This is a genomic window from Povalibacter sp. (assembly GCF_036520495.1).
GTDB lineage: Bacteria > Pseudomonadota > Gammaproteobacteria > Steroidobacterales > Steroidobacteraceae > Steroidobacter.
In genome coordinates this window covers 1-115,343 of record NZ_DATDJO010000061.1, presented here as the reverse complement: position 1 = coordinate 115,343, position 115,343 = coordinate 1, and the positions used below count along the sequence as shown (strand labels likewise).

Here is a 115,343-nt window from a genome sequence, read left to right as displayed (position 1 = left end):
CCGCCGTCGATGCGGGCGTCGGCGCCTACGTCGTCGACGGCCTGAAGAAGGAGCGCGTCAAGGCCGTGCTGGACATGGCCGTGTGTCGCTTCAATGCATTCCGCAAACTGCGCGAGGAACTGGAACGCGCGCGCGCAGCACTCGACGAGCGCAAGGTGGTCGAGCGCGCCAAGGGCATTCTGATGAACCGCAATGGCATGAGCGAGGAAGCCGCGTACGCGTTGCTGCGCAAGGCCGCCATGAATGAAAACCGACGCATCAGCGAAGTGGCGCAAAACGTCGTGACTGCAGCAAGGCTATTGAAATGACTTCATCGGGCGTCGTCGTTGGCTTTATCCCGCTGCTCGATTGCGCGCCGCTGGTGGCCGCCGTCGAGAAGGGATTCGCCGACGAGGAAGGTATCGACCTGACGCTGGTGCGTGAAACATCGTGGGCAAACATCCGCGATCGGGTGGTGGTCGGGCATTTCGACGCCGCACACATGCTCGGCCCGATGACGGTTGCCTCCACGCTCGGCATTGGTCACCTGCGCGTGCCCATGGTGGCGCCGCTGTCGCTCGGCCTGGGCGGCAATGCCATCACGGTTTCCCAGCCGCTGTGGCAGCAGATGCAAAAGGCCGGCGCTGCGGCCGGCGCCAATCCGCTTCTTCAGGGACAGGCGCTGCACGATGTGGTCATGGAACGTCAGCGCGGCAACGAAGCACAGCTCACTTTCGCGATGGTGTATCCCTTCTCGTGTCACAACTACGAACTGCGCTACTGGTTGAGCGCGGTCGGCATCGATCCCGATCACGACGTGCGCCTGGTGGTGCTGCCGCCGCCTCTGCTCGTTGACGCACTGCGTGAAGGACACATCGATGGCTTCTGTGCAGGCGAACCGTGGAACAGTCTCGCGGTATCGGTCGGTGTCGGCAGCATCATCGCGACGACCACCGCGATCTGGCGCCTGAGTCCGGAGAAGGCGTTGGGATGCCGGCGCGAATGGGCCGAGCGCTTTCCCGAACGCATTGCTGCGCTGATACGTGCGCTGTACCGATCTTCCGAGTGGTGCGAACAGCCGGACAATCGAGAAGAACTCGCGCGCCTGCTGTCGGAATCCAAGTACGTGGGTGCGCCCGCGCACATTCTGCAGGGAGGTCTCTCGGGCAACCTGACGCTGGTGCCGGGCAGCGAGCCGCAGAGCATCGAGAATTTCTATCTGCCGTCGCGCCACTTCGCGACCTTCCCCTGGATCAGCCACGCGCTCTGGTTCTACTCACAGATGGTGCGCTGGAAACAGATCGAGTTCTCGAGCGCGGATCTGGAAGCCGTTCACGCGACCTACCGTCCCGATCTCTATCGCGCGGCACTCGCACCGTTGAACGTGCCCATGCCCGACCACGACAGCAAGGCCGAAGGACTGCACCCCTCTGACGGATTCTTCGACGGTCGTGTGTTCGATGCGGCGCGTCTTCGCGAATATCTGGCAGAAGAATGAGCACCACCCTTTGACCGAACAGACTGCCACCGGACGAGCGGGGACCAGAAATAGAGCGGGACTACACAAAAGCACAAATGAAGCAGAGGCCTCATTGAATGCCTGAGCCTTTGTGCTCCTTTGTGTACTACGCCTGTCTGTGGTTATCCTCGATCCCGCCATGCCAGTCTCCACCGACTATCTCGCCTACGTCGTCGACCAGTTCGCGAACTTCATGCAGGTGACATCGCGACGGATGTTCGGCGGCGTCGGGTTGTACGCGAGCGGTTTGTTTTTTGCGCTCATCGCTGACGACACGCTGTACCTGAAAGTCGATGACAGCAATCGCGCAGATTTCGTGGCGCGACGATGCGAACCGTTTCGACCGTTCGCGAACGATCCCACGTACTCGATGAGCTATTACCAGTTGCCCGAAGACGTACTCGAGGATGCGGAGGAACTCAGGGTCTGGACACGCAAGTCGCTCGCTGTCGCAGCATCTGCATCTGCAGCAAAGCAACGGCGCCCCCAGCCGACCGGAAAACGCAAATCTGCAGCCAGCCCAACGGGCCGGGCCAAACGTCGACGCGGAACTGAGCGATAGCTCAGGCGTGGGTTTGTCCGACAGTCCAGTCGTTTGACGTTTCCTCGTCAACTGCGGTGCGGAATCTTTGCGCTGCAGTATTCAGTACTGAAATCGCGCCTATAATGCCGCCCCCGCCGCGCATGCCGATCGTTTGAGTTTCGCCACGCAGGCACTCAATGTCGGCTTTGCAGCGGGCTTGTTCTCACTTCGACTTACATGGGAGACGCACTGATGGGGGCTATCAACGCCGTGGCCAATCTCGCCGTCGAAGGCGACATCGCCATCCTCTCGCTCAATTCCCCGCCGGTGAACGCGCTGTCGCAAGTCGTGCGCGTCGGCGTCATCGAGGGAATCAAACAGGCCATTGCCGATGCGTCCGTCAAGGCGGTCGTGCTGATCTGCGAAGGCAAGACATTCATCGCGGGTGCGGACATCACCGAGTTCGGGAAGCCGCCAGTGCCGCCGAGCATTCAGGATGTCGAGGCCGTCATCGAAAATTCACCGAAGCCAGTGATCGCCGCCATTCACGGCACCGCGCTCGGCGGTGGTCTCGAAGTCGCACTGTGCTGCCACTATCGGGTCGCTGTTCCATCCGCGAAGTGCGGGTTGCCTGAAGTGAACCTTGGCCTGCTGCCCGGCGCGGGTGGCACGCAGCGCCTGCCGCGCATCGTCGGCCCGGAAGCTGCGCTCGACATGATGACATCCGGCAAACATGTACCCGCCACATGGGCGCAGAGCGTTGGCCTCATCGACGAGATCGTGCCGGAAGGCGATCTTCGCAATGGCGCCGTCGCGTTTGCGAAGAAAGTGATCGCAGAAAATCGTCCATTGAAGAAAGTGCGCGACCTGAACGACAAGGTGCTCGCTGCACGCGGCAAGCCGGAAATCTTCGCGGACTTCCGCAAGGCCAACGCGCGCAAGTTCCGCGGCTTCCTCGCCCCCGAGTACAACATCCGCTGCGTCGAAGCCGCGGTGAACCAACCGTTCGATCAGGGCATCGAGATCGAACGTACGTTGTTCCTGGAACTCATGAACGGCGTGCAGTCCGCCGCACAGCGCTATGTGTTCTTCGCCGAACGTCAGGCCTGGAAGATTCCGGATGTGCCCGAAGACACACCGGTCCTGCCGATCAGGAAAGTCGGCGTGATCGGCGCCGGCACGATGGGCGGCGGCATTTCCATGAATTTTGCCAATGCCGGCATTCCCGTGACGATCGTCGAAACCAGGCAGGAAGCGCTCGATCGCGGCCTTGGCGTGATCCGCAAGAACTACGAAACGACAGCGAAGCGCGGCAAGCTGAAGCCGGAAGACGTCGGCACACGCATGAATCTGCTGACGGGTACGCTCGATCTGAACGTGCTCGCCGACTGCGACCTGGTCATCGAAGCCGTGTTCGAGAACATGGAGATCAAGAAGGACGTCTTCGGCAAACTCGACAAGATCGTCAAGCAGGGTGCGATCCTGGCGTCGAATACCTCGTATCTGGACGTCGATGAGATCGCGAGTGCCACGCAGCGCCCCGAGTGGGTGATCGGCCTGCACTTCTTCTCGCCTGCGAACGTGATGCGACTTCTCGAAGTCGTGCGGGGCAAGAAAACGTCGAAGCAGGTCGTTGCCACTTCGATGCAGCTCGCAAAGAAAATTGGCAAGATCGGCGTGCTGGTCGGCGTGTGCCACGGCTTCGTCGGTAATCGCATGCTCGCGGCGCGTCAGGTGCAGGCGCAGGCAATGATCCTCGAAGGCGCGATGCCCTGGGATGTGGACAAGGTGCTGTTCGATTTCGGCATGCCGATGGGCCCGTTCGCGATGTCGGACCTCGCCGGTCTGGACATCGGCTGGAGCAAGGAGACGTCGAAAGGCGCGACCATTCGCGACGTGCTGTGCGAAATGGATCGCCGCGGCCAGAAGACCAACGCCGGATTCTACGACTACGACGCCGAGCGCAAGGCCAACCCCTCGCCGGTCACGGAAAAGATCATCAAGGAGTTCGCGGCGAAATCCGGCAATCCGCAACGCAAGATCTCCGAGGAGGAGATCCTTGAACGCTGCACCTACGCCCAGATCAATGAGGGAGCGAAGATCCTGGAAGAAGGCATCGCCATCCGTCCTTCCGACATCGACATCGTCTGGATCAACGGCTACGGCTGGCCGGTCTATCGCGGCGGCCCGATGTTCTACGCCGATACAGTCGGCCTGAAGAACGTGGTCGCGAAGCTCAAGGAGTACGGCCCGACGCTGGGCAAGGATTTCACGATCTCACCGCTGCTGGAAAAACTGGCAGCCGAAGGCAAACGTTTCCAGGACCTGAAGTAATCGGACGAATTTCTGAAGAAGGAGCCGGATTTTCCACGGGGATCACGGGGGAACACTGGGTTCGAGAAGGCTTTCTGGTTGTCTTGACCCCGTGGTAGCCCGTGTTCCCCGTGGAGATCCGATCTCTGTAAGAACTGAATCGAATCTGAGGATTGAACATGCGTGAAGCAGTCATCGTCTCTACGGCCCGCACACCGATCGGCAAAGCGTATCGCGGTGCGTTCAACAACACCCAGGGCCAGGAACTGGCCGGCCATGCCATCGCACAGGCGGTGAAGCGCGCCGGCATCGATCCGGCGCAAGTCGAGGACGTAATCATCGGCTGTGCTCTGCAGCAGGGCTCGACGGGCGGCAACGTCGCACGTCAGGCGCTGCTGCGCGCGGGTCTGCCGGTCACGGTGCCGGGGCAGTCGATCGACCGTCAGTGCTCGTCCGGCCTGATGGCGATCGCGACTGCAGCGAAGCAGATCATCACCGACGGCATGCAGGTCGCGGTCGGCGGCGGCGTCGAATCGATCTCGCTGGTACAGAACGACAAGATGAATCATTTCCGCGCGGCCGATCCGTGGCTCGTGAAAAACATTCCGCAGATCTATATGAGCATGCTCGAGACGGCTGAGATCGTCGCCGAGCGTTATGGCGTGAGCCGCGAAGCGCAGGATGAGTATTCGCTCCAGTCGCAGCAGCGCACGGCGCAGGCACAGGCGGAAGGTCGTTACAACGATGAGATCGCCCCGCTGACCTCGATCATGCAGGTCGCCGACAAGGAGACCGGCACGGTTTCTCAGAAGGAAGTGACGATCAAGCTCGACGAAGGCAATCGTCCGCAGACCACGCTCGCCGACCTGCAGAAACTGCAGCCGGTGTTCAAGAACGGTCAGCGCATCAAGGAAGGCAAGTTCATCACCGCCGGTAATGCATCGCAGCTCTCCGATGGCGCTGCGGCGCTAGTGCTGATGGAGGCCAAGGAAGCCGAGAAGCGCGGGTTGAAACCGCTCGGTGCGTATCGCGGCATGATGGTCGCGGGTTGCGACCCGGATGAAATGGGCATCGGCCCGGTCTTCGCCGTACCGAAGCTGCTGAAGCTGCACGGCCTGACGATGGACGACATCGGCATCTGGGAACTCAACGAGGCATTTGCGAGCCAGGTGCTCTACATCCGCGACAAGCTTGGCATCCCGAACGACAAGCTCAACGTCTCGGGCGGCGCGATCTCCATCGGTCATCCCTACGGCATGTCCGGCGCACGCATGACCGGTCACCTGCTGATCGAAGGCAAGCGGCGCGGCGCGAAGTACGGCGTCGTGACGATGTGCATCGGCGGCGGCATGGGCGGCGCGGGATTATTCGAAATCTTCTGATCCTCGACGGATCGATCGAAACAAAGGGGCGGGACCAGGTCTCGCCCCTTTTTTATTTCGGGGTGCGGTACTCGTGGAACATCGCGTCGATCCCCGACAGCCCACTCTCACCATTCCCCGACATTCGGCATCGATGCCCACGGCTCCTGGCGCGGCAGCGCCGCCCCTTTCTGCAGCAGTTCGATCGAGATCCTGTCGGGCGAGCGGATGAAGGCCATGTAGCCATCGCGCGGCGGACGATTGATCGTGACGCCGTGATCCATCAATCGCTGACAGGCGGCGTAGATGTCGTCGACTTCGTACGCGAGGTGACCGAACGCGCGCGCGATCTTGTACTCCTCGGGATCCCAGTTGTACGTGAGTTCCACCTGCGCGGCGTCATCGCCCGGCGCGGCGAGATACACCAGCGTGAACCGGCCCTTCTCGTTCTCGGTTCGCCGCACTTCGCGCAACCCCAGCGCGTCGCAGTAGAACTTCAACGACTCATCGAGATTGGTCACGCGGACCATGGTGTGGAGGTATTTCATGATGGCTGACTGGCAAACGGGCTAACTGGCTATCTGGCCAGCATGGGAAAAATCAGAGAGACGCTGGCCAGTGGGCCGGTTAGCCAGTTGACCAGTCAGCCTCTTCTCAAAACATCTCCGACGCATCCGGCGTCCGGATCTGTGTCTTGTGCCGCGACACGATGTGATCGCCGGTGATCATTTCATCGTAGGCCTGGCCGGGACCGACCATCGGGTAGACGCCGGCATCCGGGTCGATCATGACCTCGAGGAATGCCGGGCCCTTGAACTCGATGAATTCGCGCACGACGCGCGGCACGTCTTCATTGCGATCGAGGCGCACGGCAAACTGGAATCCGTCGGCCTGCGCGGCTTTGATGAAGTCCTTCTTGTGCAGCGACTTGTCGCTTGCCGACAGCCGGCCCTTGAAGAACAGCTTCTGCCACTGCTTCACCATGCCGTCGCCGCAGTTGTTGAGCACCACGACCTTGACTGGCAGATCGTACGTGGTCACGGTCTCGAGTTCGCCGACATTCATGCGCACGCTGGCATCGCCGTCGATATCGATGACCAGCCGTTGGGGCTGCGCGAACTGCGCACCGATGGCGGCGGGCAGGCCGAAGCCCATCGTGCCCATGCTGCCGGACGTGAGCCACAGGCGCGGCTGGGCGAAATCGAAATACTGCGCGGCCCACATCTGGTGCTGACCGACGCCCGTACTGATGATCGCCTGACCCTTGGTGAGCTTGTTGATCTCTTCGATCACGTAGTACGGCTGTACCAATGCGCTGGCGCGGTCGTAGTTCATCGCATGGCGCGTACGCAGATCGGCGCAATGCCGGTGCCATTCCGACCAGTCGCGACGGAAGCTGACGCGCCGACCGTAGCTGCGCAGCGCCCGCAGCGCTTCCGGCAACAGACCGACGTGGTGCCACTGCACCGGCTTCACCTTGTTGATCTCCGACGCGTCGATATCGATCTGTGCAATGCACTTCGCTTTCGGCGCGAACTTCGACGGATTCCCCGCCACCCGATCGTCGAAGCGGGCGCCGAGCGCAAACAGGAAATCGCAATCATCGACGGCGTAGTTGGCGAACGCTGCTCCGTGCATGCCCAGCATGCGCATCGACAGCGGGTGCATGGTGTCGACCGCGCCGAGCCCCATCAGCGTGGTCACGACCGGAATCTGGAATTCGATAGCCAGCTCGCGCAGCGCCTCGGCGCCTTCGGAATTGATCACGCCGCCGCCGGCGTAGATCAGCGGACGTTTCGCCGCACCCAGCATCCGGAAAAACTCTTCGCACTGATCGTCCGACAGAACGTTGCGCACGAGACGATTCATGCGATGGCGATAGCCGGCCACGGGCAGACGGCCCGCGCCCTGGAACGTGCCGCGCCAGTTCTGTACGTCCTTGGGAACGTCGATGACGACCGGGCCGGGTCGGCCGGTGCGTGCAATCTCGAACGCGGTGCGGATCGTCGCTTCGAGCTTGGCGGGATCCGTCACGAGGAAAATGTGCTTTGCGACCGAGCCCATGATGCTGGCGACCGGCGCTTCCTGAAACGCATCGCTGCCGATTGCGGCGGTGGGCACCTGGCCGCAGATCACGACGATCGGAATCGAATCCGCCATGCAATCGCGCACCGGCGTGACGGTATTGGTCGCGCCCGGGCCGGAGGTGACGATGCATACGCCCACCTTGCCGCTCGCGCGGGCATAGCCTGCCGCCATGAAGCCTGCGCCCTGCTCGTTCGCCGGTACGATCAGCGGCATCTGGCGCTGATTGCTGTCGGACCGCTGCTGGTTGTAGACAAAGATGGCGTCGTAGGTCGGCAGGATCGCGCCGCCGCTGTAACCGAACACCACATCCACGCCTTCGTCGGCCAGAACCTGGACGATGATGTCGGCGCCAGACATCTGCTGTCCGGCAAGCGAATGAGCGCTGGTGTTGAGCGCGGCTTGACCGTATTTCACGACTGTTGCTTTCCGTCGGTGGGTCCGCAGGGCGGGCCCGCTGGAGTCAGGAGAATGGATGGCCCGTTTTCGGGCCCGGACATCGCTAATGCACTGCAAAGAAGCCTAGCAGCACCCGCCCCTCAGCGTCCATGTCGCGGACCGATGGTCAGGCCCCGGGATCGGCCTCTTCACGGGCCTCTGCCCATGGAAATTTCCAGTTCTTCCCGTATGCTCCCGTTCCCGCGGAAATGGCACCCACACCGCAGAGGTACCTGACCTGAATCTGTCGGTCAGACACCGACCGGCCCGTTCGAGGAATCCTTAGGATGACGACCAAGCGCCACATCATTTCCATTCTGTTGCAGAACGAAGTCGGTGCCCTGACCCGTGTCACCAGCCTGCTCGCGACGCGCGGTTACAACATCGAGTCACTGAACGTTGCTCCGACGGACGACCCGACGGTATCGCGCCTCACACTGGTCACGAGCGGTTCGGAAGCCGTCGTGCAGCAGATCGTCAAGCAGTCGCTGAAGCTCATCGACGTCGTCAATGTCGATGACATGACCAGCGATCAGCATGTAGAGCGCGAGCTGCTGCTGCTCAAATTGCGCGTGCCGCCCAGCCTGCTCGGTCGATTGCACGAGTCGGTGGAAAAAGCCGGCGCGCAGGTCTTGTCGGACGAAGCGGAAAGTTTTACCGTCCAACTCACTGATAGTGAATCGCAAATCAACCGGTTCGTCGTCGAGGTGGGGAGCTTCGGCGAGGTTCTTGAAGTCGCGCGTAGCGGTGCGCTCGCGATCCTTCGCGGCGCCACCACTCTCAGCGCATGAACTGAATCGGTTCACGCGGCAACGGCGCCGCCACCCCCGGCAGAGCCGGGATCTCCGATTAGTTCGACTCGGTGCGACATCGGGCAGGGTGTCAGCCTCTTGGCGAGTGTTGTGCTGTGCACCGGAAAGTCACGACCATGTGACTTGACCAAGGGAGTAATGATGTATCGCCTGTATGACTATCTGCCCTCCGGGAACGGCTACAAAGCCCGCCTGGTCCTCAAACAACTGCGCATCGACTATCAGCTGGTCGAAGTCGACATCATCAACGGCGGTTCACGCACGCCGGAATTCCTGGCCAAGAATCCCAACGGACGCATCCCGGTGCTGGAAGTGCCAGGCAAGGGCTTTCTGCCGGAAAGCCATGCCATCGTGTCCTACCTCGCGGACGGATCGGAACTCATCCCTGCAGACGCCTTCGAGCGCGCGTGCATGTGGCAGTGGATGTGCTTCGAGCAATATCACGTCGAGCCGAACATCGGCACCGTGCGCTTCTGGGTTCACTTCCTGCGCAAGACTCGCGCCGAACTGGGCGAAAAGCTCATCGAGAAAAAGAAAAGTGGCTACGCCGCACTCGACGTACTGGAAGAGACGCTGCGTGATCGCGAGTATCTGGCAGGCAATCGCTACTCGCTGGCCGACATCTCGCTGTTCGCCTACACACATGTCGCGCATGAAGGCGGCTTCGATCTGCAACCGTATCCGGGTGTGCGCGCCTGGTGCGATCGGGTAGCGAGTCAGCCGGACTGGGTGCCGATCACGGCACGATGAAGAGTAGTTGATAGTTGACAGTGGACAGTTGAAAGCGGTCCTCCGCCTCCGATGCCCTTCGCTATCAACTATCAACTGTCCGCTATCAACTCTCTTGCCTACGGCAGCAGTACTGTCGATCCAACGGTCTGTCGCGATTCCAGATCGCGATGCGCCCGGGAAGCTTCCTGCAATGGATAGGTCTGCCCCACGTGCACGCTGATCACCGATCGGCTGATCAGATCGAAGAGCTCGTTGGCCGCCCGCTGCAATGCGCTACGGGTGCCGATGAAGTGAAAGAGGGTAGGACGCGTCAGATAGAGCGAGCCGCGCTTGCCCAACTCGAGCGGCGCTATCGGGGGCACCGGACCCGATGCGTTGCCATACGACACCATCATGCCGCGCGGGCGCAGGCTGTCGAGAGAACCGATGAACGTGTCCTTGCCGACGGAGTCGTAGACGACGCTGGCGCCACGCCCGCGCGTGATCGACTTGACGCCCGCAACCCAATCGTCCTGCAGCAGCAGTGTGTGATCGGCTCCCAGCGAGCGGGCAAGATCCGCCTTGGCCGCTGATCCGACGACGGCGACGACGGTCGCGCCAAGATGCCTGGCCCACTGGACGGCGATGGTACCGACGCCGCCGGCCGCCGCATGAATCACCACGGTGTCGCTTTTACGAACGCGATACACCTGTCGCAGCAACGCCTGCACTGTCAGGCCTTTCAGCATCACGGCAGCGGCCTTGGTGTCATCGATATCCGCGGGCAGTTTGACGAGCCGCTCTGCCGGCATGATGCGAGCCTGGCAATACGCCCCGGCACTGCCGGACGCATAGGCGACGCGATCGCCCGGCGCAAGATCCTTGACGCGCGAACCGACCGCCTCGATCACGCCGGCCGCTTCGTGCCCCGGGATCGCCGGCAGCTGCGATGCGTACAGGCCGGTGCGCTCATACACGTCGATGAAATTCAGGCCCACCGCGGTGTGCCGGATGCGGGCCTCGGTCGGACCGGGCTCGCCAACTTCCACAGAATCCCAACGCAGGACGTCGGGGTCGCCATAGGAGTGGAAGCGGATTGCATGTGTCATGGAGATACTCATTCGGATGGTGTCCGGACGAGTCTAGGGACAATGCAATTTGATCGTCCAGCCGTGGATTTCAGCAGCGGTGTCGCTGGACCCGAGGCAAGGAGCGCAGAGCGGCGGCTAGCGGCCCCCGCTCTGCGCGATCAGACGGAATTGGATCAGAGAGCCTGATCGTCCGCCTCACCGGTCCGGATACGCAGAACGCGCTCCAGATCGGTGATGAAGATCTTGCCGTCGCCGACCTTGCCGGTCTTGGCGGCATTGATGATGGCTTCGGTGACCTGATCGACCAGCGCATCCTTGACGGCTACTTCGATACGGGTCTTCGGGACGAAATCAACGACGTACTCGGCGCCGCGGTACAGCTCGGTGTGTCCGCGCTGACGCCCGAAGCCTTTCACTTCGGTGACGGTCATGCCCGAAACACCGATCTCCGAGAGTGCGGCACGCACATCGTCGAGTTTGAAGGGTTTGATGATGGCGCTGATAAGTTTCATTTTCCCCGTGGCTCCTGTCTCGAGTGCGGGACGCAAGTGGGTTTTTCGTCGGCCGCTGCTGGCAATTAAGGCGTCGTGGCCAGAATACCCTGACTTGCCGCAGCGTGGCTTTGCAATGCACATTTTATGCCGCGCGCAGTGGCGAAGTTTCGGCCAGCAGCGTCAGAGGGCCGCAGTCGGAATCCCACACACACCGCACCAATTTTGAGCGCGACCACAGCAACGCGCCCGATAGTAGTGCGAGCGCAAGCGCTATCACCTGTTCAAGCAAGGCCTCTTGGCTGTGTGCCGCCGCTGGCAAGTCCTCGCGTGTAGGCGGACGACTTGCGTCTCCGTTGAGCAACAGTCTGATTTTCCTGACGTATTTCCGATGCCCTTTGCGACGGATCTCCTTGTTGATCCGGCTCCGGTATGGGACAACGTCACCTGATTCAATTCAGAAGGGCGCGGGATGCAGGTTCGCTGGGGAAGCCTTACCGGCTGGTTGCCGGAAATTGTCGTATGCGCCGCGCTTGCACTGCCAATGACGGTTGCCGCCGCGACGTCCGACGTCGGCGCGCTGCGAATCCTCGCGCATGAACCCTTCCGTCCTCTCTCAGCGTCCCACCCACCCGGCGCAGCGAAGTCATCCACGGGCAGCCTGCGCACTCTCAAGTTCGACGCCTATGGCCGTCGCTTCAGCCTGCTGCTGGAGTCGAACCAGCGATTGATGGCATCGAGTTCGAACCAGGGCGACGGTCCTGCGCTGACGCTGTACCAGGGCGTGATCGAGAACGTGCCCGGTTCCTGGGTACGAATGAGCGCCAAGGCACAGGACATTCGCGGCGCGCTCTGGGATGGTCGTGAGCTCTACCTGGTGGATTCCTCAGCCGCACTGGGCGATGCCGGGGACGAGACGGGCGACACGATCATCTTTCGTCTTGCGGATACCGAGGTGCCGGCCGGCGGCACATTCTGCAGTGATGCGCCGTCGCCCAGCGCGCAATCGGGTAAGGCTGCGTACTCGCAGATGCTGCAGGAACTGAAGACCTCGCCCGTCATCATGCAAGCCACGGGCGCGGCGCTCCGCCTCGAACTCTCTGCGCTCGCGGACGACCTGTTCCGTGCCCGCTATGCCAGCGATCGGCAGGCGCGCGACGAGATCCTGAGCCGCATCAACATCGTCGATGGCATCTATACCTCGCAACTGCAGCTCGAGATCCAGATCCCGACCTTCAATATCAACGACTCTGTCGCGAGCCAACTGTCGTCGACGACGACTCCCGGTACGCTGGTGGATGAACTCGGCCTGCTGCGCCAACGCACACCGGTGTTGCGCGCCCGCGGCCTGACACATCTGTTCACGGGTCGCGATCTGGACGGCCAGACCGTAGGCATCGCCTATAACGCCTCGCTCTGCGGGAGCCGCTATGGCGTCGGGCTCACCCAGACAAGTCGCGCGGTCACGATCGATGCGCTGGTGACGGCGCACGAAATCGGCCACAACTTCGGCGCGCCACACGATGGCGAGAAGGAATGCGCTGCCACTCCGCAAGGCCAGCATCTGATGTCGCCGTCGGTCAGCACCAACGCGACGACGTTCTCCGATTGCAGTCTCGAGCAGATCCGTCCGCGCATCCAGGCCGCGAGCTGCCTGCTTCCGCTCACGGCGCCGGATCTGCAGATTCCCCTCGATCTCGGCACCAGCAGTCACGCCGTTGGCGCGCCTTTCAACTGGGAACTGACGGTCAACAACATCGGCGGCTCGGTCGCGTACGACAGCGACGTCACGCTCTGGCTGCCGCCCGTCGTCGTAATCGAGGAAGTATTCGTTGCCGGCGGCACCTGCACCAGCCGAGCGGGGCGCATTCAATGCGGCATGGGCAACATCCCGGCGAGCGGCAGCCGCACGGTCCAGATGACATTGCGCAGCGACGTGCTCGGCAGCAATTCCATCTCGGCCCGGGTTTACGCCGCCGCCGATCGGCAAACTGACAATAACGTCGGCGACGGCACCTTGAGCATCGAGCAGGAAGCCGATGTGTCGGTCAGCGCTCAGGCTCCCGTCTCGGTCGTCGCGGGCACGACGGTAACGGCCAGCTTCACGATCACCAATGAGTCGGCTATCGATGTCGAGTCGGTCGTCGTTGCTGCGAACGTATCGGGGGGCGTTACCATCACCGCTGGCGAAATCGCCGGTGGGGTCTGCTCGGTTGCCGGCGCTTCGGCTCAGTGCACCTTGCCATCACTCGCTGCCGGCCAGTCAGCCACTGGGACCCTGACGCTCCACGCACTTACGACCGGCGCCGCCAACCTGAAGACCGCGGTGTCCGGAAGCTACGTCGATCCAGGCGCGGGGAACGACGCAGCCGAGCAGAGCATCAGCGTCGTGCCATCGCCCGACGCACGCCCTGCGCGCAAAGGCGGCGGCGGCGGCTCGGGTAGCTGGCTGCTGATCGCCGCCCTCGGCACATTGGCCGGTTTGCGTCATCGCCGGACGCCACTCAGTCCCGGCTGAGTACTCACCGTGCCAGCGCGGGCTTGAAATCCCCGCTCCACGCCATCAATTCTGGCGCTACATTCCCCTCGGCGGCTGCGAGGTATCTGGCGCTTTCACGGGCGAAGCTATGGATTACAAGGACTACTACAAGATCATGGGTGTCGAACGCGACGCCACGCAGGACGAACTCAAGCGCGTCTATCGCCGGCTTGCGCGCAAATATCACCCGGACGTCAGCAAGGAACCCAACGCGGAGGCCAAGTTCAAGGAAGTGCAGGAAGCCTACGAAGTTCTCAAGGATCAGGAAAAACGCGCGGCATACGACCAGCTCGGCTCCAACTGGCGCCAGGGCCAGGACTTCACGCCGCCACCCGACTGGGGTCGCGACTTCGAATTCACGACCGGCTTCGGCGGTGACCGCGAGGATTCCGGTTTCAGCGACTTCTTCTCCTCGCTCTTCGGCCAGCGCAGCACCTTTCGCAGCCAGCACGGCGGCGGTGGCTTCGGCGGCGGCTTCGCGTCGACCGGTGAAGACCACGCAGCGAAAATCCAGATCGATATCGAGGATGCGTTTCGCGGCGGCGTGCGCAACATCGAACTCAAGGCGCCGCAGCTCGACGAACAAGGCCATGTCGTCGTCAAGCCGCGCACGTTGAAGGTCACGATTCCTGCGGGTGTGCTCGAAGGCCAGAAGATACGCCTGGGTGGCCAGGGCAGCGCCGGCGCGGGCGGCGGACGCGCGGGCGACCTGTATCTGGAGATCGGTTTCAAACCCCATCGCCTGTATCAGGCGGAGGGACGCGACCTCACGCTCACGCTCCCCATTGCGCCATGGGAAGCGGCACTCGGCGCCACGGTGCCGACACCGACGCTCGCCGGCACCGTCGATCTGCGCATTCCGCCGAACGCGAAGACTGGCCAGAAGCTGCGCCTGCGCGGACGCGGTCTGCCGGGACCGACGCCCGGCGATCAATATGTCGTGCTGAAGATCGTGCTGCCCCCGGCAGACACGGCGGAAGCGAAGGAACTGTACGAACGCATGCAGAAGGAACTGCCGTTCGATCCGCGCGCTGAGCTGATCAAGTAACGAAAGTCGCGAGGGTCACGCAAGTGACGCTGGCATCTGAGGCCGCCTTCGTGACCTTCGTCGCTCGCGTCGCTTTGTCCTCTCAGTGCATCAGGCCCTGATGATGATCCAGCAGGTACGCCACCCGTCTCAGGATGGCGATATCGACATGCGGCTTCTCGATGAAATCCACAGCGCCTTCGCGCATGGCTGTTACCGCCGCACGCACATCGGACTCCTCCCCGAGCAGAATGATCGGCGGGGGCGTGCCGTTGGCGCGCAAGAGCCGCAGCAGATCGAGACCTGACATTCCTGGCAACGCGACTTCGGTGATGAGGCAGCCCAGCGCACCGTCGCGTCCCGCCAGATAGCTCTCGGCGCTATCGAAATCCTGGATCTCGGCATTGAGAGAGCTGAGCAGCGAGCAAAGCGTTCGGCGGTCCCTCGCGTCTGCTTCGATCACGGCAACGATGGGGCGGGTGGCCACGGAGGTTCTGTATGAAAAAAAGCGGCCACGGCCACTGTGCAAGAGACATCCGAGCCGCAGGGAGGATTGGGGGCGGTGGAATCGCTTGTGGGCCGTGGTCGCATGGGCGCTATGGTTGGTCGCGCGGCGCCTTTCGAGAAGTTCGCACTTGTACTTAAAAACAATCTGCAAAACGCGGCGTCGAACGCAGTGGGCGCAAGTGCAACGCCGCAATAATAAGTGAAGTGATGATGAGCGAACTCAATCGCCGCATTACTCGCAACGCATCAATCGGAAATCACGCGGAATCACGCATCACGAGATGCATCCAAGAGGCCGCAAAAGACCGCATAAAAGCAGCAGGTATCTCTGCAGTCTCTTGCGGCAATCCTTTTCTGCTCATGCCTGTCCGACTTCGAGCACCATGCGCACGAGATGCGCGAGTGACGATGCCTGCATTTTCTCCATGACACGCGCACGATGGATTTCGACCGTTCGCTGGCTGAGTTTCAGATCGCCGGCGATGACTTTATTCGCCTTGCCATGCACGACGAGATCCAGCACTTCGCGTTCGCGCGGCGTGAGCGTTTCGAGGCGATGACGAATGTCGTTGCGCTCGCCCAGCGCAGCGCGATTGTTGTTGTCCTTCTCCAGTGCCTGATTGATTCGATCGATGAGGTCCTGATCGCGGAACGGCTTCTGGATGAAGTCGACGGCGCCCGCCTGCATCGCTTCCACGGCCATCGGCACATCGCCGTGACCGGTGATGAAGATGATCGGCAGAATGGAATGACGCTCATTGAGCTTCTGTTGCAGCTCGAGCCCTGACATGCCCGGCATGCGGATGTCGAGCACCAGGCATCCAGGCCGATCCTCGCTGTACGCTTCGACGAACTCCTGTCCCGACGCGTACGTCTCCACCGCCTGACCGACCGAACGCAGCAACAGCTTCAAGGCATCGCGCACTGCTGAATCGTCGTCGACCACGAAAATGGTCGGACGCGTGTTATTGGAATTTGGCCTCATCGCTCAACTCCCTGCTGGCGCCGGCGCTGCCGGCAACGTGAAGAAAAAACGCGCTCCGCCGCCCGGATTGGCGCTGCACCACAGCTTGCCGCCGTGAGCGCGCACAATGGAGCGGCTGATGGAAAGACCGAGTCCGGTACCGCCGGGCTTCGTCGTGAAGAATGGATTGAACAGATCGGTGGCCACGCTCGAGGCCACTCCTGCGCCGCGATCCGCCACCATGAACTCGACGTCGCCTTCGGCATCGATCTGGGTGCGCAACAGAATTTCCCGCTGCGGCTCGGCGATCTCCTGCATGGCGTCGATGCTGTTGCGCACCAGGTTCAGGATCACCTGTTGGATCTGGACGGCGTCGGCCTGGACGTACGGCGGGTTGTCGCACGGCTCGAGGATCAGACGTACACCGTGATGATGGGCGTCCGTCTGCGCCAGCATCAGTACGTCATCGAGCAGCCGGTTGGCCTCCATGGGCTCACGGCGCACCTCGCGATTCTTCACGAAGCTGCGCAGGCGGCGGATCACTTCGCCAGCGCGCAGTGCCTGCGTGCTGATCTGATCGAGCGCATAGGTGATCTCGCTCATCTCGACATCGCCGGTGGCGATCAACCGTTGGCAGGCCTGCGCGAACGTGGCGATCGCCGTGAGCGGCTGGTTCACTTCGTGTGCAATGCCGGCGGCCATTTCACCCATGGTCGAAATGCGGCCGAAGTGGGCGATGCGGTCCTGCATCTGGCGCGCTTCGTCTTCGGCACGTCGCCGATCGGTAATATCGTGCAGCGTACCGACCTGCCGCAATGCGCGACCGTCCGGGCCATAGGTTGTCTGCGCAATGTGGTGGACATAGCGCAGCGAGCCGTCGGGATGAATGATGCGGTATTCGATGTCGGCCGAGCGCGCCCCGGCGGCAAGATCGCCGCGCATCTGTTGCCAGCGAGTGCGATCGGCCGCATGGACCATCGGTTCCAGGTATTCGTAAACGCCGATGTAGCGCTCGCCGTAACGCCGGCCCAGCACCCGATAAAGATGCGGCGACCAGTAGTCCTCGAACCGGCCGTCGAAGTGGATCACGTAGTTGCCGAGATTGGCGATCTCCTGCGCAATGGTCAGCTGTGCTTCGCTGCGCCGCAGGGCCTCTTCGGCATTGCGCCTCACCGTGATGTCGCGGATGAAGCCGGCGAAGCGCGGCGGATCCGTTCCCTGGACGCGGCCAATGGCCAGCTCGGCCGAGAACTCGCTGCCGTCGCGCCGCTTGGCCAGCAACTCGCGGCCGATACCGACGATGCGCGGCTCGCCCGCTTCGATGTACTGCCTCAGGTAGTCGTCGTGCTGTGAGCGATAGGGCTCCGGCAGCAGGATGTTGACCTTGAGACCGACGACGTCCTCCTCCTTGTAGCCGAACATGCGCTCGCCGGCGTGATTCAGCAGTTCGATGCGCCCCTCGTGGTCGAACAACACCACCGCGTCGACTGCCGCATCGAGCACGGCCTGGAACTCGCGTTCCAGACGCTGGGCCCGCTCCTCCTGCGGCTCGGCGACTCGAAGTAACGTCATGCACGGATTCTAACCAATGACTGTGGCCTTGATGCTAGGAGCGCGGCAACCGCTACTGTCGCCTGTGGTCGCCCGGCGTTGTAATCTTCGCCGCACATGGACGCCACGACGGTTCTCCTGGTCGATGCTCACCCGGAAGACGAGCAACTCATTCGAGGGGAGCTCGCCGAGCTGCGCTCCGGACCTTACCACCTCGAAGTCGCAAAGACCTTTGCCGCCGGGCTCGCCCGCATCCGGCAGGGGCGGATCGATGTCATCGTCATCGACCTCAACCTGCCCGACAGCCTCGGCATCACCACGTTTCTCCGCCTGCAACCGAAGGCGGGGCCGTATCCCGTCATTGTCCTCGTCGGCCAGGCCGATGAGGACCTGGGGATCGAAGCTGTCGAGCGCGGCGCGCTCGACTACCTGATCAAGCAACAGGTCGTCAGCAATCTGCTTGGCAAAGCACTGCGCTATGCCACGGAGCGTACGCATACCCTGTTGGCACTGAAGGCATCGGAAACACGCTATCGCGAGCTGTATGAGAATGTGGTAGCCGGCGTGTTTCAGACCACGCCGACCGGCCACTTCATGGCGGCGAATCCTGCGCTGGTGCGGCTGCTGGGTTATTCCTCCGAAGACGAATTGCTCGAGCTCAACATCGCTCGCGACCTCTACATGTACGCCGGCGATCGCGATAACTGGATGCGGGCGATGGCGGCGTCGGGGGAGATCCGGAATGCGGAACTGACGCTGCGCCGCAAGGATGGGCGACGTATCGTCGTGCTGGAGAACTCGCGTGCAGTACGCGACGAACAGGGACACGCGATCTACTACGAAGGCACACTGACAGACATCACCGAGGCGCACGAACTCTCGCGCCAGCTCTCCTACGAAGCCAGTCACGATGCCTTGACCGGGTTGATCAATCGACGCGAGTTCGAATCACGCCTGCAGAGCGCGCTCGACACCGCACAGGCCAACAACGCCACGCACGCTCTCTGTTACCTCGATCTCGATCAGTTCAAGATCATCAACGACAGCTGTGGTCACGTGGCCGGCGATGAACTGCTGCGGCAGCTCGGACAGACACTGCAGGCACGCGTGCGCAGCAACGACACACTGGCACGCCTCGGCGGCGACGAGTTCGGCCTGTTGCTGCACAACTGCCCACTCGACGACGCGACGGCTGTCGCCACCGGACTGCTGCGCGCCATCGAACAGCACCAGTTCGTCTGGGGCAACAGCACGTTCTCGGTCGGCTCCAGTATCGGCGTCGTGCCGGTGACGGCTGCGTTCCGTCGCATCACACAGTTGCTCCAGGCAGCGGATGCCGCGTGCTATGCGGCGAAAGACCAGGGGCGCAGTCGCATTCACGTCTACCGCGAGGACGACACCCTCGTGGCGCAGCGTCACGGCGAGGTGCAGTGGGTCGCGCGGGTGAAACGCGCACTCGAAGAGAACCAGTTCTTTCTCGAAGCGCAGGCCATCGTGCCCGTGATCAATACTGGCGGGTTACGCAACTACGAACTGCTGCTGCGCATGCGCGATGAGTCGGGCCGCATCGTGCCACCCGGCGCCTTCCTGCCGTCGGTCGAACGTTACAACCTGTCGCAACGGCTCGATCGCTGGGTGATCACCGCGGCGCTGGGATGGCTGGCGTCGAATCGGCAACGCTCCGAGCGCATCGCGCGACTGTTCGTGAACCTCTCCGGCGATTCCGTCGGCGATCCGCTGTCGCTGGAATTCATCCGCGAGTTGCTGCGCAAGACACATGTCTCGGCGCACAAGATCGGCTTCGACATTGCGGAAACGGCGGCGATCGGCAACCTGACGCGCGCGAATCAATTGATCGCCGGGCTGCGCGCGCTCGGCTGCGCCTTCAGCCTCGACGACTTCGGCAGTGGCGTCTCGTCGTTCGCTTATCTCAAGGCCCTGAGCGTGGATTTCGTCAAGATCGACGGTCTGTTCGTCGGCAACATCACGACCGATCCCGTCGACCTGGAGACGGTCCGCTCCATCACCGACATCGGTCACGTCATGGGCAAGAAAGTCGTGGCCGAGTCCGTCGAGAGCACCGCCGTGCTGGACAAGCTGCGCGACCTGGGCGTGGACTACGCCCAGGGCTTCGCCGTCGGCATGCCGGGTCCGATCGATGAGATCGGGACGTAGGAGATTCAAGAGTAACCGCATAGAACGCAAACGAAGGAAACAGCAGCCCGAAGTGCTGCTTGTTTCCTTGGCGCTCCTGCTTAAGGAACCTCTGATTAATTCGTCACTACCGTGACCAACTGGAATGACGGATCTGGAGTTAATCAGACTTCCCCTAAGAGATTTCTCAGTCTTTGCGTTCTGTGCGTTCTATGCGGTTACTTCCCGATCTTGGCTCCCTCAAGCCAGCACCACCAGCAGGTCCTTCGCATCGATCGCCTCGCCCGCGTGGGTGACGATCTCGGCGATGGTTGCGTCGCGATCGGCGCGCACCGATGTTTCCATCTTCATCGCTTCGATCGTCAGCAGCAGATCGCCACGGGCGACGTGGGCACCCTGCGCCACGGCCACTGCCGCAACCGTGCCGGGCATCGGCGCAGCGACGTGATTGGCGTTGGCAAGATCGGCCTTGCGTCGCGGCGGCTTGAGCGCGACCTGGCTGCGGTCCGGCACTTTGACCGAGCGCGGCTGGCCGTTGAGTTCGAAGAACACGGTGCGCGTGCCATCGTCGTGGCTTTCGCTGGTGGCGAGGAAGCGCATGATGAGGCTCTTGCCGCGTTCGATCTCCACCGTGACTTCATCGCCCGGCTCCATGCCGTAGAAGAAGAGCGGCGTGGGCATGACACTGACCCGGCCATATTCGAGTCGCGCCTGCATGTAGTCGAGGAAGACCTTCGGATACATGAGGTAGGACGCGAACTCATCATCGGTGATTTCGCGCCAGGTTTTCCCGGTCGCCTCGGCACGCGCCTTGGCGAGATCGGTCGGCGGCAGCACTTCCCCCGGACGCACGGTCAGCGGCTTGGCGCCATTCAGTATCTTCTGCTGCAATGCCGGCGGAAAACCGCCGTACGGCTGGCCCAGGTCGCCGCGGAACAGCGAGATCACCGATTCAGGAAAGGCGATGTCGGCCTGCGGATCGAGCACCTGCTGCGCCGACAGGCCGCTGGTCACCATCATCAGCGCCATGTCGCCCACGACCTTCGATGTCGGCGTCACTTTGACGATATCGCCGAACATCTCGTTGACCTGTGCATAGGCGCGCGCCACTTCGGGCCAGCGGACGTCGTCGATCCCGAGTGAACGCGCCTGCTCGCGCAGGTTGGTGAACTGCCCGCCGGGCATGCCGTGAACATAGACCTCGGAGGCACCGGATCGCAGGTCGCTTTCGAATGCGGAGTAACAGCGACGGACCTGTTCCCAGTACGACGACAGTGTTCGCAGATTCTCGAGATCGACCCCGGTATCGCGCGGACCGTGACGCAGCGCTTCGGCGATGGAACCGAGATTCGGTTGCGAGGTGAGCCCGCTCATCGAATCCATTGCGCCATCGACCGCATCGGCACCCGCATCGATCGCCGCCAGCACGCTCGCAGCTGCAATGCCGCTCGTGTCATGCGTATGGAAATGGATCGGCAGGCCGGTCTCCTCCTTCAACGCCTTGACCAGCGTGAAGGCCGCACGCGGCTGGCACAGCCCCGCCATGTCCTTGATACCCAGAATGTGCGCACCCGCGGCCTTCAGATCGCGCGCGAGTGCGAGGTAGTACTTCAGGTCGTACTTGGTCTGTTTTGGATCGGAGAGATTGCCGGTGTAGCAGATCGCGGCTTCGCACAACTTGCCGGCGTCGCGCACGGCGTCCATCGCGACGCGCATGTTCGGCACCCAGTTGAGGGAATCGAACACACGGAACACGTCGATGCCCGAGGTCGCCGCCTGCCTCACGAAGTACTGCACGACATTGTCGGGATAGTTGGTGTAGCCCACCGCATTGGAGCCGCGCAGCAGCATCTGCAGGAGCAGGTTTGGCATGGCTTCGCGCAGCGCGTGCAGCCGCTCCCACGGACATTCGTTGAGGAAGCGCATCGAGACGTCGAAGGTCGCGCCGCCCCAGCATTCCATGGAGAACAGGTTCGGCAGCAGGCTCGCGTAGTGCGGCGCGATGGCAGCCATGTCGCGCGTGCGAAAGCGCGTGGCCAGCAGCGACTGATGCGCATCACGCATCGTCGTGTCGGTCAGCAATACGGCTTTCTGCTCCAGCATCCAGTCCGCGAACTTCTCCGGGCCCAGCGCTTCCAGCCGTTGCTTCGTGCCTGCCGCGGGCGGCGGCAGTGCAACTTGCGGCAGTTTGGGATTGACCAGTCGCGCCGGTCGTACCCGCCCCTTGACCTCCGGGTTGCCATTCACGACCACTTCGCCGATGAAGTTCAGCAGTCGCGTCGCGCGATCGCGCTTGCGCGGGAAGCGGAACAGGTCCGGCGTCTGATCGATGAACTTGGTCGTGTACTCCGCCGACGCGAAATCCGGATGCATGATCAGCTGGTCGAGGAAGCGCAGATTGGTCACCACGCCACGCACCCGGAATTCCCACAGTGCGCGATGCATGCGCGCGATCGTCTCCTGCGGCGTGGGCGACCAGGCCGTCACTTTCACCAGCAGCGAGTCGTAGGAACGCGTGATGATCGCGCCCGCATACGCCGTGCCCGCATCCAGACGGATGCCGAAACCGGCCGGGCTGCGATACGCCGTGATGCGACCATAGTCCGGCGTGAAGTTGTTCTCCGGATCCTCGGTCGTGACACGGCACTGCATGGCGAAGCCATTCAGCCGGATGTCCTTCTGCTCAGGCACGCCGCTGTCGGGGCTGCCGATGATCGCGCCCGCGGCAATACGCAGCTGCGCCCGCACGATGTCGATGCCCGTCACGGCTTCGGTGACCGTATGTTCGACCTGGACGCGCGGATTGACCTCGATGAAATAGAACCTGCCCGTATCGGCGTCCTGCAGGAATTCGACGGTGCCGGCGTTCAGATAGCGCACCGCCCTGCCGATCTTCAGCGCTTCCTCGCACAATGACTGACGCTGTTCATCGGTGAAGAACGTCGCTGGCGCACGCTCGACCACTTTTTGATTGCGACGCTGCACCGTGCAGTCGCGCTCGAACAGGTGCACGAGATTGCCCTGCGAGTCGCCGAGCAGCTGGACTTCGATGTGACGCGCGCGGCGCACCAGCTTCTCCAGATACACCTCGTCGTTGCCGAATGCCGCCTTCGCTTCGCGCCGTGCGGTCGCGACCATCTCCTTGAGATCGCTTTCCTGTTCGACGATGCGCATGCCGCGCCCGCCGCCGCCCCAGCTGGCCTTCAGCATCACCGGGAATCCCACCTGGCGCGCAAGCCGGATGATTTCCTCATCGTCTCGCGGCAGCGGCGGCGTCGCCGGCATGACGGGCACGCCGGCAGACACGGCCAGATTCCGCGCCATGACCTTGTTGCCGAGGCGACGCATGATCTCGGGCGTCGGACCGACGAAGATGATTCCCGCAGCGGCACAGGCTTCGGCGAATTCGGGGTTCTCGGACAGGAATCCGTACCCCGGATGGACCGCATCGACCTTGGCGGCCCTGGCCACACGGACGATGTCGGCGATATCGAGATACGCCTCGACCGGACCCTTGCCTGCGCCCACCTGGTAGCTCTCGTCCGCCTTCATGCGATGCAGGGAAAAGCGATCCTCCTGCGAGTAGATCGCCACCGTGCGAATCCCCAGTTCGGCCGCGGCGCGCATGACACGAATGGCGATCTCGCCGCGATTGGCGACGAGCAGGGCCTTGATGGGACGAGGCGAAAGCGGCGATGAATCTGACATGGCTGACTCGAGACAATAGTCCAAAGGCGATCGGCGGCACCCACCCTCGGCCGGAGCGGAAGGCAGGACTGCCGGAATCTGGATTGATTGGGACTGCGCTACGCGCAGTGGGGAGCTGCCGATGATAGTCCGGCACCTGCTCCTGCAAGAGCAAGGCCAGCTTATCGAGATATCGCCGCAAGCTGTTGCATTTGCGCCTGAACGGCGCGCTCGACGACCTAGACGCGGCTGCGGCCCGCGGATTTGCGAAAAGAGCCGGTGGATAGATCAGCGTATTCCCTATCCATGACCACGACGCAATTGCGGCCGCGTTCCTTGGCGGCGTACAGCGCCTCGTCAGCCAGCTGGATGAAGCCGAAATGGCTGCGGCCGTTCTGTGGCTGCACACAGGCCGCACCGATACTCACTGTCAGGCGACCGCTTTGCGGGGAAGCCGCGTGCTCGATCCCGAGCGATTCGATCCCCGCCTGGATACGGCGGGCCAGTTCTTCGACATGATCGCGCCGTGTATCGAACAGCACGATGGCAAATTCTTCGCCGCCATAACGCGCTGTCACGTCCAGCGGACGGCGAGCGGTTCGGGTCAGGGAGTGCGCCACGCGTCGCAGGCATTCGTCGCCGGCCTGATGGCCGTAACGGTCGTTGTAGGCCTTGAAATGGTCGATATCGATCAGCAGCAACGCAAGCGGCGCCTGCTCGCGGATGGCCTGCAGCCAGATGCAATCCATGTGGTCATCGAAATAGCGCCGGTTGTGGATAGCGGTCAGCCCATCGCGGCTCGCGGTCTCGATCAGCAGTTGCTCTTCGAGATAATTGGTGCGATTGGTGCGTTCCATCGTGTAACGCACCATCGCACCGATCACATTGGCCGAGGCCAGGACGACGAGGTCGACGATGATCGTGGCCGCAGGCACTCCAGCGATCGTGGCGGCCAACAGATAGGAAGCGGCGACGAGCAGCGCGCTGACCAGCGCCGCAGTGAAGAGCATGCCGAGCATGAAGTAGATGAAGATCGTCATGATGACGACCGTGGAAATCAGGTTCACGCCATGCAGCGCCGCAATGACCGCCAGGACCGCGACACCGCCGCCGAAAATTGGCGCCAGAACCTGGCAGGCCAGCGCGTAATAGCGGTGATACAGCTCCAGGCGCACCAGCAGCAGCCCGATGCCCAGGATCGGCGCAAACATGATGATCCGGATCTGGTTCATCAGCCGGTTGACCTCGGCGTCGAGCACCAGGTGGGTCATCCAGGAGAAGCCCACCACGATGACCAGGGCAATCCAGAGGTTGCGCCGAATCTGCGGCTGCGATTCGGCGCGGAACACGGAGCGGAATTCGTGCTCCAGCGGCGCGTCGAAGCGCAGGCCTTTGAAGCCCCGTTCCAATTGCAATGCATGCGGCGACTCGACAGGGGCACCCGCCGGGACGCGCGTCCGTGAGGATTGCGGGATCTTCGAACGAGTGTGGTCGCGCATGGAGTTTTTTTGGAACGCGCGGACTTGGGGACTCTCACGGTCCGCCGCGCGCCCGGTGACATAACGTTACCGGTAAATCGCAACCACCCACAAGCGGGTCAGGGTTTCTGACCGCTATCTATAGGCTCTCGAGCAGCGTAATTGTTCTTCGACCGGTGCGGCGCGGGGCTACTTCACCGATGCTGCAATGCGCACCGCTTCGCGGCGATCGCGGGCTTCCTTGATGAAGCGTCGCCACACCTCATAGGCGTCCCAGCCACTTGCCGTTTCCGTCACCTTCGTCGTGCCCAGGTGCTCGCCCAGATCATCGGCATTCGCCGCCGAGGCGACGCCGTGCATCTGACTGCTGATGGTCTCTTGTGTGCTGCTCATGGAAGTCCAAATTCATCCCTGAATATGCCTGTTTGCTAGTAGGGGAACAGTCTAGGGGCTCCTTACGCTTTTCCCGGAGTGCGCAGTTCTCACTTTGCGAAGCACTGAGGAGGTTATGACCAATTCCCACGTTTACGTGACTAAAGTTTCGCCGCGACCTGTCGTCTCGCTGGATGGAGTTGTCTGCACTTTGCTGCGACTGCGGCATCGGAATGGATGCACGCCAGTGAGGGGCGCCGGCGGATTCAACGCCGAAAATAGCTCGCAAGATATTGGTCGAACGTCATCGTGTCGGCGCGTTCGATGGCTTCCTGCTTGCGCAACGATTCCTCGGCCTGATCCGCGAACTGGGCGAGACGCTGTTCGTTGGGCGGATAGAGATCGAGAAAATAGTTCTTGTGCACGTTCGACATGCGCAAGGCCATCTGCGCGAATGATTCGCCGGTCGTGCGCAACTCCTGCAACGTGCGCGCCGAGGGTGTCAGCGCCGCATCGCTGATCTTGGCTTCCTGCAGTTCCAGCGCGGCAGCATAGGGTCGCTGCGGGTTGCCCTCGTCGAGCAGTTCGCAGATGCCTCGCATTGAATCGATCAGCTCCAGCGCCCATGTGCGGAACTCTACCGGCCGCCCATTGCGGTTCAATTGCAGGCCGGGCTCCCGGCCGCGATGCGCGATGACGGAATGGTTGATGTCCAGCGTGCTGTCTTCCTGGGAGTCGATCGGCGAGCTGTCCTTCAGCAGGCACAGCGCAGCAAAGGCTTCCAGAAAACGCAGCTTGTGCTGATTCACGCCGACCGGGTCGAAAGCGCTCACATCCAGCGCGCGGAATTCCACGTATTCAACCCCGCCGCGGCGCAGCGCCTGGCTTGGATGCTCGCCGGAACGGGTCACGCGCTTCGGACGGATGTAGCTGTAGTACTCGTTCTCGATCTGCAGCTGATTGGCGTTGAGCTGGCGATACTCGCCGTCCACCTTTATGCCGATTTTTTCGTAATCGGGATTCGGCGTGCTCACTGCGGCATTCAGGTCGCGCACATAGTCATCCAGGCCGTTCACCGAGATGTGCACACCCGCCTGATTCTTGTTGCGATAGCCCAGGTCGGACATGCGTAGCGACGTCGCATAAGGTTCGTACAGGGTGCCGGGACTGAATTCCTGCAACGAGTGCTCACGCCCCTTGACGAACGAACTGCAGAGCGCCGGCGAATTGCCGAACAGGTACAGGATCAGCCAGCCATGCCGCCGGTAATTGCGCAGCAACCCGAAATACTGCGCCGAAATGAAATCCTGGCCGGCACTGCGTTCCTGCATGGCATCGGCGAGGACCGGCCAGAGCGCCGATGGGAACGAATAGTTGAAATGCACGCCGGAGATGGCCTGCATCATGCGGCCGTAGCGATGCCCGAGGCCGAGCCGGTACACCTCTTTCATGCGCCCGATATTGGAACTGCCGAAGTGCGCGACAGGAATGCTGGCATCGCCATTGAGGTTGCAGGGCATGCTGGTTGCCCAGAGCAGTTCGTCGCCGAGATGCCGGTAAACGAATTGATGCAGGTCGCACAGAAACTGCAGCAGCTCCCACGATTGGGAAAACGCGGGCGTGACCAGTTCGATCAACGACTCCGAGTAATCCATGGTGATGGATTCGTGCGTCAGCGCCGATCCCAGTGATCGCGGATGCGGCGTCGATGCCAGCGTGCCATCCGGACGGACACGCAGCGATTCCTTCTCCACGCCCTTCAGTCCGCCCTGCAGCAGACCGCCTTCGCGCATATTGATGAGCGACGCGAGGCGGCGCTCGAACGCGCGATCGATGGCAGGACGACTCATAGATGGAGATTCTTCAGAAGCGAATGCGTCCGACGAGCATGTCGCGGAACAGGACGAAGTCCCCCAACAGGCTGTAGAACGGGTGTGAAAAGGTCGCAGGCCGGTTCCTGTCGAAGAAAAAATGCCCGACCCACGCGAATCCATAGCCGACGACGGGAATGGCGAACAGCAGCCACAGGTTCTGCAGCGCAATCGCCAGCACGAGCACCGTCAGTACGAGCGTCGTACCGATGAAATGAAGGCGACGACACATCGGCGTGCGGTGCTCTGACAGGTAGTACGGATAGAAGTCCGCGAAACTCGCGAAGCGATCGTGCGAAGTCTGGACAGACTGGGTCATGGGGCGCGGCAGCATGCGAGTGGGCGGCGGCAAGTTTCCTCAGGCAGATCAGAGGCGTCAAGCCAACTTTGAGAAATAGCCTTGAAAACTGCTTCACGAGCGTGCAGTACGCATGCGTTCGGCCGCGCAGCCCGTACGGAATATGCGCCGTGCCCCGCCGCCTGGGGTGTGGTTTCATACGCGCGTCGGTCCGTTGCGCCCACGCGATCGATGCAGCTGCAGACGTCCGGCGCAAAAATCTTCGGATGTGAAGCTTGCTCGAAGGCGCCATCCCGCAGACGACGACCCGCGGTATCCACGAACGAGGTTGCGCACGCAATGGAATCGGCAGTGAACTCGCTGGTCGACTCCTCAGTTGCCGTTTCCGGCTGGATCGCCATTGCTGCGCTGGCGCTCGTCGTTGCCGTCGGCATCCTGCACCTGTGGCGCACCCACGCCCGCATCGCCCAGCGCACCCAGGCCCTTGAAGTCGAGCTCGACGAGCGGCGGCGCATCGAAGCACAGCTCGAAGCCATACACGCGCAGCTGGAGGAGCGCGTCAGCGAGCGGACCCGCTCGCTCGAGGCGCGCAATCGTGAGCTAACGCAGCTGCGACTGACGCTCGAAACCGCGAACCAGCGCCTGCGCCGTCTCGTTACGGTCGATGCGCTGACGGGGGTGGCGAACCGCAGGCACTTCGATCGCGAACTGGAGCGTGAACTGCGTCGTGCACGCCGCGACGGCGTGCCGCTGTCGCTGGTCTTTCTCGATCTCGACGAGTTCAAGAAATTCAACGATACCTACGGTCATGCTCGCGGCGATGACGTGCTGCGCAGCGTCGCCCGGACGCTCAACGAGACGTTCCGACGCGCCGGCGATTTCGTTGCACGCTACGGCGGCGAGGAATTCGCCATCGTGCTGCCGGGGCTCGATGCCCGCCGCGCCGCCCTTTATGCCGAACGCCTGCGCCGACGCATCTGGCGCGAAGCGATTCCATTCGACGTCACGACCCACGGCCGCGTCACCATCAGCGCTGGTGTCTCCACGGTTGTGCCGCCCATGATGGCAACCGCGGATGATCTGCTGCGTGGGGCTGACCGGGCGCTGTACCGCTCCAAATGCCTCGGCCGCAATCGGATTGCCTCCGCCCCCGTCGAGCCGGCCATACTCGAAGCCAGCAAGGCGGCATCGTGACCGACCTCCTCCGGCCCGCACACGGGTCGGCCAGTTAGCCAGTCGCCCCCCCGATCATATGCGCCTGGCTGTCGGCGGCTTCCAGCACGAAACCAACACGTTCGCAGCGCAACCGGCGACTCTCGCCGACTTCACGGCGCCTGATGCGTGGCCCGGACTCACTCGCGGCGCCGATCTGATTGACGCCGTGCGCGGCATCAACCTGCCCGCTGCCGGATTCATCGCCGAAGCGTTTGCCACAGGCGACACCATCGCACCGCTTACCTGGTGTTCGGCGACACCATCGGGTCGCGTCACGCGTGCGGCGTACGAGCACATTGCGGATCTGCTGCTCGACGATCTGCGCCGCGAACGTCATCTCGATGCGGTCTATCTGGATCTGCATGGAGCGATGGTGGCTGAGCACGTGGACGACGGCGACGGCGAACTGCTTCGTCGCGTGCGCGCACTCGTCGGACCGGACGTGCCCGTGGTCGCGAGTCTCGACTTCCACGCCAACGTGTCCGAGCAGATGCTGCGCCAGGCGAGTGCGCTCGTTGCCTATCGCACATATCCCCATGTGGACATGACGACGACAGGTGCCCGCGCGCTGCGCTGCCTACACCTGATTCGCAGCCGCCCGCCAAGGCGCGCCATGCGCCAGCCGCCGTTCCTGATTCCTTTGACGTCGCAATGCACGCTGATCCAGCCGCTCGCATCGATTTTCGATGACGTGGTGCGACGCGAACGCGGCTCCGTCATTTCTCTCAACTTCACGCCAGGATTTCCCGCCGCCGATGTCGATGACTGCGGACCCGCCATCTTCGCGTACGGCAGCGATGCAACGGCGGTCGCCCGACAGGTCGAAGAACTGACGAACGACATCGCCGCACGGGAAACCGAGTTCGCGCTGGAGATCCATCCCATCGAGTCAGCGCTGGCGGAACTGACTCGCACACCGGCAACGCGTGGGCGGCCCATCGTCCTTGCGGATACGCAGGACAATCCCGGTGGCGGCGGCACGGCCAGCACCACCTCCCTGTTGAAGGAACTCGTTGCGCGTCGCATGCGCGGCGTTCTTGCCGGAATCATCTGCGATCCGCGCGCGGCCGACCGTGCCCACGAAGCGGGCATCGGCGCTGCAATCGAGATGGAAGTCGGTGCATTTTTTGGCAACACCGCTGGCGTCGCCGGCGAAACGCCCATCCGGGGACGCTGTCATGTCGTCGCGCTGGGCGACGGCAAGTTCACTGCCACTGGGCCGTTCTATCTCGGCTCCCGCATGGAGCTGGGACGCATGGCGCTGCTGCGCATCGATGACATCCACATTGCAGTCGCGAGTCGCAAGCAGCAGGCCGCGGACCAGGCGATGTTCCGCCACCTGGGCGTGGAACCGCAGGATTTCGCGGTGCTTGTGCTGAAGAGCTCCGTGCATTTTCGCGCCGACTTCGGACCCATCGCCCGTCGCGTATTGGTCGTCGCGGCGCCGGGACCGAACATCGCCGATCCCGCGAGCCTGCCGTTCACGAAAGGCCGGGGAGCAGTTCGCCGCTAGGCCGTTCCCCCGAATCGCACGTCGCGGCATACCTCTTGCTTCATCCCCCCTGCCTCCTGCGCGGCAGGATGAGTCCACGCCATCGATGGGCGTATATTCGGCGCTGCTCGGGCGACCCGTACTGTCGAGTTGTCAACGAATAGATACAGTCGCCGATCAGAATTCCGCCGGGGCCATCGGCCGCGTCAGTGCAGAACACGTTCCGTTCGTCTGGCAGCACAACAACGTCGGGGAGAATCGCATGACTGACAAGAAAACCGTCGGCAGTGTGACGTATCAGAATGCCGGCAAGGACTACTTCGAGAAACGTGGACTGAAGCGCCACGCCCGCGTCTGGTCACTGTGGGCCCTCGGCGTCGGCGCAGTGATCTCAGGCCATTTTTCCGGCTGGAACTTCGGCATCGGCGCAGGCGGCTGGGGCGGTCTGTTCGTCGCCGCGATCATCATCGCCATCATGTATGTCGGTCTGATCTTCAGCCTGGCCGAAATGTCGCCGGCGTTGCCGCACACCGGCGGCGCTTACTCGTTCGCCCGCAGTGCCATGGGACCCTGGGGAGGCTTCATCACCGGCCTTGCGGAGAGCATCGAGTACATCATGACCCCCGCGGTCATCGTGTTCTTCATCAGCACGTACCTCACGGGCATCTTTGAAACCGGCGCCATGTACCAGCCGTTGTGGTGGATCGGCTGTTACATCATCTTCGTGGCGCTGAACTACTGGGGCGTGTCGGTCTCGTTCAAGATTTCCGTCGTCGTCACCCTGATGGCGCTCGCAGTGCTGGTGATCTTCTGGATCAGCGCCATCCCCCACGCGGACTTCACGCGCTGGGCGCTCAATATCGGCGTCGGACCGGACGGCGCATTGATCGAACTGCCAGAGGGCGGCGGCGAGTTCCTGCCCAAGGGCTGGTATGGCGTGCTGGCGGCGCTGCCATTCGCGGTGTGGCTGTTCCTCGCCATCGAAGAGCTGCCGCTCGCCGCCGAAGAATCGGTCGATCCGAAAAGGGACATGCCGAAGGGATTGACCTTTGGCCTGCTGACGCTGATTTTCTCGGCGGTGATGATCATGTTCCTGAACTCGTCGATCGGCGGGCTCGGCGACGGCCAGATGCACGGCGCATTCTCGATGGCGACATCGGCCGAGCCGCTGCTCGACGGATTCCGCGTCATCTACGGCGCTGACATCGCCAAGCTGCTCGCGCTGTTCGCCGTGATCGGACTGATCGCGAGTTTCCATACGATCATTTTTGCTTTCGGCCGCCAGATCTACTCGCTGTCGCGGGCCGGGTACTACCCCGCAGTGATGTCCATCACGCATGGCGTGCGCAAGACGCCGCATATCGCGCTCTTCACGGGCGCCGCCATCGGCCTGGCCGTGATCATGGCGGTCTGGTTCTCGCTGGGTGCGGAGAAAGGCGGCGCAGTGATCGGCGCGACCCTGCTCAACATGGCCGTGTTCGGCGCCATGATCTCGTACGCATTCCAGGGCGTGTCGTTCATCCTGCTGCGCAGGAACATGCCGAATATCGAACGGCCGTATCGCAGTCCGCTCGGCATTCCTGGCGCCGCGGCGACCGTGATCATCGCGCTCGTCACTCTGTACTTCCAGCTGCAGGATCCTGTGTATCTCAAGGGCGTGTATGCGGCGCTGGCCTGGTATGTGCTGGGCATCCTGTACTTCGCCGCCGTCGGGCGGCACAAGCTGGTGCTGTCGCCCGAGGAAGAGTTCGCACTCACCGCCGGGCAGCACGGGCATCCGGAAAAAGAAGGCTACGGCACGACGAAGCTGTGAGGATCGCGCGAGCTCGATCCGCAACTATCAATTGTCAATTATCCATTGTCCATTGACGCCCCATGCTTGAACCAAGACAAATCAAAACCGCTGCCGACGTCCGGGCCATCATCGAGCAGCGCAATCCATCTCACGTCAAAGTGGGCGTATTCGACATCGACGGCATCCTGCGCGGCAAATACATGTCGCGCGCGAAGTTCCTCTCGGCGCTCGACAGCGGCTACGGCTTCTGCGATGTCGTGCTGGGCTGGGACTGCCAGGACCAGCTCTACGACAACGTGAAGTTCACCGGGTGGCACACCGGCTATCCGGATGCGCCGGTGCGCATTCTTCCCGAAACCTGCCGGCCGCTGCCGTTCGAGAACAATGACCTGTTCTTCCTGAGCGAATTCATCGCACCGGCGGACCAGATCTGTCCGCGCGGCCTGTTGCGCAGAGTCGTCGATCGCGCGCAGACGATGGGATTCTCCGCCTGCGCCGGTTTCGAATACGAAGTGTTCTTCTTCAATGAGACACCGGAGTCGGCGCGCGAAAAGAATTACCGCAATCTGCAGCCGATGGCGCCCGGCTGGTTCGGCTATTCCGTCATCCGCAACACCGTCGAATCCGATTTCTATCGCGAGATGCTCGCCACCTGCGAAGCGATGGACTTCGGTATCGAAGGGCTGCACGAGGAAACCGGTCCCGGCGTCATCGAAGCCGCGATCACTTTCGACGCAGCGCTGGCGTCCGCCGACAAAGCAGCCCTGTTCAAGACTTTCATCAAAGTACTGGCGCAGCGCAACCGGATGATGGCGACCTTCATGGCGAAGTGGTCGCGCGACTGGCCCGGCCAGAGCGGCCATATCCATCTGTCGCTGAAGGGGCCGGATGGCAAGCCCGTGTTCCATGACGAGTCGCAGCCGCATACCATGAGTCAGACCATGCGGCACTTCGTCGGCGGATTGCAGCAGCTGATGCCGGAACTGCTGGCGATGGTGTCACCGACCATCAACTCCTATACGCGCCTCATCCCGGGATTCTGGGCGCCGACCGACTCGACCGTTGGCGTCGAGAATCGAACCTGTGCGCTGCGCATCATTCCGGGCAGTGCGAAATCGCAGCGCGTCGAGTATCGCGTCGCCGCGGCCGATGCGAACCCCTACATCATCCTGTCGACCGCGCTGGCTTCGGGTCTCTGGGGCATCGAGAACAAGGTCGAGCCGGAACCACTGGTGCAGGGCAACGCCTACGACAAGAAATTTCCCGAGCACCTGGCACTGCCACGCACATTGTGGGATGCAGCCCAGCGCCTGAAGAAATCAGAGATGGCGCGCGACTGGTTCGGCGATGCGTTCGTCGAACATTTTGCCGCCACGCGCGAATGGGAGGAGCGCGAGTTCCGCAAACACATCACCGATTGGGAACTTGCGAGGTACTTCGAAATTATCTGACGAGCAGTGACGCGCACCCGGTGACGGGCCAGAATCCGCGCTCTCGTCCTGATTATTTCCCACCGGTCACCGACACCCGTCCATGCTCCAAACCATCTCTCCCATCGACAACAGCGTCTACGCCGAACGTCCATCTGCGACGGCCGCGCACATCGATGCCACCCTGGATCGCGCACGCACCGCGCAACGTGTGTGGCGATCGACATCGATTGCCGAGCGAGCCGCCGTCCTCAACCGCTTCTGTGACATCTTCGAAGCGCAACGCGAGCAGATCGCTCTCGAACTGACGTGGCAGATGGGGCGGCCTCTCAAGTATTCGCCGAACGAAGTGCGCGGCACGCTGGAGCGTGCCCGGCACATGATTGCGATCGCGCCGACCGCACTCGCGGACATCGACGCAGACCAGAAAGAAAACTTCCGGCGTTTTCTGCGACGCGAGCCGCTGGGTGTCATCCTGACGATTGCCGCCTGGAACTACCCCTACCTGATTGCAGTGAACAGCGTGATTCCGGCGCTCATGGCCGGCAACGTGGTGATCCTGAAGCATTCCGCCCAGACCTTGTTATGCGCCGAGCGCTTCGAGCAGTGTCTGAATGCAGCAGGACTTCCAGACGGCGTATTCCAGGTGTTGCACATGAGCCATGAGGACACGGAGCGTGTCATTCGTGATTCGCGCATCGGCTTCGTCGCCTTTACCGGATCGGTGGCAGGCGGTCACGCGGTGCAACGCGCTGCGGCCGAGCGATTCGTCGGCACCGGGCTCGAGCTCGGTGGTTGCGATCCCGTCTACGTGCGTCACGACGCCGACGTCGCGCATGCGATCGAGAACGTCGTGGACGGCGCGTACTTCAACAGCGGTCAATCGTGCTGCGGATTGCAGCGCATCTACGTGCACGAAAAGGTCTACGGCGCCTTCGTCGAAGGCTATGTGGAGCTGACACGCAAGTACGTGCTCGGAAATCCGCTCGATCCGCAGACGACCCTGGGACCGGTCGTACGCGCGACTGCCGCCGAGACGATCCGCAGGCAGATCGCCGCCTCCATCAGCGCCGGTGCAACGCCCATCATCGAAGAATCCGAGTTTGCCGAGAGCCGTCCCGGCACGCCGTACCTCGCGCCGCAGGTGCTGCTCGATGTCGACCATTCCATGCCGGTGATGAAGGAAGAGATCTTCGGCCCCGTCGCCGGCATCATGCGCGTGGACTCCGATGAAGAAGCCCTCGCTCTCATGAACGACACCGTCTTCGGCCTCACCGCCGCCATCTGGACGGCGGATGAAGAAGCCGCGCTATCGATCGGCAATCGCATCGAGACCGGTACATGGTTCATGAATCGCTGCGACTACCTCGACCCTGCTCTCGCGTGGGTCGGCGTCAAGGACTCCGGCCGCGGCTGCACGCTGTCGGTCGTCGGTTACGAACACCTCACACGCCCGAAGTCGTTTCATATGCGTGTGCGCACATAGTGCGCATCGCAGGCCGTAGGCGGTAGGCTCTAGCCGGAGCAAGACTGGATCTTCTGCGTCTTCCGACCTACAGCCCACAGCCTACGGTCTATAGCCTATGCCCTCACTCCGCGGTAACTGGAACTATCCCACGCTGATCCGCTTCGGCGCCGGCCGCATCACCGAACTACCGGACGCCTGCACGTCGCTGGGCATCCGCAAGCCGTTGCTGGTGACTGACCCCGGATTGGCCGCGCTGCCTATGATCGCGGATGCCGTGGAGGCATGTCGTCAGGCCGGTCTGCCGTGCGATGTATTTTCATCCGTGCAGGCGAATCCGGTGGAGGCGAATGTCACCGCGGGGGTCGAGTTGTATCGACAGCGCGGCTACGACGGCGTCATCGCGTTCGGCGGTGGTAGTGCGCTCGACGCGGGCAAGGCGATTGCGCTGATGGCCGGGCAGTCGCGGCCGATCTGGGATTTCGAGGATCGCGACGACTGGTATACGCGGGTCAATGTCGCCGGGATCGCACCGACGGTTGCGGTGCCGACCACGTCCGGCACGGGGTCGGAAGTCGGGCGCGCCTCGGTGATCACCGACGTTCGCAATCACACCAAGAAAATCATCTTCCATCCGAAGATGCAGCCGGCGCTGGTGATCGCCGATCCGGAACTCACGCTGGCATTGCCGCCCCATGTCACGGCGGCCGTTGGCATGGATGCGTTGTCACACAATCTCGAAGCTTACTGCTCGCCCTTCTATCACCCGATGGCTGAGGGCATCGCGCTGGAGGGCATGCGGCTGATCAAGGAATGGCTCGCCCTCGCAGTGAAGGACGGCGCCCACCTCGACGCGCGCGCCCACATGATGGTGGCGTCCACCATGGGTGCGACAGCGTTTCAGAAGGGCCTGGGGGCGATGCACAGCCTGAGTCATCCGTGCTCCGCCAATCTCAACACTCATCACGGACTCACGAACGCGGTGGTGATGCCATATGTGCTGGCATGGAATCGTCGGGTGCTCGAAGACAAGATGGTGCGCCTCGCGGCATTCCTCGGCCTGCCAGAACACTCGTTCGCGGCGGTCCTGACGTGGATCCTGGAATTGCGTCAGACGATCGGCATTCCGCAAACACTCGCCGACATCGGTGTCCGGGATGAACACGTGGTCACCTTCGCACCCCAAGCGTTCGATGATCCGTCCACCGGCGGCAATCCCCTGCCGATGACGACCGACCTGTTCGCGCGTCTGTATCGCAATTGCATCGAGGGCCGTCTGGGCGACGCCACGAACTAATGGTTCATTGCCAATTCAGCCGGCAGGCTTGAGCATCCGTCCATGCGCGGTTTTCTAGCGGTCATCGCCCTCCTGATCACGACATCTGCTATGGCCGACGCGATGCGCTGTGGCAGTCGCCTCATCCGCGAGGGCGACACGCAGACTGCGGTTCGCGACCTTTGCGGCGATCCCAGCGATGTCCTGTCACGCTCCATCCTGCGACGGCCGACCTACTTTGTCGGCGGTCGCGAATATTATTTCGGGGATGCGATGGTGGAAGTTCCAGTTGAAATCTGGACCTACAATCTCGGACCCTACAAACTGATGCGCCGCATTCGATTCGTCGATGGACTGGTCGAGGAGATCGAAACGCTGGGATACGGTTACCGGCCACCCGCGACCGACTGAAGCGCCAGGCGTGTGGTCCGGCGATAGCGCAGCACCAGCAGCACGGCGCAGACCGTCAGACCTGCGATCAAGCCGATCCAGACAAAGATCGGGCCCATCGCCTTCCTCACACCCAACACGTAGGCCAACGAAAAGCCGACGGCCCAGTACGAGAACCAGCACAACGCCATCGGCACACCCGTGTCCTTGAACCCGCGCAGCGCACCCGCCGCGCCCACCTGCACGCCGTCCGATACCTGGAACACCGCCGCAGCAAGCAACAACGTCGCTGCCAGCGAGTGCACCGCCGGATCGTTGGTGTAGAGGGAGGCGATCGGGTCGTTCCATAACACGATGCCGACGGCGGAAATCGTCATCACCAGGGCACACATGCCGATGCCGATGAATCCGGCCTTGCGGGCATGAGCGATCTCTCCGCGACCCAGGGTATGACCGACGTGAATCGTCGTCGCCGAACTGATCGACAGCGGCACCATGAACATGAAGGCCGCGAAATTGAGCGCGATCTGATGCGCGCCTGTCGTGATCGCTCCCATCGATCCCATCAACAACGCCGCAGCCACGAACAGGCCGCCCTCGGCGAGAATGCTGCCCGCGATCGGAACGCCCAGGCGCAGCAATTGGCCGATCACTTGCGAGTCAGGGCGATCGATGCGCTGAAAGATGTTGAACGGACGATACGTCCGATGCCGGCGCATGTACGCGAGCATTGCGATGAGCATGAGCCACATGGCGATCGCCGAGGCGACACCACAACCGACAGCACCCAGTTCCGGCATGCCCAGCTTGCCGTACATGAAGACCCAGTTGCCGAACACGTTGAAGATCAGCGCGCCGACGGCGATATACATGATCGGTCGCGTGTGCCCGAGTCCCTCGCTGGTGAAGCGCAGCGACAGGAACCCCATCATGGCCGGCAGCCCCCAGCTGATGGCTTCGGCGTAGCCGATCGCGACCGGCAGTATTTCAGATGCGATATTCACCGCAGGCAGCGCCCAACTCGCCTGCCACATACCGAGCATCAGTAACATCGACAGCGCGAGCGCCAGCCACCAGGACTGTCGAGCGAAGCGCGTGACAGGTTGGGTCTCAGCAGCGCCGTAGGCATGCGCGACGGACGGCGAAATCGCCATCAGCACACCCAGTCCGATGAACAAAAACAGGTTGTACCAGGCGGCGCCGATCGCAAGTCCGGCAAGATCGCGTGCGCCAAGCTGACCAGCCATCACCGTATCGGTGAACGACATGCCGGTGAGCGCAAGATTGTTGATGAGCAGTGGACCGCCGAGACGGGCGATGGCGCCAGTGTCTGCAGCGACCTGCGCGCGCGATGAAATCGACAACATGGGAGATCAGCTTTGACCGCGCCGCACCGTCGCGGCATTCTTCCTGACGCTCAAATTCTCTCATAGCGAGGCAGCCATGATTGTCGGAACTTCGCCACGACGTGTCGCGATCATCGGCGGTGTACGCATTCCCTTCGCACGCTCCATGGGAGCGTACGCACAAGCCAGCAACCAGGACATGCTGACCGCAACGCTGCGTCATCTGGTCGAGCGCTTTCGACTACAAGGCCAGATGATTGGCGATGTCGGCGCTGGCGCCGTACTCAAACACTCTCGCGACTTCAATCTGACGCGCGAAGCGGTCCTCGGCAGCGGTCTCGCTCCGGAAACGCCGGCGTTCGATCTGCAACGCGCCTGCGGCACGAGCCTCGAAACCGCGATCGTGCTGGGACTGAAAATTGCGGCGGGCCAGATCGATTCCGGCATCGCAGCCGGAGTCGATACGGCGAGCGACGTGCCGATCGTGTATCCCGATTCGTATCGCAAACTGCTGCTGGCAAGTGCGCGCGGCAAGAGCTTCGGACAGAAGATCGCCCCCTGGCTCGGCTTGCGCCCGAAACATTTCAAGCCGCAGTTACCCGGCGTCGTCGAACCGCGCACCGGGTTGTCGATGGGTCAGAGCTGCGAACTCATGGCGAAGACCTGGCAGATTCCGCGCGAATCCCAGGATGAGCTGGCGCTGCAGAGCCATCAGAAGGCCGCAGCAGCGTATGGCGCGGGGTTCTATGACGACCTGGTAGTCGAGTACAACGGGCTCAGACGCGACAACAATATTCGCGGCGACACGTCGCTGGAAAAACTGGCGAAGCTCAAGCCATCGTTCGATCGCAACGGCACGTTGACCGCGGGCAACTCAACGCCGATGACCGATGGCGCGGCCTGCGTTCTGTTGGCGAGCGAAGACTGGGCGCGCAGTCGCGGCCTGCCGGTTCAGGCCTATCTCACCTATGGGAAGGTTGCCGCGGTCGACTTCGTCGACAAGGAAGGACTGCTGATGGCACCCGCCTACGCGGTACCGAGAATGCTTGCAGATGCAGGCATCCGGCTGCAGGACTTCGATCTCTATGAAATTCACGAGGCCTTCGAAGCGCAGGTGCTATGCACGCTGAAGGCCTGGGAGTCACCGGAGTTCTGTCGCGAGCGACTCGGGCTCGCGGAGCCGCTCGGCAGCATCGATCGCAGCAAAATGAACCTGAAGGGCGGCAGTGTCGCGATCGGACATCCGTTCGCGGCCACCGGCGCACGCATCATTGCGACGCTCGCCAAACAACTGGAGCAGCGCGGCAGCGGACGCGGCCTGATCTCCATCTGCACAGCCGGCGGAATGGGAGTGACGGCAATTCTTGAACGCCAGACCTAAAGTGGAGGCGGTCGGCACGCTTCGGCGCGGGGCGCTTGGGCGGAAGCGCCATCCGAACACGACCGACCGCCATCCCAGGCTGCTACCGGACCCCACAGCATCGAGGCCAGGCAACATGCCTGCCGTCTGAACATCGCGATTCCGGGGAGGGGCAGTACGAATCGCGAATGTTCCGCCAGCTGGCATCGACACGAAGATGAAGGGCATCCCAGCCCGTTTGCATACCCTGACCCGTTCGGGTCCCTGTGAGACTTCCGTACTCACTTGCATGCGTGTCCTTGTTTCTACTAGCGACAAACAGCGGGAAATCCCCTCACGGCGCGGTCGTCGGGGTTCTTGACAGACCTCCCTTCAGGCCTAGCCAGATTTTATTTAATCGCTTGATTTTATTATTAATAAATCCAGAGGCACAGCTATTGCATAATTCCGGAGCCATAACGCGCGTCCACTTGCGACGCCCGGGAGATCGAAAATGCTAACGAAGATTGTTTCCCTGGTGGCCCTGCTCGGCTTGTCTGCAACGGCCAGCGCGGCCTACATCCCGGCCACCTGGAGCCATGACGTGAGCGGCCCCGTGGCGATCGGGTCCGGCCAGTCGCACGAGTACACCCATGACATCACCAAGAAAGGATTCAATGCAGCGACGGACCTGGTGACGGGCTTCCTGCTGAGCATCGATCTTTACGACGATGGTTCCGATCCGTGGTACCAGCCGCTGGAAATCGCGTTCGTCGATCTGCCAAGCGCCGGCCTCGTCGACGACTTGCTGGGCGACGGCCTGGTCTTCTCCTTCGGTGACAATGCCTTCCAGGGCTGGTCGATTGGCGGTCTTGCCCAGCTGAACGACTTCGGCACCCTGACGATCACCATCAAGTCGGTGCTCGGCGACTTCATCTTCGGCGGCTCCCACCTGACGGCCAATGGTCTGGCACAGGCATCAGCCAGCGTTCCTGAGCCGGCGACGCTCGGTCTGCTGGGCCTCGGACTTCTCGGCGTTGGCCTGAGTGCACGTCGGCGCAAGAACGCAGCCCGACAGAACTGACCCGCGCTTCGATCGTTCGCAACAAACCCCGCCTTGAGCGGGGTTTGTTTTTTGGGGGTCCTCCCGCCATGACTTGCGACGGCGCTTCGGCGAGACTACCCGCCCTCGACGAGCACCTTCGCCCCTCATGCCTGACTACCTCGGCCAGCCCCACTACGAACACGGATCGCCGTCCCGCCTGGGAGTGCTGCTGGTCAACCTGGGAACCCCGGACGCCCCCTCCCCAGGCGCAGTGCGGCGCTTCCTGGCGGAATTCCTCTGGGATCCGCGCGTCGTCGAAGCGCCGCGATGGCTGTGGTGGCTGGCGCTGCACGGAGTCATTCTGCGCATCCGGCCGCGTCGCAGTGCGCATGCCTACCAACAGATCTGGACGACGCAGGGCTCGCCCTTGCTGGTTCATGGCAATGAACTCGCGCAGCGGCTGCAAAGCGACCTTTCGGCCCGATTGAACGCCAACGTCGTGGTGGCCCTGGGGATGACCTACGGTTCACCGTCGATTCGCACCGCTCTCGAGAAGCTGCATCATGAAGGTGTGCGGCGACTGATCGTGCTGCCGCTGTATCCGCAGTACTCAGGCACTACGACAGCCTCGGTGTTCGATCGCGTCGCACGGACGCTGAGCCGCTTTCGCTGGCTGCCGAGCCTGCGGTTCATCACCGAATACCATGACGATCCCCGCCACATCCGCGCGCTCGCCGACAGCGTCACCCAGCATTGGCAGACATACGGGCAAAATCATCTGCTGTTCTCCTTTCACGGCATCCCGCGCAGCTACCTGCTGGCGGGCGATCCCTATCACTGCCAGTCGCTCAAGACAGCGCGGCTCGTCAGTGAATCGCTGGGGCTCAAACCCGATGAATGGAGCGTAGCCTTTCAGTCGCAGGTCGGACGCGCCGAGTGGTTGCGACCCTACACCGATGAACTGCTGACGCAGTACGCACGCGGCAGCCATAAACGCGTCAGCGTGATCTGTCCCGGGTTCGCCACGGACTGTCTGGAAACGCTGGAGGAGATCGCGATTCGCAACCGCGCGCTGTTCCTGGAAAACGGCGGCGAATCGTACGACTACATCCCCGCACTGAATGCGACGGACGATCAGGTCGCCGCATTGAGCGAACTTGTCGTGCGCAATGCCGCTGGCTGGCAGGCGGAGGGTGTTGCCGAGCCGATGTCGCGCGAACGTGCGTTGCAAGCGGGCGCGTCGCGCTGATCCGCATGCTGGGACGATTCCTCGAGATCAGCCTGCACACTCCAGCGATCCAGGCATCGCTGGAGTTCTACGAGTCACTGGGATTCGTGCAGGCCAGCGTCAGTGAAACCTGGCCGTATCCTTATGCGGTCGTGACCGACGGGCGCCTGTTCATCGGCTTGCACGGTGGCTTCATCCGCTCACCGGCCCTGACTTTTGTCCTGCCGCGACTCGCGCGCAGCATCGAACCGCTACGCGCAGCGGGCGTGTCGTTCGCACAGGAGCGACTGGGCAACGATGTATTCAATCAGGTGGCGTTCGACGACCCGTCCGGACTCTGTATCCACCTGATCGAAGCGCGCACCTTCTCGCCACCGGACTCCGCGCACATCACGACGAGCGCCTGCGGCTACTTCACCGAGTTCGGAATACCCGTGCGTGACACCGCCGCCGCGCGCGCCTTCTGGGAACCACTCGGCTTCGTCGCCATGGAAGAGGAATCCGTACCGTTTCCCCGCACGCCGGTCACCAGCGATTTACTCAATCTGGGCCTGTACCGGACGCGGGCCTTGCGCCAGCCGGTACTGAGCTTCGAAGATCCGGACATGCGCGAACGGCTGTCACGGTTGCGTGAACGCGGTTTTGCCCTGTCCGATGAAATGCCCGACAGCCTCGACGACACGACCAACGCCATTCTGGAAGCGCCAGAAGGAACTCGATTGCTCTTGATGCAATCGGAGATCTGATTTCTTCTATACGAATCCGTCGGCCGCCTTTTCACTTGCGGAGCTCTGCATGCAACGGCTCACCTCGCTGTCTCTTCTCGTCGCCCTGACGCTGGCCTCCGTGGCACACGCCGATGAAGGCATGTGGACCACCTTCAACTTTCCGAAGGCAGCGGTGAAACAGAAATACGGCGTCGACATCGACGATGCGTGGCTGAAGAAAGCGCAACGGGCGACTACCCGCCATGAAAGCGGCTGCACCGGCTCCTTTATTTCCGGCGATGGCCTGGTGATGACGAATCACCACTGCGTAGTCGAGTGCCTCGCGGAGTTGTCGACGCCCCAGAGCGACCTCATCGGCGAGGGCTTCCACGCACGGCAGCGCAGCGCGGAGCGCAAGTGCCCCACCGAGATCCTCTCCGTTCTGATCGACACTGAAAACGTCACGGCCAAGGTCACCGCCGCCACTACCGGTCTCGCGGACTCGAAGGCCAACGAGGTACGCAAGCAGACGCTCAGCAAGCTGGAAGCCGAGTGCACCGCGGCTTCGAAGAAAAACCGCACGACGGGTCCGCTCGAATGCGAATCCGTGTCGCTGTATCAGGGCGGCGAGTACCACCTCTACAAGTACAAGCGCTATGACGATGTGCGCATGGTCTTCGCACCGCATGATTCGATCGCAGCGTTCGGCGGCGACCCGGACAACTTCAATTTTCCGCGCTGGTGCCTCGATTTCAGCCTGCTGCGCGTCTACGAGAACGACAAGCCCGCGCGCACGCCGGAACATCTGACCTGGCGCACCGAAGGTCCCTCGGCCGGCGAGCCGGTGTTCGTGATCGGCCATCCCGGCAACACCAACCGCCTGTACACGGTGTCGCAGCTGAAGTTCCAGCGGGACACGTCGGTACCCTCGTACATCATCCGCAACACCGAGTATCGCGGCCGGGTGACGCAATGGGCGAAGTCAGGCGCGGAGCCGGCGCGCATCAGCCAGGATCCGCTGATGCACGTCCAGAATTCGCTGAAGGTGTATCGCGGCTTCCAGGAGGCGCTGCTAGACGATGCACTGTTCGATGCCAAGAACCAGCAGGAGCAGCAGCTCAAGTCGCAGGCGGGCGCCGCGTTTGCGTCAGCCTGGACTGACATCGACAAGGCGCAGACGCGCTACCGCGAGATCTACACGCGCTATCTGTATCTGGAAGGCGGCGCAGGCTTCAACAGCAAGCTCTTTAGCTATGCGCGTCAGCTCGTGCGTGGCGCCGCAGAGCGCAGCAAGGCAAATGAGCTGCGGCTGCGCGAGTACGCCGCATCGAACCTGCCGAAAGTCGCAGCGAGCCTGCTGGCGGCAACGCCGGTCCACGCCGATTTCGAGCAGGTCACACTGTCGTTCTCGCTGGACAAGCTGCGCGAGAACCTCGGGCCCGACGATCCCGTGGTCCGCCAGCTGTTGAGCAGCGAATCCCCCGACTCACTCGCGGAAAAGCTGATCACGCAGACGAAGCTGTCCGACCCCGCCGTGCGCAAGGCGTTGTGGGACGGCGGCATCGCAGCGGTCAACGCATCGACCGATCCGATGATCGTGCTCGCACGCGACATCGATCCGGGCGCACGCGCCCTGCGAAAAATCTACGAGGACGAAGTGCAGGCACCGGTCGCCTCGGGGCAGGAACGCATCGCCAAAGCACGCTTCGCTGCACTCGGCACGAACATCTATCCGGACGCCAACTTCACACTGCGCGTCAGCTATGGCGCCGTACAGGGCTGGAAGGAATTGGGTGAAGACGTCGCGCCGTTCTCGACGCTGGCGCGACTCTACGAGAGAACGACGGGCAAGGCTCCATTCAGCCTCCCCCAGGTCTGGCTCGATGCGCGCAGCAAGCTCGACCCCAACACGCCCTTCGACTACGTCACGACCAACGATATCGTCGGCGGCAACTCCGGCAGCCCGGTCGTCGATGCCAAGGGCCGCGTCGTCGGTCTCGCCTTCGACGGCAACATCCACTCGATCGCTGGCACGTACTGGTACGACGAGCGCGACAATCGTGCGGTAGCAGTGCATCCGCGCATCATCATCACCGCGCTACGCGATGTGTACGATGCTGGCGCGATCGTGGATGAGATCCTGCGGACGAAGTAACTGCCTGTTTCTTCTCCGCGACGACGCTGAACTTCACGTGCAGACCGTCCTTCACGGTCAGCGCACCGAGGGCAGCGCTGAATGGTTCGATGCCAAAATCGGATTGCAGCAGTTCGAGTTCGCCCGCGATCGTCATGCGTTTGCCGTCTATACTGAGTGTCGGCCGCAGCTGCACGTCACGACTGACATCGCGAATCGTGATCCGCGCAGTCACAGCGGGCTGCTGCATCGAGCCGGTGACGGCCACTGACTTCAGTTCGATTTGCGGATAGCGCTCCGCATCCAGCACCTCCGCACGCAGCATGTTCCTGCGAGTGCCGTCGCGATCTGCCTGGGGGATATCGGGCGGAAAGTCACTGCCTGCAGCGCGACGTGCGTCGGGATCGTCGACGACGATCTGCGCTACGGGAAATGCCACATCGAACCCGGACTTCGCGAATGTCGCATGCATCCAGACGCGCCCCTGTAGTCCACGCACCGACATCACGTGATTGTGCCCCAGCCGCGCCAGTGCACCGCCGCGGTAGACCAGTATGTGCAGCGTCGATGCCTGCGGGTTCACCTCGTACGTCGCGGTCCCAGGCAGTTCCCTGGCAGGCGCTGACGGCGGTATCGATTCCGGGACCGGTGCCGGTGGCCGAGCCGGCTTCGGACACGCAGCGAGCAATCCCGCCGCGCTTATCAGCAGCAGGATGCGTGCTACTGCTCTTGCTGTCATGGAGCGACTCCCAACTGGTCGTGCCTGCTCAATGCCGTACACTCCGGCACTGACGTGTCCGTCACAGGTTGCATCATGCAGTTCAAGAACAGCACAGAGCGTTACGGCGCCGTAGCGCAGTTGCTGCACTGGTCGATCGTGGTCCTGATAATCACGCAGTTCGTCCTCGCAAGCAAAGCCGAACCACTCTCGATCGGTCCGGCCAAGATCGCCGTACTGGCCCAGCACAAATCCGTAGGCATGACGATTTTTGCGCTGGCCGTTCTGCGCTTGCTGTGGCGTCTGATCAATCCAGTCCCGACGCTACCCGCACAGACACCGCGCTGGCAGAATCTGGCCGCGCATTTTTCGCACTGGGCGCTCTATGCGCTCATTCTGGTCACACCGCTGCTCGGATGGACGATGTCTTCTGCGCGAAATTTTCCGGTCAGCTGGTTCGGGCTGTTCACGCTGCCGGACCTGATCCAGCCGGATCGCGCGAAATACGATCTGCTGCATGCGACCCATGAAACTTGCGCGCTCACGCTGGGGATCCTTGCCGTGCTCCATGCGGTCGCCGCGTTGAAACACCACTTCTTCGATCGCGATAATGTTCTGCGTCGCATGCTGCCGGTCCGTCTGAAGACGGATCGATCCTGAATTCAATTCACGGGAACTCTTCATGACCCGCCATCGTTCGTTGTTGTCGGTCTCGCTTTTGACACTCGCGCTGGGCCTCGCCTATGCAGCCACTCAATGGACGCTGCAACCGAAAGACAGCACGCTCACCTTCGTCGGCACGCAGGCCGGCGCACCGTTCCAGGGAGCGTTCGAACGCTTCAAAGCCGACATCCGCTTCGATCCGCAGGATCTCGCCAGCAGCCGCTTCGAGGTGACGATCGAGACCGGCTCGGTGAACACGAAAGACAGCGAACGCGACGACACCGTGAAAGGCCCGGATCTGTTCGCGACAGCGAAGTGGCCCACCGCGCGCTATGTGGCAGAGAAATTTACCGACAAGGGCGCGGGAAAATACTCTGCGACCGGACAGCTCACGCTGCGTGATGTCACCAGGTCCGTGCCCATCGAGTTCACCTTCGACAACAAGAACGGCAGCGCCTGGCTGAAGGGCCAGGCAATACTCAAGCGGCTCGACTTCGGCGTAGGTCAGGGTGAATGGAAGGACACCGCCACCGTGGGCAACGAGGTACAGATCCGTTTTGCATTGTTGCTGCAGCAGTAATGCTCTGTTAAACAGATCGCAGGTACTCTTCATCGCGGAAGAATGAAAACAAGTCCGACGCCCGGAACATCGGTCTCATGAGTTCGGCCGCTCCTGCGAAGTTCACGAGCCCGGACGATTGCGTCGCAGCTACGCTGCATCGCGTGGGGAAAAACATCGTCCTGGGGTTGCCGGTGGCCATCGGCAAACCCAATCCCATCGTCAATGCCTTCGTGCGCCGTGCAGTCGCTGATCCGACGATCAGCCTCACCATCGTCACCGCGCTGTCGCTGCGGGTGCCGCGCTGGCACAGCGATCTCGAACGCCGCCTGCTGCAACCGCTGACGCAGCGCATTTTCGGCAACTATCCCGAACTCGAGTACGTACGGCTGATCGAGCAGCAGCGTCTGCCAGCGAACATCGAGGTCATCGAGTTCTTTCTCGAACCGGGTGCCTGGCTCGGCAACGAGCATCTGCAGCGGCACTACCTGAGTTCCAACTACACGCATGTCGTCCGCGATGCTCTGCGACACGGCATGAATGTCGTCGCGCAACTGGTCGCGCCGCCGCCCCCTGACGAAATGCCTGCCGGCGTTCTAAGCCTCGGTTCCAACCCGGATCTCACGGCCGATCTGCTGCCGCAGATCGCATCGATGCGCGCCAGCGGTCAGCCGTTCGCACTCATCGGCCAGATTCATCGCGAAATGCCCTTCACCTATGGCGATGCCCTGGTCGCCTCGGATACGTTCGACTTTCTGGTCGACGATCCCGCGACGGAATTTCCCTTGTTCTGCCCGCCCAATACACCCATCGGGCTCACCGAACATGCGATCGCACTGAGCGTCAGCACGTTGCTGCGCGATGGCGGCACCCTGCAACTGGACATCGGTGAATTGGGCGACGCCATCGTATATGCGGCGCAGCTGCGCCATGAGCAGCCGGCCGTGTACCGCGAAGTTCTCGAAAGCACCAGGCTGCTGGAGAAGCATCGGCGACTGATCGAAACGGAAGGCGGCACGGCGCCGTTCGATCGCGGATTGTATGGGTGCTCAGAAATGCTGGTCGACGGTTTTCTCGACCTGTATCGCAGCGGCATCCTGAAGCGCCACGCGTATCCGAGTGCGCGTATTCAACGCCTGCTCGATGAGGGACACATCGATGAGACCGTCGGTCCGCGCACGCTGGATGCGTTGAGCGCCGCCGGCATGAACCGCATGTCGTACGTCGATTTCAACGAGCTGCGCGACGTGGGCGTGTTCCGCGACGACGTGCAGTACGAGCGCGGCATGCTGATCGCTCCCGATGGTGCGCTGCTGCCTGCGAGCTTCGACGATCCCGCACATCGCGCCGGCATCGCCCGGCAATGCCTCGGCGAACGCCTGCGCAACGGCATCCTGGTCGATGCTGGATTTTTCTTCGGGCCCAAGGCGTTCTACGCCCGATTGCGCGAACTCACGGCCGAGGAACGGCGTCGGTTCGCCATGCGCGGCATCAGCTTCGTCAATGAACTGTACGGCCACGAGTGGGACCTGAAGACGGCACAACGTCGCCATGCGCGCTTCATCAATACCACCATGATGGTGACCGGTCTCGGCGCCGCGGTGTCCGACGGCCTCGCGGACGGTCGCGTCGTCAGCGGTGTGGGCGGCCAGTACAACTTCGTCGCAATGGCCCATGCGCTGGCGGAAGCCCGCTCGATCCTCTGCCTGCGCGCCACTCGCGTCGCCAAGGGCACCGTGGCTTCCAACATTCCCTGGAGCTACGGTCACACGACGATTCCACGGCATCTGCGCGACATTGTCGTCACCGAGTACGGGATCGCCGAGCTGCGCGGCAAGACGGACGAGGATGTGGTGAAGGAATTGATCGGCATCATGGACGCACGTTTTCAGGATGCCTTTGTCGCCGAGGCACAGCGCGCGAAGAAACTTCCTGCTGACTATCGGGTGCCGCCCGAGGCTCGCGACAACCGGCCGGAGATCCTCGCTGCCCGCTTCGCGCGCTGGCGCGAGATGGGATTGTTCGCGCCCCTGCCCTTCGGCACCGATCTCACGGACGATGAACTCACGCTGGCGAAGTCCCTCAAGGATCTGTCCTCGCAGGCCCAGAGCTGGTCTGGCCGCCTGCGCATCGCGATGGCGATGCTGGCATCGCCCAAGGCGCCGCAGTTCCGGCCGCTTCTCGAACGGATGGCGCTGACCAACCCCGCATCGTTTCGCGAGCGCATCGAGAGGCGGCTGGTGACCGCAGCACTGCGGCTGGGGTCGAAGTAGCGGCATCGTCCGGCTTCAGCCTGATGGCACTCACTCAAGCATTCGCAGTGGCATCAGCGGAGAAAGAATCGAAGATTTCCACGGGAAAACACGGGGTGCAGTGTTTTCCTTCCCCGTGTCACCCCGTTGTTCCCCGTGGAGATTCCTTATCTGTGATTCGGAATCCCATCACACACGCTAAGTCAGTGCCAATGGGCTGTGACCGAAGGAACCCAGAGGAAACCCGGACCCACAGGAGACGAACAGCGACGTCATTCGACGGCTCGCAACCTTTCCCCGATCCGGCGCGTCCAACGAGCTATTCCGTTCTCTCGCAGAAGGACACGCCGCATGCACAAGCTCATTTCCGCCCTCGCCATCGGCCTGGGATTCATGGCCTCGGCTCAGGCCGATGATTGCCGGCATTCCGCCGATCGTTCCGCGACCGCAGATGCGGCGGGCATCGTCCGGGTCGTCATCGGGGCGGGCGCCGGCGATTTGAACGTTTACGGCCAATCAGACGCAAGTCGGGTCCAGGCCAGCGGCAAGGCCTGTGCTTCCAGCGCTGAGCTGCTGACGCAGATCCAGATCGACAGTCGTCGCGAAGGTGACACGCTGTATCTCAAGACGCTCATGCCAAACTCCATGGACGGCGGTCTTTTCCTGAACGTCTACGCGACGCTCGATCTGTCGATACGAGTGCCGGACTCCGTGGCCATCGAGCTGGAGGATTCGAGCGGCGATATCGAACTGCGCCGCGTGAAGTCGGCCATCGTTGCCGACAGCTCCGGCGATATCGAGATCGAAGACATCACGGGCGACCTCGACGTCAGCGACAGCTCCGGTGATATCGAAATCGAACGCGTCGCGGGCAATCTCAAAGTGAAGGACAGCTCTGGCGACATGGAACTGCGCGAGATCCGCGGCCACGTCGAGATCCCCGTCGACAGCTCCGGCGACATCGACATCGTGCAAGCCGGCAGCGTACATATTCACCAGGACACCTCTGGCGGCATCGTGATCCGGCGCGTGAACCGCGACGTGAGAATCGACACCGACAGCTCCGGCGATATCGATGTGGCCGAAGTTGGTGGCAACTTCAGCGTCGGCGCGGATGGCAGCGGCAGCATCCGTCAGGCCAAGGTACTCGGTACTGTGGAACTGCCGCCGGAATAGGAGCGGGAAAGGAAGAACGTACACAAAGGCGCACACAAGAAGGTCGGAAGCCCGGATTTCTTTTGTGATCTTTTGCGATCCTTTGTGCTCTTCTGTGTACCTGTCTTTCTTCTGGTTCCTGCAACTACCGCACCGGTGACTCGGCCTGTTCACCGACGACCGTGGTCCAGCGACGCACGTGCCAGCGGGTGACGAGGCCGTTCTTCACGTAGGGATCGGCGAGTGCGAATTGCTCGACCTTGTCCGCTGACTCGCAATTGAACAGCAGTACGCCACCATCCGGCGGCTCGGCCAGTGCGCCCCCGAGCAGCAATTCGCCACGCGAAGTGGCTTCCCACGCGGCACGGAGATGCTCCGCACGGAACTGGCCGCGACGTTCGAGATAGTCGGGGGTGAAATCGTAAAACAGCAGGTAGTGCATGCGGAGTCCTCAGAGCAGGTCGCGCGCCTGCTGCTGCAGTGTGCGGATGGTTCCCCGGATTTCTTCGATCGATGTGCCGTTGGCGAGGATCGCACGCGACACATTCGGCAGCACTCGTCCCTTCGCTTGCGGCATGCGCTTGAGAATGTCTTGCATCGTTGCGCCCTGCGCGCCGACACCGGGGGCGAGAATGAATGCTGAAGGCAACGCCGCAACGGTTTCCGCAGCATCGTCACAGGTGGCACCGACGACGGCGCCGATCGGGCCGAGCCCTGCACCACAGACGCGATTGCGTTCGGTGATGAGTCGCGACAGATTGCCCGCCACCGTTTCGCCGTTGGCGAGCTTCGCGAGCTGCAGGTCGCGGCCTTCCGGATTCGAGGAACGCACGACGACGAATACGCCGCCCTCGTTGCGAATCGCAATCGTCAGAAATTTCTCCAGCGCCGCAAAGCCCAGATACGCATGCGTCGTCACCGCATCCACACGCAATGGCGTCGAGGCGGAAAAATAACTTTCTGCGTACGCCTCGGCTGTCGTATCGATGTCACCGCGCTTGCCGTCGAGCAGCACCATCACACCCTTGGCACGCGCCAGTGTCGCCAGCTCCTCCATCGCACGAAAACCGGCGCTGCCGAAGCGCTCGAAGAACGCGGACTGCGGCTTGATGATCGACAGCTGGTACTGCGCGGCATCGAGCACACGCTTGCCGAACTCGAGCGCGCCGTCGGCCGAATCGGGCAGACCGCAGCTCTTCAGCAACGCGGCAGAAGGATCGATGCCGACACACAGCGGGCTGTGGGCGGCGATGGCGGCTTGGAGGCGGGATACGAAGGACATGATCTGTCAGCAGGTCGATAGTGGAAAATTGATAGTTGAAAGGGGAAAGCGAAGACGGCCTCCGTCTTTCTCAGCTATCAACTGTCCACTATCAACTCTCAACTATCAACCGGGCTTTGAAATCCCTCCGCCCTGTACGTCAGCACCAGCGTATCGCGCAGGCCGCCGTCGCCCTCGGGCTGGATCGGGGTGGTCTCGTGAATGACCCGTGCATCGTCCAGCAGCAAGGTGGTCCAGGGCTCGAGCATGGTGAACCGCACGCCGGCCGTGCCCTGCGCATCGAAAACCCGCGTTTCGCCGCCACGGACGTTGATCCGCTTCACCAGCGTGACTGCCACGAAGTCGACCCCATCGCGGTGAGCGCCTTCCGGGGTCGGTCGGCCGATGCCTTCGGCCGTGTCGATGCGAAACTGATGCGCCTCGATGTACCAGCGCTCGGCCGCACGGGCACGTGCGAACGTTTCTCCGATCGACAAGACGAATCTCTGCCACGCAGAGTTGGCGGCGACGGCCGGCTCGATCGGTTCGAACCAGCGTTCCATGCCGCCGTGCAACGCGTTGTAGTCGGTGGGCTGCCAATGCGCCCGGTGCGGCACCTGGATCAACTGAGCGGTCGTAAGTTCCTGGACGAAGCAGCTGTGACGCCGATGGCGGTAGCGCCCGCCGTCGCGCAGGTACGCATCGCGCGGCAATCGATCCCACGAGGGACTCAGTCGATCGAGCTCATCGAGCGGGGCGCGCAGATCGGCTCGCACCTGCTGCGGCAACAGCAACGCACATCCCGATTCTTCGAGCGCCTGGCTCGCATCACCCACCTGCAACTGCACCGAACGATTCCTCCTGCCGTAATGGCGCGTGATTCTGACACGCCGCGCGTCGATCGTCCCTGCACAGTTGTCAATGGATTGACGCTGCGCAGCTGGTGCGGCCAGCCTCGTATACACGACGCATGAGCACCATTGCCTTTCCGTAAGCAGACAGATCCTGGCAGGGCAATACGGTAGGCTTGCCGCTTCGCAATTATCGCTGGAGCGCTCCGGATGATGGCCACCCGATACTCCCTCGCTGCGATCGCACTTGCGGTGCTGTCACTGACTGCCCAGGGCGCAGCGCCGGCACGCATCGATCTGACCACGGTCGCGGAAAAATCCGGGTTCAAGCGCACCGGTCGCCTCGATGAAGTAGCGCGACTCTGCGAGAGCTTTCAGGAGCGCTGGCCATCGCAGGTTCGAGGCTTCGAGTTCGGTCGCAGCCCCGAAGGTCGACCGTTGCTCGCGCTTGCAGCGTCCGCCGATGGCACGCTCGATGCGGCCAGCGCTCGCGGCAAGCAGCGCCCCGTCGCGCTGATGCAGGGCGGTATCCATTCCGGCGAAATCGATGGCAAGGATGCAGGCTTCCTCGCGCTGCGCGAGCTGCTGGAAGGTCGCGCAGCGCCAGGCGCACTGGAGCGCGTTACGCTCGTCTTCGTGCCCGTATTCAGCGTCGATGGTCACGAGCGCTTCGGTCGCTGGAATCGCCCCAACCAGGTCGGTCCCGAAGAAATGGGCTGGCGGGTCACCGCGCAGAACCTGAATCTCAATCGTGACTACACGAAGGCCGACGCTCCCGAAATGCAGGCGATGCTGCGGCTGCTGAACGAGTGGGATCCGCTGCTGTACGTCGACCTGCACGTCACCGACGGCGCCGAGTTCGAGCACGACGTTTCATACAACATCGCCCCCACGCTGGCCGGTGATCCGGATCTGACCCGCAGCGCCATCGTGCTGCGCGACGAATTGATCAGGAAGATGACGGCGCTCGGCTCATTGCCGTTGAACTTCTATCCATCGTTCGTGCGCGAGGACGATCCGCAATCGGGCTTCGAGGATGGTGTCGGCCCCGCGTGGTTCTCGCAGCAATACTGGGCGCTGAGCAACCGGATCGGCGTGCTTGTGGAAACGCATTCATGGAAGGACTATCCGACACGCGTGCGCATCACCCGCAATTCCATAGTGACGATGCTCGAGCTGCTCGCAACCCATGGGGCCGAATGGCAGCGCGCCGCACAGGCCGCAGACCAGCGCGCGAGCCAGCTCGGCGGCACCAGGGTGCCGATTGCGTACGCCAATACGGATCACGTCAGGACGATCGAGTTTCGCGGCTATGAGTACACGCGCGAACCGTCCGCCATTTCCGGCGCATTGGTCACCCGCTACGACAACAAGCGCCCGCAGATCTGGCGTGTACCGCTGAAGGATCAGGTCGCACCCTCCATCAGCGTGACCGCACCCCGCGGCGGCTACATCGTGCCCGCGGCGCATGCGAAGTGGCTCGGCGAGAAACTCGCGCTGCATGGCGTGGCGTTTGCCACCCTGACCAACGCAACCACCGGCGCCGACGTGGAAACGTTCCGCGCCGTAACCACGAAGCTTGCGGCCACGACCTTCGAAGGCCGGACCACGATGAAAGCCGACGGCGACTGGAAAAAGGAACGGCGCGACATCCCCGCCGGCTCACTGTTCGTTCCCATCGCGCAGCCGAAGGCCTATCTCGCCATGACATTGCTGGAGCCGAAGGACTCGGACTCCTACGTGAGCTGGGGCTTCTTCAACACCGCCTTCGAGCGCAAGGAATACATGGAAGACTACGTCGCCGAAGCGGTCGGCGCGGAAATGCTGAAGAAGGATCCGGCGGTGAAACAGGAGTTCGAGCGCAAACTCGCCGACGATCCTGCATTCGCAGCAAGCCCGGCAGCGCGACTCGATTTCTTCTACCAGCGATCGCCGTCGTGGGATGAGCGGTTCAATCTCTATCCGGTCTATCGGACGGAGTTGATAGTTGATAGTGGAAAGTTGATAGCTAAATAGCCGCGCACTCTGTGCGTATCGATCCCGCAGCAAGCCCGGCAGCGCGACTCGATTCCTTCTGTCAGCGATCATCGTCGTGGGATGAGCGGTTCAATCTCTGTCCGGTCTATCGGACAGAGTTGATAGTGGAAGGTCGATAGCGAAATAGCTGATCGTGCGGATTTCGCACCCCGTAGCAACGACCGTCGTCCAGCCGCTACGTGCGCCGGAATCGAGCCTTGCTCGTCTCGACTATGCTGGTAAGCAGCTGCAGCAGCTCGATTGTCTGCTCATGCAGTTGCGAGAGATCGGATTTGACCTGGCCACGGGCTTGCAGCAGTTCGAGCCAATAAACCGTCTCGCTTGCTTCCCTTCAAGGCGATCGACATCTTGTGCACGAAATCCGCCTTGCTTTCCGCCTGCTCCGCTTCGCGTACCAGCGCACCGATGGCCGTTCCTGATCGAAGAATCTTGCCGGGACAGTACGAACTTGTTGCGGCTGCGTAGCCACCCGCTGACAGCGATCACTTGAACCGCAATGTCAAAGGACTTGCGCCTCACGACAGCGCGCATTCATCTCCTCCCTGAGAGCCACGGCACCGATTGCTCGGCGCTATCAACTATCCACTTTCCACTATCAACTTCTCTCCATCCTGATCATCTCAGGCTCATAGCCGCGGCCTCGCAACCAATCGCGCAGCGCGAAGCCCGTCCCCGCGGGCCAGACGCGGCAGTCCTCGAAGGCAACGTGTTTATAGGCGTCGAGTTCTTCATTCAGGGCGATGGTGCCGGTCGCCAGTACGTGGTAGCCGATGATGACCTGGTTCATGCGTTCGAAGGGATAGACGCCGATCAGGGTGGGTTCGCCGACGGCGTCCAGGTTCAGTTCTTCCTTCACTTCGCGCACGGCACAGGCAGACGGGCTTTCGCGCTGTTCGAGAAAGCCGGTGATGAGTCCGTAGAAGCTGCCCGGCCAGGCACGATTGTGAGCGAGGACGATGGCGCCTTCGTGCTCGACGACGGCCGCGACCACTGGCGTCGGGTTGTCGTAGTGCACGAATCCGCAGGAACGCGAGCAGACACGACGCGCTTCCCGGTCGACCACCGAATCCATCAAGGGTGCCGCGCATATCGGGCAGTAGACGAACGTCATCGGGATACTGCGTCCAGCTTTTATTTTTCCAGCTCGGCTGCCTTGCTCTCGTCCGCTTTCGCTTCCGCCGCCTTGCCCATTTCATTGTAGATGTCGGCGCGACGGTAGTAGCCGTCCGGGTCCTTCGGCGCGAGTTCGATGGCCTTGTTGGCATCCTCGAGTGCCTTGTCCTTGTTCTCGAGCGACAGGTAGATACGCGCCCGATTCAGGTAACCCACGGAGTCACCCGGCTCGAGTTCGATGTACTTGCTCGCATCCTCGAGCGCGGCCTCGAATTTTCCCGACGAATCGCGCGCGCGCGAACGCAGCATGTACAGATCGGAGCGGTTCGGTTCCGCATCGATCGCCTTGCGCAGGATCGAGACGGCCTCTTCAGGCTTGCCACGCGACAATGCTGCCTGCGCCTGATTCAGCATGTCATCGCCAGCCTTGCTGCCCTGAGCATGAACGGCAAGGGGCGCCGTGAGCGCAATCAACGTCAGCGAGAAAATGCGCAGGGCCATCCGGAACGCACGAACAGTAGGCATGGCGTCATCCCCCGAAACTGGTTTTGTAAGTGTGCTCGGGCCTGGCGGTGCCCGGGTCGCGGCGATTATGCGCTCAGGTCGCTACGGGATGGGAGATGGGGCGAGCACTGATACCGATTGATCAGTCATCGTCGTAGCTCAGCAGCGTTGCATCCGCCGCTTCTCGTCCAGTTCGCGCTTGCGTTCCTTCAATCGTTCGCCCTGGCTCGCCGAATAGCCGGCACGCATGGTGGAGGCGATCTTGCGCAGCGACTGTTCGATCCGGGCGCAGGCTTCGGCCTTCGCCGTCGAGGCTGGCTTCTCGGCACTGGCGGCCCTGACAGAGGACGGCTTGGGGCTGGCGACCGGCGTCGGCGCAACGGTGCTCATGACGCTGAGCGTCGTCCCGCGGGATTCGTAGGGCTGGCTGCCCGGCTCGCAGGGTCGATCCGTGAAGACCGCTCCGGTCGGCGTGTCACAGCGGTAAATGGCGCGGGTTGGCGATTCCGCGCCGAACGTCGCTGTGACCACCGCGGCCAATCCGATCAAGCAGGTAGTCCGTAGCATCGCGCTCTTCCCTGGCAGCCTTCGGAAAGAACAGCGTGCGCGTCGAACTGCATGCGCAGGATGCCAATTAACAGGCGTTTGCCCAGAAATCAGTCGTCAGAGCGCGTGGATTCGCTCCGCCTGATTTCGTAACAGACGGCCGAAGCCGACGGAGTCATAGAAGCGATCGAGCGCCGGGATATTGGGGCGGCGACGCACCAGGTCCGACAGGTTCACGTTGAGGGGCATGTCGCAGGTGATGGCAGTAAGTTTGCGCGCCAGGAAGACGGAATCGCGATGGTCGCGCAGCTGTCCGCAGACGAATCCGGCATTGCGCAGCTTGAGCTTGAGGACGCCGTCGAGACCGTCGTACAGGTGGGTCAGCGATTCAAAGTGCTGGAACAGCATGGAGGCGGTCTTGCGACCGACGCCGGGCACGCCGGGAATATTGTCGACGGCATCGCCCATCACGGCCAGGAAACACGCCATGCGCTCCGGGATCACGCCAAAGCGTCCGGCGATGTCGTCATAGCGATAGCGCCGATTGTCGAGATAGTCCCAGTACTCGTCCTCGCGACGCACGAGCTGCGTCAGATCCTTGTCCCTGGAAACGATGCTGATCTTCGTGCCCTGCTCGCGCATGCTCGTCGCCAACGTGCCGATGATGTCGTCCGCTTCGAACTCATTGCTGTTGAAGCTGGCGATGCCCATGGCCCGGCACACCTGCCGGCACAGGAGAAACTGGCGTTTGAGCTCTGCCGGCGCCGGCTCGCGATTCGCCTTGTAAGCCGGGTAGAGCTGGGCGCGAAACGAAGTGGGCAGCCGCTCATCGAACGCGACTGCAATGTGTTCCGGCCGCACCTGCTCGATCAGGTCGCCGAGAAATCGCGCGAATCCATGCAGCGCATTCACGGGATTGCCGTCGTAATCCACGATCGTGTTCGGCACCGCATGCCAGGCGCGGAAGACGAAAATCGCGGCGTCGATGAGGTAGAGCACACCAGAAGAGCCCGGCTGGGGACCATCCCCGCGGGACGTCTGCTGGTCGAGGACTGTCCCCGTAGGACTTTCGTGGGTCGTCCGCGTGGGACTTTCGCTGGTCGTCCACGTGGGACTTCCGTGGGTCGTCCGCGTGGGACTTCCGTTGGTCGAAGGCTGTAGGTCGGACAAGAAGGGATCCCGCATAAAGGCAGGCCGCAGTGTATGTCTGAATCCTGCGGGCGAGAACCACGGGAGAGGTACCAGGCCCTAGGTGCTAGGTGCTAGGTGCTAGGTGCTAGGTCGGACAAGAGCAGGAATCTGCGTTGATGCAGGTGTATCGGCTTCTGGCCAGAGCCTGGAGCCTGGCACCCAGGGCCTCGCACCCAGGGCCTCGCCCTCTCACTGCAGAATCCCGTGCTCCTTCAACCGCGCATGCAGCGGGCTGGAACGCGGAAAGTGGGCCAGCAGGTATTCCATCTGGTCGGCGAGCACGCGACGGCTCTTCAGATAGATGTATTCGGCATAGGTGGGCGTGAACGGCACGGCAATGAGCTGCAGACCCGCCTGCTCCGGCGTCTTCCAGGCCTTGAGGTTGTTGCAGCGTCGACAGGCCGTGACCACGTTGGTCCATTTGTCGCGACCGCCCTGGCTGAGCGGACGCACGTGATCGCGGGACAGCTGATTGGCCGGGAAGCGTTGTCCGCAATACAGGCACAGGTGCGCATCGCGCTTGAACAATGTCTGGTTGTTCAGCGGTGGTGTGTAGTCCTGGCGCAGATTGCCCGGGTTGTGGGAGTGACCGATGGTGGCGATGATCGAATTCACGGCCACGCTGGTCTGCAGACCCGACCTGGCGTTGGTGCCGCCGTAGAGCGTGTAAAGCTCCGTACCACAGGTATAGGCCACCTGTTCCGTGTGATAAAGCCGCACCGCGTCCCGGTAATCAATCCATTCCAGGGGCATGCCGGACACATCGGTCCGCAGGATCTCTTGATTCAAGTTGTACGGGTGTTGCACGACTTGGGATCGGTCTGACTGGCCGTACGTTGGCTCAGCCTTCAGTAACGACTCGCCCAAAGATACGCGACGAGTGTGTAGATATACAACGGGAGCGGCGGCTGTGGCGCCAACTGGTCAACGGGTCCGCTGGCAGACTGGCCGGAGCCGCAACAAGAGGAATCAGCGAAGGACTGTAGGCCTGCGCCTCCAGTCTGGCCAGCAGACCGTTGGCCAGTGAGCCAGTTGGCCTCCTGACTCAATGCCCCCCTTCCAGCTGTTTCAGCGCCTGAATCATCTGCACCATGACTTTCTGGGCGTCGCCATACACCATGCTGGTGTTGTCGGCGAAAAACAGCTCGTTTTCCACGCCGGAATAGCCCTTGCCCTGACCGCGCTTGATGACATACACCTGCCGCGCCTGGTCGACGTTCAGGATGGGCATGCCGTAGATGGGCGACGATTTGTTGGTGCGGGCAGCGGGATTCACCGTGTCATTGGCCCCGATGACGACAGCGACGTCCGCATCCTTGAACTCGCCGTTGATGTCTTCGAGGTCGTAGATCATGTCGTAGGGCACGCCCGCCTCGGCGAGCAGCACGTTCATGTGGCCGGGCATGCGACCTGCAACCGGGTGGATGGCGAACTTCACTTCGACACCGGCCTCCGTCAGCAGCTTCACGAATTCGTACAGCTTGTGCTGGGCCTGCGCGACGGCGAGACCGTAGCCGGGGGCGATGATGACCTTCGATGCGTAGCGCATGTTCACCGCAGCATCGCCGGCCTCGGCAGATTTCATCGATCCCTTGATCTCTCCCTGCTGCTCATCGCCCGTCGCGCCGAAGTTGCTGAAGATCACGTTCGAGACGCTGCGATTCATGGCCTTCGCCATCAGCAGCGTCAGCAGCGTGCCGGCGGAGCCGACGACCATGCCGGCGATCATCAACGCCGGGTTCTGCAGCACATACCCCTCGAAGCCCACGGCCAGTCCGGTGAAGGCGTTGTAGAGCGAGATCACGACCGGCATGTCCGCGCCGCCGATCGGCATGGTCATGAGCACGCCGAAAACCAGCGCGAGCGCGAAAAACACGGCGACGATGTGTGGTGAGGCATGGCCGTGTTCCGCGAAGACGATGAAGAGACCAAGCCCCAGCGTGATCAGGAACAGCGTGCCGTTCAGCACCTGCTGGCCCTTCACGCGCCAGGTGCCGTTGATCTTGCCGTCGAGCTTGGCCCAGGCGATCAACGAACCCGACAACGAGATCGACCCGATCATCGCGCCAATGATGGTCACGACCAGCGGTATCGTCTGATGCTGTGCGCTGACGCGCAGCAATTCGACGGCTGCAATCGCGGCAGCCGCGCCGCCGCCCATACCGTTGTAGAGCGCAACCATCTGCGGCATGGCCGTCATGGCAACGCGCTTGCCGCTCCACCACGCCCAGATCGTACCCACGCCCAGTGCGGTCGCCGCCAGTGCGACGTTCGTCGTGAGGTGCGGCTGCGCAGCGTCATTGACGCCGAACACGTACAGGAAGCTCGCCAGCGTCGCGACCAGCATGCCAACGCCTGCGACCAGGATGCCGGACCGCGCCGTCACCGGCGAGGACATGCGCTTCAGGCCGTAGATGAAGAGGAACGCCGCAGCGATGTAGCTCGAATCGATGATGAGTTGGGGATTCATGCTGGCGCTATTTTTTGTCCGGGGCCGGTTTCTTGTCGCTGGGCTTGAACATTTCCAGCATGCGTTCGGTCACGACATAGCCGCCGGCGGCATTGCCCGCACCCAGCAGCACGCCGAAGAAACCGATGACCTGTTCCACCGTCGACGTCGCATTCAGCAGCGCGTACAGCGCACCCACGACGACAATGCCATGCACGAAGTTCGATCCCGACATCAACGGCGTATGCAGAATCGCCGGCACGCGCCCGATGATCTCGTAGCCGGTGAAGGCCGCCAGCATGAAGATGTACAACGCCACGAAGCCGGTCAGTGTGGTGGTGAGGTCCATGGTTCCGTCCTGAATTGATAGTTGATAATTGACAATCAACAACGGGGAGACCCGCTCTTCATTGTCCATTATCCATTGTCAATTGCGGCGCGCGCCGCTTCGTTCTTGATCTCGCCGCCATGCGTGAGCGCGGTCTTCGCGATCACTTCATCGCTCCAGTCGAGATTGATCGCCTTGTCCTTGAGGAACAGTTCGATCAGGTTGAACTGGTTCTTCGCGTACAGCTCGCTCGCGTGTTCGCCGAGCAGGCTCGGTACGTTGAGTGGACCGACGATGGTGACCTGGCCGATCTGCACGGTTTCGCCGGGTTGTGTGTATTCGCAGTTGCCACCGCCTTCGGCGGCGAGATCGACGATGACGCTGCCGGCCTTCATGCCTTCGACCTGCGCCTTGCTGATCAGCTTGGGCGACGGTCGGCCGGGAATCGATGCCGTGGTGATGATGATGTCGGCCTGCTGGATGTGCCTGGTGACGACCGCGGCGACCTTGTCTTTTTCTTCCTGCGTCAGCTCGCGCGCGTAGCCGCCCGCGCCGCGCGCATCCACGCCGGTATCCACGAATTTCGCACCGAGTGATTCGGCTTGTTCCTTGGTTTCGGGACGGACGTCGTAGCCTTCCGTCATCGCGCCCAGGCGGCGCGCCGTCGCCAGCGCCTGCAGACCCGCGACGCCGAGCCCCATCACCAGGGCGCGCTGTGGACGGATGGAACCGACGGCCGTCGTCATCATCGGCAGCATGCGCGCGATATTCGTGGCGCCGATCAGTACGCCGTAGTAACCGGCCAGCGCGGCCTGACTCGACAGCGCATCCATGGCCTGCGCGCGCGTGATGCGCGGTACGAGTTCCATCGCGAAGCAGGTGATCTTGCGATCACGCAGGAGCTTCGTGAGTTCGATTTCCTTGTGCGCGTAGACGAACGAAATCAGGATCGCGCCTTCTTTCATCGCGCGAACGATCTCGATATCGGGCGGTTGCACGCCGAGCACGATGTCGGCATCCGCAACCAATGCGCGGGGGTCGTTGACGAATCCCACGCCCTTGAATGCGCTATCGGCAATCTTGACGGCGTTGCCGGCACCGGTCTGGATCTGGATGTCGGCGCCGAGCTTGATCAGCTTGTCGGCAACCGCGGGGACCATCGCAATGCGTCGTTCGTTCTGGCGGGTCTCTCTCAAGACCGCAATCTTGACTGACATGAACACCCCGTGACTTCTTTCGAGTCGTCAACGCGCTGCGGCTTTGCAGGCCCGATGCAACGGCCGGCCCTGCTCCGGCGCAGCAACGATACCGTCCCGGACGCCATAGCGATAGCCGGAAGTGACATTGCCTGCGGGCCGGGACGGCGCAATCGAGCCCCAGCATGAGCACATCACCGCGCAAGCAGGGTCGTGACGGCCCGTTTTTCCCAACCTGCTAGACTGCACCGGCCTGCGAAAATCGGGCAGTCTCCGATTGCTGAGCCCCCTTTCGTCCCCGATCATTCGCGCATGCCGACCTTCGCCCGCTACCTGAGCGCAGTACTTGCGCTGTCGTACCCGTGGGCCGCATGGATCGCGGCGTCGCGCCACAGCGCTGCACTGACACTGTTCGCCGTCGCTCTGTTGCTGGGGGCCATGCTCCTGCCATCCCTCGTGCGAATGCGGCGAGGCGCATGGTTCGCACTGCCCTTAGTCGCCGCTGGACTCTGGTTGCTCGGCCAGCTGTCCGGCCATCAATTGCTGCTCTACCTGCCGCCCGTACTGATCCCCGGCTTCCTCGCCTGGGTCTTCGGCCACACTCTGGCCAAAGCACGCACGCCGCTGATCGAGCAGTTCGTGCGCGCAATGCACGCAGCAGACGATGACATCGAACCCGGCGTCTGGCCCTACGCACGACGCCTCACGCTGGCATGGACCGTACTGCTGGCGACGATCGCTGCCGTCAATCTCATTCTGGCAACGCTGGTTACGCCTGAAGGCCTGCTGATGGCCGCTGGAATCGTTCCGCCGATCGCGGTGACGCAGGCGCAGTGGTCGACGTTCGCGAATCTGATCGGCTACCTGCTGATCGGCAGTTTCTTTGTGATCGAGTATGCGTATCGCCGTCGGCGCTTCCGCCAACCGTATCGGAACTTCTTCGATTTCCTGTGCCGCACGATCGCCGTGAGTCCGCGGCTGGTATCGCCGGGACGCTCGCAGTGATGTCATGAGCGACGCGTCGAATCACATCGCTACCTTGCGTATTGCGTCGGACCACCCGGCGCTGCCGGGTCACTTTCCCGGCCGCCCTATCGTTCCGGGCGTCGTCGTGCTCGACAGTGTGCTGCAAGCGGCGCGTGCCTGGCTCGGTCCGCAACTGCGGCTGCAGGTCCTGGCACAAGTGAAGTTCATCGCGCCCCTGCTGCCGGAGCAGGTGGCGCGCATCGAGCTCAAACTGCAAGGCGATGACCTGCGCTTCGTGGTGACGCGCGAGGATCAAATCGTCGCGCAGGGCGTCATGCGCGTGTCGGTCGGGGCGGGGCGTTGAAGCAGCAGTGGATCGAACGACCCGAGGGCGGCAGCCTGCTGGGCCTGCGGATGATCCGCGCGTTCGCGCTGTTCTGCGGCCGCCGGGTGACCCGCATCGCGCTGTGGCCGATCTCCCTTTATTTCCTGCTACGCCGCGGCCCTGAGCGCAAGGCGTCGCGCGACTACCTGCAACGCGTGCTCGCCCAACGCCCCCCGCTCGGGCAGGTGGCCCGGCACTTCCATAGTTTCTCGGCCACCATCCTCGATCGCGTGTTTCTGTTCTCGGAACGCTTCCGGCGTTTCGACATTCGCCACGAAGGTCTCGAAGAGCTGCGCAGCGCCTGGAAACTGCATCAAGGCGTACTGGTGTTCGGCTCGCACCTCGGCAGCTTCGATGCGCTGCGGGTGTTTTCGCAGTTGCGCGAGGACGTGAAGTTTCGCGTCGTGATCGATGTGGAACAGAATCCCGGTGTTTCAAACGTTCTGAGTGCGCTCAACCCGACGCTGGCCGCCGCCATCATCAATGCACGCCAGGACGGCACCACCACTGCGCTGGCGATCAAGGAGGCGCTCGACGAAAAAGCCATCGTGACGATGCTGGTGGATCGCGCGCGACCCGGCAACCAGGTGCGCGAGGCCGAGTTTCTCGGTGCACCGGCACCTTTCCCGACGGCGCCGTGGCTGCTGGCAGCGACGCTCAAAGTGCCGGTCGTGCTGTGCTTCGGGCTGTATCGCGGCGGCAATCGCTATGACTTTCATTTCGAGCTGTTCGCGGAAACGCTGGTCATCGAACGCGGTCGCCGCGAAGCTGCATTGCAGGACATCGTGCAGCGCTATGCTGATCGGCTAGCCCATTACACCCGTATGGCACCGTACAATTGGTTCAACTTCTATGATTTCTGGCAACCACAAACAGGCGGGAACGCTCGCCGTCCGAACGATGTTGTTCGTGCTGGCAGCGACGCTTCCGGGCCTCCTTCCGGCAGCCACGCCACCTGAGAACGACGATGCGCGTGCGTTGATCGCAACGCTCGCCCGGCCGGCGCCGGCAACGATCGATTTCACGGAGATCCGTTTCTCGGCGCTGCTGAAGCAGCCGATCATCGTGTCGGGACAACTCGCTTATTCGGGCCCCGACGCGCTGGATCGGCGCGTCACGCAGCCGTATCGCGAAGACACCGAGATTCGCGGCAATGCGGTGCGCGTGCGCCGCGAAGGCGAGCCGGAACGCAATTTCGCCATCAAGCGTGCGCCGGAACTGCAACTGCTGTTGCGGACCTTCACCGCGATGCTCCAGGGTGACGCCGCCGCCATCGAGAAGAATTTCTCCCTCGCTGCGACCAGCGATCCCATCCGATGGCAGCTCGTGTTGACGCCGCAGGACGCCCGGCTCGCCAGGCGCGTGCAGCACATCCGCATCGACGGACGCAGCGATCTGCCTCGCTGCCTGTCGATCGTCAACGACGCGCGCGGCGCCAGCATCATGCTGCTGGGCGCGGCAACCCATGTGCAGATGCCGCCGGTGGTGACGCGCGAGTGGCTCGAACGCACGTGCAGTGCCGGCGAATGACTCCCTCATGAAACGAACTCCCTTTGCCATTGCACTGGTGACGGCGTGGGTGCTGATCCTCGCCGCACTCGGCTGGTACGTGCAGAAGGATCTGGTGATCGGCACCGACCTGCGCCTGTTCCTGCCGAGCGCATCGACGCCCGAACAGCGCCTGCTGCTGGATGAGATCGGCGAAGGCCCCGCCTCACGAACGCTGGTGGCAGCGATCGACGGCGACACTCCGGAAGCGCTGGCGGATGCGTCGCGCGAACTCGTCGCGGCCCTGAGCGACAGTGAGAACTTTCGTGTCGTCAGCAACGGCGATGTGTCCTTCGATGTCATTCCCGATGAACTGCTGGCGTATCGCTACCTGCTGACACCGACGCTGGACACGCAGGCGTTCGATACGGCCTATCTGCGGCGACAACTCGATGATCGCGCGCGCGATCTCGCCTCTCCCGCCGCAGGCATGCTGGAGCCCATCCTGTCGCGCGACCCGACGCTGGAAATCCTGACCCTGCTGCAGACCTGGCAGCCGCTGCGCGAACCGAATCGACTCTACGATGTGTGGTTCGATACTGCCGGGACGCGTGCATTGCTGATCGCCGAAACCACTGCACCGGCGTTCGATCCCGATCGGCAACGCGCCGCGATCGAGGAAATGCAGCAGGCCTTCGCAGCGATCCGCACCAACGAGAATATGCACCTGATCATCAGCGGACCGGGCGCATTCTCCGTCCTGATGGAACACCGCACGCGCAGCGAGGCGCAAGCGCTGGGCACGGCGGCGACGATAGGCATGATCGTGCTGCTGTTCATTGCGTACAGGCGCCTCGGGAGTGTGGTGCTGAGCGCTTTGCCACTGCTCACTGCGGGCATCGCAGGCCTGCTGTCTGTGAGCCTGCTGTTCGATGCCGTGCATGGCATCACGCTGGCCTTTGGCTTCACGCTGATCGGCGTGGCGCAGGACTATCCGCTGCACTTGCTGAGTCACGCGCGGCCTGAACGATCGCCGCTGCAATCGGTGCGCGAACTGTGGCCGACGCTGATGACAGGCGTGGCGAGTACTTGTATCGCCTACGCGACATTCCTCTTCTCGGGCGTCGTCGGGCTGTCGCAGCTTGCCTGCTTCACCGTCGCCGCACTGGTCGCCGCTGGATTGACGACGCGATTCCTGCTGCCGCGACTCATCGGGGAATCAAGCCGGGACTTCGGAGCGTCACCCTTCCTCGGCCGGCTGTGGAGCAGGATCGCCAGCCTGCCGCGCCCTCGCAGCATCGCTGCCGCCCTCGCCGTCGCGGCCAGCGCCGTCATCCTGTTCGCGCCCGGGCCGATGTGGGAAAACGATCTCAGCAAGTTGTCTCCGGTGCCGCCGGATCTGTTGATGCGCGATCAGGAACTGCGCTCGCACCTCGGCACGCCGGACCTGCGTTACCTGCTGGTGGTCGAAGCCAGCGATGACGCCGCGGCGCTGCAGCGACTGGAAGATCTGCAACCGGCATTGCTCGATCTCACGCAACGTGGCGTTATCGCTGGCTTCGACGATGCGAGCCGCTATATCCCGACGGCACAGCGACAACTCGATCGACAGCAGCACTTGCCAGGTGATGCCGAGCTGCGGGCGTCATTGGCGCAGGCCGTGACCGGCACGCCATTCCATCCGGACGCCTTCGAAGACTTCGTTCGTGACGTTGCGCGGGCACGCGAGCTGCCGCCACTGACGCCACAGGCGCTGCGCGATTCACCGCTCGGCGCGGTGCTCGATCTGCTGCTGTCGCACCGTGGCGAGCGTACGCTGGCGCTGGTGACGTTCGCCGGCGTGAATGACCCGGACGCGCTGCATGAACTCAGTCGTGACGGCGCGGTGCTGCTGGATCTCAAGTCGGCGTCGGAATCGCTGGTGGCGCAGCAACGCACGCACTTGCTGTGGAGTCTGGTGATCGCTGCCGTGCTGCTGGTCGCCGTGATTGCCTTCTCGCTGCGGCGGATCGGTCGGGTCGTCCGCGTACTCGCACCGATGGCGCTCACGACATTGATCATCCTGGCGGCGCTGCATGGCGCGGGCGTGCCGCTGACCCTGTTCCACCTGATTGCACTCATCCTGGCGGCTGGCCTGGGTCTCGACTATGCGCTGTTCTTCGAACACGCCGCCGAGGATCCACAGGAGCAGCGCCGCACACTGCACGCCGTGCTGGTCTGCTCGATCTCGACACTGATGGTGTTCGCGCTGCTGGCGCTGTCCGACCTGCCCGTGCTGCGTGCGATCGGACTGACGGTGACGATCGGGGTGGTGTGCAACTTCGTACTCGCGCTGCTGCTTACCCGGGAGACCCGCTCATGAGCGCCCTCGCCGCGCTCATCCCGCACCAGGCAGACATGTGCCTGCTGGAACGGGTGATCGAGTGGAACGACGAATCGATCCATCTGGAAACGACGACACATCGCTCATTGCAGAATCCCCTGCGCTCGGGTGACGAACTGCACGCCGTGCATCTCTGCGAATACGGCGCACAGGCCATGGCGGTGCATGGCGCACTGCAGGCGCAGGCGCGGGGCTCAACGGCGGCTCCGGGGATGCTGGTCTCGCTGCGAGCCGTCGAATTTCATTGCGACCGCATCGACGATCTGCCCGGCCCGCTGCACATCCAGGCGCAGTGCCTGCAGGCGAGCGCGGCCAGTCAGCAGTACTCGTTCACGGTATCGCATGCGGGCACGCTGCTCGCGCAAGGTCGGGCAGCGGTGGTGCTGGGAGAAACACCGGCGGCCTGACCAGCCGCCGATCCACTCAGGCGACGCGCTTGAACAGCAACTGTTCGCCGAGCGCTTCACGCAGCAGCGCGCGCAGCGCGCTGGCATCGACATCGCAATGCGCGGTGGCGCGCGCGACGACCTCACCAGCCAGTCGGTCGAGCAGCCGCGTGTGTTCGCGAATACGCTCACGGAACTGCGCTTCGCTCAGCTCATCGCGCAAGCCGCGATTCAGTTCCGCCAGCCACGGATGCGATGCCTGATCGAACATGGCGGGTTTGTTGACGATGGGATCGCGCTGCGCCCACTCGCGCATGAAATCCTGCATCGCCACGTTCAGTGCACGCGCGTGATTCAATTCATTCGACAGTTCGCCGATGCTGGCGAGATCCGTGAGACGCCGCTGGAAGAACAGCTGGCAGAGGATTCCCCAGTAGTACGCGTAGTCCCAGATGATCTTCACGGACATGACTTCGGGATGACCGAAGATCGGGTATTGATTCGTGTACAGCGCCAGCGTGCTCTCGTAGAACGAGAAGTACAGCTGCTGATACAGCTGCGCGCGCCCGTCGATACGTTCGCCGCGTCGCTCGCGACTGATCAGATCCGCGATGTAGGTATTGGAGATGCCGATGAAATCGCTGCCCGGCGAATAGAACGGATCGAGGAACACGCCCGCCTCGCCGGTGAGCGCCCAGCGGTCGGCGCCGGAAAATACCTGGCGGCAGCCGTGCGAGAAGTTGCGCAGGAACAGAAAGTCCTGCACCAAGTGCCGGCGGCTCTCGACTTCGCGCGCCAGCCGCGGTTGATGGCGTTGCAGCCAGCCGATCGCGCGGTCGAGCGTATTCATGGTCGATAGCGGATGCATCCTGGCGTCGCAGACAATGCCGATGGAATGCGAGCCCGACGCGAGCGGAATCAGCCAGGCCCAGTAGCCGGGACCGCACAGATGATTCGTCGACAGCCAGCGCTCCGGGGGATCGCAGCGTTGCAGCCAGTCGCGGTCGCCTGACCACTCATCGATATCGATCTTCTCCGAGATGCGGAACCACACGGCATTGGCGTCGTGGGCATTGTCCTGCGCGAGTTCGAGCTTGCGCTTGACCAGGCCGGCGCGACCCGAGGCGTCGACGAGCCAGCGACAGGATGCTTGCGTCTCTACCCCGCCGGTCGCGTAGACCACCGTATGCGTACCGCCACCCGCGCCGATGTCGAGTCCTCGCACCGTCGTTGCATCGACAAATCGCACACCGAGCTCGCGCGCCTTTTCGCCGAGGAAATTCTCGAAGATGCCGCGATCCACCTGGTAGGCCGGCGTCGCCAGAAATTTACTCGCGCCGAGCTCCACGACCTGGTCGACATCTTCGCGGCCGTCGGAATAGAAGAAGCGCAGGCCGAATTTCTTCAGCTGCTGCTGCTGCATGTGATCGACCAGTCCCAGCACGGTATCGAAGTAATGCGCGCCGATCTCGACGGTGGATTCGCCCACCTTGTGCGCGGCCGGGGGCACGGGATGCGCGCGCCGCTCGAGCACGAGCACTTGCAGCGAGCTGTCCATCTGCATGAGCTGGATGGACAGCGTCAATCCGGCGAGGCCGCCGCCGAGAATGATCACGTCGTATTGCGGTTGATCGGGCATCGTTGATCCTGTCAGTCGAATGTGACGTCGAGTCCGGCGCGCTCGCCAAGCTGCAGACGCAGGCCTGGACGTTGCAGCGCGAGCGCCTCGAAGAACGGCAGGCAGGGCGCGAGGGCGTTCTGCGCAATCAGCGCTGCGGCTGGAGAGTTGGCTGGCGTCGCCCCGGGCTGCTCGTCGATGCGAAGCCGCATGCGCGTCGCGGTCGCAGCGCCGCATGGCGCCAGCACGAGCGCCGCGCCGAGAAGTCCCTTGCTGGGCGCAATCGTAGCCAGCGGCCCTTTCGCCTCGATATCGAATGCGACGTACAGCACGGGTCGTCCGTCGCAGGCCACTTGCGTAACGGCCTCCAGCAGGCCGGCGGCAAAGGTATGACGAAAGGCGCTCAATGCCGTGTAGGTCGCGAAGCTGCCGGTGCCGATGCTCCAGTAACCAGCCGCCGCGTTGTGCACGGAGTTGTGAAACTTCACCGGAGAGATGAGCGTCGGCGTGTCGACCAGGGTCGCACACATGTAGTCGCTGATGGCGAGATCGCCGTGCGTCGAGGCGAACACCGACGCGAGTTCTGCCGGTGAGCGCTGCGCCGCATTGCAAGCCCTGGCCGCGACTTCCAGCGCGATGGCCACCGTGTCCGGTGCGCGGCGGCGTTCGGTCGGTGCGAGCAACGTCGGCGCGGGACGCGGTGCGGCCGCGTCAGGTGCCGCAGCTTCGCCACGGATGACTGCACGCGCCACGTCCCAGCCGGGCAGGCGCGAACTCCAGAACGCCACGCCTTCGATGACGACTGCAGGAAGCGCCATGGTCATCGACTCACCGCATCTTCACGCGCGAATGCGAGCACGCAGTTGCTGCCGCCGAAGCCGAACGAAAAACTCAGCGCCGTACGACAATTCTGCGTGACATTGTCGCGACGGACCTGCGGCCCGCACGCCGGGTCGAGCATCTGCGCATTCAGTGTGCCCGGCAGCAGCGAGTGTTCCAGCGCCAGCAGGCAGATCGCGGCTTCGACGATGCCCGCCGCGCCAAGCGTGTGGCCCATCCATCCCTTGGTCGAACTTGCCACGGTCGTCGCCGGAAACAGATCCTTCACGACCATCGCTTCGACTTCGTCGTTCTTCAGGCTCGCGGTGCCATGCAGGTTGATGTAATCGACATCGGCGGGTGTGATGCCTGCGCGCTCCAGCGTCGCCGTGACCGCGGCGCGCGCGCCGAGCCCCTGCGGATGCGGTGTCGACATGTGATGGGCATCGCTCGATTCGCCGTAGCCGATCAACCACGCCCCGTGTGCCGCCTCGCGTTCGAGCAACGCGAAGCCCGCCGCTTCGCCGAGATTGATGCCGCGGCGCGCGACGTCGAAGGGACGACACGGTTCCGGCGACACCAGCTCCAGTGAATTGAAGCCGAACAGCACGCTGCCGCACAGCGTGTCGACGCCACCGACCACGGCCGCATCGGCCAGGCCAAGCCGGATGAGGCGCTCGGCCTGGGCGAACACCTTGGCGCTCGACGAACAGGCCGTGGCGACCGTGACGCTGACACCTGTCAGCCCGAGCGCGTGCTGCACGAAATCGCCGATGGAATGCGGCGTATGAATGATGGGCCGGCGCAGATCGGCGGGGTACGCGCCATCGGCGTCCAACCGGGTGTATGCCTCTTCGCTCGCACCGATGCTCGAGGTCGATGTGCCCATCACGACGGCCACGCGTGCGGGGCCGTAGCGATCACGAGCTGCAAGTGCGGCTTCGCGGAAGCCGTCGGTCGTCAAGCCGCGCCAGGCGAGCCGGTTGTTGCGGCAATCCCATTGCGTCAATGCATCCGGCAGCACGGAGTCTTCGAGGCCCGCGACCCGCCCGATCCAGGTGTCGATGGGAGTTGCGCCGAAATCGTTGGGGCGCAGTCCGCTGCGCCGGGCGCGCAATGCCTCGAGGGTTTGCTCACGTCCGTCGCCCGCAGCGGTGCACAGCGTGTATGCAGAGACGCGCAGCGGTGGAATGGACATGGCAATCAGGCGCGGATCATGGGCGGCGGCGCGACGATCGCATCAGCCCTTGGTCTTGCTCGTTTCGATATGCGCCGCCAGCGAGCGCAGCGAACTGAAAATGCGGACATTGTTCTCGTCGTCCGAGCGCAGCTGGAAGCCGTAGCGCTTGGAAATCTCCAGCGCGAGTTCGAGCGCGTCGATCGAGTCCAGCCCGAGGCCGGTCTTGAACAGCGGCGCTTCCGGATCGATGGACCCGGGCTCAACGCCTTCGAGATTGAGCGCGTTGACGATGAGTTCGGCGAGTTGATGCTCGCGGTCGGACTGTGCTGCGGCCATGAAACAAACCGGTTCGATTCAGGAGGATCGTTGCGGGGATTGCAGGCGTGGTGCCGCGTCCGCGGGCGCGGAGTGTATCATTCACGCACAATTTCAGCGCCTTCGCGTCGTCGTACCGCAGCAGCGTGTGGGCGCAGGCCTGCAACCATCTTTTGCCTGAGATTTGCCTGAGACCGCACCTTGTCCGAGCGACATCCCTGCACTGCCGAATCGCTGCGCGATCGGGCGCCTGACCAACACGACCAGCCCTCCAGAATCCGTATCGACTACGCCCGGACCGGCGATTCGGTCGGACCGGTGCTCGCGGTCATCAGCTTTGGGACGTCTGAACTGCCCGGCCATGCCAGGGCTGACCCGGACACATTGCATATACACGTGGCGCTGGAGCCGCAGCACCAGATCCATGAGCGACTGGAACTCTGGCACGCGAACGGCGCGATAACGAGCGGTCGGGATGGGCTGGTGCGGTATACCCGCGACGCCGACCGGATCATGGCGATCCTCGAATGCGATGAACGCGAGTACGGCGGCATCGAGGCCACCAGTGAACTCGTGTACCGGGAAATGCGGCGTTTCCAGGAGCACTGCGGCTATCCGCATTTGCTGCGCGTCTGGAACTACTTCGACGCGATCAACGCGGGCGAAGGCGACCTGGAGCGCTACCGTCAGTTCTGCACGGGCCGCACCCGGGGCCTCGGCGATGCGTCGGAGGATCGGTTTCCGGCGGCCAGCGCCATCGGTACGCAGTCGTCGACCCAGCGCCTGCAGGTTTACTGGCTGGCCGCGCGGCACGCCGGCCTGCGCGTGGAAAATCCGCGTCAGGTCAGCGCATTTCGCTATCCGCGCGATTACGGGCCCACCCCGCCCACGTTCGCCCGCGCCATGAAAGTCGGTACGGACACGCTGTTGATTTCCGGGACCGCGAGCATCGTCGGACACGCCTCGCAACATCATGGCGATGCACTGGCCCAGATCGACGAGACGATCCGCAATATCGAGGTATTGCAGGCGCAGGCAGGACTACCCGCGGGCGGCAAGGCGTCGGTCAAGATCTACGTGCGCCACGAGCTGCAGCTATCGGAGATCGAAGCGCGCATTCGCCGCGTATGGCCCGACAGCCAGCTGCTGGTTCTGGCAGCCGACATCTGTCGCAGCGAATTGCTGCTCGAGATCGAAGGCGTCGTCACGGTGTAACTGCGCCGTTCACGGCGTGCGCAACGCCCGCAGCAGCGCCTCGCGCGGCAGCTTTCCCAGTTCATTGCGCGGCAGCGCCTCGACCATGCGGATCGGCCGCGGCAGGAACGCGGGATCCACGGCGCTCGCCAGGTGTGCAGCAATCTGCGCGCCCGACAGCCCGGGCGCGACCACCAGGGCCGCCAGTCGCCGGATGCGCGCCACCGACTCATCGCCCGGCTGAAAGACGACCGCGTCTTTCACCCCTTCGATGGCCAACACGCGTCGGGTGATATCGGCGAGCGATGCGCGCTTGCCTGCCACTTCGACCATGTCGGAGCTTCTGGCACGCACCTGGAAGCGACCGCCAGGGCGAACCTCGAGCACGTCCTGCAGCAGCGTCGGCGCCGCGAACCAGGGTGCGTCGACCAGCGTGCCGTCATCGATGCGCTGCAGACTCACGCCTGCATAGGGCTGCCAGGAGCTGTCGCGCGCCGTCCGTCGCGCGGCCAGCACACAGGTCTCTGTCGAGCCGAACATCTCCAGCAGTTCGCCGCCCAGCTTGCGCTCCACCGCATCGGCCAGCGCAGCATCGAGCGGCGCGGTGGCCGACACGATCAGATCGACGGCAGGAAATAGCTGCGGGGATTCGACGATCGCGCGCAAATGCACCGGCGTGCTGACCAGTATTCGCGGTCCCGGCACCTGTTCCAGCGCCTGCGCGATATCCGCGGGAAACAGCGGACGTGCCGAATGCACGGCCATCTCCCCCAGCAGCGGCAGCAGGATGCTGAGCTCCATGCCGTACATGTGCTGCGGCGGCACGGTGGCAACGAGCCATGCATGCGCCTGGGGCGCCAGCGATAACGCCGCGCGAATGGCCGACGCATTGCAAGCGGTGCTCCCATTGACGCTGCGCCAGTGTTTCGGAAAGCGCTTCGGCGCTGCGCTGCTGCCCGACGTGAAACCGATCATGCACACGTGGTTCGCCGCGACTTCGTCATTCGCAGCCGGTTGCGGCGCGGATGCCGACAGAGCCTGCATCACCTGCGCGTCGTCACAGCGATAACTGCGGGGATGATCGCGTTCGACTTCCCGGACGATCTGTTCGGTACGCGTCGGCGGCAACAGCACCGTGTGTCCCAGCGATTGCGCCGCCGCATAGGCCACGAGGAAGTGATAGCGGTCGTCGCAAAGATTCACCATCGCATCACCGACGGTCAGTCGCTGTGCCAGCGAACTCACGTGTCGGGTGAATTCACTGAGCGCGATGATGCGATCGTCATGCCAGGCAATCGGACGATCGCCTGTGTGCGACTGCCACAGCGGCAGTCTGTCGGGTGCAGGCACGGAGTCGACCATGCTCAGCCGCCGGGCCAGCGCCGGAAAATCAACGACGTGTTGACCCCGCCGAAGGCGAAGTTGTTGCTCATGACACAGTCGACGTGCAATGCGCGACCTTCGCCTACGACGTAGTCGAGCTCGCCGCACTCGGGATCGATGTTGTCGAGATTGAGCGTCGGCGCGAACCAGCCGTCCTTCATCATCTCGATGCTGAACCAGGCTTCCAGCGCGCCGCAGGCGCCGAGCGTGTGACCGAGATAGCTCTTCTGCGAACTGATCGGCATGCGCGCACCGAACAGCGCCGACGTGGCGCGCGTCTCGGCGACGTCGCCCTGCTGAGTCGCTGTGCCGTGACCATTCACGTAACCGATCGCATCCGGCTCGAGCGCCGCGTCCTTGAGCGCCAGCTCCATGGCGCCGCGCATGGTCGCCTCTTGCGGACGGGTCACGTGCACGCCATCGGAATTCGTGCCGAAGCCGACGAGTTCGGCGTGGATGCGTGCGCCGCGACGCTGCGCATGCTCGAGTTCTTCCAGGATCAGGATGCCAGCGCCTTCGCCGATGACCAGACCGTCGCGATCGCGGTCGTAGGGGCGTGGCGTCGCCTGCGGCGCGTCATTGCGGCGACTGGTGGCGAACAGTGTGTCGAAGGCCATCGCCTCCGCCGGACTCAGTTCCTCGGAGCCGCCGCAGATCATGATGTCCTGCTGTCCGTTCTTGATCGACTCGTAAGCGAAACCGATCCCCTGACTGCCCGAGGTACAGGCGCTCGACGTCGGGATGATCCGGCCGCGCGCGCCGAAGAAGATGCCGATGTTGGCCGCCGTGGTGTGCGGCATCAGGCGCACGTAGGAGTTGGCGTTGAGCGCCCGCGAGTTGTCGTTGAGATAGAACTCGGCGAAGTCTGCGATATCGAGCGTGCTGCCGATCGAGGATCCGCACGACACGCCGGCCGCACCCGATGTGATCACCGGATCGCCGAGCAGGCCCGCATCCTTCAGCGCGTTCTCCGCGGCGTGCACAGCGAACTGCGCCACCCGGCCCATGCTGCGCAACTGCTTGCGGGTCCAGTGCAACGGCGGCCGATAGCCTTCCATTGCACCACCCAGACGCGTATTCATGTCGGTGTGGCGATCCCACTCGCGCATGACGCGAATGGCGTTGCGGCGCGCGCGTAGTCCGGCCCGGATCGAGGCCCAGTCCTGGCCCAGACCGCAGACACCGCCGACACCGGTGACCGCCACACGGCGCATCAACACAGCCCGCCGTTCACGGCGATGACCTGTCGCGTGACATAGGCCGCGCCGGCGGACAACAGGAAACCCACGACGCTCGCCACTTCCTCGGGGGTTCCGGCGCGCTGCATCGGAATGGCTTTGAGGATTTCTTCCAGCGGCACGTGCTCATCGAGCATGTCGGTTGATATGAGGCCCGGCGCCACGCAGTTGACGGTGATCCGGCGCTTTGCCAGCTCGATGGCGAGCGCCTTGGTCGCGCCGATGATGCCGGCCTTGGCGGCGCTGTAATTCACCTGACCGCGATTGCCGATGAGCCCGGACACAGAAGCGAGCGTGACGATGCGGCCCGGTGCGCGTCGCCGCACCATCGGCATGACCAACGGCTGCAGCACGTTGTAGAACGCATCGAGATTCGTGCGCAGCACACCGTCCCATTGATCTTCCGTCATGGCCGGGAAAGCCGCATCGGCATGCATGCCGGCATTGCAGACCACGCCGTAATAGGCGCCGTGACGCTCGACATCCTCGTTCAGCACCCGCGCGCAGGCCGCGCGATCGGCTACATCGAACTGCACCACGCGCGACTGTCGTCCGAGCTGGACGATCTCGGCAGCGACTGCATCGGCATCCTCGCGACGCGAACGGCAATGCACGACGACATCGAAGCCGTCAGCTGCGGCGCGCAGTGCAATCGCGCGGCCGATGCCGCGACTCGAGCCGGTGATGAGGATCGTGGAAGCCATAGCGTACGAGATCGGGTTATCGGGCCATCAGCCGGCCGCTCTCGCGCACAGCTGCGCCACCATGTCGAGCCGGCGTTCGGGCTGGGCGACGAACGGATTGCTTTCATCCCAGGCATAACCTGCAAGGATCGAGCAGATCATGCGACGGATTTCCGGCGTCTGGGTTTTGGCGAACATGATGTCCTGAAAGCGGCCGTCGTACCACGCACTTACGTACGCCCGGAACGTATCGACGCCTTTGCGCAGCGGCGCCTCGAACTCACTTTGCCAGTCGATGCCTTCGCCGCGCAGCTGGCGATCCAGCAATCCTGCGGCCATGCTGGCGGAGCGCATTGCGATGGTGACACCGGACGAGAACACCGGATCGAGAAACTCCGCGGCATTGCCCAGCAACGCGAATCCGGGCCCGTGCATGGTCGTGACGTTGGCGGCGTAGCCGCCAAGTTCGCGCGCCGGTGTATCCCAGAGCGCATCCTCGAGGACACGCGTCAGGAACGGCTCCTCGGCCACGATCCGCCGCAGGCGCTCATCGGGATTCGAAGGATAGCCGGCAAAGAATTCCCTGCTCGCCACGACGCCGATCGAGCAGCGGTTCGGGAAGGGAATCAACCAGAACCAGACGTCCTTGTGGCGCGGGTGTACGACGATCTGGATCTTGTTGCGATCGAAGGCGCCGGCGGCGGCGCGATCCTCGACGTGCGTGAAGACGGCGTTGCGCACCGGAAAGGTGGAAGGTGTTTCCAGTCCCAGCAGCCTGGGCAGCGTGCGGGCGAAGCCGCTCGCATCCAGGACGAACCGGGGCGTGATGTCGAACTGCGTGCCTGCGGTATCACAGGCAGTCACCTGCGGCGTTGCCCCCGACAGATCGATGCCGGTCACGCGGACTTCATAGCGGATCTCCACGCCCTGCTTCTCGGCCTCGTCGGCCAGCAGTTTGTCGAACGGCGCGCGCTGCACCTCGTACGTGGACGGCCGGCCCGGTGTGAAGCGCTGGCTGAAGTCGAAGTCGCCGTATTCCTCGCCGCGAATGAACGCGGCCCCACTCTTGAACTGGAATCCTGCCGCATCGACCGCCGGCAACATGCCGGCCTCTTCGACGAAATCCAGGCAATGCACCAGCAGGCTCTCGCCGATGGAAAAGCGTGGAAAGCGCTGACCTTCCAGCACCAGCACCTTCCAGCCGCGACGCTTGAGCAATGCGCTCGCGATGGCGCCAGAAGGGCCTGCGCCGATCACCAGTACATCAGGAGACGCAGTGGGTAACGAGGTGGAGGACATGCGGGGACTGCCTGACATCACTGATCGTTCCTGTCGAACAGCCTGCGCCATACCAGCACCGGCGAACGCACCAGCATGCCGATGGTGAGGCGCACGTGCAGGCTGATCATGCGCAGGTTGTCCGCCAGCATGCGGAAATGGGAAACGCCGTCGATCGGATAGGTGACTCGTGTATCCACCCAGCGCGTGGCGACGCCGCGCCAATGCAGCCGCACGATGATGTCGGTGTCGAAATCCATACGGGCGCCGATGCGACCGGGCTCGAGCAGCGGCGCGATCACCTCTAGCGGGTACAACCGGAAGCCGCACATGGAGTCGCGAATCTCCAGCGACAGCGTTTCCAGCCACACCATGCCATGGGTGAGATAGCGACCGTAGTAACGGACGCCCGGAATACTGGCATCGAACACCGGCCGGCCGCAGATCACGCTGCGCGGGTGCGCGCGGGCTTCATCGAGGAAGCGCGGGATGTCGGCCAATGCATGCTGGCCATCGGCATCGACCTGCAAAGCATGCGTAAAACCGCGCTCGCGCGCTGCACGCATGCCCGTGATCACCGCCGCACCCTTGCCACGATTGGTGGGATGACGCTGCAGCGTCACCGCCGGCCGGCCGCTCAACCGGTCCAGTTCGCGGGCGCAGGACTCGTTGCTGCCGTCGTCGACGAGGATGACGTGCAGGCCATGGACCGACACGCGCTCCAGCACCGCGCCGATGGCCCGCTCATGGTTGTAGACGGGAATGACGACGCATGCCCTGATGCCGGAAGCCACCGTTGCCGTCATCGTCGATCCGCAGGCTCAGTTCGCCTGCAGGCGTCGCACGACCGCAATGAGGTCGGCAACGGTGCGGACGGAACGGAAATCCTCGGGAGTGACTTTCCTGCCGGTGAACCAGCGCACCTGCTCCATGAGGTCCACGACGTCGATGCTGTCGATTTCCAGGTCATCGGCCAGCCGCGCCTGCGGCGCAATGACTGCCGGATCGAGCTCGAACAGGTCGACGAGCGTGGCGCGAACGCGCTCCAGGATCTCGTCGTCGGTCTGCATGTCTCCTCGCGGCTCCTCAATGCGGGTGGGGCGTTCACTTCGTGGACAGCCGCTGGGCCTGCCGACTGACGGCAATGGCACCCGGCCCGACGCAGGAAGCCCGGACTGTGTCCACGCAATCAGTTCAATGTGTGCCCGGTCTGCAGGAGTCCGGATCTAACGCGCTCGTGCATGGGAGCGGCGCCCGGTGGTGCTCTATTCGTTTCCTGCCGATGGGCGGCCCTGCGGCGGTCTCCTCGGACTGGCGCCAGTATAGCCGTCCATCCGCTGCAATTCGTCCTCAAAGTGCTCACATAGTCGGGCATTGAAGGCGCGCGAGCCCATCGGAATCGAGCTCATTTTTCTGTAGTCATCCAGAGGCAGATCCGCGCCGACCTTCAGCGAAAAATGCGGACGGCGCGGCGGGATCCGGTACCAGGGCTCGGCCTTGGTCAGCGTCAGCGGCGAACAGCGGATGTATACGGGCGTGACCCGGGTGGCAGCGCGTACGGCCACGTTGGCGGCGCCGCGCTGGAAGACCAGGGGCTGACCGGGCTGCGTGCGGGTGCCTTCGGGAAACATGATCACGCATTCGCCGCGGGCCAGCGCCGCACTGATCCCTTCGATCATGTCGATCGTTCGCGCATTGCTGATGAAACGGCACGCTGCCACGACGTTCCAGATCAGCGGATTGCGAAACATAGAGTACTTGGCGACGCAGACCGCCTGCGGCGTAAAGGCGATCAGGAACAAGGCATCGATCAGTGTCGGATGGTTCGCCACGATCAGCTGTCCCGGCAGACCGAGCCGTTCGCGACCCTCGAGATCGTAGGTATAGACGCCCAGAATCCGCAGCAGGCCGAGATAGGTGCGCATGCCCTTCTGCAGGACATGACGCGACCAGCGCTGCGAACGCGCCGCCGGCAGCAGGCGCAGCAGCGGCATGAGCGTCACGCTGAGCAGGAGTGAGGTGACGCCGAAGACCGCAAAGCTGACGGCCGTGGCCACCCATCGCCAGGAGAAGGCATCGCGTCGCGACTCGAATCGAGTCAGCGTGGGATCATTTTCGGCGGAGACCTGCGACATGCGATGGACGATGAGTGCTGTGGAGTCGTTGGTCCGCACCGACAGTCAGGCGGACTCGTGGATTATGCTGCGACGCCTGCCGCCAACCTACCCGGGGCGGGATCGGCCGGGCAATGGCGTTGCGGATTTCTGCCAGGCGCTGAGCATCAGCGGCGTCAGCACCGTCGTCACCATGCCGACGATCAGCAGCATCGAGAACACCTCGCCATCGACGAGCGCAGCTCGAAAAGCAATGCTCGCAACAACAAGTTCCACCACGCCGCGGGCATTCATCACGATGCCGACGCCCCAGGCATCGTGGTGTGACATGTGTTGCATGCGCCCGACCAGGTAGCCGCTGAACAGCTTCGCCGCCACGGCGCCCACGATCAGGACCGCAATCATGACGGGCTGGCCCAGCGTATCGAGATGGAACTGCAGTCCCTGGTAGGCGAGGAACACCGGCCCGAACAGGCCAGCCGTCAGCAGTTCGGAGGTTCGCTCAAGGCGCTCGAACGAGTGCTCGCCGATCAGTTCTGGCGTCACCATCATCGCCGCAAAGAACGAACCGATGACAAAGTGAAAGCCGAGCAACTCGCTCAGGGCACCGAGTCCCAGCACGAACAGCAGCACGAACGCGAGATTCCCCGGTGAAACGTCGGACGATGACGTCGTCGCTGCAGCGCGCCGCTTCATCACGTGCACGCAGGCGAAATGCGCCGCCGCGATCGCCAGCACCAGTCCGCCCAGCTTGAGAAATGCGATGCCGACGGCAGCGGCCGGCGGCCGCACGGTGCCCGTCGACAGTTCGATGAGCACCCCGAGAATCAGAAACACCAGGACGTCCGAGAGCAACGCGCCGGAAACGGTGACGTGCGCAATGCGCGTGCCCAGCATGTCGAAGGCGCTCAGTATCTGCAGCGCGACCGGCAACGCCGTGACGGCAATGCACAAGGCCACCACCGTGGCGGGAATCGGCGCCAGTCCGAAGGCGAGAGCGATGGCGCCGCCAACGCACACCGGCAGGATGAATCCCGCGAACAGCGACACGGCACCGCGGCCCCGGAGCACGTCGGTCACATGCTGTAACCGCATTTCCAGACCGGCTGCCAGCACCACGAAGAACACGGCGATGTCGGCCACCGCGACCAGCGAGGCATCCGGCGTAATCCAGCCCAGCAGCGACGGGCCGATCAGGATGCCGGCCACCATGTGCCCGGCAAGCGCCGGCAGTCCCAGGCGTCTGCCGAGGGCACCGAGAACATGGGCGGAGCCCAGCAGCAGGAAGAGACTGGTGATCATTGGTATGAAGAGGTCGCGACGCGCGTATCTGGCCGTCGTTATCGTCAGCGCATCGCGGGCGCGCGATTGTACGATGTCGCGCGATCCACCATAGACCCACCAGAATCATGCACTTGTCGCGTGGCTCGCGGGACACGTTGCCCACATGAGGGCAGTGACATTAGGGGTGTGCCTGCTCTGCCACGCTGTACGGCATTGCGCAAGCGCTAAGTGACTGTCTGGCTTTGCAAAATGAAGGGCGCTGAAATTTTGACCATGACCGAAAGTTGCCTACGAAACGCCGACTTGGACCTCTTGGCCCCAATCAATGCACAGAGTTATCCACAGCTTTTGTGCACAACCACATGACCGGTTCGTCGCCCGCGATCATCGCCGTCGCGCTCGATGCGCCCCTGCGGCGCCTGTTCGACTACTGCGTTCCGGCCGACTGGGCGGCCCAGGTGCAACCGGGCCTTCGGGTCTGGGTCCCGTTCGGCCGGCGGCGCATCGTCGGCGTGGTCATGGAAATCAGGCGACACAGCGACGTGCCGACCGCCAAGCTGCGTTACGCCCAGAGCCTCATCGACGCCGAACCCGCGCTGGATGCAGGTCTCCTGGATCTGCTGCGCTGGGCCGCCGACTACTACCGGCACCCGCTCGGTGAGGTCATCGCTGCAGCCTTGCCAGGGCCCCTGCGCCAGGGTGCCCCGCTCGATGTCGTGGAAACCTGTTGGCGCCTGACCCCGATGGGACGCTCGCAAGCGCTGACCGAACTGCCGACCCGAGCAAAACGGATGCGCGCGGCGATCGAGGCGCTGCTGGACGGCGCAGACCACATGGACGAGGCGCTGCTCGCCGCCGGAATCACCCGTGAGTCCCTACGGAAATTGCGCGAGCGCGGCTACGTCGAAGACGTCACCCGTACGCAACTGGCCGCCGCGTCGACGGCGGGCGAGGTCCATGGCGGTCCCTCACTCAATGACGCGCAGGCAACGGCCGTGGAGCGCATTCGCGGCTCGCTCGGCACGTTCGCGACCTGGCTGCTGCACGGCGTCACCGGCAGCGGCAAGACGGAGGTGTACCTGCATGCGATCGCTAGCGTACTCGAGCGCGGCGAGCAGGCGCTGGTGCTGGTGCCCGAGATTGGCCTGACGCCACAGCTCATCGCGCGGTTCCGTGAGCGCTTCGACGCACCGATAGTCATCCTGCATTCCGGCCTGAGCGACGGTGAACGGGCGACCGCCTGGCGCGAAGCGCGCAGCGGCGCGGCGCGTATCGTGATCGGCACCCGCTCGGCGATCTTCGCGCCCCTCGCCCGACCGGGACTGATCGTCGTCGACGAGGAACATGACAGCTCGCTGAAACAGCAGGACGGCTTTCGCTACTCGGCGCGCGACCTTGCCATCGTGCGTGCGCAGCGCGCGCAGATTCCGGTGATCCTCGGCTCCGCAACGCCATCGCTGGAAAGCCTGAATCGCGCCCATCACCAGACAGGCTCGCTGCTGGCGCTGCCGCATCGGGCAGCGGATGCCAAACCACCCCGACTGGCGCTGATCGATCTGCGCGCCCACGCCGCGGCGCAGGGCATTGCCACGCCCACCCTGATGGCGATGCAGCGGCATCTCGACGCAGGCCGCCAGGTGCTGCTGTTCCTCAACCGGCGTGGCTACGCACCCGTGCTTTTCTGTCCGCAGTGCGGCTGGTCGGCGCACTGCAAGCGCTGCGATGCAAACCTGACGGTGCATCGCAATTCCATCGCGCTGCTGTGCCATCACTGCGGTGTGCAGCAGACCGTGGCGACCGCCTGCCCGACCTGCGCCGCCGAGGTGAAGCCGGTCGGACAGGGCACGGAACGCATCGAAGAAACCGTCGGACGCATTTTTCCCAACTCACCGCTCGCGCGCATCGACCGCGACAGCATGCGTCGCAAGGGCGAGCTGGAAGCGACGCTGGCCCAGGTCGATCGCAACGAGATCCGTATCCTCGTCGGCACGCAGATGCTGACCAAGGGTCATCACTTTCCGAACGTCACACTGGTCGTGGTCCTGAACGCCGACCAGGGCCTGTTCAGTACCGACTTTCGCGCCAGCGAACGGCTCGCCCAGACCATCGTGCAGGTCGCAGGCAGAGCAGGTCGCGCCGAGCAGCCCGGCGAAGTGCTGATCCAGACGGAGTATCCGGAGCATCCGCTGCTGACCTTGCTGCTGCGGGGCGGGTACGAGGCCTTCGCCGAGGGGGCCCTCAAGGAACGGGAAAAAGCAGGCTGGCCGCCCTTTTCCCGTATCGCGCTGCTGCGGGCGGAAGCCACGCAGGCGGCGGAACCCCTGCAGTTTCTGCGGGCCGCGAGCGCCGTCGCGCGAGAACATGCCGTTCGTGGCGTCTCGCTGTGGGGCCCCGCACCGGCTCCCATGGAACGCCGCGCCGGACGCCACCGCGCACAGCTGCTGCTGCAAGCGGCCACGCACGGACCGCTGCAGCGACTGTTGAGTCGCTGGATTCCGCTGCTGGAAACATTGCCGGAAGCCCGCAAGGTGCGCTGGTCGATCGATGTGGATCCGTCGGAGATGTTCTAAGAAGGCGCTAGGCACTAGGTTCCAGGCGCCAGTCAGCACTTCCGACCTAGTGCCTAGCGCCTAGGGCCTAGGGCCTTGCTAGACTCACTCCCCGTCACAGCCAGTCATTCACGTCTTGAAATACCAGATCGAACAACTCCTGCAGGCCGCACTCGCGACCTTGCCTCCGGACATTCTGCCCGTCGACATCACGCCGACGATCGAGGTAGAGCGCACGCGCGATGCCTCGCACGGCGATTTCGCGACCAACCTCGCCCTGCAGCTCGCCAAGCCAGCGCGCAAGAATCCTCGACAGCTGGCGCAGGCCCTGGTGGATGCGCTGCCATCGAGCGATCTGATCGCAAAGACGGAAATCGCAGGTCCAGGCTTCATCAATTTCCACCTTTCGTCGATGGCTTATCAGCAGGAGCTGTCGCGGATTTTCGACTTTGGTCCCGTATACGGTTACGGCAAGCGCGGCGCGGGCGTCAGCACGGTGGTCGAGTTCGTCTCCGCGAATCCGACCGGGCCGCTGCACGTCGGCCATGGACGCCAGGCGGCGCTGGGCGATGCGCTGGCATCGCTGCTGCAGACGCAGGGTTACGAAGTCAGTCGGGAGTTCTACTACAACGATGCCGGCGTGCAGATTCAGACCCTCGCGCTGTCGGTACAGGCACGCGCGCGCGGCATCAAACCGGGTGACGTCGGCTGGCCGGAATCCGCATACAACGGCGACTACATTCAGGACATCGCCGACGAGTTCCTGGCGAAGAACTCCGTGCACGCACTCGATCGCGAGCCGGTGAAGGCCTCGGGCAAGCCCGACGATCTGGAATCCATCCGCAAATTCGCAGTCGCCTACCTGCGTCGCGAGCAGGACATCGACCTGCAGAAATTCGGTGTGCACTTCGATGTGTACTACCTGGAGTCGAGCCTGTACACGGACGGCAAGGTCGATGAGACCGTGCAGCGTCTGCAGGCGAGCGGCAAGACGTACGAAAGCGAAGGCGCGCTGTGGCTGCGCACGACCGACTACGGCGACGACAAGGATCGCGTCATGCGCAAATCCGACGGCACGTATACCTACTTCGTGCCCGACGTCGCCTATCACATCACCAAGTGGCAGCGCGGCTTTCGCAAGGCGATCAATGTGCAGGGCACGGATCACCACGGCACCATCGCGCGTGTGCGCGCCGGCCTGCAGGCAGCGGACCTGGGCATTCCGCCGGGCTTTCCCGACTATGTGCTGCACAAGATGGTCCGCGTGATGCGCGGCGGCGAGGAAGTGAAAATCTCCAAACGCGCCGGCTCCTACGTCACCGTCCGCGACCTCATCGAATGGGTCGGGCGCGATGCCGTGCGCTTCTTCCTCGTGTCGCGCAAGGCGGATTCGGAGTTCGTGTTCGACATCGACCTGGCGCTGGCGCAGAGCGAAGAAAATCCCGTGTACTACGTGCAGTACGCGCATGCGCGGGTTTGCAGCGTGTTCCGCCAGCTGCAGGAAAAAGGCTTCACCCACGAACGCGACATCGGCGAAAGCAACGTCGCGCTGCTGGTGGAGTCGCACGAGAAGGCGCTGATCCGTCGACTCACGTACTTTCCGGAACTGCTCGAGAGCGCGGCCAACGCACTGGAGCCACACCAGCTCGCGCACTACCTGCGCGACCTCGCCGCCGATTTCCATACGTACTACAACGCCCACCAGTTCATCGTCGACGACGTGAACCTGCGCAACGCCCGCCTGAACCTGGTCGCCGCGACGCGCCAGGTGATCCAGAACGGGCTCAAGCTGCTTGGGGTCACGGCGCCGGAGAAGATGTGATGGTGCGCGGCCAACTGGCTCATTGGCTCACTGGCTCACTGGCCAGACACACGGAAACCCTCTCTCGCTCTCTGGCCGGTCGACCGGTTGACCAGTCGGCCGGTTAAGCCGTGGCCCGCGATTACAAACATTCCAAGCGCGGCGCCGGCCGCAGTTCCGGCTTGTCCGGCGTTGCCGGATTCGTGCTCGGCCTGGCGTTCGGGTTGGCTGTTGCTGTCGGCGTGTATCTCTACGATCGCCGGCCCGCGTCACGCATGGCGCAGGAAACGGCGCCGATGAGTCGCGATGACGAACAGACCAACAGCAAGCCGGCACCCGCGTCGCAGGAACCCGAGACGCAGTTCGATTTCTACGAGATGCTGCCGAAGTTCGAAGTGGTCATCCCCGAGAAGGACGGCACAGCGTCATCCGGCGGCGGCGCGGCAACGGTGCAGAAGCCCGGCGCGTACGTCCTGCAGGCAGGTTCCTTCCGCAGGCTCGCGGATGCCGATCGGGTCCGCGCACTGATTGCATTGCAGGGTGTCGAGTCGAAAATCCAGAAGGTCACGGTCGACAACGACACGTGGCACCGCGTGCGCATCGGCCCGATCAACAATCTGCAGAAACTCGACGAGACCCGCAGCAAGTTGCGGCAGGCGCAGATCGAAGCGCTGGTGATCAAGGTCGGCGAGTAGGGACGGCTCCCCTAGTCTTCGGCCAATTGCCTGAAATCCACGCCCAGCGAGCGCAGCTTGCGATATAGATGCGTGCGTTCCATGCCGACGCGCTTGGCGAGTTGTCCCACCTTGCCGTTGCAGAGAATGAGCTGCTGCTGCAGGTACGCGCGTTCGAAATGCTCCCGCGCTTCGCGCAGCGGCAGCGCCAGCAGGTCCTGCTTGACCAGCGGTTCCGTCGTTGGTGACTGCGAGGCCAGTTCGCGTTCGATTTCTTCGAGGCGGATTTCTTCTTCGCCACCCAGGATCAGCAGGCGCTGCACGAGATTCTTGAGTTCGCGGATGTTGCCCGGCCACGGATAGTTGCGCAGACGGTTCTGGGCGGCGACACCGAAGCGGCGCAATGGCAGGCGTTCTTCATCGACCAGTCGATCGACGTAGTAACGCAGCAGGTCGGGCACATCCTGCGCGTACTCACGCAGCGGCGGCACCGTCAGCGTGATCACGTTCAGGCGTGACAACAGTTCCGGCCGGACCGCAGCGCCGGATTCAGCGCTGAGCATTCGCGGCGTCGCCGAGCTGATGACACGCAGGTTCAATTTCACCGGAGCGGTGCCTCCCACGCGCGTGAGACTCTGCGTCTCGAGTGCGGCGACGAGCAGGCCCTGCGCCTTCTGCGGCAGATCTTCCAGACCATTGATGAACAGAATGCCGCCCGCCGCCTGCTCCAGCAGGCCCGCATGGGCGCCCTCGCCATCTTCGCTGCCGTGCAACGCGGCGGCGGCGCCGTCATCCGTCATGCCGGTCGCCACGAGCTGCACGAAAGGGCCGGTGGAGCGCGGGCTGATGGAATGAATGTAACGAGCGAAGGCTTCGCGACCGGTGCCCGGTTCGCCGACGACGAGCACCGGTGTGTCATGCGGCGCGACCTGCTGGACCTGTTCGCGCAGCGCGTGCATCGCACGGCTCTTGCCGACCGGTGCGATCAGCGTTGGCACCAGTGTGCGACCCGACTGGCGACGATTGCGTCCGGAATCGAGAGCGCGCTCGACCGTGCGCAGCAGCTTGGCGAGCGACAGAGGCTTCTCGACGAAATCGAACGCACCGAGCCGCGTCGCCTCCACGGCTGTCTCCACCGTGCCGTGTCCCGACATCATTACGACCGGACAACCCGTGCCGTTCGTCTGCGCCCATTCGCGCAGCAGGGTGATGCCGTCCGTATCGGGCATCCAGATGTCCAGCAGCACCAGATCCGGGTCGTGCTGCGTGCGGCGTACGCGTGCTTCGGCAGCGTCGGCGGCGACGTCCACCTCGTAACCTTCGTCCGCGAGAATTTCCTTCAGCAGTCCGCGAATCTCGGACTCGTCATCGACGACCAGGATGCGCGCAGCACTCATGCCCGTTCCCTCCTCGGCCCCGTACGTCTTTCACGAATGAATCCGCCGGTTCGGGAAGTGGCGGTCAGCGGCAGTTCGATCCGCACCCGTGCTCCCCCGGTACGGACATTGTCCGCTTCGATTCTCCCGCCATGTTCTTCGACGATTTTCTTCACGATTGCAAGCCCCAGTCCGGTGCCTTTGGGTTTTGTTGTGACGTAAGGATCGAAGACCTGACCGATGACATCCGGCCGGAATCCCGGTCCATTATCCTCAACGATGATCGCGGCGGCATGGGCGGCATTGTCGCCTGTTTCCTCGATCCGGTGCGTTTCGATCCATAGCTCCGGGTCGGTTGCACCCTCCAGCGCCTCGATGGCATTGGCGAGCAGGTTGTGGATGATCTGTCGCAGCCGTCCGCGATCAGCCTCGATCTCCAGGGGCCCGCTGGTCAGTTTCAGCCGTGGCTGACGCCGCGGATCCTGGGCCCGGTACAGCTCGGCCACTTCCGTAATGAGCTGATTCAGATCGAATCGTGACACATCCATTTCCGGGGCACGCGCATATTCGCTGAAGGCGTTGACCATTTCCTTCATGGCTTCGACCTGCTGCACGATCGTGTGCGTGGCCCGATCGAGGATCTGTGCCTGAGCTTCATCCATCGAGCCCAGCAGCTTGCGCCGCAGGCGCTCCGCCGACAGCTGGATCGGCGTCAGCGGATTCTTGATTTCGTGCGCCAGCCGTCGCGCCACCTCACCCCAGGCCGCATCGCGCTGCGCTTGCAGCAGTGCGGTGATGTCATCGAACACGATCACGTAGCCGCCGGGACTGCGATCCTCACCCGACAGAGTCGTGCAGGCACACATCAGGACGCGACGGCTGGTCTCCCCCTGCAGCACGAGCTGTTCGCGCCACTCGGTCTCGCCCGAATCGAGATGAGCACTGCTGGCAGCCTCGAACTGCGAGAACAGTCCGCTGGCTGCTTCCAGGGCCGCAGTCGCCAGCGGTTTGCCGACACAGCTTTCGATATCGGCATTGAGAATCGCGGCGGCGGCCTGATTGACAGTGCGGATCGTCCGATCCGGCTCCAGCGAGATGACGCCGGTCGAGAGGCGCGCGAGAATCACTGCGAGATTGGTGCGTTCCGCCTCCACGGCCTGTTGACTGCGCCGCGCTTCCTCGCGACTGCGCGCCAGGCGTTTGGTCATGTCGTTGAACGAGTGCACGAGGATGCCCATCTCATCGTGCGAGGTCAGCGGCAGGCGCATGTCCAGATCGCCCTTCGCCACCGCGCGCGTGCCTGCGACCAGATCCTGGATCGGCCGGACCAGGCGACGCGCCGACCAGAACGCGCCATACAGCGAGGCGAACAGGGACAACAACAGCACGAGGGTCAGCGTCAGCGTGAAACTGTCCTTCAGCGGCTCGCGCAGGCGCGCCTTTTCACCATAGCGCTGGTAGGCGGATTCGACCGTATCCGCGAGTTCCCCCAACCGGCGCTCGATCGCATACGTGGCGAGAACCATCCGCACTTCTTCGCCCGGCCGGGTCCGCGGCACCTGCGCAGCAGTTCTGACGACATAGCCGCCGCCGGCGAGCGGATCCAGCGTGACGTACTGCCGGCCCTGCCGCACCTGCATGACGACTTCCTCGCTTGGCGCAGCAGGAATCTCGGCGATACGATCGGAACTCACCGCCACGATGCGGCTATTGCTGCCCAGCAACGTCACGTCGAGTGCATCGTTGGAGCGGCGCAGTTCATCGAGTACTCGCACGGGATCCGCCGCGTGACGCGACAGTTCGTCCGCGATGGCGCGTGTGCGATCGAGGTCTTCGCGCATGCGCAGATCGAGCGCCGCGCGTGACAGCGTCAGTGCGTCTTCGAGACCGGCGCGAATTTCGACGTGGAACCAGCTGTCGATGCCGCGGTTCAGGAACACGACCGAAAAATAGAACACCAACAGCAACGGCAGCATGGCGAGCGTCGCCGACATCCAGACCATGCGCGCTTCCAGACGCGATCCGACGACGCGCTTGCGCCAGTCGCGCATGAGCTGCGTCAGTCGTCCGCCGATCAGGATCAGAAGCACCAGCAGGCCAGCGACGTTCACGCCCAGGATGATCGGATGCAGGTCGCTGAAGTTCGCCGACTGCTGCACCGTCTGCGCCATCATCATGAGCGCCGCCAGCCATAGTCCCGAGCCGATCAGCACCAGCACGGAAACGATGAGGCGTTTCAGATCTGCGGCGACCATGTGTACCACTCGGTGCTCTGGCGCCAGTCGGTGGCCCAGAACACGATGAACCGCAGGGCATCCGGCATGGTGCGCACATCGAGGTGCGCACGCAGACTGATCTCGTGACGCGAATCGGGCAGGATCAGCGCCTGATCGAGAATCGGCAGGTTGGAAATGACGCGCAGCGAATCGAGCGCCGCGTCGAGCGAAGGAAAGGACGACTGCTGGCCGCTGTTGAGATTGCGGACCAGGTAGCGCTCGCTCAGCGCGTGAAAACTGACTTCGTAATGCTGACCGAGCGCCGCCACGCTTTCATCGAGCCAGAAGCGTCGCGACCGGTGCAGCACGATATCGAGATCGAGCGTCAGTGGTGATCCCTGACGGATGGCCTCGCGCGCGCCCTCGGGCAGCTCGAACACGAGCGTGGCATTGAGCTGGTAGACGCCTTCAGCGCGCTCGACGTAGGCGGAGCGGATCTCGAAGCGCTGTGGCTGCTGCGCCCAGGACGTGACGGACAGCAGCACGCAGGCAATAGCCCACAGCACGCTGTGCACGGTCGCATCTGAACGTTTCCACCAGGCAGTGTGTGGCCCGATCGCTCGCAAGAACCGTCATCCTTCCTGCTTCTCCAGGCAGGCATGATAGAAGCCATCCATACCGGCTGTCCCGGTGACTATGGATTGGCCGGGACCGACGAGCTGCATTCCTGCCGTCACGTCGCCGGGCAATGCCTGCAATTGCTCGCGAGTCACGTCGCGAGCGTCCGGCCTGCTGCCAAGAAACTCCTCGAGCACATCCACCGTCTCCGCCCTGAGTACCGAGCAGCTTGCATACAGCAACCGCCCACCCGGTCGCAGCATCGACCAGGCGCTGACCAGCAATTGGCGCTGACGCTGGACCAGCGCGGGAATGTCATCGGCACGCCGCAGCAGCTTGATATCGACGTGTCGCCGAATCACGCCAGTGGCCGAGCACGGCACATCGAGCAGTATCCGGTCGAATGGCTTGCCATCCCACCACTGCGCTGGCTCGGCAGCATCGGCAGCGACGACCGTCGCCTGGAGTTGCAGGCGTTGCAGGTTCTCGGTGACGCGCACCAGCCGTTCCTTGGACACATCGACCGCGATGAGTTCCGCCAGCTGCGGCTGCAATTCCAGCAAATGGCAAGTCTTGCCACCCGGTGCCGCGCAGGCATCCAGTACGCGATCGCCGGCGCGCGGTGCCAGCAGGAAGGCAGCGAGCTGTGCGGCAGCATCCTGGACGGATATCTGTCCGTCACTGAATCCCGGCAGCCCATGCACATCGACGGCCTGCGCCAGGCGAAGTGCATGATCGTCGAAGAAACTGGCGGCGATCTCGTGGCCCGCGGCTTCGAGCAGCCGCCGATACTCCGTGCCGGCGATTCGCCGACGATTCACACGCAACCAGAACGGCGGCTTCTGGTTGTTGGCAGCCAGAATGTCCGGTGCCCGATCGGCCCAATCCTCGATCAGCGCATGCACCAGCCAGGCGGGATGCGCAGTGCGAATCGCCAGATCACGATCGATTTGCGCAGCCAGCTTCGCGCCTTCACGCTGACAGCGCCGCAGAATGGCATTGATGAGACCCGCGGCTCGCGGCTGTCGCAGGGCCCGCACTGCATTGACGGTTTCATCCACCGCCGCGTGCGGCGGAATATCGGTGTACAGCAGCTGGGTGAGGCCGACGATCGCCAATGCGTGCAGCTCGGGCTCGAGCACCTGATTCGGCCGCGTCAGCAGGCGTTTCAGCAAGGCATCGAGCCGCACGTACCAGCGAATGCTGTCGTAGCAGAGCGAACGCAGCAGCCCGCGTTCCTGCGGCGTACCCGCATTGTCTGCCGTCAGCGCCGCATCGAGCGAGCGACCGTGGAAGGCAACCTGCGCGACGATACGCGCGGCACGGGCACGAATAGCGGCGGAACCACTCACGTCAGCACGACCCCATCGACGCGATGAGCATTGAGGAACTCGGCTGCACTGACAGCCCGACGCCCTGCCAGCTGGACGCGCGTCAGCGCGATCGCGCCATCTCCCGTCGCTACACGAATGCCGCTGGCATCGCCGCCGATCACCATGCCCGGAGCTGCAGCATCCGCAGATGATGGCAACGGCGTCGCCTGCCAGATGCGCAGCTGCTGTCCGTTCCAGCGGGTTTCGGCGACCGGCCAGGGATTGAAGGCACGGATCTGGCGGTCGATCTCGGCCGTCGCCTTGCTCCAGTCGATCAGCGCCTCGTCCTTGCGCAACTTGCTCGCATACGTCGCGCCCGTAGCGGGTTGTGGTCGCGGTTTCAGCGAGCCGTCGAGAATGCCATCGAGCGCTGCAAGCAATGCCTCGGCGCCCATGTTCGCGAGCCGATCGTGCAACGTCGATCCCGTGTCGGTTGCATCGATCGGCGTGACGCGTTCGAGGAGCATCGGCCCGGTATCGAGCCCCGCATCCATCTGCATGATCGTCACGCCGGTCTGAGTATCGCCAGCCTGCAACGCCCGATGAATCGGCGCGGCGCCGCGCCAGCGTGGCAGCAGCGATGCGTGAATGTTGAGACAGCCGAGTCGCGGGATCTGCAGCACGCTCGCCGGCAGGATCAGACCATAGGCAACGACGACCATGACATCCGGCTGCCATGAAGCCAGACGATCCACCGCTGCCGCATCACGCAAAGTCGCCGGCTGTTCGACCGGGAAACCATGCTCGAGCGCGCATTGCTTGACCGCGCTCGTGGCCACTCGCTGACCGCGGCCGGCGGGCCGATCGGGTTGCGTATAGACAGCGACGACCTGGTGGCGCGAGGCCGCCAATGCTTCGAGCGCCGGCACCGAAAATTCCGGCGTGCCGGCGAAAACGATGGAGACCATGGGTTGGGATGAAATCCAGAAAAGCGTAGTGGGGTTCGAGCACGGGCGCGACCCGCGCGCCCGCTCTTTCAGATCATGCGACGGCGGTCAGATGGCCGGCGCCTTGGCTCGGGCGGCAGCAGGCGCATCGCGACGCTCCTTCTCCAGCTTCTTGCGGATGCGCGTGCGCTTCAGGTCCGACAGATAGTCGACGAACAGCTTGCCGTCGAGATGATCCATTTCATGCTGGATGCAGACAGCCAGCATGCCGTCCGCATCGAACTCGATCTGCTTGCCTTTGCGGTCCAGCGCCCGCACCCGGATCTTTTCGGCGCGCGTCACCTTGTCGTAGATACCGGGCACGGAGAGACAGCCCTCCTCGGTTTCCTCGACGCCTTCGCGCGCGATGATCTCAGGATTGATGAGCGCGAGCGGCTGGTCGTGCTCTTCGCTGATATCGATCACCAGCAGCCGTTTGTGAACGTTGACCTGGGTCGCCGCCAGCCCGATGCCGGGAGCCGCATACATGGTCTCGAACATGTCGTCGATGAGCTTGCGCATGGCTGCATCGACCTCACCGACGGGCTGCGCCCGGGTTCGCAGACGCGGGTCCGGAAACTCAAGAATGGGAAGTAATGCCATGTCTGTCTACCTGCGTTCGCTCATGCTCTTGGCCCAAGGATTGCGGTCCGGCAAAGCTAATTCAATCGGAATGAGAACCACGTCGCGGGCCTGAATCCCTTTTGTGCATTCGTTGCAATGATGCTGATAAAGTTCAGTGAACGTTGAACTTAATACAGCCCGGAAGGCGCCTCGCAGCGGTCACTGACGCGCTGCAGCAGCCCCCGATGCACTTGCCGCTCGGCCAGAATTATAAGGCGAGGAGCAGCAAGCCCGGCACGGGATATCGATGGTCCAAGGCAATGGAGCGTGTTCGGCGCATGAAGACTGCGACTTCGCAAATTCGCCCGGCAGCAATGCTCGGCTTGATGGCGTGTCTGACCTTCGCGGCAGGCACATTGCCCCTGACCTCCGCGGCTCAGGACTCAACCCGCACGATTGCGACGGGCAGCAACATCCCGCTCAGCACCAATGCCCCCGATGAATACATGGTCAAACCGGGCGATACGCTGTGGGACATCTCCAGGCTGTATCTGCGCGATCCGTGGTACTGGCCGGAAATCTGGTACCTGAACCCGCAGGTCGCCAACCCGCACCTGATCTACCCGGGTGATGTCCTCAAACTCATTTATATAGACGGCCAGCCCCGGCTGACCGTGGCCGAGCGTGGCGGTGGCAGCAAACGCCTGTCGCCGCAGGTTCGCCGTGAGCCGCTGAGCCGCGCCGTCACCTCCATCCCCTACGACATCATTGCCGGCTTCGCCGGACGCCCGGTTCTGCTCGACAAGGAGCAGGTGGACAAGGCGCCGTACGTGGTCGCCCTGCGCGACGAACACATGATCGGCAGCGCCGGCAACGAAATTTACGTCCAGGGCATTCCAGATGCGGCGGTCGACAGCCGCTACAGCATCGTTCACGTCGACGGCAAGCTGCGCGATCCGGAGACCAGGGATCTGCTGGGCTACACCGGCATCTATGTTGGCGGGGGCCCTGTCGCTCGTGCAGGTGAACCGGCGAAGCTCCTCCTGACGCAGTCCGTGCGTGAAGCCCTGCAGGGCGACAAACTGTTCCCAGAATCCACCGACGTGAAGGACGATTTCGTCCCACACGCGCCGTCCTCCGACGTGAACGCGACCGTCATTGCCGTCCGCGAAGCGACCGTCATGGGTCAGTACCAGATCGTGGCACTGAATCGCGGCTCACAGGCGGGCCTCGAACCCGGCCACATCCTCGCCGTCTCCGAACGCGGCAAGGTGGTGCGCGACAAGTACAAGAGGGGCGGCCTCGGCGCCGACAATATCTCGGTCATGGGTGGCGGTTCGAAAGTCCAGCTGCCGGATGAGCGCATCGGCCTCGTCATGGTCTTCAACACCACGCCGCGCATGAGTTACGCGCTGGTGATGGAAGCGCAGAAGGAAATTCGCGAAGGCGACTCCGCCGCGAATCCTTGAGCGTCGTTTCCCGATGAGAGCAGCGGGCCAGACTCGCTGCTGTCATTTCTCCGCAAGATCCCTGCTTTTGCGCCGTCACCGCAGCGGAACCGCTGCGGTAGATTGCATTCATGGAAGAACTGACGGCATGGATGACCCTGGCCCGGGCACCTGGAATTCACGCGGGCACTGCAGCGGCATTGCTCCAGCAGTTTGAATCCGTCACCGCCCTCGTCTCAGGCTCTCCCGCTGCGCTACGCGCCGCCGGCATCGACGACAAGCTCCTGACCTATCTGCAGTCTCCGCCGCAGTCGGGCATCACGGACGATCTGCGCTGGCTTGAACGGCCGGACCATCATTTCGTCGCCTGGGGAACCGAACACTACCCGCGTCTGCTCGCGGATCTGACCGATCCACCGCTGGCGCTCTATGTACGCGGCGATCCCACCCTGCTGTCTATGCCGCAGCTGTCGATGGTGGGCGCGCGCAATCCGACACCGACCGGCAGTGAGACGGCGCACAGCTTCGCTGCACATCTCGCGCGCTGCGGACTGACCATCACCAGCGGTCTCGCGGTCGGCATCGATACCGCAAGCCATCAGGGCGCAATCGCGGCGAATGGCTCCACCATCGCGGTCTGTGGCACAGGATTGGACGTCATCTACCCACGCAGCAACGCTGCGCTGGCAGAGAAAATCGCAGCACATGGCGCGCTGGTCAGCGAATTTCCGCTGGGCACTCCGCCCGTCAAACATAACTTTCCGCGTCGCAACCGCATCATCAGCGGACTGAGTCTCGGCACGCTGGTGGTCGAAGCTGCCGTGCAGAGCGGTTCGCTGATCACGGCACGGCTCGCTTCCGAGCAGGGACGCGAGGTGTTCGCCATTCCGGGCTCCATCCACAACCCGCTTGCCCGCGGGTGTCATCGCCTGATCCGGCAGGGAGCAAAACTCGTAGAAACAGCCGACGATATTTTCGACGAGCTGCGCTCACTCACGGACTTGCTGCAGCTGCCCGCTTTTTCGCCGCCGCAGGACGAGGCGCGGAGAAAGTCTGAAATATCAGGCGCTTTCAGGCCGCCATTGGACAAAGAGTATGAAATCCTGTTAGATGCCCTCGGCTTCGAGCCGGCCGGCGTGGACCTTCTGGTCGTGCGTACCGGGCTCAGGGCCGACGAGGTGGCGTCGATGTTGCTGATCCTCGAACTCGAGGGCCACATCCTCTCCCACCCCGGCGGTCTCTACGTCCGCGCAGACCCAAGGCAGTGATAATGAAGGAAAGCGTTCTCGATATTCTTATTTATCTTTTCGAGAATTATTTCGACGCCGATATCGAGTCAGCTCCCGAACCCGACCGCGATGCGCTCAAGGACGAACTGGAACGAGCCGGATTCTCGGAACGCGAGGTCGACCGGGCGCTCGAATGGCTCGAACAACTGTCGGCCGATCCGCAACGCGTGGTTTCTGTGCCGACGGCACGCGCAATCCGCGTGTTCGATCCGCGTGAGCAGGCGCGCCTCGATACCGAATGTCGCGGATACATTCTGTATCTGGAGAATATCGGCATCCTGAACGCCTCGCAGCGTGAGCTCGTGATCGATCGACTGCTGGCGCTGGATACGCGTCAGATCGATATCGAGCAGGTGAAATGGGTGGTATTGATGGTGCTGTTCAGCCAGCCAGGGCAGGAAAGTGCCTACTTGCGAATGGAAGATCTGGTGTTCGATAACCGGTTGGACGCAGTGCACTGACAGCGAAGTGACATTCGATCGTTGATGCACCGCGGCGCTCCCGCGGTTTTCTTTTTTTATGGATCAGAAGAATCTCGTCATCGTCGAATCGCCTGCGAAGGCGAAGACCATCAAGAAATACCTCGGAAATAATTTCGAGGTATTGGCTTCCTATGGCCACGTGCGCGATCTGGTGCCGAAGGAAGGCGCCGTCGATCCGAAGCACAAGTTCGCGATGCGCTATCAGATCCTGGAGAAGAACGAAAAGCACGTTCAGGCGATCGCCCGGGCGCTGAAGAAAGCCAGTGCGCTGTATCTCGCGACCGACCCTGACCGCGAAGGCGAGGCGATTTCCTGGCACCTGACCGAGCTGCTGAAGGATTCCAACGCGCTCGACGGCAAGGACGTGCACCGCGTGGTGTTCTACGAGATCACCAAGAACGCGATCCGCGAAGCCATTCAGCAGCCGCGTGAAATCTCCCAGGATCTGGTGAACGCGCAACAGGCACGGCGCGCACTGGACTACCTCGTCGGTTTCAATCTGTCGCCACTGCTCTGGAAAAAGGCCGGCTTGCCCGGCGCCTCCGCGGGTCGCGTGCAGAGCCCGGCCCTGCGCCTCATCTGCGAGCGCGAAGAAGAGATCGGCAAGTTCGTCTCCCGTGAATACTGGACCATCGACGCCGATGCGCAGAAGGCGACACATCCGTTCCCGGCGCGGCTGATCGAATACCGCGGCGAGAAAGCCGAACAGTTCACCGTGACCAACGAGGCCCAGGCGAGCGATGTTCGCGCAGGGATCGAGCAGGCCGCGGCCGGCAATCTCAGCGTCACCTCGATCGATCGCAAGCAGCGCCGGCGCAATCCATCACCGCCTTTCACGACTTCGACGCTGCAGCAGGAAGCGGCGCGCAAGCTGGGTTTCGGCGCTCAGCGCACCATGCGGACTGCGCAGCAGCTGTATGAAGGTGTCGACTTCGGCGAAGGCGCGGTCGGTCTCATCACCTATATGCGTACCGACTCGGTCAATCTCGCGAACGAAGCGATCGCCGAAATCCGCCAGGTCATCGAGACCATGTACGGCAAGGACTCGGTCCCCGAGGCGCCGCGCGTCTACAAGACCAAGTCGAAGAATGCTCAGGAAGCGCACGAAGCGATCCGCCCGACCTCTGCGTCAGTCACGCCGGAACGGCTCGAAGGCAAGATCGATCCGGAACAGCTGAAGCTCTACACCCTGATCTGGAAACGTGCGGTGGCCAGCCAGATGGAACCGGCCGTCTACGACACCGTCGCCATCGATCTGGTGCCCGGCAAGAATGCGAAGCGCGACGGCGCCGCGGCCGTGTTGCGCGCCAATGGCTCGACGCTGGTGAAGGCCGGCTACATCGCCGTCTATAAGGAAGGGCTCGACGACGTCGCCGAGGACGACAATGACCGCATCCTGCCGGCGATGAATGTCGGTGACGAACTGAAGCTGCTCGCACTGCGGCCTGAACAGCATTTCACCGAGCCGCCGCCGCGCTACTCGGAGGCGAGTCTCGTGAAAGCGCTCGAAGAGTACGGCATCGGCCGTCCGTCGACGTACGCCAGCATCATCCAGACGCTGACCAACAAGAAGTACGCCGAGCTGGTAACCAAGCGCTTCTTCCCCACCGACCTCGGCAAGATCGTCAACAAGTTCCTGACCCGCAATTTCGAGCACTACGTCGACTATGGCTTCACCGCCAAGATGGAAGACGATCTCGACGAGATTGCCGATGGCAAGGAACAATGGATCCCGGTCCTCGAGCGCTTCTGGAAGGACTTCAAGCAACAGGTCGACTTCGTCGACAAATCAGTCACGCGCGAAGACGTCTCCGAAGCCCGCGAACTCGGTGCGGACCCCGTCACCGGCAAGCCGATTTCCGTGCGTTACGGAAAGTATGGTCCGTTCGTGCAGATGGGCACCAAGAACGACGAAGAGAAGCCCAAGTTCGCCAGCCTGCGCCCGCATCAACGAATGGATGCCCTGGTGCTCGAAGAAGCGCTCGAGCTGTTCAAACTGCCGCGCACGGTGGGCCACATGCCAGACGGCAAACCCATCCGCGTCGCGATCGGCCGCTTCGGCCCCTACGTGCAGTACGGCGACAAGAAATACGCATCGATCAAGGACGACGATCCGTACACCGTCGAACTGCCGCGTGCGCTGGAGCTGATTCAGGCGAAGGAAGAGCTGGACGCCAATCGCATCATTCTCGATTTCCCGGAAGCAGGCATCCAGGTGCTGAACGGCCGCTACGGCCCCTACATCACCGATCGCGCCAAGAACGCGAAGATTCCGAAGGAGCGCGAACCGAACACGCTGACGCTGGACGAGTGCAAGGAATTGCTCGCCGCAGCGCCAGTGCGTCGCGGTCGTTTCGGCGCGAAGAAGTTCGGCGGGAAGAACACAGCGACCAAGGAAGCAAAAGAAGTAGCGGAAGAACGCCCTCTCAAGGCAGCAGCAAAGACTGCAGCCCGGACGGTGGCAAAGAAAGCCGCTGCGAAGAAGGCGCCAGCAAAGAAGGCGGCAAAAACCGCCAAGCCCGCGTCGGTCAAGACGGCGAAGAGCAAGAAGCCTGCAGGCAAGTAGCTCCGGGGCGCGACGATGAGTACATCCGACAACGTGCAGACCGTGCTCGCCTACCTGCGCGAGCTGCAGAACCGCATCTGCGCCGGCCTCGAACAGGCCGACGGCCAGGCGAAGTTTCAACACGACAGCTGGCAGCGCGCTGAGGGCGGCGGCGGCGAAAGCCGGGTACTGAGCAACGGCGGTATCTTCGAACAGGCTGGCGTCAATTTTTCGCACGTGAAGGGCACGGCATTGCCGCCGGCAGCGACGGCACAACGGCCTGAGCTGGCAGGCGCGGCATGGGAAGCCATGGGCGTGTCGCTCGTCATTCACCCGCTCAATCCCTACGTCCCGACGACCCACGCCAACGTGCGCTTCTTCAGCGCCGGCGACGACGACAAATCCGTCTGGTGGTTCGGCGGCGGTTTCGATCTCACACCCTTCTACGCGTTCGAAGAGGACGTGCTGCACTGGCATCGCACGGCGCAGAAAGCCTGCATGCCGTTCGGTGAGCAGGTGTATCCGGAGCACAAGGAATGGTGTGACCGCTACTTCTTCCTGAAGCATCGCAATGAAACACGCGGTGTCGGCGGTCTGTTTTTCGACGACCTCAATGACTGGGGTTTCGAACGCTGCTTCGCTTACCAGCGCAGCGTCGGTGATCACTTCCTCGACGCGTACCTGCCGATCGTCGCACGCCGCAGCGCGATGACATGGGGCGAGCGCGAGCGTCAGTTCCAGCTGTACCGTCGCGGCCGTTACGTCGAATTCAACCTGGTCTACGACCGCGGCACGTCGTTCGGCCTGCAGTCGGGCGGTCGTACGGAATCCATCCTCATGTCGATGCCGCCACTGGTTCGCTGGGAGTACAACTGGCAGCCGCCGCCCGGCTCTCCGGAAGCCCGTCTTTACGCGGATTTCCTGCGGCCTCGCGACTGGCTGAGCGAACTTACGTAGCAGCGTAACGCCAGCAATTGCTGCGCAGCACCTTGATTCGCTGCGCCCCGGCTGTACGCCGATCCTTTCAGGCTGTTGTCGTCTGCAATCGCTGCGGGTCAAGCATACTGGCCGCCGCTACCTTCCGGATCCGGGTCACCGCCTTGAATTACCGCCACGCCTTCCACGCCGGCAACTTCGCCGATGTTCACAAGCACGTCGTGCTGCTTGCGATCCTGGCTCGCCTCACGCGCAAGCCGACGCCGCTGTTCTTTCTCGATACCCATGCCGGACGCGGCCTGTATGACCTGCATTCTGAGGATGCATCGCGCGGCGACGAATGGCGCGAGGGCATCGGTCGCTTGCACGAGGCCCAGCCTGCGAATCCCGACCTCGTCGCGTACCTGCAAGCTGCATCTGCGACGTCGGAGAAAACGTCACGCCAGTTCCGGCAATACGCCGGTTCGCCGCTGCTGGCACTGACCGCGCTGCGCGCCACCGATCGCGTCGTCTTCGTCGAACAGCAGCCGCAGGAAGCGCGCGCGCTGGAAAGAGCCCTGCCACGACGTCGTGGCGTGTCGGTCATCACGGGCGATGGCTATGCATCGCTCAAGGGTTATCTGCCACCCAAAGAAAATCGCGGCCTGGTGCTGATCGATCCTCCCTACGAAGCTGCCGACGAATTCGTCGCACTGGAGAAGGCGTTGCGCTTCGGCCTGGAGCGATGGCCCAACGGCGTGTTCGCGGCGTGGTATCCGATCAAGCTCGATGGCGACTACCGGCGTTTTCACGCCTCACTGCAGCAGTCCGGCCTGCGCAAATTGCTGCTGCTCGAATTCCATGCGAAGCCCGTGGATTCGCCGATGGGCCTCAATGGCTCCGGCATGCTGATCGCCAACCCGCCGTGGCAACTCGATACAGCGATGCGCGAAGCGCTCGGTGAACTGTTGCAATTGCTGTCACCGGACAAAACCGGCAGCGTGCGGATCGAATGGCTGGTGGGGGAGTAGAAGACAAGGCTCACTTCGTGAGCACGCGGGCCCTGCGGCAGGCAGGCCGATGGGATCGGCAGGCCGGCTCGCTACGCGAGCAAGTCAGAATGTTGGTCTGACCTGCCGCGTCGGCGCGGCCCTCCTGCTGCGTCTTCGCAGACTACTTGCCGCAGGCCTTCCCGTGACCAACGGGGCTCGGACAGCGAGCCACGTCATCCCTTTCCGAGCTTCTTGCACTCCTTGTGCCTGAAGCAGCTCGTCAGGTGATCGTTCACCATTCCCGTTGCCTGCATGTGCGCGTAGATGATGGTGCTGCCGACGAACTTGAAACCGCGCTTCTTGAGATCCTTGCTCAGCGCGTCGGACTCGGGACTGGTCGCCGGGACCTTGCCATGCGGGGGGATGTCGTTCTGAATCGGCCTGCCGCCGACGAAGCTCCACAGATGCTGCGAAAATGAACCGACCTTCTCGCTGAACTCGAGAAAGGCCCTGGCATTGCCGATGGTCGATTCGATCTTCAGCCGGTTGCGCACGATGCCGGCATCCTTCATCAGTCGGGTGACATCGCGCTTGCCAAAACGCGCGATCTTTTCGGGATCGAAGCCGGCGAATGCGGCGCGATACCCATCGCGCTTGTTGAGGATGGTCGACCAGGACAATCCTGCCTGCGCGCCTTCCAGGATGAGGAATTCGAACTGGGTCTGCTCGTCCCACGCCGGCACTCCCCACTCGGTATCGTGGTAGCTGACGTAGAGATCATTGCCGTTGGCGACCCACTGACAGCGGGTCTTGTTCTTGGCTGCAGACATGTTTGAGGCATCCCGCGGTAGGTTGTAGGCTTCGACGGGGATATCTTCTCCGCCCCGAACCCCGACTCTCAAGCCCCGAGCCTGCCATGACCGACCGAGAAACCGGCGAATTTCCACGCACCCGTCTGCGCCGCATGCGCTTCGACGATTTCTCGCGCCGACTGATGCGCGAAACGACGCTGGGCCCGGACAACCTGATCTATCCGATGTTCGTGATCGAGGGCCGCAACCAGCGCGAAGCCGTCGCGAGCATGCCGGGAGTCGAGCGCGTCAGCATCGATGAGCTGGTGCGTGAAGCCGAAGAGCTGGTGAAGCTCGGCATTCCGGCACTGGCGCTGTTTCCGGTCACGCCGGGCGAGGCCAAGAGTCTCGACGCCGTGGAAGCGTGGAATCCGGACGGCCTCGCGCAACGCGCCATTCGTGCGGTCAAGCAGGCCGTACCCGAACTCGGCGTGATCACCGACGTCGCGCTCGATCCGTTCACGACACACGGCCAGGACGGCATCATCGATGCCAGCGGCTATGTCCTGAACGACATCACCGTTGCAGCGCTGGTCAAGCAGGCGCTGTCACATGCCGCGGCGGGCGCCGACGTCGTCGCACCCAGCGACATGATGGATGGCCGCATTGGCGCGATCCGCGAAGCGCTCGAACTGGAAGGCCACAGCAACACGCGCATCCTCGCGTACTCGGCGAAATATGCTTCGAATTTCTACGGCCCGTTCCGCGACGCCGTCGGCTCGGCGGGCAATCTGGGCAAGGGCAACAAGTACACCTACCAGATGGATCCGGCGAACTCCGACGAAGCATTGCGCGAGGTCGCACTCGATCTGCAGGAAGGCGCCGACATGATCATGGTCAAGCCGGGCCTGCCGTACCTCGACATCGTGAGGCGAGTGAAGGACACCTTCGGCGCGCCGACTTTCGTGTATCAGGTGAGCGGCGAGTACGCGATGCTGATGGCGGCGATCCGCAACGGCTGGCTCGACGAGCGCGGCGCCATCATGGAATCGTTGCTGTCGATTCGTCGCGCGGGCGCCGACGGCATCCTGACATATTTCGCAAAACAGGCTGCGCGGTGGAGCCGCACGGGCTGAAGCCCGGGTTCGTGAAGTTCGATTTGCTTCACGGACACCTGCAACGTTCTCTGGCATACAGGCGCGCATGAATTCTTCGACTCCGGATCGCTACGCCGTCATCGGCTTTCCGATCTCACACAGCTGGTCGCCGTTCATCCACGGCCTCTTCGCCAAGCAGACGAATCAGTCGCTCACCTATTCCCGTCTCGAGGTCGCTCCCGAGAATCTCGAACGGGATGTCGATGAGTTCTTCACCTCCGGCGGCAAGGGGCTGAATGTCACCGTGCCGCACAAGCAGGCGGTCGCCCTGCTGATGCGATTTCGCACGCCGCGGGCTGAAATCGCCGGGGCGGTGAACACGATCGCCGCTCAGGAAGAAGGCCTGCTCGGCGACAATACCGACGGTGCGGGCCTGATCACCGATCTCACGAAGAATCTCTCGCTCGATATCGCGAACATACGCATCCTGCTGCTCGGCGCGGGCGGTGCTGCACGTGGCGTGCTCGGGCCATTGCTTGGCGCCGCCCCCGAGAGGATCGAGATCGCGAATCGCGACGGCAACCGCGCGACCCAACTCGCGCACGAATTTCGTCTGCTGGGAGAAATCAAAGCCTGTGGCTTCGATGCCATCAGCACGACCGGCACCTTCGACCTGATCCTGAACGCCACCTCGGCGAGCCTGCAGGACACCATCCCACCGATTCCACCGTCAGTGATCGGTCCCACGACCCTGTGCTACGACATGGCCTACGGCAAAGGCGACACGGCGTTCACGCGCTGGGCGAAAAGCGCCGGCGCCGGGCGTGCAGAAACCGGCTGGGGGATGCTGGTCGAGCAAGCGGCCGAAGCATTCCATCTGTGGCGCGGCGTGAAACCGGATACCAGGGCCGTGCTGGAAGCGGTGAAGAAGCAGTAGGGGAAGTTGATAGGGGATAGTTGAAAGTTGATAGCTCGGAAGGGCTCCACACTCCTCTTCGCTATCAACTATCCCCTATCAACTACCAACTGCTTCCAGGTATTCGTCCTTCACCTTCACGTAGTACGCCGCTGAGTATTTCAGGAATTCGATCTCGCTCTGTTTGAGATCGCGCACCCGCTTCGCGGGGCTGCCGACGTACAACCCGCCGCTCTCCAGTTTCTTGCCCGGCGGCACCAGGCTGCCGGCGCCAACCATCACGAAATCTTCTGTGATCACATCGTCCAGCAGGATCGCGCCTATGCCTATCAGACAGGTATTGCCGATCGTGCAGGCATGCAGCGTGACCCGATGACCGACAGTGACGTCCGAGCCGACGAACAACGCCCGGCCGCCGGGCCGATACGGACCGTCATGGGAGACATGCAGCACCGAACCATCCTGAATACTGGTACGCGCACCGATGGTGATCGAATTGACGTCACCGCGAATCACCGCCGTCGGCCAGACGGACGAATCGTCGCCGATCGTGACTTTTCCGATCACGACGGCGGCCGGATCGATGTAGACGCGGGCACCCAGGGTGGGCATGACGGAACGGTAGGCAGAGATGGTCATGACGTGAATTGACAACTGACAATTGACAATTGATATAGCGGGCCCAACATCGATTCTCGATCAGCTTTCATTGTCCATTATCAATTGTCCATTGTTGATTATCAGAACATGACCAACCCGCTGCTCCAAAGCCACGAACTTCCCCCGTTCAGCGCCATCCGCCCGGAGCATATCGAGCCGGCCATTCGTCAGGTGCTGGACGAGAACCGCGCAAAACTTCAGGCGCTGCTCGGCGCAAAGGCGAATACCTGGCAGACACTCGTGGTGCCGCTGGAAGAAATGCAGCATCGCCTGTCGCGCACCTGGTCTCCGGTGGGTCACATGAACGGCGTCGTAAACAGCGACGAACTGCGCGCCGCCTACAATGCCTGCCTGCCGCTGCTGACTGCATGGCACACGGATCTGGCGCAGAACGCCGCGCTGTATCAGGCGTATGAGTTCATCCAGAAAAACGAAGGCGCACGCCTGAGTCCTGCGCAACGCAAGCTGCTGGAGAACGCGCTGCGGGACTTCCGTCTCGCTGGCGTCGCCCTGCCCGAGGATCGCAAGCGCGAGTTCAAGGCGTTGATGGAGAAGCTGACCACCCTGCAGTCGAAGTTCGATGAGAACGTGCTGGACGCGACCAACGCATGGTCGCGGCACGTGACCGATGAGGCTGAAATCGAAGGACTCCCCGCTCCCGTCGTGCAGCGCGCCCGCGCAGCCGCGCAGGCTGCCGGCAAGGATGGCTGGCTGTTCACGCTGGACGCGCCGAACTACGCCGCGGTGCTGATGCACGCGGATAACGAAAATCTGCGCCGGGAGTTCTATCACGGCTGGGTGACACGCGGATCTGATCAGGGCCTGTCGCCCGAGCGTTGGGACAACAGCGCGCTGATGGCACAGATTCTCGCGACGCGACGCGAGCTGGCGAATCTCGTCGGCTTCGACAATTACGCTGAGTACTCCCTGGCCACCAAGATGGCCTCCTCGACGACCGAGGTGCGCGAGTTTCTGCAGCAGCTGGCCATCAAGAGCAAGCCCGTAGCAGCGCAGGAATTTGCCGAGCTGAGCAAGTTCGCCGGTCGCGCGCTGAATGCCTGGGATGTCGGTTTCCATGCCGAGCGGCAGAAGCAGCAGAAATTCTCTCTATCGGAAGAAGCTCTGCGGCCCTACTTCCCGGTGCCGCGAGTGCTCGCCGGCATGTTCACGGTTGCCGAACGGCTCTACGGCGTACGCATCGTCGAGCGCACCGGCGTCGACTTCTATCACGCGGATGCGCGCTTCTACGACATCTTCGATACCGACGGTTCACGTCGTGGCAGTTTCTTCGTCGACCTGTACGCGCGGCCGAAAAAGCGCGGCGGCGCATGGATGGACGAATGCGTCGGCCGTAAACACCTCGATGCGGCCAGCACCACGCTGCCGGTCGCGTATCTCGTCTGCAATTTCACACCGCCGGCCGGCAAGCAGCCATCGCTGCTCACCCATTCCGAAGTCGTCACGATGTTCCACGAGTTCGGCCACGGCCTGCATCACATGCTGACGCGCGTCGATTACCCGAGCATCGCCGGCATCAATGGCGTCGCCTGGGACGCCGTCGAGCTGCCGAGTCAGTTCATGGAAAATTTTGCGTGGCGTCCCGAAGTGTTGCCGCTGATCTCGGCGCACGTGGAGACTGGCGAGCCGCTGCCGCAGGAAGAACTGCAGCGACTGCTCGGCTCGCGCACCTACCAGGCCGGCATGGCAAGCGTGCGTCAGCTGGAATTCGCACTGTTCGATCTGCGCATTCACAGCGAGGTCGCGGGCGAAGGCGTCGATCGCATCATGCAGATCCTCAGCGAGGTGCGCGACAGCGTCGCCGTCATCAAGCCACCCGCCTTCAACCGCTTTGCTCACGGCTTCCAGCACATTTTCTCGGGTGGCTACGCGGCCGGCTACTACAGCTACAAATGGGCCGAAGTGCTCGCAGCCGACGCATTCAGCGCCTTCGAAGAACAAGGCATTTTCAACGAGACGGTGTCGCGCCGTTTCCTGTCTTCCATCCTCGAACAGGGCGGCAGCCGCGATGCCATGGAGGCGTTCGTCGATTTCCGCGGCCGCAAGCCGCAGATCGAGCCGCTGCTGAAGCAGCTGGGTCTCGCGGCCTAGCCCGCGAGACCAGTGGATAGTTGATAGTGAACAGTGGATAGCGGGCAATCCTGCTTCAGCTATCCACTTTCAACTCTCCACTATCAGCTTCCTCATCCCAGATCGAACAGGATCACTTCGCCCGCAGGCGAGCCGCTGATCTCGATGGTCGCTTCATCCGTGATTGCCGCGCCGTCACCGGCCCGCAGCGTCTGGCCGTTCACTACCACCGAGCCGGTCGCGACGTGAATCCACGCATGGCGACCTGCTGCGAGCGTGTGCGAAACCGTCTGCTCTGACGACTCGAGCAAGGTCACGTACATCTTCGCGTCCTGCTCGATGTGGATGAGGTCCTCACGCTTCTCGTTCGACGCGACCAGCACCAGCTTGCCGACCTTCGTTTCGCGCGGAAAGTTGAGCTGCTGATATCCCGGCTGCACGCCAGCACGATCCGGAATGATCCAGATCTGCAGAAAATGCACCGGATCGGTCTGCGAGTGATTGAACTCGCTGTGACGGATGCCGCTGCCGGCGCTCATCTTCTGCACGTCGCCCGGACGAATCACCGACCCCGTACCGATGCTGTCCGAATGCGCGAGCGCACCGTCGAGCACGTACGTGATGATTTCCATGTCGCGATGACCATGAGTGCCGAAGCCCGCACCCGCCGCGACGGTGTCGTCATTGATGACGCGCAGCGACCGAAACCCCATGTGCCTGGGATCGTGGTAATCCGAAAAACTGAACGTGTGATGGCTGTCGAGCCAGCCGATGCGGCTCGTGCCCCGGTCTTCCGCCTTGCGTACGGTGATCATGCAGACCTCCTTTGTTGGAGAAGGAGGATAGGGCCGGAACGAGGAAGAATTTAGAGGGGTGGGGGAATAAGAGTCATTGAGGAGGGCTAACTGGCCAACCGGCTAACTGGCCAACCGGCTAACTGGCTAGCCGGCTAACTGGCTAGCCGGCCGGAATCGAACCACCGCCGGATCGCCAAGCTGGCAGCGGCCAGCCAGAGAAAGAGGAAAGCAGAACGTCCGCCCTGCCTTCCTCTGGCCAGCAGACCAGTCAGCCAGTCAGCCAGTTAGCCAGTTAGCCAGTCAGCCAGTCAGCCAGTTAGCCAGTTAGCCAGTTAGCCAGTTAGCCAGTTAGCCAGTTAGCCAGTTAGCCAGTTAGCCGTAATCCTGCGATCGCAGGATTACTTGGAGATCAGCACCTTCTTCACCCAGCCGCCGCCATTCGCGGTTTCGACCTTGATGAAGCCGCCTTCCTCTTCGCCCATCACGATCATTTCATCGCCCTTGCTGAGCGTCGCCACGGCCTTGCCGGACTCCGACGGGGTTGAATAGACCTTCAGGTTGCCGAGCTTCGGCACCACGGTGTCGCCTTCGTTGAACACGGCGCCGCTCCTGGTCTTCTTGCCGGCCTCTTCAGCGAGCGTGCCGACATCGCGGTGCAGGCTGGGCTGGCCGCGCACGGAGCGCACGATGTTGTTGTAGTTGTCGACGAGGCTGGCTGCGAGGATCTTGCCCTCGTTGGTATTGGCGTAGCCGCCGGCGCCACCGGCCGCACTGCCGCCCCAGAGGAATCCACCGAGTCGCAGGTCCGCTTTCTTGGCGCTGCCTTCGGCTGCAGCTACCTGCACGCCGCTGCGCGCATCCGCCACCAGCATGCTGGTCTGCGCCTCCTTGAATTTGACGCCGCCGGCAATCGCGCCCAGCGCACGCCCACCGGAACCGCCGATCAATCCGCCGAGCGCGCCGCCCATGCCGCCGGCATTGTTCTCCTGAAAGACGACAGCGGGTGTCAGCACGAAGTCGGCGCTGACCATCTGGCCGCCGCCCATGTTCGAGCCCTGGCGCAGTTCACCGGATTCGGCCAGCGCGCGCTCCTGCATCATGTTCTGCATGCCGATGCCGCGTTCGACCACGATGAAGCAGTTCGACTGCTGGACCATCATGCGAATGATGCCGGTCGGTGACTGCAAGCCATAGCGCGACAGCGACTGCGACACGTAATCCTGCGGCTCGACGACGGCCAGGGCACCCATCGGCTTGTCGCATTTCTCGTTGCCGTTGTCGCCCTGCGATCCACCGGGACCGGCAGAACCCTGGACTTCGGAGCCACCCGATCCCTTCTTCACGGCCAGCGGTCCGTCCGCGGCGTGGACAGAGGACAGCGCCATCATCGACAACGCCGTGAGCACGGCAGCCGGAACACTCGCAGGCGGTGCGACCAAAGACTTCATGAGTTGTTCTCCCCGACAGGACGGTACGAAAATTCTCCAACAGTCCCATCCTTAGGACAGAGCAGCATCGAAGCCAGTCGATGCCTGCAGGCGCGGAATCCTGCCGCAACATCAAAGACTCTAAAGACTCTGGCAAAAGCCGCGCGCCGCCGCGATCTGAGCATGGCCCCTATGGAGGGTCAAGGGCGCAGCCCGCAGGATGCTTGGGCAACGCTGCGGCCGCAGCCATTGGACCAAGGTGCAGACGTCGATTGCCTCGATGACATGGGCACGCAATAGTGTCGGCCTCGTGGTTTACAGAGCATCTATGTCGCGCCTCCGTCCGTTGTTCCTCGTCATCGCGGCGCTGGCAGCCGCGGGCTGTTCGGACTCGGACTCGCCGGAGTCACAGGTTCGACGAACCATCGACGCCATGGAAATGGCCGCCAAGGCCCGCGACGTCGGCGATCTGATGGACTTCGTCGCTGCCGACTTTCGCGACGGCTACGGCCAAGGCAGTGACGAGCTGCGCCGCTACATGCAGGGTTACTTCATCGCCAATCAGTCCATCCATTTGCTGACCCGGATCGAGGGCATCGAATTTCCTCATCCGGATGAAGCACGTCTGCAGGTGACCGTCGGCATGGTGGGTCGGGAAGCCGATGCGGCGAACGCCTGGAGTCTCGCTGCGGACGTGTACGACTTCGACGTGACGATGCGAAAGCAGGGGGACGACTGGCGGGTGATCCATGCGAAGTGGCAGAGGCCGACTGGCTAGCTGGCTCACTGGTTCGCTGGCTAACTGGCCCACCGGCTGACTGGCTAACTGGCCAACCGGCTGACTGGCTCACTGGCAAATCGGCGAGAGGTCGAAAGTCACGCTCCTGCCGGTTAGCCGGTTGGCCGGCTGGCCCAGTCGGGTGCTCTCCACGCCATACTGCGCCGCATTGACGCAGATGTGTCCCTCTGTAATATGGCCCGTCTTCCTTCGGGTTGTATTCAACAAGCGCAGGCCGTCACCGTCCCTCGAGGATGCGTGCTCGGGTACGTGTCGCCTGAATCTCCCCAACTGAATCAGTTGCTTAGACTCCCCGGCTGTGGCCGGTGAAGGTCTTCCGAGCCTCGGCCCGAACTGGAAGCAGGTCACGATCCGGCCCGCGTTATGCATCCAGAACGGGGCTGCGGTTTGCGCAATGGGTTCGCTCCATGGCTCCCCGAAGTTTCGGGCTGTAGCGAACCGACACCGGCAGGAATGCTCGTCGCTGGCGGCCCCACGCTGGGCCGTACGACGGCTCCTGCCCCCAGAAGCCGCGAAAAAGCGCGGATTCTGTGCAGAATTTGGTCGATGTTACGGTTTCAAGCGGTAATCCAACATGAGCACACAGCACCACGAAGAGGCGGCGGGATCCTGCCGGACTGTCCGACCCGGAAAGCAGGGTCTGTACGACCCGGCCTATGAACACGACGCCTGCGGCGTCGGTTTCATCGTAGACATCAAGGGCCGCAAATCGCACAAGATCCTGCAAAGTGGTCTCGAGATCCTCACCAATCTGGATCATCGTGGTGCATGTGGCGCCGAGGTGAATACCGGCGACGGCGCAGGCGTCCTCCTGCAGATGCCGCACAAGTTCCTGAAGGAAGCCGCCAGGAAGGCGCGCATCGATCTGCCCGAGCCCGGTTTCTACGGCTGCGGCATCGTTTTCCTGCCGCGTAACGCGACGCTGCGTCGGCGCATCGAAGAGAAGTTCGAGCAGATCGTACAGTCCGAAGGCCAGCATATCCTCGGCTGGCGCACGGTCCCCACCAACAACTCGATGCTGGGCGAGACGGCGAAGTCCTGCGAACCGTTCATGCGCCAGGTCTTCGTGGCCCGCAACGCCGAGATCAATGACGAGCTGGCCTTCGAGCGCAAGCTCTATGTCATCCGCAAGCGGGCTTACAGCGAAATCCGTGCCTCGACGATGGAAGGCGCCGCCTCCTGGTACGTGGCGAGCCTGTCTCACAAGACGATCGTCTACAAAGGCATGCTGCTCACCGCGCAGCTGGGCCAGTACTTCGCGGATCTGAGCGATCCGTCGATGGAAACGGCGCTGGCGCTGGTGCACTCGCGCTTCAGCACCAACACGTTCCCGAGCTGGGACCGCGCCCACCCGTACCGTTTCATCGCCCATAACGGCGAGATCAACACCGTTCGCGGCAATGCGAACTGGATGAACGCGCGCGAGGCGCTGTTCGCGTCGTCCGCCTTTGGCGATGACATCAGCAAGATCCTGCCGATCATCAATCCGAACGGCTCCGACTCCGCGATGTTCGACAACACGCTCGAACTGCTGGTGCTCGCCGGCCGCTCGCTGCCGCACGCGATGATGATGATGATTCCCGAACCGTGGTCGAACCATCAGACCATGGACGACACCAAGCGCGCGTTCTACCAGTACCACTCCTCACTGATGGAACCGTGGGACGGCCCGGCATCGATCTGCTTCACCGACGGCAAGCAGATGGGCGCCCTGCTCGATCGCAACGGTCTGCGTCCCTCGCGCTACTACGTGACGAAGGACGACGTGGTCATCATGGCGTCCGAAGCCGGTGTGCTGGAAATCGATCCGGCCGACATCGTCCGCAAAGGCCGCCTGCAGCCCGGCAAGATGTTCCTGGTCGATACCGAACAGGGCCGCATCGTTCCGGACGAGGAAATCAAGAAGGCCATTGCGTCCGAGCGTCCGTACCGCGAGTGGCTCGACGATCACCAGATTCACCTGAACGATCTGCCGCAGGCGCCGGAAGTGCCGCAGCCCGATCACGACACGCTGCTGCAGCGTCAGATCGCGTTCGGCTACACCTTCGAAGACGAACGTCTGCTGCTGGCGCCGATGGCGCAGAGCGGCGTCGAAGCGGTGGGCTCGATGGGCAATGACACGCCGCTCGCGGTGCTGTCGAACAAGCCGCGCCTGCTGTACGACTACTTCAAGCAGTTGTTCGCGCAGGTCACCAATCCGCCGATCGACTGCATCCGCGAAGAGATCATCACGTCCGCCGAAACCCGTCTCGGTTCGGAAGGCAACCTGCTCAATCCGCAGCCGGCGGACTGCCGTCGTCTCGAACTGAAGTGGCCGATCCTCACCAACGAGGAGTTCGCCAAGATCCGCCGCATGGATCTGCCTGGCCTCAAGGTCGGCGTGCTGCCGAGCCTGTTCCGCGTCACCCGCGGCGAGAAGGGCCTGGTGAAGTCGATGGAAGAAATCCGCCTCATGGCGCGCCGCATGATCGAAGAGGAAGAGGTGAACGTCCTCATCCTCAGCGATCGCGGCGTGAATCGCGAGTTCGCGCCCATCCCGGCGCTGCTGGCGATGGCGGGCCTGCACCACTATCTGATCCGCGAAGGCCTGCGTACTCGCGTGAGCCTGGTGATCGAAACCGGTGAGGCGCGCGAGGTGCATCACTTCTCGCTGCTGATCGGCTATGGCGCCAGCGCCATCAACCCGTACGTCGCGTTCGAAACCATCGACGGCATGATCCGCGACGATCGCCTGGTCAACATCGATCACAAGAAGGCCTGCCAGAACCTCGTCAAGGCCGCGACCAAGGGCGTCATCAAGGTCATGGCGAAGATGGGCATCTCCGCGATCCAGAGTTATCGCGGCGCCCAGGTATTCGAAGCGGTCGGCCTGCGTCAGGACGTCATCGACGAATACTTCAGCTGGACGGCCTCGCGTATCGGCGGCATCGGTATGGATGTCATCGCGCAGGAAGTGCTGGTGCGCCACAAGGCTGCGTTCCCGGATCGCCGCGTCGACAACCACACGCTGCCGGTTGGCGGCCTGTACCAGTGGCGCTCGGACGGCGAACATCACCTGTTCAATCCCGAGTCCATTCACCGCCTGCAGAAGAGCGTCCGCACCGAGAACTTCGCCGTGTTCAAGGAATACACGAAGCTGGTGAACGACGCGTCGACCAACATCTGCACGCTGCGCGGCCTGCTGGAATTCAAGAACGGCGAGTCGATCCCGCTCGAGGACGTCGAGCCGATCGAAGCCATCATGAAGCGCTTCAAGACAGGCGCGATGTCCTACGGATCGATCAGCAAGGAAGCACACGAGACGCTCGCCATCGCGATGAACCGCATCGGCGGCAAGAGCAATACCGGCGAAGGCGGCGAGGATCCCGAGCGCTACCAGGCAATGGCGAACGGCGATTCGAAGAACTCGGCGATCAAGCAGGTCGCCTCGGGACGCTTCGGCGTCACGAGCGAGTACCTCGTCAGTGCGCGTGAAATCCAGATCAAGATGGCGCAGGGCGCGAAGCCCGGCGAAGGCGGCCAGCTGCCTGGCGGCAAGGTGTACCCACCGATCGCCAAGACACGTCACACGACCGCGGGCGTGGGCCTGATTTCGCCGCCGCCGCATCACGACATCTATTCGATCGAAGACCTGGCCGAGCTGATTCACGATCTCAAGAACGCGAATCGTCATGCGCGCATCAGCGTCAAGCTGGTTGCGGAAGTCGGTGTCGGCACAGTGGCCGCAGGCGTGGCGAAGGCACATGCCGACGTCGTGCTGGTCAGCGGTTACGACGGTGGCACGGGCGCTTCGCCGCAGACATCGATCATGCACGCCGGCCTGCCGTGGGAACTCGGCCTCGCCGAGACTCACCAGACGCTCGTGATGAACAATCTGCGTTCGCGCATCGCCGTGGAAACCGACGGCCAGCTCAAGACGGGCCGCGACGTGGTCGTCGCTGCGCTGCTCGGTGCGGAAGAGTTCGGCTTTGCGACCGCGCCGCTGGTGGCGACGGGCTGCATCATGATGCGCGTCTGTCATCTCAACACCTGCCCTGCCGGTGTTGCGACCCAGGATCCGCGCCTGCGCGAGAAGTACGCCGGCAAGCCGGAGCATGCCGTGAACTTCATGCGTTTCATCGCAATGGAGATGCGCGAACTCATGGCGCAGCTGGGCTTCCGCACGATCGAGGAAATGATCGGTCGCGTCGACAAGCTCGAAGCCCGCAAGGCCGTTGCCCACTGGAAGGCAAAGGGCCTGGACTTCAGCAACCTGCTGTACCAGCCCGATGCCGGCAACGAGATCGGCCGCTTCAAGCAGATCGAGCAGGATCATGGCATCGAAAAGTCGCTCGACATGACGAAGCTGCTCGATATCTGCAAACCCGCACTCGAGCGCGGCGAGAAGGTCAGCGCCAATCTGGCCATCCGCAACATCAACCGAGTGTTCGGCACCATCACCGGGAGCGAGGTCACTCGCAAGTACGGTGCGGCCGGCCTGCCCGAAGACACGATCCAGATCGGTCTCACGGGTTCAGCCGGTCAGAGCTTCGGTGCGTTCGTGCCACGCGGCATGACGCTCCGGCTCGAAGGCGACGCCAACGATTACGTCGGCAAGGGCCTGTCGGGCGGCAAGCTCATCGTCTATCCGTCGAAGCGAGCCACGTTCTCCACCTGGGAAAACATCATCGTCGGCAACGTCGCGCTCTACGGCGCCACCAGCGGCGAGGTGTATCTCGCGGGCATGGCCGGCGAACGCTTCTGCGTTCGTAACAGTGGCGTGCATGCGGTCGTCGAAGCCGTTGGCGATCACGGTTGCGAGTACATGACCGGCGGCCGTGTGATCGTGCTCGGCGCCGTCGGCCGCAACTTCGCCGCGGGCATGTCCGGTGGCGTGGCGTACATCTTCGATGAACGCGGCGACGCGCGCGTCAACATCAACGCGGACATGGTCGAGATCACGGGGCTGGAAGAACCCGAAGACATCGCTGCCGTGAAGGCCATGGTCGAACGTCACCTGCACTACACGAACAGCGCCCGCGCGAAGCAGGTGCTGGATTCGTGGGATCAGTCGGTGAAACAGTTCGTGCGCGTGATGCCGCGTGATTACAAGCGCATGCTCGCCTGTATCGCCCGCGCTCACGAGCAGGGGCTCACCGGCGACGACGCAATCATGGAAGCGTTCGAAGAGAACGCCCGCGATACGTCGCGTGTCGGCGGGAACTGAGAACTCCGGCAAAACAAAGGTGGAGCGAGCGGACGCTCGCTCCTATCTACAGCCTGGTGCCTAGCGCCTACAGCCTTACGAAGTAAACATGGGAAAGCCGACCGGATTCATCGAGTACCTGCGGGAGCTGCCCGTCGATCGCACGCCGCAGGATCGCGTTCGCGACTGGAAAGAATTCCATCACCACATGGAAGATAAACGCCTGCGCAATCAGGCGGCGCGCTGCATGGATTGCGGCGTTCCCTTCTGTCACACGGGCAAACTGATCAGCGGCATGGCCTCCGGCTGCCCGGTCAACAACGTCATTCCCGAATGGAACGATCTGGTCTACCGCGGTCTGTGGCGCGAAGCGCTCGACCGCCTGCACATGACCAACAACTTCCCGGAATTCACCGGCCGCGTATGCCCGGCGCCGTGCGAAGGCTCGTGCGTGCTCGGCATCAACAACCCTCCGGTCACGATCAAGACGATCGAGAACTCCATCGTCGACAAGGGCTGGGACGAGGGCTGGATTCTTCCGGAAGCGCCGAAGAATCGTACGGGCAAGAAGGTCGCCGTCATCGGTTCGGGCCCTGCGGGACTCGCAGCCGCCGCGCAATTGAATCGCGCCGGCCACACCGTCACGGTGCTGGAGCGCGCGGACCGCCCCGGCGGCCTGCTCATGTACGGCATTCCGAACATGAAGCTCGACAAGCGCGAAGTGGTTGAACGCCGCATCCAGCTGCTGGAGCAGGAAGGCGTGAAATTCATCTGCAATGCCAACGTGGGCGACAACGTCGAGGCGCAGTTGCTGCGCAAGGACTTCGACGCGATCGTTCTGTGCACGGGTGCAACGCAGCCGCGCGATCTGCCAGTGGAAGGCCGCTCGCTCAATGGCGTGCATTTCGCGATGGACTACCTCACTGCCAGCACCCAGGCGCTGCTGAACGGCGGCCCCGACCACACTCCGATTCATGCGAAGGGCAAGGACGTGATCGTGATCGGCGGCGGCGACACCGGCACCGATTGTGTCGGCACCGCCGTGCGTCATGGCTGCAAGACGGTGACCCAGATCGAAATCATGGACAAGCCGCCGCTGGATCGCGCCGACGACAACCCATGGCCGGAGTGGCCGAAGGTCTACAAGATGGACTACGGCCAGGAAGAAGCAGCCGCGAAGTTCGGCGCCGACCCTCGTACCTATCTCACGACGGTGAAGCGTTTCGGTGCCGATGCGCAAGGCCACGTCAGCGAAGTCGTGACGGTACAGATCGGCTGGCAGAAGAACGACAAGGGTCAGTTCGTGCCGGTCGAAGTGCCCGGATCGGAGAAGTCGCATCCGGCGCAGCTCGTCCTGCTCGCCATGGGCTTCCTCGGTCCCGAGCAGATGCTGCTCAAGGACCTCGCCCTCGAAGCCGATCCGCGCACGAACATCAAGGCCGAACACGGCAAGTTCATCACCAACATCAAGGGCGTCTTCGCCGCCGGCGACTGCCGCCGTGGCCAGAGCCTCGTGGTGTGGGCGATCAACGAAGGTCGCGGCGCGGCGCGTGAATGCGATCGGTACCTGATGGGAACGACCGAGTTGCCGTGAGGCAGTCGGCTGACGTTTTTCCTGCAATCTGAGTGGACCGGCAGGCGATCC

97 protein-coding genes and 1 pseudogene (1 of these 98 running past the window's edge) are annotated in these 115,343 nt (G+C 63.0%); 49 read left to right on the top strand and 49 right to left on the bottom strand.

Features of this window, described 5'->3' with window-relative positions:
- The 5 genes from VIZ63_RS21025 to VIZ63_RS21005 form a co-directional block, all read left to right on the top strand.
- Nucleotides 1-308 carry the 3' portion of an ANTAR domain-containing response regulator gene (locus VIZ63_RS21025; protein ID WP_331611751.1) on the top strand. The gene continues 298 nt to the left of window position 1, outside the view, so the window shows 308 of its 606 coding nt (coding positions 299-606); its start codon lies beyond the left edge, outside the window; its stop codon occupies nt 306-308.
- Nucleotides 305-1,477, top strand: a complete 1,173-nt coding sequence (locus tag VIZ63_RS21020; protein WP_331611750.1) for a CmpA/NrtA family ABC transporter substrate-binding protein — start codon at nt 305-307, stop codon at nt 1,475-1,477. Before VIZ63_RS21025 ends, VIZ63_RS21020 begins: the two co-directional genes overlap by 4 nt.
- Nucleotides 1,478-1,637: 160 nt before the next feature.
- A complete protein-coding gene (locus VIZ63_RS21015) occupies nt 1,638-2,060 on the top strand; it encodes a TfoX/Sxy family protein (RefSeq protein ID WP_331611749.1) in 423 nt (140 codons plus the stop codon).
- Nucleotides 2,061-2,273: 213 nt separating this feature from the next.
- Entirely contained in the window at nt 2,274-4,355 is a 2,082-nt protein-coding gene (locus tag VIZ63_RS21010) for a 3-hydroxyacyl-CoA dehydrogenase NAD-binding domain-containing protein (protein ID WP_349261248.1), read from the top strand.
- Between the two features lie 158 nt (nt 4,356-4,513).
- Entirely contained in the window at nt 4,514-5,716 is a 1,203-nt protein-coding gene (locus VIZ63_RS21005) for an acetyl-CoA C-acyltransferase (RefSeq protein WP_331611747.1), read from the top strand.
- A gap of 107 nt (nt 5,717-5,823) precedes the next feature.
- Here VIZ63_RS21005 and VIZ63_RS21000 read toward each other — a convergent pair whose 3' ends face one another.
- Entirely contained in the window at nt 5,824-6,243 is a 420-nt protein-coding gene (locus VIZ63_RS21000) for a VOC family protein (protein WP_331611746.1), read from the bottom strand.
- Nucleotides 6,244-6,349: 106 nt separating this feature from the next.
- Nucleotides 6,350-8,140, bottom strand: coding sequence for a biosynthetic-type acetolactate synthase large subunit (gene ilvB / locus VIZ63_RS20995; protein WP_349261247.1), 1,791 nt, complete (start codon nt 8,138-8,140; stop codon nt 6,350-6,352).
- 365 nt (nt 8,141-8,505) lie between these two features.
- Between ilvB and ilvN the strand changes: the two genes are divergently transcribed.
- Nucleotides 8,506-9,009: an acetolactate synthase small subunit gene (ilvN, locus tag VIZ63_RS20990; RefSeq protein WP_331611744.1), complete on the top strand. Its 504-nt coding sequence runs from the start codon at nt 8,506-8,508 to the stop codon at nt 9,007-9,009.
- Nucleotides 9,010-9,153: 144 nt separating this feature from the next.
- On the top strand, nt 9,154-9,780 hold the full coding sequence (locus VIZ63_RS20985; protein WP_331611743.1) for a glutathione S-transferase family protein: 627 nt from the start codon (nt 9,154-9,156) through the stop codon (nt 9,778-9,780).
- A gap of 98 nt (nt 9,781-9,878) precedes the next feature.
- On the opposite strand, the gene VIZ63_RS20980 is transcribed toward VIZ63_RS20985, so the two are convergent.
- Both VIZ63_RS20980 and VIZ63_RS20975 read right to left on the bottom strand, forming a co-directional pair.
- Nucleotides 9,879-10,850, bottom strand: coding sequence for a quinone oxidoreductase (locus tag VIZ63_RS20980; protein WP_331611742.1), 972 nt, complete (start codon nt 10,848-10,850; stop codon nt 9,879-9,881).
- Between the two features lie 155 nt (nt 10,851-11,005).
- Nucleotides 11,006-11,344 (bottom strand): P-II family nitrogen regulator, encoded by a 339-nt coding sequence (locus tag VIZ63_RS20975; RefSeq protein WP_324315961.1) that lies wholly within the window; start codon nt 11,342-11,344, stop codon nt 11,006-11,008.
- A 451-nt stretch (nt 11,345-11,795) separates the two neighbouring features.
- On the opposite strand from VIZ63_RS20975, the gene VIZ63_RS20970 reads away from it, so the two are divergent.
- Both VIZ63_RS20970 and VIZ63_RS20965 read left to right on the top strand, forming a co-directional pair.
- The gene (locus VIZ63_RS20970; protein WP_331611740.1) at nt 11,796-13,841 is read left to right on the top strand and encodes a M12 family metallo-peptidase; all 2,046 of its coding nucleotides are present in this window, start codon (nt 11,796-11,798) and stop codon (nt 13,839-13,841) included.
- 109 nt (nt 13,842-13,950) lie between these two features.
- Nucleotides 13,951-14,910 carry a DnaJ C-terminal domain-containing protein gene (locus tag VIZ63_RS20965; protein WP_331611739.1) on the top strand — a complete coding sequence of 320 codons (960 nt, stop codon included), beginning with the start codon at nt 13,951-13,953 and terminating at the stop codon, nt 14,908-14,910.
- An 82-nt stretch (nt 14,911-14,992) separates the two neighbouring features.
- Here VIZ63_RS20965 and VIZ63_RS20960 read toward each other — a convergent pair whose 3' ends face one another.
- From VIZ63_RS20960 to VIZ63_RS20950, 3 genes are all read right to left on the bottom strand, one after another.
- Nucleotides 14,993-15,376, bottom strand: a complete 384-nt coding sequence (locus VIZ63_RS20960) for a response regulator transcription factor (protein ID WP_331611738.1) — start codon at nt 15,374-15,376, stop codon at nt 14,993-14,995.
- A gap of 378 nt (nt 15,377-15,754) precedes the next feature.
- Entirely contained in the window at nt 15,755-16,381 is a 627-nt protein-coding gene (fixJ, locus tag VIZ63_RS20955; protein ID WP_331611737.1) for a response regulator FixJ, read from the bottom strand.
- A gap of 3 nt (nt 16,382-16,384) precedes the next feature.
- On the bottom strand, nt 16,385-17,932 hold the full coding sequence (locus VIZ63_RS20950; protein ID WP_331611736.1) for a PAS domain S-box protein: 1,548 nt from the start codon (nt 17,930-17,932) through the stop codon (nt 16,385-16,387).
- A 96-nt stretch (nt 17,933-18,028) separates the two neighbouring features.
- Here VIZ63_RS20950 and VIZ63_RS20945 point away from each other — a divergent pair, with 96 nt between their 5' ends.
- The gene (locus VIZ63_RS20945; protein ID WP_331611735.1) at nt 18,029-20,086 is read left to right on the top strand and encodes an EAL domain-containing protein; all 2,058 of its coding nucleotides are present in this window, start codon (nt 18,029-18,031) and stop codon (nt 20,084-20,086) included.
- 219 nt (nt 20,087-20,305) lie between these two features.
- Here VIZ63_RS20945 and VIZ63_RS20940 read toward each other — a convergent pair whose 3' ends face one another.
- The 5 genes from VIZ63_RS20940 to VIZ63_RS20920 form a co-directional block, all read right to left on the bottom strand.
- The gene (locus VIZ63_RS20940; protein ID WP_331611734.1) at nt 20,306-23,773 is read right to left on the bottom strand and encodes a pyruvate carboxylase; all 3,468 of its coding nucleotides are present in this window, start codon (nt 23,771-23,773) and stop codon (nt 20,306-20,308) included.
- A 218-nt stretch (nt 23,774-23,991) separates the two neighbouring features.
- Nucleotides 23,992-25,251, bottom strand: a complete 1,260-nt coding sequence (locus VIZ63_RS20935) for a diguanylate cyclase (RefSeq protein WP_331611733.1) — start codon at nt 25,249-25,251, stop codon at nt 23,992-23,994.
- Nucleotides 25,252-25,419: 168 nt separating this feature from the next.
- The gene (locus VIZ63_RS20930; RefSeq protein ID WP_331611732.1) at nt 25,420-25,623 is read right to left on the bottom strand and encodes a hypothetical protein; all 204 of its coding nucleotides are present in this window, start codon (nt 25,621-25,623) and stop codon (nt 25,420-25,422) included.
- A gap of 245 nt (nt 25,624-25,868) precedes the next feature.
- Nucleotides 25,869-27,452 carry a glutamate--cysteine ligase gene (gshA, locus tag VIZ63_RS20925; RefSeq protein WP_331611731.1) on the bottom strand — a complete coding sequence of 528 codons (1,584 nt, stop codon included), beginning with the start codon at nt 27,450-27,452 and terminating at the stop codon, nt 25,869-25,871.
- A 13-nt stretch (nt 27,453-27,465) separates the two neighbouring features.
- Complete coding sequence (locus VIZ63_RS20920) at nt 27,466-27,792, bottom strand: Mpo1-like protein (RefSeq protein ID WP_331611730.1); 327 nt, start codon at nt 27,790-27,792, stop codon at nt 27,466-27,468.
- A 318-nt stretch (nt 27,793-28,110) separates the two neighbouring features.
- Between VIZ63_RS20920 and VIZ63_RS20915 the strand changes: the two genes are divergently transcribed.
- The 7 genes from VIZ63_RS20915 to VIZ63_RS20885 all read left to right on the top strand — a co-directional run bounded on the left by VIZ63_RS20915 (nt 28,111) and on the right by VIZ63_RS20885 (nt 36,855).
- On the top strand, nt 28,111-28,965 hold the full coding sequence (locus VIZ63_RS20915) for a diguanylate cyclase (protein ID WP_331611729.1): 855 nt from the start codon (nt 28,111-28,113) through the stop codon (nt 28,963-28,965).
- A gap of 58 nt (nt 28,966-29,023) precedes the next feature.
- Nucleotides 29,024-30,499, top strand: coding sequence for a M81 family metallopeptidase (locus VIZ63_RS20910; protein WP_331611728.1), 1,476 nt, complete (start codon nt 29,024-29,026; stop codon nt 30,497-30,499).
- 241 nt (nt 30,500-30,740) lie between these two features.
- Entirely contained in the window at nt 30,741-32,291 is a 1,551-nt protein-coding gene (locus tag VIZ63_RS20905; protein ID WP_331611727.1) for an amino acid permease, read from the top strand.
- Nucleotides 32,292-32,353: 62 nt separating this feature from the next.
- Nucleotides 32,354-33,724 carry a hypothetical protein gene (locus VIZ63_RS20900; protein WP_331611726.1) on the top strand — a complete coding sequence of 457 codons (1,371 nt, stop codon included), beginning with the start codon at nt 32,354-32,356 and terminating at the stop codon, nt 33,722-33,724.
- 82 nt (nt 33,725-33,806) lie between these two features.
- On the top strand, nt 33,807-35,189 hold the full coding sequence (locus tag VIZ63_RS20895) for an aldehyde dehydrogenase family protein (protein ID WP_331611725.1): 1,383 nt from the start codon (nt 33,807-33,809) through the stop codon (nt 35,187-35,189).
- Between the two features lie 97 nt (nt 35,190-35,286).
- On the top strand, nt 35,287-36,465 hold the full coding sequence (locus tag VIZ63_RS20890; protein ID WP_331611724.1) for an iron-containing alcohol dehydrogenase: 1,179 nt from the start codon (nt 35,287-35,289) through the stop codon (nt 36,463-36,465).
- A 42-nt stretch (nt 36,466-36,507) separates the two neighbouring features.
- Nucleotides 36,508-36,855: a DUF2845 domain-containing protein gene (locus tag VIZ63_RS20885; protein WP_331611722.1), complete on the top strand. Its 348-nt coding sequence runs from the start codon at nt 36,508-36,510 to the stop codon at nt 36,853-36,855.
- Here the strand turns inward: VIZ63_RS20885 and VIZ63_RS20880 are convergent.
- Nucleotides 36,831-38,201 carry an MATE family efflux transporter gene (locus VIZ63_RS20880; protein WP_331611721.1) on the bottom strand — a complete coding sequence of 457 codons (1,371 nt, stop codon included), beginning with the start codon at nt 38,199-38,201 and terminating at the stop codon, nt 36,831-36,833. The two genes, VIZ63_RS20885 and VIZ63_RS20880, sit on opposite strands and share 25 nt — an antisense overlap.
- 76 nt (nt 38,202-38,277) lie before the next feature.
- Here VIZ63_RS20880 and VIZ63_RS20875 point away from each other — a divergent pair, with 76 nt between their 5' ends.
- The 5 genes from VIZ63_RS20875 to VIZ63_RS20855 all read left to right on the top strand — a co-directional run bounded on the left by VIZ63_RS20875 (nt 38,278) and on the right by VIZ63_RS20855 (nt 44,654).
- Entirely contained in the window at nt 38,278-39,561 is a 1,284-nt protein-coding gene (locus VIZ63_RS20875; protein ID WP_331611720.1) for an acetyl-CoA C-acetyltransferase, read from the top strand.
- 472 nt (nt 39,562-40,033) lie between these two features.
- Entirely contained in the window at nt 40,034-40,603 is a 570-nt protein-coding gene (locus tag VIZ63_RS20870; protein ID WP_331611719.1) for a PEP-CTERM sorting domain-containing protein, read from the top strand.
- 127 nt (nt 40,604-40,730) lie between these two features.
- Complete coding sequence (gene hemH, locus VIZ63_RS20865; protein WP_331611718.1) at nt 40,731-41,813, top strand: ferrochelatase; 1,083 nt, start codon at nt 40,731-40,733, stop codon at nt 41,811-41,813.
- A 5-nt stretch (nt 41,814-41,818) separates the two neighbouring features.
- Nucleotides 41,819-42,538 carry a hypothetical protein gene (locus VIZ63_RS20860; protein ID WP_331611717.1) on the top strand — a complete coding sequence of 240 codons (720 nt, stop codon included), beginning with the start codon at nt 41,819-41,821 and terminating at the stop codon, nt 42,536-42,538.
- 49 nt (nt 42,539-42,587) lie between these two features.
- Complete coding sequence (locus VIZ63_RS20855) at nt 42,588-44,654, top strand: S46 family peptidase (RefSeq protein ID WP_331611716.1); 2,067 nt, start codon at nt 42,588-42,590, stop codon at nt 44,652-44,654.
- Here the strand turns inward: VIZ63_RS20855 and VIZ63_RS20850 are convergent.
- Nucleotides 44,590-45,372: a YceI family protein gene (locus VIZ63_RS20850; protein ID WP_331611715.1), complete on the bottom strand. Its 783-nt coding sequence runs from the start codon at nt 45,370-45,372 to the stop codon at nt 44,590-44,592. The two genes, VIZ63_RS20855 and VIZ63_RS20850, sit on opposite strands and share 65 nt — an antisense overlap.
- A gap of 75 nt (nt 45,373-45,447) precedes the next feature.
- Between VIZ63_RS20850 and VIZ63_RS20845 the strand changes: the two genes are divergently transcribed.
- The 4 genes from VIZ63_RS20845 (at nt 45,448) to VIZ63_RS20830 (ending at nt 50,001) form a co-directional block, all read left to right on the top strand.
- Nucleotides 45,448-46,011, top strand: coding sequence for a cytochrome b (locus tag VIZ63_RS20845; protein ID WP_331611714.1), 564 nt, complete (start codon nt 45,448-45,450; stop codon nt 46,009-46,011).
- A 22-nt stretch (nt 46,012-46,033) separates the two neighbouring features.
- Nucleotides 46,034-46,594 (top strand): YceI family protein, encoded by a 561-nt coding sequence (locus VIZ63_RS20840; RefSeq protein ID WP_331611713.1) that lies wholly within the window; start codon nt 46,034-46,036, stop codon nt 46,592-46,594.
- Between the two features lie 77 nt (nt 46,595-46,671).
- Nucleotides 46,672-48,846 carry an acetyl-CoA hydrolase/transferase C-terminal domain-containing protein gene (locus VIZ63_RS20835; protein WP_331611712.1) on the top strand — a complete coding sequence of 725 codons (2,175 nt, stop codon included), beginning with the start codon at nt 46,672-46,674 and terminating at the stop codon, nt 48,844-48,846.
- A gap of 330 nt (nt 48,847-49,176) precedes the next feature.
- Nucleotides 49,177-50,001 carry a hypothetical protein gene (locus tag VIZ63_RS20830; protein WP_331611711.1) on the top strand — a complete coding sequence of 275 codons (825 nt, stop codon included), beginning with the start codon at nt 49,177-49,179 and terminating at the stop codon, nt 49,999-50,001.
- A 124-nt stretch (nt 50,002-50,125) separates the two neighbouring features.
- On the opposite strand, the gene VIZ63_RS20825 is transcribed toward VIZ63_RS20830, so the two are convergent.
- From VIZ63_RS20825 to VIZ63_RS20815, 3 genes are all read right to left on the bottom strand, one after another.
- Nucleotides 50,126-50,422 carry a YciI-like protein gene (locus VIZ63_RS20825; protein WP_331611710.1) on the bottom strand — a complete coding sequence of 99 codons (297 nt, stop codon included), beginning with the start codon at nt 50,420-50,422 and terminating at the stop codon, nt 50,126-50,128.
- A 9-nt stretch (nt 50,423-50,431) separates the two neighbouring features.
- Nucleotides 50,432-51,262, bottom strand: coding sequence for an orotidine-5'-phosphate decarboxylase (pyrF, locus tag VIZ63_RS20820; RefSeq protein ID WP_331611709.1), 831 nt, complete (start codon nt 51,260-51,262; stop codon nt 50,432-50,434).
- Between the two features lie 98 nt (nt 51,263-51,360).
- Nucleotides 51,361-52,089: a 2OG-Fe dioxygenase family protein gene (locus tag VIZ63_RS20815; protein WP_331611708.1), complete on the bottom strand. Its 729-nt coding sequence runs from the start codon at nt 52,087-52,089 to the stop codon at nt 51,361-51,363.
- Nucleotides 52,090-52,302: 213 nt separating this feature from the next.
- On the opposite strand from VIZ63_RS20815, the gene VIZ63_RS20810 reads away from it, so the two are divergent.
- A complete protein-coding gene (locus tag VIZ63_RS20810; protein ID WP_331611707.1) occupies nt 52,303-54,108 on the top strand; it encodes a M14 family metallopeptidase in 1,806 nt (601 codons plus the stop codon).
- 196 nt (nt 54,109-54,304) lie between these two features.
- Here VIZ63_RS20810 and VIZ63_RS25500 read toward each other — a convergent pair whose 3' ends face one another.
- The 10 genes from VIZ63_RS25500 to VIZ63_RS20770 all read right to left on the bottom strand — a co-directional run bounded on the left by VIZ63_RS25500 (nt 54,305) and on the right by VIZ63_RS20770 (nt 61,477).
- Nucleotides 54,305-54,424, bottom strand: a complete 120-nt coding sequence (locus tag VIZ63_RS25500) for a hypothetical protein (protein WP_349261246.1) — start codon at nt 54,422-54,424, stop codon at nt 54,305-54,307.
- Nucleotides 54,378-54,527 carry a hypothetical protein gene (locus VIZ63_RS25495; RefSeq protein ID WP_349261245.1) on the bottom strand — a complete coding sequence of 50 codons (150 nt, stop codon included), beginning with the start codon at nt 54,525-54,527 and terminating at the stop codon, nt 54,378-54,380. The genes VIZ63_RS25500 and VIZ63_RS25495 overlap by 47 nt, the downstream gene beginning before the upstream one ends.
- A 197-nt stretch (nt 54,528-54,724) precedes the next feature.
- Nucleotides 54,725-55,240 carry an NUDIX domain-containing protein gene (locus tag VIZ63_RS20805; RefSeq protein WP_331611706.1) on the bottom strand — a complete coding sequence of 172 codons (516 nt, stop codon included), beginning with the start codon at nt 55,238-55,240 and terminating at the stop codon, nt 54,725-54,727.
- A gap of 20 nt (nt 55,241-55,260) precedes the next feature.
- Nucleotides 55,261-55,767, bottom strand: a complete 507-nt coding sequence (locus VIZ63_RS20800; RefSeq protein WP_331611705.1) for a tetratricopeptide repeat protein — start codon at nt 55,765-55,767, stop codon at nt 55,261-55,263.
- A 138-nt stretch (nt 55,768-55,905) separates the two neighbouring features.
- The gene (locus tag VIZ63_RS20795; protein ID WP_331611703.1) at nt 55,906-56,313 is read right to left on the bottom strand and encodes a hypothetical protein; all 408 of its coding nucleotides are present in this window, start codon (nt 56,311-56,313) and stop codon (nt 55,906-55,908) included.
- Nucleotides 56,314-56,409: 96 nt separating this feature from the next.
- Entirely contained in the window at nt 56,410-57,291 is an 882-nt protein-coding gene (locus VIZ63_RS20790; RefSeq protein ID WP_331611701.1) for a 5'-3' exonuclease, read from the bottom strand.
- 381 nt (nt 57,292-57,672) lie between these two features.
- A complete protein-coding gene (locus VIZ63_RS20785) occupies nt 57,673-58,236 on the bottom strand; it encodes an HNH endonuclease (protein ID WP_349261244.1) in 564 nt (187 codons plus the stop codon).
- 292 nt (nt 58,237-58,528) lie between these two features.
- On the bottom strand, nt 58,529-59,953 hold the full coding sequence (locus VIZ63_RS20780) for an NAD(P)(+) transhydrogenase (Re/Si-specific) subunit beta (RefSeq protein WP_331611699.1): 1,425 nt from the start codon (nt 59,951-59,953) through the stop codon (nt 58,529-58,531).
- Nucleotides 59,954-59,960: 7 nt separating this feature from the next.
- The gene (locus tag VIZ63_RS20775; RefSeq protein ID WP_331611698.1) at nt 59,961-60,281 is read right to left on the bottom strand and encodes an NAD(P) transhydrogenase subunit alpha; all 321 of its coding nucleotides are present in this window, start codon (nt 60,279-60,281) and stop codon (nt 59,961-59,963) included.
- A 68-nt stretch (nt 60,282-60,349) separates the two neighbouring features.
- Entirely contained in the window at nt 60,350-61,477 is a 1,128-nt protein-coding gene (locus VIZ63_RS20770) for an NAD(P) transhydrogenase subunit alpha (RefSeq protein ID WP_331611697.1), read from the bottom strand.
- A 291-nt stretch (nt 61,478-61,768) separates the two neighbouring features.
- Here VIZ63_RS20770 and VIZ63_RS20765 point away from each other — a divergent pair, with 291 nt between their 5' ends.
- From VIZ63_RS20765 to VIZ63_RS20740, 6 genes and pseudogenes are all read left to right on the top strand, one after another.
- Nucleotides 61,769-62,461, top strand: a complete 693-nt coding sequence (locus tag VIZ63_RS20765; protein WP_331611696.1) for a hypothetical protein — start codon at nt 61,769-61,771, stop codon at nt 62,459-62,461.
- Between the two features lie 4 nt (nt 62,462-62,465).
- Complete coding sequence (locus tag VIZ63_RS20760) at nt 62,466-62,786, top strand: hypothetical protein (RefSeq protein ID WP_331611695.1); 321 nt, start codon at nt 62,466-62,468, stop codon at nt 62,784-62,786.
- Entirely contained in the window at nt 62,783-63,766 is a 984-nt protein-coding gene (locus VIZ63_RS20755; protein WP_331611694.1) for a hypothetical protein, read from the top strand. The genes VIZ63_RS20760 and VIZ63_RS20755 overlap by 4 nt, the downstream gene beginning before the upstream one ends.
- Complete coding sequence (locus VIZ63_RS20750; protein ID WP_331611692.1) at nt 63,717-64,337, top strand: LolA-related protein; 621 nt, start codon at nt 63,717-63,719, stop codon at nt 64,335-64,337. Before VIZ63_RS20755 ends, VIZ63_RS20750 begins: the two co-directional genes overlap by 50 nt.
- A gap of 7 nt (nt 64,338-64,344) precedes the next feature.
- Nucleotides 64,345-66,691, top strand: a pseudogene (locus tag VIZ63_RS20745) (MMPL family transporter); the annotation flags it as partial.
- The gene (locus VIZ63_RS20740; RefSeq protein WP_331611690.1) at nt 66,654-67,085 is read left to right on the top strand and encodes a hypothetical protein; all 432 of its coding nucleotides are present in this window, start codon (nt 66,654-66,656) and stop codon (nt 67,083-67,085) included. The pseudogene VIZ63_RS20745 and the gene VIZ63_RS20740, both read left to right, overlap by 38 nt.
- Before the next feature lie 16 nt (nt 67,086-67,101).
- Here the strand turns inward: VIZ63_RS20740 and VIZ63_RS20735 are convergent, their stop codons facing one another.
- From VIZ63_RS20735 to VIZ63_RS20720, 4 genes are read right to left on the bottom strand one after another with little or no spacing between them, the layout of a single operon-like run.
- Nucleotides 67,102-68,703: an NAD(P)/FAD-dependent oxidoreductase gene (locus VIZ63_RS20735; RefSeq protein WP_331611689.1), complete on the bottom strand. Its 1,602-nt coding sequence runs from the start codon at nt 68,701-68,703 to the stop codon at nt 67,102-67,104.
- Nucleotides 68,704-68,714: 11 nt separating this feature from the next.
- Nucleotides 68,715-69,500, bottom strand: a complete 786-nt coding sequence (locus tag VIZ63_RS20730; RefSeq protein ID WP_331611688.1) for a beta-ketoacyl synthase chain length factor — start codon at nt 69,498-69,500, stop codon at nt 68,715-68,717.
- A 2-nt stretch (nt 69,501-69,502) separates the two neighbouring features.
- The gene (locus VIZ63_RS20725) at nt 69,503-70,699 is read right to left on the bottom strand and encodes a beta-ketoacyl-[acyl-carrier-protein] synthase family protein (protein WP_331611687.1); all 1,197 of its coding nucleotides are present in this window, start codon (nt 70,697-70,699) and stop codon (nt 69,503-69,505) included.
- A gap of 42 nt (nt 70,700-70,741) precedes the next feature.
- Nucleotides 70,742-71,017: a phosphopantetheine-binding protein gene (locus VIZ63_RS20720; protein WP_331611686.1), complete on the bottom strand. Its 276-nt coding sequence runs from the start codon at nt 71,015-71,017 to the stop codon at nt 70,742-70,744.
- A 180-nt stretch (nt 71,018-71,197) separates the two neighbouring features.
- Here VIZ63_RS20720 and VIZ63_RS20715 point away from each other — a divergent pair, with 180 nt between their 5' ends.
- Entirely contained in the window at nt 71,198-72,211 is a 1,014-nt protein-coding gene (locus tag VIZ63_RS20715) for a hypothetical protein (RefSeq protein ID WP_331611685.1), read from the top strand.
- A 9-nt stretch (nt 72,212-72,220) separates the two neighbouring features.
- Here VIZ63_RS20715 and VIZ63_RS20710 read toward each other — a convergent pair whose 3' ends face one another.
- From VIZ63_RS20710 to VIZ63_RS20675, 8 genes are all read right to left on the bottom strand, one after another.
- Complete coding sequence (locus tag VIZ63_RS20710) at nt 72,221-73,552, bottom strand: AMP-binding protein (protein WP_331611684.1); 1,332 nt, start codon at nt 73,550-73,552, stop codon at nt 72,221-72,223.
- Between the two features lie 2 nt (nt 73,553-73,554).
- Nucleotides 73,555-74,787 carry a beta-ketoacyl-ACP synthase gene (locus tag VIZ63_RS20705; protein ID WP_331611683.1) on the bottom strand — a complete coding sequence of 411 codons (1,233 nt, stop codon included), beginning with the start codon at nt 74,785-74,787 and terminating at the stop codon, nt 73,555-73,557.
- Entirely contained in the window at nt 74,787-75,515 is a 729-nt protein-coding gene (fabG, locus tag VIZ63_RS20700) for a 3-oxoacyl-ACP reductase FabG (RefSeq protein ID WP_331611682.1), read from the bottom strand. The genes VIZ63_RS20705 and fabG overlap by 1 nt, the downstream gene beginning before the upstream one ends.
- Nucleotides 75,516-75,542: 27 nt before the next feature.
- Nucleotides 75,543-76,793 carry an NAD(P)/FAD-dependent oxidoreductase gene (locus VIZ63_RS20695; protein WP_331611681.1) on the bottom strand — a complete coding sequence of 417 codons (1,251 nt, stop codon included), beginning with the start codon at nt 76,791-76,793 and terminating at the stop codon, nt 75,543-75,545.
- A gap of 17 nt (nt 76,794-76,810) precedes the next feature.
- Complete coding sequence (locus VIZ63_RS20690; RefSeq protein ID WP_331611680.1) at nt 76,811-77,578, bottom strand: glycosyltransferase family 2 protein; 768 nt, start codon at nt 77,576-77,578, stop codon at nt 76,811-76,813.
- A 15-nt stretch (nt 77,579-77,593) separates the two neighbouring features.
- Nucleotides 77,594-77,842, bottom strand: a complete 249-nt coding sequence (locus VIZ63_RS20685) for an acyl carrier protein (RefSeq protein ID WP_331611679.1) — start codon at nt 77,840-77,842, stop codon at nt 77,594-77,596.
- Between the two features lie 195 nt (nt 77,843-78,037).
- Nucleotides 78,038-78,907, bottom strand: coding sequence for a lysophospholipid acyltransferase family protein (locus VIZ63_RS20680; RefSeq protein ID WP_331611678.1), 870 nt, complete (start codon nt 78,905-78,907; stop codon nt 78,038-78,040).
- A gap of 87 nt (nt 78,908-78,994) precedes the next feature.
- Entirely contained in the window at nt 78,995-80,188 is a 1,194-nt protein-coding gene (locus VIZ63_RS20675) for a cation:proton antiporter (RefSeq protein WP_331611676.1), read from the bottom strand.
- Nucleotides 80,189-80,532: 344 nt separating this feature from the next.
- On the opposite strand from VIZ63_RS20675, the gene VIZ63_RS20670 reads away from it, so the two are divergent.
- From VIZ63_RS20670 to VIZ63_RS20660, 3 genes are all read left to right on the top strand, one after another.
- Nucleotides 80,533-82,740, top strand: coding sequence for a primosomal protein N' (locus VIZ63_RS20670; protein WP_331611674.1), 2,208 nt, complete (start codon nt 80,533-80,535; stop codon nt 82,738-82,740).
- Nucleotides 82,741-82,846: 106 nt separating this feature from the next.
- Nucleotides 82,847-84,541, top strand: coding sequence for an arginine--tRNA ligase (gene argS / locus VIZ63_RS20665; protein ID WP_349261242.1), 1,695 nt, complete (start codon nt 82,847-82,849; stop codon nt 84,539-84,541).
- Nucleotides 84,542-84,651: 110 nt separating this feature from the next.
- Nucleotides 84,652-85,215 (top strand): SPOR domain-containing protein, encoded by a 564-nt coding sequence (locus VIZ63_RS20660; protein WP_331611672.1) that lies wholly within the window; start codon nt 84,652-84,654, stop codon nt 85,213-85,215.
- Between the two features lie 11 nt (nt 85,216-85,226).
- On the opposite strand, the gene VIZ63_RS20655 is transcribed toward VIZ63_RS20660, so the two are convergent.
- From VIZ63_RS20655 to def, 6 genes are all read right to left on the bottom strand, one after another.
- Complete coding sequence (locus VIZ63_RS20655) at nt 85,227-86,591, bottom strand: sigma-54 dependent transcriptional regulator (RefSeq protein WP_331611670.1); 1,365 nt, start codon at nt 86,589-86,591, stop codon at nt 85,227-85,229.
- Nucleotides 86,588-88,825: a sensor histidine kinase gene (locus tag VIZ63_RS20650; protein WP_331611669.1), complete on the bottom strand. Its 2,238-nt coding sequence runs from the start codon at nt 88,823-88,825 to the stop codon at nt 86,588-86,590. The genes VIZ63_RS20655 and VIZ63_RS20650 overlap by 4 nt, the downstream gene beginning before the upstream one ends.
- Entirely contained in the window at nt 88,807-89,352 is a 546-nt protein-coding gene (locus tag VIZ63_RS20645) for a DUF4390 domain-containing protein (protein WP_331611668.1), read from the bottom strand. The genes VIZ63_RS20650 and VIZ63_RS20645 overlap by 19 nt, the downstream gene beginning before the upstream one ends.
- A gap of 66 nt (nt 89,353-89,418) precedes the next feature.
- Entirely contained in the window at nt 89,419-90,756 is a 1,338-nt protein-coding gene (rsmB, locus tag VIZ63_RS20640; protein ID WP_331611667.1) for a 16S rRNA (cytosine(967)-C(5))-methyltransferase RsmB, read from the bottom strand.
- On the bottom strand, nt 90,753-91,685 hold the full coding sequence (fmt, locus tag VIZ63_RS20635) for a methionyl-tRNA formyltransferase (RefSeq protein WP_331611666.1): 933 nt from the start codon (nt 91,683-91,685) through the stop codon (nt 90,753-90,755). The genes rsmB and fmt overlap by 4 nt, the downstream gene beginning before the upstream one ends.
- Before the next feature lie 87 nt (nt 91,686-91,772).
- The gene (def, locus tag VIZ63_RS20630; RefSeq protein WP_331611665.1) at nt 91,773-92,306 is read right to left on the bottom strand and encodes a peptide deformylase; all 534 of its coding nucleotides are present in this window, start codon (nt 92,304-92,306) and stop codon (nt 91,773-91,775) included.
- A gap of 299 nt (nt 92,307-92,605) precedes the next feature.
- Between def and VIZ63_RS20625 the strand changes: the two genes are divergently transcribed.
- From VIZ63_RS20625 to VIZ63_RS20600, 6 genes are all read left to right on the top strand, one after another.
- Nucleotides 92,606-93,736 (top strand): LysM domain-containing protein, encoded by a 1,131-nt coding sequence (locus VIZ63_RS20625; RefSeq protein WP_331611664.1) that lies wholly within the window; start codon nt 92,606-92,608, stop codon nt 93,734-93,736.
- Between the two features lie 110 nt (nt 93,737-93,846).
- Nucleotides 93,847-94,983, top strand: a complete 1,137-nt coding sequence (dprA, locus tag VIZ63_RS20620; protein ID WP_331611663.1) for a DNA-processing protein DprA — start codon at nt 93,847-93,849, stop codon at nt 94,981-94,983.
- 2 nt (nt 94,984-94,985) lie between these two features.
- A complete protein-coding gene (locus VIZ63_RS20615) occupies nt 94,986-95,465 on the top strand; it encodes a DUF494 domain-containing protein (protein WP_331611662.1) in 480 nt (159 codons plus the stop codon).
- Between the two features lie 58 nt (nt 95,466-95,523).
- On the top strand, nt 95,524-98,052 hold the full coding sequence (locus VIZ63_RS20610) for a DNA topoisomerase I (protein WP_331611661.1): 2,529 nt from the start codon (nt 95,524-95,526) through the stop codon (nt 98,050-98,052).
- Between the two features lie 15 nt (nt 98,053-98,067).
- Nucleotides 98,068-98,988, top strand: coding sequence for an oxygen-dependent coproporphyrinogen oxidase (gene hemF / locus VIZ63_RS20605; protein ID WP_331611660.1), 921 nt, complete (start codon nt 98,068-98,070; stop codon nt 98,986-98,988).
- Between the two features lie 143 nt (nt 98,989-99,131).
- A complete protein-coding gene (locus VIZ63_RS20600) occupies nt 99,132-99,977 on the top strand; it encodes a 23S rRNA (adenine(2030)-N(6))-methyltransferase RlmJ (RefSeq protein WP_331611659.1) in 846 nt (281 codons plus the stop codon).
- Between the two features lie 194 nt (nt 99,978-100,171).
- On the opposite strand, the gene VIZ63_RS20595 is transcribed toward VIZ63_RS20600, so the two are convergent.
- Nucleotides 100,172-100,768 carry a DNA-3-methyladenine glycosylase I gene (locus VIZ63_RS20595; protein WP_331611658.1) on the bottom strand — a complete coding sequence of 199 codons (597 nt, stop codon included), beginning with the start codon at nt 100,766-100,768 and terminating at the stop codon, nt 100,172-100,174.
- Nucleotides 100,769-100,854: 86 nt separating this feature from the next.
- Between VIZ63_RS20595 and hemB the strand changes: the two genes are divergently transcribed.
- Nucleotides 100,855-101,865 carry a porphobilinogen synthase gene (hemB, locus tag VIZ63_RS20590; protein ID WP_331611657.1) on the top strand — a complete coding sequence of 337 codons (1,011 nt, stop codon included), beginning with the start codon at nt 100,855-100,857 and terminating at the stop codon, nt 101,863-101,865.
- Between the two features lie 67 nt (nt 101,866-101,932).
- A complete protein-coding gene (aroE, locus tag VIZ63_RS20585; protein WP_331611656.1) occupies nt 101,933-102,763 on the top strand; it encodes a shikimate dehydrogenase in 831 nt (276 codons plus the stop codon).
- A 78-nt stretch (nt 102,764-102,841) separates the two neighbouring features.
- Here aroE and VIZ63_RS20580 read toward each other — a convergent pair whose 3' ends face one another.
- The gene (locus tag VIZ63_RS20580) at nt 102,842-103,381 is read right to left on the bottom strand and encodes a gamma carbonic anhydrase family protein (RefSeq protein WP_331611655.1); all 540 of its coding nucleotides are present in this window, start codon (nt 103,379-103,381) and stop codon (nt 102,842-102,844) included.
- Nucleotides 103,382-103,489: 108 nt separating this feature from the next.
- Here VIZ63_RS20580 and VIZ63_RS20575 point away from each other — a divergent pair, with 108 nt between their 5' ends.
- Entirely contained in the window at nt 103,490-105,511 is a 2,022-nt protein-coding gene (locus VIZ63_RS20575; protein ID WP_349261241.1) for a M3 family metallopeptidase, read from the top strand.
- Between the two features lie 92 nt (nt 105,512-105,603).
- Here the strand turns inward: VIZ63_RS20575 and VIZ63_RS20570 are convergent, their stop codons facing one another.
- Both VIZ63_RS20570 and VIZ63_RS20565 read right to left on the bottom strand, forming a co-directional pair.
- On the bottom strand, nt 105,604-106,305 hold the full coding sequence (locus tag VIZ63_RS20570) for a pirin family protein (RefSeq protein WP_331611653.1): 702 nt from the start codon (nt 106,303-106,305) through the stop codon (nt 105,604-105,606).
- Between the two features lie 380 nt (nt 106,306-106,685).
- Entirely contained in the window at nt 106,686-107,735 is a 1,050-nt protein-coding gene (locus VIZ63_RS20565) for an SH3 domain-containing protein (RefSeq protein ID WP_331611652.1), read from the bottom strand.
- 307 nt (nt 107,736-108,042) lie between these two features.
- On the opposite strand from VIZ63_RS20565, the gene VIZ63_RS20560 reads away from it, so the two are divergent.
- The 3 genes from VIZ63_RS20560 (at nt 108,043) to VIZ63_RS20550 (ending at nt 115,292) form a co-directional block, all read left to right on the top strand.
- Nucleotides 108,043-108,492 (top strand): hypothetical protein, encoded by a 450-nt coding sequence (locus tag VIZ63_RS20560; protein WP_331611651.1) that lies wholly within the window; start codon nt 108,043-108,045, stop codon nt 108,490-108,492.
- A 595-nt stretch (nt 108,493-109,087) separates the two neighbouring features.
- Nucleotides 109,088-113,719 (top strand): glutamate synthase large subunit, encoded by a 4,632-nt coding sequence (gene gltB / locus VIZ63_RS20555; RefSeq protein ID WP_331611650.1) that lies wholly within the window; start codon nt 109,088-109,090, stop codon nt 113,717-113,719.
- Between the two features lie 88 nt (nt 113,720-113,807).
- The gene (locus VIZ63_RS20550; RefSeq protein ID WP_331611649.1) at nt 113,808-115,292 is read left to right on the top strand and encodes a glutamate synthase subunit beta; all 1,485 of its coding nucleotides are present in this window, start codon (nt 113,808-113,810) and stop codon (nt 115,290-115,292) included.
- The last annotated feature ends 51 nt before the right edge of the window (nt 115,293-115,343 follow it).

What these genes read in the sequence shown, in the direction of transcription:
- VIZ63_RS21020 (WP_331611750.1), top strand. Translation starts at nt 305, where the DNA reads ATGACTTCATCGGGCGTCGTCGTTGGCTTTATCCCGCTGCTCGATTGC.
- VIZ63_RS21015 (WP_331611749.1), top strand. Translation starts at nt 1,638, where the DNA reads ATGCCAGTCTCCACCGACTATCTCGCCTACGTCGTCGACCAGTTCGCG.
- VIZ63_RS21010 (WP_349261248.1), top strand. Translation starts at nt 2,274, where the DNA reads ATGGGGGCTATCAACGCCGTGGCCAATCTCGCCGTCGAAGGCGACATC.
- VIZ63_RS21005 (WP_331611747.1), top strand. Translation starts at nt 4,514, where the DNA reads ATGCGTGAAGCAGTCATCGTCTCTACGGCCCGCACACCGATCGGCAAA.
- VIZ63_RS21000 (WP_331611746.1), bottom strand. Translation starts at nt 6,243, where the DNA reads ATGAAATACCTCCACACCATGGTCCGCGTGACCAATCTCGATGAGTCG.
- ilvB (WP_349261247.1), bottom strand. Translation starts at nt 8,140, where the DNA reads ATGTCTGGCGCCGACATCATCGTCCAGGTTCTGGCCGACGAAGGCGTG.
- ilvN (WP_331611744.1), top strand. Translation starts at nt 8,506, where the DNA reads ATGACGACCAAGCGCCACATCATTTCCATTCTGTTGCAGAACGAAGTC.
- VIZ63_RS20980 (WP_331611742.1), bottom strand. Translation starts at nt 10,850, where the DNA reads ATGACACATGCAATCCGCTTCCACTCCTATGGCGACCCCGACGTCCTG.
- VIZ63_RS20975 (WP_324315961.1), bottom strand. Translation starts at nt 11,344, where the DNA reads ATGAAACTTATCAGCGCCATCATCAAACCCTTCAAACTCGACGATGTG.
- VIZ63_RS20970 (WP_331611740.1), top strand. Translation starts at nt 11,796, where the DNA reads ATGCAGGTTCGCTGGGGAAGCCTTACCGGCTGGTTGCCGGAAATTGTC.
- VIZ63_RS20965 (WP_331611739.1), top strand. Translation starts at nt 13,951, where the DNA reads ATGGATTACAAGGACTACTACAAGATCATGGGTGTCGAACGCGACGCC.
- fixJ (WP_331611737.1), bottom strand. Translation starts at nt 16,381, where the DNA reads ATGAGGCCAAATTCCAATAACACGCGTCCGACCATTTTCGTGGTCGAC.
- VIZ63_RS20950 (WP_331611736.1), bottom strand. Translation starts at nt 17,932, where the DNA reads ATGACGTTACTTCGAGTCGCCGAGCCGCAGGAGGAGCGGGCCCAGCGT.
- VIZ63_RS20945 (WP_331611735.1), top strand. Translation starts at nt 18,029, where the DNA reads ATGGACGCCACGACGGTTCTCCTGGTCGATGCTCACCCGGAAGACGAG.
- VIZ63_RS20940 (WP_331611734.1), bottom strand. Translation starts at nt 23,773, where the DNA reads ATGTCAGATTCATCGCCGCTTTCGCCTCGTCCCATCAAGGCCCTGCTC.
- VIZ63_RS20935 (WP_331611733.1), bottom strand. Translation starts at nt 25,251, where the DNA reads ATGCGCGACCACACTCGTTCGAAGATCCCGCAATCCTCACGGACGCGC.
- VIZ63_RS20930 (WP_331611732.1), bottom strand. Translation starts at nt 25,623, where the DNA reads ATGAGCAGCACACAAGAGACCATCAGCAGTCAGATGCACGGCGTCGCC.
- gshA (WP_331611731.1), bottom strand. Translation starts at nt 27,452, where the DNA reads ATGAGTCGTCCTGCCATCGATCGCGCGTTCGAGCGCCGCCTCGCGTCG.
- VIZ63_RS20920 (WP_331611730.1), bottom strand. Translation starts at nt 27,792, where the DNA reads ATGACCCAGTCTGTCCAGACTTCGCACGATCGCTTCGCGAGTTTCGCG.
- VIZ63_RS20915 (WP_331611729.1), top strand. Translation starts at nt 28,111, where the DNA reads ATGGAATCGGCAGTGAACTCGCTGGTCGACTCCTCAGTTGCCGTTTCC.
- VIZ63_RS20910 (WP_331611728.1), top strand. Translation starts at nt 29,024, where the DNA reads ATGCGCCTGGCTGTCGGCGGCTTCCAGCACGAAACCAACACGTTCGCA.
- VIZ63_RS20905 (WP_331611727.1), top strand. Translation starts at nt 30,741, where the DNA reads ATGACTGACAAGAAAACCGTCGGCAGTGTGACGTATCAGAATGCCGGC.
- VIZ63_RS20900 (WP_331611726.1), top strand. Translation starts at nt 32,354, where the DNA reads ATGCTTGAACCAAGACAAATCAAAACCGCTGCCGACGTCCGGGCCATC.
- VIZ63_RS20895 (WP_331611725.1), top strand. Translation starts at nt 33,807, where the DNA reads ATGCTCCAAACCATCTCTCCCATCGACAACAGCGTCTACGCCGAACGT.
- VIZ63_RS20890 (WP_331611724.1), top strand. Translation starts at nt 35,287, where the DNA reads ATGCCCTCACTCCGCGGTAACTGGAACTATCCCACGCTGATCCGCTTC.
- VIZ63_RS20885 (WP_331611722.1), top strand. Translation starts at nt 36,508, where the DNA reads ATGCGCGGTTTTCTAGCGGTCATCGCCCTCCTGATCACGACATCTGCT.
- VIZ63_RS20880 (WP_331611721.1), bottom strand. Translation starts at nt 38,201, where the DNA reads ATGTTGTCGATTTCATCGCGCGCGCAGGTCGCTGCAGACACTGGCGCC.
- VIZ63_RS20875 (WP_331611720.1), top strand. Translation starts at nt 38,278, where the DNA reads ATGATTGTCGGAACTTCGCCACGACGTGTCGCGATCATCGGCGGTGTA.
- VIZ63_RS20870 (WP_331611719.1), top strand. Translation starts at nt 40,034, where the DNA reads ATGCTAACGAAGATTGTTTCCCTGGTGGCCCTGCTCGGCTTGTCTGCA.
- hemH (WP_331611718.1), top strand. Translation starts at nt 40,731, where the DNA reads ATGCCTGACTACCTCGGCCAGCCCCACTACGAACACGGATCGCCGTCC.
- VIZ63_RS20860 (WP_331611717.1), top strand. Translation starts at nt 41,819, where the DNA reads ATGCTGGGACGATTCCTCGAGATCAGCCTGCACACTCCAGCGATCCAG.
- VIZ63_RS20855 (WP_331611716.1), top strand. Translation starts at nt 42,588, where the DNA reads ATGCAACGGCTCACCTCGCTGTCTCTTCTCGTCGCCCTGACGCTGGCC.
- VIZ63_RS20850 (WP_331611715.1), bottom strand. Translation starts at nt 45,372, where the DNA reads ATGACAGCAAGAGCAGTAGCACGCATCCTGCTGCTGATAAGCGCGGCG.
- VIZ63_RS20845 (WP_331611714.1), top strand. Translation starts at nt 45,448, where the DNA reads ATGCAGTTCAAGAACAGCACAGAGCGTTACGGCGCCGTAGCGCAGTTG.
- VIZ63_RS20840 (WP_331611713.1), top strand. Translation starts at nt 46,034, where the DNA reads ATGACCCGCCATCGTTCGTTGTTGTCGGTCTCGCTTTTGACACTCGCG.
- VIZ63_RS20835 (WP_331611712.1), top strand. Translation starts at nt 46,672, where the DNA reads ATGAGTTCGGCCGCTCCTGCGAAGTTCACGAGCCCGGACGATTGCGTC.
- VIZ63_RS20830 (WP_331611711.1), top strand. Translation starts at nt 49,177, where the DNA reads ATGCACAAGCTCATTTCCGCCCTCGCCATCGGCCTGGGATTCATGGCC.
- VIZ63_RS20825 (WP_331611710.1), bottom strand. Translation starts at nt 50,422, where the DNA reads ATGCACTACCTGCTGTTTTACGATTTCACCCCCGACTATCTCGAACGT.
- pyrF (WP_331611709.1), bottom strand. Translation starts at nt 51,262, where the DNA reads ATGTCCTTCGTATCCCGCCTCCAAGCCGCCATCGCCGCCCACAGCCCG.
- VIZ63_RS20810 (WP_331611707.1), top strand. Translation starts at nt 52,303, where the DNA reads ATGATGGCCACCCGATACTCCCTCGCTGCGATCGCACTTGCGGTGCTG.
- VIZ63_RS20805 (WP_331611706.1), bottom strand. Translation starts at nt 55,240, where the DNA reads ATGACGTTCGTCTACTGCCCGATATGCGCGGCACCCTTGATGGATTCG.
- VIZ63_RS20800 (WP_331611705.1), bottom strand. Translation starts at nt 55,767, where the DNA reads ATGCCTACTGTTCGTGCGTTCCGGATGGCCCTGCGCATTTTCTCGCTG.
- VIZ63_RS20795 (WP_331611703.1), bottom strand. Translation starts at nt 56,313, where the DNA reads ATGCTACGGACTACCTGCTTGATCGGATTGGCCGCGGTGGTCACAGCG.
- VIZ63_RS20785 (WP_349261244.1), bottom strand. Translation starts at nt 58,236, where the DNA reads ATGCCCCTGGAATGGATTGATTACCGGGACGCGGTGCGGCTTTATCAC.
- VIZ63_RS20780 (WP_331611699.1), bottom strand. Translation starts at nt 59,953, where the DNA reads ATGAATCCCCAACTCATCATCGATTCGAGCTACATCGCTGCGGCGTTC.
- VIZ63_RS20775 (WP_331611698.1), bottom strand. Translation starts at nt 60,281, where the DNA reads ATGGACCTCACCACCACACTGACCGGCTTCGTGGCGTTGTACATCTTC.
- VIZ63_RS20770 (WP_331611697.1), bottom strand. Translation starts at nt 61,477, where the DNA reads ATGTCAGTCAAGATTGCGGTCTTGAGAGAGACCCGCCAGAACGAACGA.
- VIZ63_RS20765 (WP_331611696.1), top strand. Translation starts at nt 61,769, where the DNA reads ATGCCGACCTTCGCCCGCTACCTGAGCGCAGTACTTGCGCTGTCGTAC.
- VIZ63_RS20760 (WP_331611695.1), top strand. Translation starts at nt 62,466, where the DNA reads ATGAGCGACGCGTCGAATCACATCGCTACCTTGCGTATTGCGTCGGAC.
- VIZ63_RS20740 (WP_331611690.1), top strand. Translation starts at nt 66,654, where the DNA reads ATGAGCGCCCTCGCCGCGCTCATCCCGCACCAGGCAGACATGTGCCTG.
- VIZ63_RS20735 (WP_331611689.1), bottom strand. Translation starts at nt 68,703, where the DNA reads ATGCCCGATCAACCGCAATACGACGTGATCATTCTCGGCGGCGGCCTC.
- VIZ63_RS20730 (WP_331611688.1), bottom strand. Translation starts at nt 69,500, where the DNA reads ATGGCGCTTCCTGCAGTCGTCATCGAAGGCGTGGCGTTCTGGAGTTCG.
- VIZ63_RS20725 (WP_331611687.1), bottom strand. Translation starts at nt 70,699, where the DNA reads ATGTCCATTCCACCGCTGCGCGTCTCTGCATACACGCTGTGCACCGCT.
- VIZ63_RS20720 (WP_331611686.1), bottom strand. Translation starts at nt 71,017, where the DNA reads ATGGCCGCAGCACAGTCCGACCGCGAGCATCAACTCGCCGAACTCATC.
- VIZ63_RS20710 (WP_331611684.1), bottom strand. Translation starts at nt 73,552, where the DNA reads ATGGTCGACTCCGTGCCTGCACCCGACAGACTGCCGCTGTGGCAGTCG.
- VIZ63_RS20705 (WP_331611683.1), bottom strand. Translation starts at nt 74,787, where the DNA reads ATGCGCCGTGTGGCGGTCACCGGTGTCGGCGGTGTCTGCGGTCTGGGC.
- fabG (WP_331611682.1), bottom strand. Translation starts at nt 75,515, where the DNA reads ATGGCTTCCACGATCCTCATCACCGGCTCGAGTCGCGGCATCGGCCGC.
- VIZ63_RS20695 (WP_331611681.1), bottom strand. Translation starts at nt 76,793, where the DNA reads ATGTCCTCCACCTCGTTACCCACTGCGTCTCCTGATGTACTGGTGATC.
- VIZ63_RS20690 (WP_331611680.1), bottom strand. Translation starts at nt 77,578, where the DNA reads ATGACGGCAACGGTGGCTTCCGGCATCAGGGCATGCGTCGTCATTCCC.
- VIZ63_RS20685 (WP_331611679.1), bottom strand. Translation starts at nt 77,842, where the DNA reads ATGCAGACCGACGACGAGATCCTGGAGCGCGTTCGCGCCACGCTCGTC.
- VIZ63_RS20680 (WP_331611678.1), bottom strand. Translation starts at nt 78,907, where the DNA reads ATGTCGCAGGTCTCCGCCGAAAATGATCCCACGCTGACTCGATTCGAG.
- VIZ63_RS20675 (WP_331611676.1), bottom strand. Translation starts at nt 80,188, where the DNA reads ATGATCACCAGTCTCTTCCTGCTGCTGGGCTCCGCCCATGTTCTCGGT.
- VIZ63_RS20670 (WP_331611674.1), top strand. Translation starts at nt 80,533, where the DNA reads ATGACCGGTTCGTCGCCCGCGATCATCGCCGTCGCGCTCGATGCGCCC.
- VIZ63_RS20655 (WP_331611670.1), bottom strand. Translation starts at nt 86,591, where the DNA reads ATGAGTGCTGCGCGCATCCTGGTCGTCGATGACGAGTCCGAGATTCGC.
- VIZ63_RS20650 (WP_331611669.1), bottom strand. Translation starts at nt 88,825, where the DNA reads ATGGTCGCCGCAGATCTGAAACGCCTCATCGTTTCCGTGCTGGTGCTG.
- fmt (WP_331611666.1), bottom strand. Translation starts at nt 91,685, where the DNA reads ATGGTCTCCATCGTTTTCGCCGGCACGCCGGAATTTTCGGTGCCGGCG.
- def (WP_331611665.1), bottom strand. Translation starts at nt 92,306, where the DNA reads ATGGCATTACTTCCCATTCTTGAGTTTCCGGACCCGCGTCTGCGAACC.
- VIZ63_RS20625 (WP_331611664.1), top strand. Translation starts at nt 92,606, where the DNA reads ATGAAGACTGCGACTTCGCAAATTCGCCCGGCAGCAATGCTCGGCTTG.
- dprA (WP_331611663.1), top strand. Translation starts at nt 93,847, where the DNA reads ATGGAAGAACTGACGGCATGGATGACCCTGGCCCGGGCACCTGGAATT.
- VIZ63_RS20615 (WP_331611662.1), top strand. Translation starts at nt 94,986, where the DNA reads ATGAAGGAAAGCGTTCTCGATATTCTTATTTATCTTTTCGAGAATTAT.
- VIZ63_RS20610 (WP_331611661.1), top strand. Translation starts at nt 95,524, where the DNA reads ATGGATCAGAAGAATCTCGTCATCGTCGAATCGCCTGCGAAGGCGAAG.
- hemF (WP_331611660.1), top strand. Translation starts at nt 98,068, where the DNA reads ATGAGTACATCCGACAACGTGCAGACCGTGCTCGCCTACCTGCGCGAG.
- VIZ63_RS20595 (WP_331611658.1), bottom strand. Translation starts at nt 100,768, where the DNA reads ATGTCTGCAGCCAAGAACAAGACCCGCTGTCAGTGGGTCGCCAACGGC.
- hemB (WP_331611657.1), top strand. Translation starts at nt 100,855, where the DNA reads ATGACCGACCGAGAAACCGGCGAATTTCCACGCACCCGTCTGCGCCGC.
- aroE (WP_331611656.1), top strand. Translation starts at nt 101,933, where the DNA reads ATGAATTCTTCGACTCCGGATCGCTACGCCGTCATCGGCTTTCCGATC.
- VIZ63_RS20580 (WP_331611655.1), bottom strand. Translation starts at nt 103,381, where the DNA reads ATGACCATCTCTGCCTACCGTTCCGTCATGCCCACCCTGGGTGCCCGC.
- VIZ63_RS20575 (WP_349261241.1), top strand. Translation starts at nt 103,490, where the DNA reads ATGACCAACCCGCTGCTCCAAAGCCACGAACTTCCCCCGTTCAGCGCC.
- VIZ63_RS20570 (WP_331611653.1), bottom strand. Translation starts at nt 106,305, where the DNA reads ATGATCACCGTACGCAAGGCGGAAGACCGGGGCACGAGCCGCATCGGC.
- VIZ63_RS20565 (WP_331611652.1), bottom strand. Translation starts at nt 107,735, where the DNA reads ATGAAGTCTTTGGTCGCACCGCCTGCGAGTGTTCCGGCTGCCGTGCTC.
- VIZ63_RS20560 (WP_331611651.1), top strand. Translation starts at nt 108,043, where the DNA reads ATGTCGCGCCTCCGTCCGTTGTTCCTCGTCATCGCGGCGCTGGCAGCC.
- gltB (WP_331611650.1), top strand. Translation starts at nt 109,088, where the DNA reads ATGAGCACACAGCACCACGAAGAGGCGGCGGGATCCTGCCGGACTGTC.
- VIZ63_RS20550 (WP_331611649.1), top strand. Translation starts at nt 113,808, where the DNA reads ATGGGAAAGCCGACCGGATTCATCGAGTACCTGCGGGAGCTGCCCGTC.